The sequence below is a fragment of the Marinomonas algarum genome (genome assembly GCF_020532605.1).
Lineage (GTDB): Bacteria > Pseudomonadota > Gammaproteobacteria > Pseudomonadales > Marinomonadaceae > Marinomonas > Marinomonas algarum.
Window position 1 is genome coordinate 1 of the sequence record NZ_JAJATW010000004.1, and the last position, 114115, is coordinate 114115.

Below are 114115 nucleotides of genomic sequence, written 5' to 3' on the forward strand. Positions count from 1 at the left end.
TATCGGCGAAGGAAAGCTGATTCATGTCATTCGGTCTTGAGGTAATGGTCAGATCGGCATTGTCTCATATTGGGGACTTAATCGCAGTTTCCTTAACGTGGCGGCCAAAAACATTTCTGACTTCATTCTCTCCACCACTATTTTCTGGTTATTTGGCTTTGGCGTTATGTTTGGGGATTCCGTTGCGGGTGTTTTTGGTCGCAGTGATTTCTTTTTTGATGACCATCACTCTCCTGGCGAAATCAGTTTTTTTCTTTTCCAAATGATGTTCTGTGGAACGGCGGCGACATTAACCTCAGGAGCGGTTGCTGAACGCATGACATTTGCTGGTTACTTAGTGATCACGCTGATATTGAGCGCTCTCATTTACCCGATCGTAGGGCACTGGGCTTGGTCTGGGGCCTACGGCGCGAATGACTCCCAAGGTTGGTTAGAGGCTCGAGGGTTTATTGATTTTGCCGGTTCCACTGTGGTGCATTCTGTTGGTGGTTGGGTAGCATTGGCCGCGATCATGATTATTGGGCCTAGATTAGGACGATTCGAGAAAGGCATCCGCTTACCGCCAGGGAACAATTTACCCTTATCCGCCCTAGGGACCTTATTGATTTGGTTTGGCTGGTTTGGTTTTAACGGTGGCAGTACGCTGATGTTGACGGACGCGGTTCCTCTGATTTTGCTGAATACGTTTATTGCTGCCGCTTGGGGTGGAATCATTGCAACGGCGATTAATTATCTCCGCGACGGCTTTGTTGATGTGGGGTTTGTATTAAATGGCACCATTGCAGGTTTGGTGGGGATTACGGCTTCCTGTCACATTGTTTCGCCTGGGTCGGCGATTATGATTGGTGCCGTATCGGGTGCGATTGTTTATTACGGCAGTAAGTTAATGGAGCGTTGGCGTTTAGATGATGCCCTCGATGTGATTCCCGCGCATCTTTTTGCGGGTATTTGGGGAACATTGAGCGTGGCTTTGTTTGGTCAAGCCGACAAGTTAAACAATGGTTTGAGTACTCTGGAACAATTCGGCATTCAGGCGCTGGGTGTGGTGAGTATCGGTGTGTACTGTTTTGTCGTGGGCTATGCTGCCATGTGGCTATTAAATCGAGTCATGCCATTACGAGCGAGCCGTGAGCAGGAAGAACAGGGGCTAAACGTTGCGGAGCATAAGGCCACAACGGAGCTGTTTGACTTGCTCACGTCTATGCAGTATCAACAAAATCACGCTGATTTTTCTACCCCTGTCCCAGAAGAGCCTTTTACTGAAGTCGGTCAAATTGCGCGTAAATACAATCAAGTGATTGAGCGTGTGAGCAGCGAGATTACACAGCGAGACGATGCGCTTATGCGTTTTAAAGAAAGTGAAATCCGCAAGTCTGCGATTTTAAACTCATCGATGGATTGCATTGTCACCATTGATCGTTATGGTTCGGTTATTGAGTTTAACCTAGCGGCTGAGCGCACTTTTGGTTGTTTGAAAAAACAAGTGCAAGGCGAGGATTTCATTACGCTGTTTATTGTAAAGAAAGATCGTCAGAAAATATCTGAAAGCCTTATGTCCGGCTTTTCCTCCTCTAACGGCTTGATATTAAACAGACGCAACCCCTTCCGTCTACAACGTGAGTCCAATCGTTCTTTTCCAGCTGAAATCGCGATTACTCGGGCAGACAAAGAAAACTCAGCAGACAGTGAGTACACACTTCATATCCGAGATATGACACGAGAAGTGAAGATGCAACAAAGGCTCAAGTCTCTAGCTTACAGTGATCCATTAACCGGATTATACAATCGAACCTATTTAATGGATGCATTGGAAAGTGCCCTGTTGTTTGCAACTAAGCAGAAGACTTCAGTGGGCTTGTTGTTCCTAGATCTGGATAACTTCAAAATCATCAACGACACCATGGGACACAAAGCGGGGGATGAATTGTTGTGCGAAGTGGCGCGACGATTAAACGTTGTGTCTGATGATTGCGATGTGACTGCACGCTGGGGAGGGGATGAGTTTGTCTTGATGATGACAGAACGCATTACCAAGTCACGTCTTGAACAGCGCGCACAAAAAATTCTTGAGGCTATGCGTGCGCCTGTTTATCTGAATGAGCAGTATTTTACGATTCCCACCAGTATTGGCGTGGCTTATACCGAGGGGCAAAGCCTTGATTCGGAGCGTCTGATACAGCAAGCGGATATTGCCATGTATTGGGCAAAGGAAAAGGGGCGTGACAATGCGCAATTTTTCACCTCCGACATGACGAATATAGCGACTCAAAAATTTGGTTTTGAGAAAGAAATCAAAGAGTCGTTGGCACTAGAGCAGTTTTTCTTGGTGTACCAGCCGAAAGTGCTTAAAGAGAAACATCGGATTATTGGCTTAGAAGCACTGATACGTTGGCAGCATCCTACTAAGGGAATGATATCACCTGCGGAATTTATCCCTATTGCAGAAGAATCAAATTTGATCATCCACATTGATGAGTGGGTATTGAATCAGACCTTTATTCAATTACAAGCATGGCAAGACGAAGGGCGTACCTTAGTTCCCATTGCCGTTAATATTTCGGGTCGACATCTGGTGTCTGATGGTCTCGTGACCTATATCGCTAAGAAAATGGATTTTTATGGTATTGAAGGTCGATGGCTGGAATTGGAAATTACGGAAGGTGTCTTTTTACATGATATAGAACGTTGTATCGAAGTCATGGCACAGTTGAAAGCCTTGGGTATCAAGATTTCCATTGATGACTTTGGAACGGGGTATTCATCCTTGAGTTATCTAAAGCGTTTACCACTGGATACATTGAAGATTGATCAATCTTTTGTGGGGGAATGTGCGGAACACACGGAGGATACAAAAATCTGCGAAACCATCATTCACTTGGCACAAAGTTTAAAGCTAAGAATCGTTGCGGAGGGCGTTGAAACCGCTCCGCAAGCAGACATGTTGATGTCATTGGGCTGTTATATCTTTCAAGGCTATCACTTTTATAAGCCCATGCTGGCAAAAGACACCGCTCTTTTACTTACGAAGGATCATGTGGTGAGCGAGGAGGTTCACGATCACGAATAACATCAATAAGCTCTTGATTTTGTGTTCGCTCTAACGGCTTGGCGCGATGATGCAATGCCGTTTTAGCAATCATGTTTGCTGCAACCGGCGCGGTGATCAGCAAAAACAAAGTGATTAAGAGCTCTTGGATAGATAAAAATCCTTTTAAATGACTTTGAAAAATCATAGAAGCAACAAGGATTCCTGTAATACCCAGTGTGGATGCCTTGGTCGGGCTGTGTAAGCGCATATAAATATCAGGCAAACGCACCAGTCCATAGGAGCCGATTAATAAAAAAGCACTGCCAATAAGCAATGAGATAGAAACAATAATTTCGAGATAAAAAGGCATTGGGTGTCCTTATTCTATGATGTCGCCACGAAGTAAATACTTACATAAAGCCGCTGTACTGACAAAGCCTAGCATTGCAATCAGCACGGCTGCTTCAAAGTACAAGGCGCTTTTGGCGTAAATCCCATACAGTAAGATCAAGGCGATGGCATTAATGTACATCGTATCTAGGGCTAAAATACGTTCAGAAAGTGTTGGGCCTTTCAGTAACCGCCATAGATTTAAGATAAGTGCGACGCAAATACAGACTGCGACAACGATGATAGTCCAGCTTAACATCCAAATATCTCCTTTATAGGCGCTTCATAACGCTGTTTTATCGAGTCAATCAACGCGGCTTCATCGTCTAGATGTAGAGCATGAACATACAGCCACGCTTTGTCTTTAGATACTTCTGCGCTCACTGTGCCCGGTGTTAACGATACCGTACTGGCTAATACCGTGATGCCAAGATCCGACTGAATATTAATAGGAATCGCGACAAAACCAGGCTTGAGCTTTTTAATGGGCCCAATAATAAGCAATGCTACCTCAAGGTTGGCCGTGACAATGTCCATCATGACCATAAGGGTATAACGTACAGCAAGCCAAGGCCTACGGATTTTAGGGTGCTCATCACGCATATCAGCAACTAACCAAGGAATGGTAATCGCAAAAAAGAGTGCTAAAACAATATGGCCTGGGCTCGCTGAGTTATTTAGTAATAGCCAAACCACAAAAAGTAGCAGGCTATGGGATGGCATTGGAAGTAGTCTCATTGTGACGCTCCAGGTAACAGACCATACGCAGACGCTTGGATGTCATGTAGGTAATGAGCAGCCTGCTGGGTGAACTCAGTGATGTCTCCGCCGAACAGTACCATTATAGGAGACACACACAGCAATAATGCAATACTGGCGATTTCAATTTTTTTCGCAGGTTCTGCTTCGGTTAATACCGAACCATTGTGGCGCCAAAACAAAGTGGTGCCACCACGAGAAAAAGCAATAAGGGCCGCCAAGCTACCGATCAATATTAACGGCCATAACCACATAGTTTGAGCCCCCGATTCAGTCGCTTGCAATATCATTACTTTGCCGACAAAGCCGGAAAGAGGCGGCATACCAACCAAGGCTAGGGCTAATATGGCAAAGGCAAAGCCTAATAACCTAGGTTGTACAAAAGGACGAGAGCGTACAAAGCGATCTTCGGCTTTACCGCGTTGGCGCGACATAATGTCAGCGAGTAAGAATAAGCCTGCCGAGGCCAACGTACTGTGGACAGCGTAATACAACGCTGCAGAGGTGGCCGCTTCAGTATTGATGGCCGCACAGGCAAGTAAACTACCACTGGAAATAATCACTAAGTTTGCACTGAGGGTTTTCAACCCTGGACTTGCAAAGGCGCCTATTGTACCCACTGCAATGGTTAAAATGGCTAATGGCCACAACCAAGGCGTTGCTATGTTGGCGAGTTCACCGGCATTTTCACCAAAGATGACGGTAAAAACACGGAAAATGCTGTATACCCCCACTTTGGTCATGATTGCAAACAATGCCGCTACCGGTGCGCTGGCACTGGCATAGGTCTTAGGCAGCCAAAAGTGCATCGGCAACATGGCGGCTTTTAGACCAAAGACAACCAACAATAACAAGGCACCCGTTTTGGCGAGCGTTGCGGTTTCCCCTTCTAGTTGCCCTACCTTGATGGCCATGTCCGCCATGTTGAGCGTTCCCAAGGTGCCATAAAGTATGCCAAGACCAAACAGGAAGAGGCTTGAGCCTACAAGGTTCAAAATCACATAGTGCAAGGCGGATTGAGTCTTTTGTTTACCGCCCGCGTGAATTAACAACGCGTAAGACGCAATCAATAAAACTTCAAAGAATACAAAGAGGTTAAAAATATCGCCCGTTAAAAACGCCCCGTTGATGCCCATAATTTGAAACATAAACAGGGGATGGAAATAAGCACCACCTTTATCTTGGCCTGCAATCGCGTAGAGCATAATGGCGAAGGCAAGAAAGCCGCTGAGCAGCACCATTAAGCTGGACACCTTGTCCGCTATTAGCGCAATACCAAAAGGCGCCTGCCAGCCGCCTAAGGCATAGAGTTGCACCCCTTCTGCGTTGACCTTGTAGAACAACACAGCCGAAGAGATGAGTAAAAAGAACGTTCCTATAATGGCGCTGACACGCTGTGAATTGATGTCCCGTGATAAGGGCGGCAACAACATAATGGCGCCAAACAGCAAAGGAATGAGAACGGGGAAAATGCTTAAATGTTGCATTTATTGGTTTCCCCCTGATTTTTGCTGAAGATCATTGGGTACCGTGGGTAAGGTGCCGTCAACATGATCATTCCCTAAATCGGCTCGAGCACGCATGGCCAAGATCACAGCAAAGGCCGTCATCGCAAAACCGATAACAATCGCGGTCAATACCAATGCCTGAGGCAATGGATCGCTGTATTGTTCAGACTCGCCTAAGACGGCGGCAGCGTTCAGTTTCAGTCGCCCACTGGCAAATAAGAACAAGTTGACGGCGTAAGATAACAGTGTCAAACCGATCACGACGGAGAAACTGCGCCCGCGCAGCGCGAGAAAGATACCGCATGCCGTTAATAAACCCACACAAAATGCGTATAAACCTTCCATTAATCATGCTCCTTTTGAATCGGACGCTCGCTGGTGGTCAATTGACCGAGATTTGCAAGAATTAACATGGTTGCCCCTACTACAGTGAGGAAAACACCAAGATCAAAAATCATGGCACTGGCGAGTTCAAACTTGCCAATAACGGGCAAGTAAAAATAGTCAAACCAAGAGGATAAGAACGTATGTCCGAACACCCAGCTGCCTAAACCGCTGAGTGTGGCAATACCAATCCCCGAACCAATCATGATTTGATAATCCAATTTAATGCGCGTTTTTATCCACTCAACGCCATGGGCAACATACTGCTGAATAATAGCGACCGAAGTAATCAGTCCCGCAATGAATCCGCCCCCTGGCATATTGTGACCGCGTAAGAAAATATACGCAGAGACCAATAAGGCCAGAGGTAAAAGACTCTGTGAAATAACACTTAATAAGAGAGGGTATTTGTCTTCAGACCAAGGCAAACCATTGCTGTTAGTCGATGGCATATAGAGACGCATTTTTGCGATCAACTTATAAATCCCTAATGCTGCAATCCCCAATACTGTGATTTCACCTAAGGTATCGAAGCCACGGAAATCCACTAGGATGACGTTGACGATGTTGGTACCGCCGCCGCCTGTCTTACTGTTGGCCGTAAAAAACGTCGAGATGGTATCAAGAGGGCGAGTCATCAGAGCATAACAGATAGTACCGATCACTCCGCCGATTAAAGAGGCAAGCCCAAGGTCGCGTACAACACGACGAGGTGAGGATTCTTTTGGGGTCTTTTGTGGCAAAAAGAACAAAGCCAAAATCAATAAGATCACCGTGACCACCTCAACAGAAAGCTGTGTGAGGGCTAAGTCTGGCGCAGAAAATTGTGCAAAGGCCAGTGACACAATCAAACCCACTACGGACAGAGTCAACAGAGCCACAACGCGCTTTCTATGCCATACCACGGTCGCTAATGCTGAAATACACAGCAATACGGCACAGGTAATAGACAAAGCATCGAGTGGAATAACAGTACGTTGCCCTGCTGTTGTGTTCAGCTTCATTAGAGTTGATGCCGTCATAATGGCAGCCAAGGTTAAGACAAAGAAAATATAACGTTGTAATGAGCCGTTTTCCGTGACAGCAATAATCCGAGCCGCTTTTGTGGAGAGATACTGCATCACGCCTTCAAATACTAACTTTGGATCGCTGGTAGGGAATTGCGCTTGAAACTTAAACAAATGAGAACGTGCATAATAGACGAATAAACCGCCAATTAGGGCAATCACACTCATCAGTAGAGGGTAGTTAAAACCATGCCAAATTGACAAGCTGTACTCTGGTGCAGGGCCGTTTAGTGTCGCGGTTGCAGCGGACAGCAGCAGGTCGCCAACAATAAGGCTAGGCACAATCCCTACGACTAGACATAAGGCAACCAGGATTTCTACTGGCACACGCATATAGCGTGGTGGTTCATGCGGTGTTTTGGGTAGGTTAACAGGCTCACCATTAAAAAAGACATCGTGAATAAAACGCATTGAGTAAGCCACAGCAAAGACCCCTCCCAATGTTGCGAGCACAGGAATGATCCAAGATAAAGAGCCAAGCGACGCTTGATGTAACGTCTCAGTGAAGAACATTTCTTTTGACAAGAAACCATTCAGCAAAGGGACACCTGCCATAGAAGCCGAAGCCACCATGGCTAACGTCGCGGTGTAAGGCATGTACTTCCATAACCCGTTAAGGTGTCGCATGTCTCTTGAGCCAGATTCATGGTCGATGATCCCAGCAGCCATAAACAGCGACGCTTTAAACGTAGCGTGGTTAATAATGTGGAAAATGGCGGCGACGGCGGCGAGGTCTGTTCCCATCCCTAACAACAGTGTGATCAACCCTAAATGACTGATGGTTGAATTTGCCAACAATCCCTTTAAGTCATGCTGGAACAAAGCAACATAGGCGCCCACTAAAAAGGTGGCTAAGCCTGTTAAGCTAACAATTAAGAACCATAAATTTGTATCTGCAAGGGCAGGGTAAAAGCGCGCCATTAAGAAAATACCCGCTTTTACCATGGTCGCAGAATGCAGGTAAGCACTGACGGGAGTGGGTGCCGCCATGGCGTTTGGTAACCAGAAATGGAACGGGAATTGCGCAGATTTAGTGAACGCCCCTAATAACACCAGCACAACGATAATCGGGTAGTTGGCGCTGGCTTTAATGAGGTCACCATTATCCAAAACGTCTTGTAGACTAAAACTGCCGACGGTATTTCCCAGTACAAGCAGTCCCGCTAACAGCGCTAAGCCACCGGCGCCTGTGACCGTCAGTGCCATTCTGGCGCCTTTGCGCGCCTCAGTTTTATGTCCCCAAAAGCTAATCAGCAGGAAAGAGCTGATACTGGTTAATTCCCAGAAAAACCAAAGCTGTATAAGGTTGTCGGATAAAACCACACCCAACATGGCAAACATAAATAAAATCAAGTAGGCGTAAAATTTACCAATCGAGTCTTCGTTGGAAAGATAATAACGCGCGTACAAAATGACCAGTAGACCAATGCCAAGGATCAAAATAGAGAAGAGTAACGCCAGTCCATCCAGTCGAAATGCTAATTCTAAACCAATGGCAGGAATCCAAGGTAAGGCTTCTTGAAAGCGTTCGCCCTGAAAAATACCGCCTGCATAGGACAGCACGAGATAAAGCGTTAAGGCGGGTAAGGCCGCGGTTGCAAAAGCGCAGGCAGTACGATTAAAACGGGCAAAAAGAAGGGGAATTAACGTACCTAACAAAGGCAGAAAAGGCAGCCAAATAAGTGAGCTCAAGCGCAAAACTCCTTCTCAATGATCGGTGATATTATATGAATGTGCTGTGCAAACATGGTGTGTATCCTAACAATCAGTCTTTGTTCGAGTGCTATGAGCACCCTATAAACAGTCAAAGAAATAATGCCGTAAGCATAGCCTTTTACCTGTTTAATCAATAGCCTAAAACCATCTATATCATGAAAAATAGTATCGGTTAATGGCGTTAAAACCAAGTTTTGAGATTCTTTACTAAGAAAAAAGTTCCGAGTGTATTGAGTTTACCCATCGAGGAGAGTCAAAGGTCGATCCAATGTAATCGAGTGTATTAAGCGTAAGAAGAGAAAAGAAGGTAGGATTTCAGAAAGAGAAAACGAGCATCCTTGCTCTGTCTTATAAAGTTAAAAAAGTAGAATTGCGGTCTGACTGGCGCAATGGAGAGCGACTATTTCTCCTTGATTTCCGCCATTAAGTCATCGATATGCACGATAATCTGCAAACTGGCCGTTTCCATTTTATCTAAATGTAAAAGCATTTCTTGTGTGTTGCCAAACTGAGCGGCCTTTAGCGCACTTCGACCAGATTCATGAACCATTTTATGAGGTGTTTCAATAGACTTAAAACTGGACGATTTTTGGAAATGGCGACCACCGTAGCCATCGTAGTACCATTTACCGAGTCGACACTCAGTGTGCATGTTGACTTCTTCATCAAATTTTTTCTTGTTGATGCGATCGTAGATAACGTTTTTCCACACCGCATGGTCTAATTTCACGGTATTCAAAAACGAATGTGTCGCCGCAACGCTGATAACACTCTGCATGTGATCGGAACGCGAAATCACATTGTCGACCACTTTATCAATCTGTACAGACGAGGCTGAAATATCCATAGCACTGTCTTTGTTTTGGTTAACCATGCCTTTGATCTGCTCGGTCTGAGCAATGACTTGTTTGACTAAGGTTTCAACCTGTTCGCTGGCGCTGTGCGTTTTGCCAGCAAGATTTCTGACTTCATCTGCGACGACGGCAAAGCCACGACCTGCCGTACCTGCACGCGCGGCTTCTATGGCAGCATTTAACGCAAGCAGATTGGTCTGAGAAGAGATCTCTTGAATGCTCGACACCAGCTGACTGATGTCATTTGCGGTTTTATCCAATACATTGGCTGCGCCCATACTGTCACTCGCCTGTGTATTAATGAGCCCAGCACGTTCACTGAGACGACTCAAGGCGGTTCGTGTTTGCTGAAAAACATCGTCCAGCTTGGCCATACTCTTGCGTTCTTCAATTAAGTTTTCAGCGCTGTCTGCAAGACCAAAGCGGATAGAGTTCAGCATTTCACCACCGCGTAATTGATAGCGAATTAACTCATCATTCCCTCCTGATTGACCCTTGATAACATCAAGTTCGGCAGTAGAGGTATCTAGTTGTGCTTGCAGAGACTGTAAAGCAAGCTGATGGGCTGCTCTTTCTTCTTCAAGCTGTAGTGTGAGTGCTGCGTTTTTTTTCTTCAATTCAGAGTTGAAAAACATATTTAAGGAACCCAATCCAGACAAAAAATAAACTCAATATCTAATTCACTCATTATAGCAAATAAGCAAGACACGACGGGCAAGCCAGATCAAATAAAGAGACGGCTTTTTAGGTATTCTTGTTACAATGTGTAAATATAAAGACCCTGTCAAGAGGGATGCGTCGAATCAATGACAAGAAGTGTCCTCCGGTAGAGTGACTTGATAGTGACGATCAACGGGATCACTTAAGTTGATGTTTTTTACAGACTCTTCCGCCAGAAACGCAAACATGAACCACTTTGAGCATTCTGCACTGGATAAACGATGCGTCGACTCTAAAAGTAATGCTCCTTGTTTATCTCTCAATATCAAGTCCAAAGTATAAACCGTCACATCCACTTCAATGGTTTGGTAGCCACTGACAATAGGGGCTTGGAAATGTTGGAAGCGCGTTATACAGCGTTGTTTGCCAGTATCTGGGTGTCGGTAGCAGGTTGTGTACGGGATATTCCTAGCATTATTAAAGACAGGGACCTTTTTGGTGCGGGTTTGTACTTCAGAATGGAAATCAGCGATCAGTTGGTACTCTGCCTCTGCTTCGTTTGATACCGTATTAAAACCTTGCTTCTCAAGCGCATTGGCTAAGTCTGGTAAATACCGCTTATTGGTTAAGGCATCACCTTGTTGGCCCGTTACCACTATGATGGGGGTGTCTGGATCAATGTCAGCATTGATGTCTAGGTTACTGACCTGATGTCCTACAAGCTGAGTATGTGAAGCGCAGCCCGATATGATAAGAGAGATAAGCAACAGCAAGGTTCCCGCTTTTATCGTCATGTTTTGCATCCTTTTGGTTCATAATGATGTTTGCTTACGTACAAATAAAAGCATGACAAAGAATCGAAAAGAAAGCCTTCTGTTTGTCTTCCATGAAGGATTCACAAAGCTGACTAAGCCGAGTTTGATCAGCGGACTGAATACGTCGTGATAAGAGAAGGGCATTTTTTATTGGTAACCATGTGATGAATTGATACTCTGTTAAAACAATACACAGATATCAGACCACGGCGTGACATTGACACTGGCTATGTTGAGCCATTTTATAAAGGAGTACATATTATGGAGCAGCAAACTTCGCGTCCACTGGGTTGTAAAGCATGTGCGTCAGGAGAGGCTTTGGGTTTCGATTTTACGATGGCATTTCAGCCTATTGTTAATATACGAACGAAGACGGTTTTTGCGCAAGAAGCCTTAGCCAGAGGATTAAACAATGAAAGCGCTTTTCATGTTTTTCAGCATGTTAATGACAACAACCGCTATCGCTTTGATCAAACGTGCCGTGTTAAGGCCATTAAACTAGCGGCTCAACTCAATATACAACAAGACAGTTTTCTGAGTATTAACTTTCTCCCCAATGCCGTCTACAAACCGGAACTGTGTATCCGTACTACATTAAACGCAGCGGAAGAGTTTGCTTTCCCAAAAGAAAAAATCATCTTTGAATTTACAGAGAACGAGCAGATTACCGACAGTCAGCACCTAGAATCCATTATCCGACATTATCAACAACAGGGTTTTTTAACCGCGACGGATGATTTCGGTTCCGGTTTTAATGGACTTAACCAGTTAGCAGACTTAACCACGGATATCACCAAGATTGATATGGTATTGGTTCGTGATATTGATAAAGATGAGAAGCGACAAATTATTGTGCGAAACCTAGTAAACCTGTTTCGAGACCTTCGAATGATTGTGGTAGCAGAGGGCGTAGAAACCCAAGCTGAATACCATACTTTAAGAGATATGGGCATCGAGCTGTTTCAAGGTTTTTACTTCGCTAAGCCAAGTTTTGAGTCTTTAGCGAGTGTTTGCTGGGAATAGAGTGTAAAGCATATTAACAAAGCGGTACTCTTTACTGTGATGGGTTTTCTACGTAGTAATACGTATTGGTCTACGTACTTTTTCATGTGGGTTCAGTGTTCCTACGAATTGCTTGCACTTTTTATTCGCGCCATCATCCGTCATGTTCGACCTTTAATAATAAAAAACATGACAACAGGATGATAAATATAATGAAATCCTTAAAATTCACTACCCTGATCGCTGCAACAACCCTAACCGTTACTGCTATGTCTATGCCTGCTTTTGCAGCAGACAGAGTTTACAAACTTAAAATGGCAGAAACATGGGCTTCTAACTTCCCCATTTTCGGTGAAGCGCCACGTAACATGGCTCGCATCGCTGAAGAAATGTCCAACGGACGTTTAAAAATCACCATCGACTCTTCCAATAAACACAAGGCGCCATTAGGCATCTTTGATATGGTGCGCTCTGGCCAGTACGATATGGGCCACTCTGCGTCTTATTACTGGAAAGGTAAGGTGCCAAACACGCTCTACTTCAGTACGATGCCATTTGGTATGATCACACCAGAACAATATGGTTGGTTCTACCACGGTGGTGGTATGGAGCTAATGGAGAAAGTCTACGAACCGTTCGGTTTACTTTCTTTCCCAGGTGGTAATACCACTAACCAAATGGGCGGCTGGTTCCAAAAAGAAATCAACTCCCTTGACGACCTAAAAGGTCTGAAAATGCGTATTCCAGGGTTTGCTGGTGAAGTTCTAGCAAAACTGGGCGCTAAACCAACGAATATCGCGTCTGGTGAGCTTTACACGGCTCTTGAGCGTCGTACGATCGATGCACTAGAGTGGGTAGGTCCGTCACTTGATTTGCGTATGGGCTTCCATAAAATTGCCCCTTACTACTACACAGGTTGGCATGAGCCTGCCACTGAGCTTCAGTTCCTTGTGAACCAGCGTACGTGGAAAAAGCTCCCTGATGACTTGCGTGAAATTTTGCGCGTGTCTATGAAGTTGGCATCCTACGACATGTACATTCAGTCTTACCATGAAAGCGCAGAAAACTGGGCAACCATGAAGACAGAATACCCTAACGTACAGGTAAAAACGTTCCCACAAGACGTTCTGGTTGCTATGAAGCAAGCTAACCAAGAATTGCTTGATGAAAAAGCGGCTGAAGATCCATTAGCGAAAGAAATTTTGGAATCTCAAGCGAACTACCTGAAAAAAGCACGTGTTTGGACAAATATCTCCGACCGTGCTTACTTGGATAGTGTCGATAGTCTAGCGGAATAAAACCTCTAAGCATGGCGAGCACATCGGCTCGCCATGCTTTTTTCTAGGAGTTTGTTATGTTGTTAATCCACCTAGAACGAGGGATTACTCGTTTTTCTAATGCATTGGGCGTTGTTTCGACGATCTTGTTCATCGCTCTGTTGTGTAATGTGTTTTATGACGTGTTGATGCGTTATGCTTTTAATGACGTCTCCATCGGTATGCAAGAGTTGGAGTGGCACCTTTACGCTGCCATCTTTTTGCTCGGTATTCCTTATGGTATTCAGCATGGCGGTCACGTTCGTGTCGATTTGATTTATGAAAACCTATCGATTCGTGGTAAAGCTTGGATTGATTTATTGGGTTGTGTCTTTTTTCTGATTCCTTTCACTTTGGTGGTGGGGTATTACGGTATTGGGTTTGCGCATGAAGCATTTGTACTGGGTGAAACCAGTGGCGACCCGGGTGGTTTACCCTACCGTTGGATCATCAAAGCTGTTATTCCTTTGGCCTTTTTCTCTATGACAATCAGTGGTTTAGGCATGTTAATTCGTTGCATTAATGTGTTGCGAGGCGTAAGCCAAGAAGGGTTCTCACACCCTCCCATTCAGCATTGATTCTTGTCTCTATTTTAAGTTTATAGGTTTTTTATGATTGGAATAATCATGTTCTTCGTTGCCCTAGTGATGCTTTTGCTAGGGTTCCCTGTTGCTTTTACGTTTGGTGGTATTGCGCTGATCTTTGGTGTGTTTGCCGAAGGCTTCGACATGTTTGCTTTCATGCCATTCCGTATTCAAAGTTACATGGAAAATACCGTTATGATGGCGGTACCACTTTTTGTCTTTATGGGGATCGTGCTACAGAAAACCCGATTGGCTGAGCAGCTATTAGAAGCCATGGGTAAACTCTTTGGTGGTGTGCGTGGTGGTTTGGCCATTTCAACGATTCTGGTTGGGGCTTTGTTAGCCGCGTCTACCGGTGTTGTGGGCGCCAGTGTTGTGGCCATGGGTCTTATTTCCCTGCCGGTTATGCTGAAGTATAACTACGACAAATCGCTTGCCTGCGGTACCATTTGTGCTTCGGGTACATTGGGTCAAATCATTCCACCGTCGATTATTTTGATCATTTTGGGTGATGTTCTGGGTATTCCTGTGGGGGATTTATTCCAAGCCGCTATGTTCCCAGGCGCTATATTGATCGGCTGTTACATTGTTTACATCTTGATCCTCACTTTCTTGAAGCCTGAAATGGCGCCAGCCATGCCGCAAGATTTGGATGATGAAACACGCGCTCAGCAAATCATCAGTGCGTTAAAAGCTATCATTCCACCTTTGGCGTTGGTGCTGATCGTATTAGGTTCTATTTTTACTGGTATTGCGACCCCAACAGAGTCTTCTGCATTGGGCGGTGTCGGCGCGGTTGTGTTGGCGCTTATCTACGGTCAATTTAGCTGGAAGATGTTGTACGATAGTGGTCTGGAGACGGTCAAAGTCACCGCGATGGTCTTTGCGATCTTGATGGGGGCAACGGCCTTTTCGATGGCATTCAGCTACACTGGCGGTGACTACATCGTTGAAGAAGTATTGTTGAATCTACCCGGTGAGAAATGGGGCTTCATCATCCTAGCCATGATAGCGATCTTGATTTTAGGCTTTTTCATCGACTTCGTTGAAATTGCTTTCATTATCGTACCGATTCTGGCGCCTGTTGCTGAGGCGTTGGGAATCAATATGGTATGGTTTGCCATCTTGATTGCGATGAACCTTCAGACCTCTTTCTTAACACCGCCCTTTGGCTTTAGTCTCTTTTATCTCAAAGGGGTGGCGCCAAGTTCGGTGCGTACTACAGATATCTATAAAGGTGTGATTCCCTTTATCGCTATCCAAGTGTTGGTGTTGGTGAGTATTATGGTCTTCCCTGATTGGTATGGTATGGGCTAATCTCACCTTACCTAGGCAGTTAACAACATAAAGCGGGGTGTATCCCCGCTTTTTTTGTTTCTGATACAACAGAAAAAAGGTCGTCGCATGGGTCTAAAAATCAACATCATTCTATTGGCGGTGGCACCGTTAATTGTTGCTACCAGCATTATTACCTACCTCGGTTTACAGTCCGCTAGAGAGTTAGCTGAGGAAGAGCTGTCGATTTATGAGTTCAATTTGGTTGATGCTAAGAAGAAAGCGTTAAAAAACCACGTGAGTATTGCCATGTCAGCCATTCAACCGATTATGGATGACGCTTCTTTAGAGGATGCGGAAGCGCAACGACGCGTAAAAGCGTTACTCGCAAGATTACGTTATGAAGAAGATGGTTACTTTTTTGCCTATGAAATGTTGGGCGTCAACTTGGTACACCCGACACAGCCGGATTTTGTCGGGCAGAACCTATGGGACTTCCAAGACCGAAGTGGTAACTATTTAATTCAAGGGCTGATTAATGAGGCGCAAGCGGGAGGCGGCTACTATCGATATATCTGGGAAAAACCGCCATTGATGCGACAAGAAGATAAAATTGGTTATGTGGTCGCCATCGATCGTTGGAATTGGATTGTGGGAACAGGACTATATTTAGATGGTGTATACGCAGAATTAGCAAAGACCAAAATCACTATGCACCAAAACATACAAGACAGCTTTACGGCGGTAATAAAAGTGGTCGTGGTGACGGTGCTATTGGTTATTCTGCTTGGCTTAGCCATCAACTTACGTGAGCAGAAACTGGCCGATTCGCGATTAAAAGCGCTGGTGCAACGTTTTATGCGCTGGCAGGTGAGTGAACAAAGGGGCTTTTCTCGGGAGCTGCATGATGGTATTAATCAACTCTTAGTGAGTTGTAAATTTCGCGTTGAGTTAGCAGAGAACAAGCTAAAACGAGATCTTGAGAAAGAGGTGATAGAGCTAGAGCTGCATAAGGCCAGTGATTTGATTAATCAAACCATTGGTGAGGTGCGTCAGATATCACACAATTTACGCCCCACTATTTTGGATGACCTAGGATTAGATACCGCATTAAAAGCGCTCACTGATCAGTTTGTGGAGCGTACTGACATTCAATTAACGTATCATTTCGATGTGCCAATTGCTTTGCCTGATGAGATAGAAATCACCCTGTATCGTCTTGCTCAGGAATGCCTCACCAACATTGAAAAGCACGCTAATGCGACCCAAATAACGCTAAAAGTGCTAAGTTCAGATGAGTTTGTGATGTTTGATTGCACAGATAATGGGGAAGGGTTTTCGCAAAAGCCAGCGCTGCGCTCCGGTATCGGTTTGGTCAATATGCGTGAACGATTGGAGCTGGTGGGAGGCGAATTTAAGCTAGATTCTCAACCCGGTCAAGGAACCAAGGTACATGCCCTGTTGCCGTTAGAGCAACGACTTTAATACATTGAAAAAGAGCAACCACCATGACGAAAAAAATTCGAGTTCTCTTGGTCGATGACCATATGTTGGTGCTTGACGGCCTGCAAGCACGCTTAGAACTTGAGGAAAACATCGATATTATTGCCACCGCCTCCAACGGCGCGGACGCTTTGCAAAAAGCGGCACAAACCCAACCCGACCTAGTGTTGATGGATGTATCGATGCCAGTGCTTAACGGCCTAGAGGCGACCAAACGCTTTAAAGTAGAGCAGCCTCAGGTAAAAGTCTTGATGCTAAGCATGCACAATGACAAGGAATACATACTCTCTTTAATTCAATCTGGCGCGAATGGGTATGTGTTAAAAGACGTTTCTTCCGAGGAGCTGGTTCAGGCCATTAGCACCGTTTATCAGGGAGGCACCTATTTCAGCTCGGGGGCGTCGCAGGCGTTATTTTCCCCAGCCCGTTCACCAAAACAGTGTGATGAGCTCACCAAAAGGGAAGTGGCTGTGCTCAAAGAGTTGGCCGTCGGTTTATCAAATAAAGAGATTGCCAGCGCGCTGACTATCAGCGTACGCACTGTTGAAACACATCGGCAGAATATAAAAAACAAACTGGATATTCACAGTTCTGCGGGGCTCGTAAAATATGCCATTGATCACGATTTAATCAAATAAACCGGACCCAAAAGACGAATAAGTAATCTACGGAGTAGGCGCTACTCAGATTGTAACGTATTATTTGTTTTACAAATGGCGCTACAATACGGTCATAAGACATCAGCATTTTACCGACAAGGATAAACAGACATGGCACGTTGGGGATTACGAGGCAAGTCGTTAATTGCATTAGCCGGTACCTGCTTATTTGCTGTATTAATTATTGCCGTGATCGGCTGGTCGTTTGTGCAAAAGGGTCAAGAATATTCCGCGACGAACTACGCCAACAGCTTTACACAACTTAACTATCAACGCATTTTGACTCCCGTTGCGAGGGAAGTCGCCTTGGCAGAACGCTTTGCCGATTCTGTTATAACCAAACAATGGCTGGCAAACCCTGGTAATAAGACGATTGAACAGCAGTGGCTTGATAACACACAGGGTTATTTAAATACGTTTCAAAATCATGCCATGTTTATTGTCAATGACGCGTCGCGCCAGTACTTTTTTGCGGATGTTGACACGCCGCTATCTACACAGCCCATCTATAGACTAGAAAAGAACAACTCGGCGGATGCTTGGTACTTTGCCGCTCGCTCAGCGGATGACGCCTTTGCCGTTAATGTGAATTATGACGAAGTACTTCAGGCCATGAAGGTGTGGGTCAATGTTCCCGTATTCGATAAGGGAGCTTTTGTTGGATTAGCGGGTACAGGCTTTTCACTGGATCGCTTTACTGAAGAATTTCTTGAGAGTCAGACTCAAGGGGTGACGCCTTTTATCATTAATGCCCAAGGTTTGATTGAAGTTCATCAAGACAAGGGTGTGATTCTCTACAACACCAAAGATAAGGATTCGGCTAATAGTTCTGTCTTCAGTCTGCTCGATGATGACGACTCCAAGCAAGACGTGAAGCGGGCATTAGAACAGGCTCGACAAAGCGAAGGTCATGCCGTCACTGTGGTAGTCAATCAACAGGGTCGTAAACAGTTGATGGCGTTTGTTTATTTTCCTTTATTGGACTGGTTTGTGGTGACCAATGTCGACCTAGCCAATGTGAATATCTTTGACACCAGTTTGGTGCTACCCGCGGTCAGTGTGTTCGTGTTGTTGCTTATTTTGCTGTTGATCGTGTTTGGCTTTGTGGTGGAGCGCTTGTTAATTGCGCCGATTCGACAATTACAATTGTCTGCTCGCGCCATTTCTAGTGGTTCCTATGATGTAACCCTGACAGCAGAAAGTAATGATGAGATTGGAGACCTGAGCAAAACCTTTAACAAAATGGCAGAGCAGGTTCGGGTGCACACACAAGAGCTCGAAGACAAAGTACAGGCTCGTACTGCTGAGTTAAAACACGCCCATGAAAAAGTAGTGGAAGCCCATGGAAAAATGGGTGCCTCCATCGACTACGCCAGTTTGATTCAAAAATCCATTTTACCCGATCGACAAATGCGGCAATTACTGGGCGAGGAGCACAGTGTGATTTGGCGTCCTCGTGATGTTGTCGGTGGTGATTTTTATGTCTTTCATACTGCGGATGAGGGGTGTTTGTTAGGTGTTGTAGACTGTGCAGGTCATGGTGTTCCGGGTGCCTTAATGACCATGTTAATGCGTGCTGCTATTGATTACTCCATTTCTCGTATTGGTATTACAGACCCTGCTGCTTTACTGTCCATGATTGATGACACATTGCGTTCCATGTTGAATGAAGAAATCAGTGCCAACAAGGTAGCAACCAATGCGGATGTAGGCTTGGTGTATGTGCCAAACGACGGCGACAATATGCGTTTTTCTGGGGCGAAAATTGCCCTGTATGCAAGCAATGGAGAAGCGTGTATTAAGCATAATTCAGGACGTCGTGCGATTGGCGATCGCCGGCGTGGGGAATACACCAACACAGAGTTACCTATTTCAGGTTGGACATATTATTTGACCACAGACGGCTTTTTAGACCAGGCTGGTGGTGAGAAAAACTTTGGCTTTGGTAATCAGCGTTTTGAAACGTTGTTAAAAGACAATGCCGCGTTACCGCTGGGTGAGCAGGCAAACTCTTTTGAAAAAGCGCTTGATGATTACATGGGCGATCAACCACAACGGGACGACATCACTCTGTTATCGTTCCGCTTTGATTTAAAAAACACATCAGCATAAAAAGGGAGGCAGAATGAGTTCACCAGATTTATACGGCTTGAGAGAGCGTTTTGAGACAGACAATATTTTGTTGTGCTTTAATGGTCCTATTTCCCGAAGTTTGATCGAAGAAATTGGTAATGCATTAAAAAACTATTTGAAGTCGGAACAGTTATCACCCGCTTCTGCTCTGGATGTATTTGCGGCCTATATTGAGCTCACACAAAACATTCGGCATTATGCAACAACATCCTCATTGCCCGGTGCTGAAACAGCGACCGTTATTGTGAGTCATGCCCAAGGCTGTTATCGAGTAGCGGCAGGTAACATCGTTGAGATAGAAGATGGTCAGAAGTTAGTGGCGCGTATCGACTCCTTCGCTAATATGAACAAAGCGGAATTAAAAGCCGCCTATAAAACGCAATTACGTCAACCGCGTGACGAACATGCGGTGACAGGTGCGGGTTTGGGGTTAATTGATATGGCGCGTAAATCCTCACAACCTATGCAAGCAAGGTTACAAGACATTGGCAATGGCACAGCGTATTTTAGTTTAAGCATACAAATTTGAGTAATTGACGATGAATGATTTAGTAATAGAAGGAACGGTTTCTTCCCCGACAGTGAAGGGGGAGTGGCAAAGTGGCACCTTATACATGGAAGGGGATTCGTACCCAGAAAATTCTTATGAACTCTTCGGTAGCATGACCGAGTGGATCACACGCTATTTGCAAGAGTCCGATCAGCCACTCACGGTAGAATTGAAGTTACTGTACCTGAATACCAGTAGCATCAAAGTGATGATGGACATGTTTGATGATATGGAAGCCGCGTTTCAAGACGGTCGCAAGGTCGCAGTAAATTGGTACTTTGATGCCGAGAACGAGCGTGTGGCGGAACTGGCGGAAGAGTTCAAAGAAGATTGCACGTTTCCTTTTAGCATTGTAGGCAAATAGATGAAAACCAAGCTTACTGAACTTGAAAAACAGGTGGAAGATATTCTTGCTGTTCCTGAAGATCAGAGTCACCCAGCAGGGAAGGTGCTCAGTCAGCTTTGGTCTGTCAGTCAAGAGCAGTGGGAACGTATGGAGCGCCTAACGCGCTTATCTGACTCTTATCAAGAGATGATGATTCAGCGAGAGAAAACCTTGAGTGAGCGCTTTGACAAGCACCTTCGTCAGCTTGAAAAGATGACGCGTATTTCCGACCGTTATCAGCACAGCTTAAGGCATCTCAATCTCGAATTGGAAAAAACCTCTCTCATTGATCCGCTTACCGAACTGCCCAATCGTCGTATGGTCATGAAGCGCTTATCGCAAGCGTTTGAGTGTCAGCAAGAGGATTGCAGTCAACATAAAAAGACCCTTGCGCATCTGAGTGTGGCCATGATTGATATCGATTATTTCAAAAGAGTCAATGATGAGTTTGGCCATCAAGTGGGCGACGATGTCCTCGTTGCTTTGGGCAAACTGATGCAAGGTGTGGTCGAAGATCATGGCATGTTGGGACGCTGGGGCGGCGAAGAGTTTTTGGTCGCGTTAAATTGCTCTGAACTGGATTGCTCCATCAAATTGATGGAAACCTTGCGTCAAAAAGTGAAGGACTTCACGTTATCGATTGAGGGTAAAACGCTAGAAACCAGCGTCAGTGTTGGTGTGGCAGAATACCATGACACCGACAGCATGGATTCTTTATTATCTCGAGCGGACAGTGCTTTATATGAGGCAAAATCTCAAGGTCGAAACCGAGTTGTATCGGGTTAAATAGGCTCTATCAGAGAAAGGGCCCGTTTTTCTTGAAATCAAAGATTGTATTAAGTTCACACACTGTACTAAATTAAAAAGAGTCATACCAAAAAGGTGTGGCTCTTTTTTTGTCCTGTATGCCAACGAATAAAGAGAATAATACTATGGCCGCAATAGACATTCCCGAAGTACAGCATTTTATGGCGATGACGCCTCCCTTCTCCAGCCTCAGTTCTGTTGAGCAAAAGCAGGTATTAAAAGGGGTATCCATGGAATACATTCGTCAAGGAGAGGCGTTATCTTTAATAGACGATCGAGCGACGCTGTATTTAATCCGTCGTGGTGCCTGTGAAATTCGCAATCCACAGGGTGGCTTGGTGGATCAAATTGCTGACGGTGAGTGCTTTGGCGTGTCCAGTGTGCTGGCCCATAACCCTGACGGCCTGCAAGTTGTTGCAATGGAAGACAGCCTAGTTTACCGTTTTAACAAAACGCATTTTACCGAGATGTTAGAACAGAATGAGGCGTTTGGGCTGTTTTTTGAATACACCCGGCACCATCGACAACGTAAATTATCGCTTAGCCAAAAAGCGTCTCCTTTGAAAGAGCCAGACCCGAAAGAGCCTAGCCAAGATAACCCAACGCAACTTGATCCTACGTCATACTCTTCTTTATCTACTCCTATTACCCATCTAATGAGTCGTTCCTTGGTTACAGCAGCGCAGGGTGACACGGTCCAAAAAGTCGCAGCGCAAATGACGCAAGCGAGAGTAAGCTCTGTTCTTCTGCTCGACGAGCAAGGTTTGTCCGGCATCGTGACCGATCGTGATCTGCGTTCCCGTGTTTTAGCTTTGGGTGGCACTGCAAACATGACAATCGGCGAGATCATGACAGCACATCCAGTGTGCTTATCTGCAGACACTCTGATGATCCAAGCACAGCTCGTTATGAGTGAACACAACATCCATCACTTACCGGTCGTAGACGACAATAATACCCCCATTGGTATTGTCACCGTGACAGACTTGTTGCGACAACAAGAGTTGAGTCCCTTGTTATTGATCAACCAAATTCAGCGACAAAAGTCGTTGGAAGACCTCGTCGAGGTTTGTCAGCAATGGCCAGCCTTCACCATGAAGTTGGTCACGACAGAGATGAAGCCTACTGATGTGGGTAAGGTGTTGGCGACGGTAAGTGACCAGATTACTCGTAAGCTGATTGCGTTAGCTCTTGAGCAGTATGGCTGTGCACCGATGGCGTTTCAGTTTTTAGTGTTTGGTTCGCAAGCACGAAAAGATCAGTCTCTTGGCAGTGACCAAGATAACGGCCTAATGTTAGAACGGGAACCTAATGAGGTTGAAAGCGCGTATTTTGCCACACTGTGTGATTACATCTGCCAAGGGTTAGCAGCCTGTGGTATTCGTCTATGTCCGGGTAATATTATGGCCAGCAACCCGCAATGGCGACTCACCAAAACACGTTGGCAGCAGACGTTTAACCAATGGGTAAAAAGCAGCACTCCTAATGCCTTATTGCATGCCAGTATTTTCTTTGATATTCGCTGTGTGTATGGCGATCCATCGCCTGTCAACGATGTCATTACGTCATTACAAGACGATATTGCTAAGAACAGCTTGTTTCTGGCGACCTTGACGCGCAATGCATTGAGCAGTAAGCCTCCATTAGGCTTTTTCCGGCACTTTTTATTGGAATCGTCGGGCGAACATAAACATCAACTGGACCTCAAACATCAAGGCTTAGCTTTGGTTAATGACTTAGCGCGTCTGTATGGGTTGAGCTGTCAGCACTATCAAGTAGGGACACTGGCGCGTTTGGAGCAAGCAGTGAGAGAAAAGCACCTCAGTGAAGACATCGCACGCAATCTTATGGACGCGTGGAGTGCGCTGAACAGCTTGCGTTTTGACGCGCAAAGTCGGTGTTGGCAAGCGAAAGGGGAAGCCAGCGCTTACCTTGACCCTTCTTCTCTGAGCCCATTAGAGCGTAAACATCTGAAGGTGACCTTTAGCATGATCCGTGAAGCACAAGAGGTGGCGCAACAGCACTTTTTACGAGGTTACAGCTAATGGCACCCGGACTCATTCATTCATTTCATCAGTGGCGCAGAACACGAAGTGCGGCTCAGCGGCACTGGACAGAGCACGATTATTTGGTGCTTGATATTGAAACGTCTGGGTTGAATGCCAAGCAGGATCAGATTGTGAGTATTGGCTGGGTGGTGATACATCAAGGACGTGTCGAGTTAGACAGTGCGCGGCATATGGTGTTGAGTAATACGCGAGTGGGTGACAGTGTTGGCATTCATATGATCACAGAGGCGGACGTGTCGGCACAGGGAAAGAGTCTATCGAGTGTATTACGGTATTTACGGCAGTGTTTGCGTCGCCGGATACTCGTGGTACACCATGCGCCGATGGAATTGGATTTTTTAAAATCCGCTTGGCAACAAGCCGCATTACCGGATTTTAAGGTGTCTTGGCTGGATACCCTCGCCATTGAGCGCACCAGAGCGCATCGTTCACAGCAACCGATTCAGCAAGGCGGTTTTCGTCTAGCAGCCAGTCGAGCGCGATACAGTTTGCCCGATTATCAAGGTCATGATGCGTTAACCGATGCTTTGGCAACCGCAGAGCTTTTATTGGCGCAAGTCGCGCATTTGGGTAAGGATAGTCGCCTGGTCGATTTACAACAATTGGGAGGGGGTCAGACGCGTTGGTGATAAGCACAAAAGACTGTTAAATATAAAAAGAAGGGAGCAGAAAAAAATAGAACTAAATTAGAAAGGAAACCCCGTTTCCGGATCGATTTCTTATTGTGTATTGTCGATCAGCGGGAACATTGGGTATTGCACCAGTCTTAGTGGTGAAACGCTTTTAGTGGTCGTGTGATTGAGAAATGAGCAAAAAAGTGCTTAACATGAACAACGGCTTTTTTGATGGCTTGAGCATAGAATTCACGACGTAACTCATACGCTTGCTCTACATAATATTCAGCGTCTAAGTTGCCAAAGTTGTCTTGTTTTAAATGAGTTTTCATTGTCTGTCTCCGAATAAAGTGATGTCGTATTTAACGAAGACAAGTATATAAATTGACCGATCATTCAACAAACGATCAATTCTCAGCTAATCGATGAGTTAAATTCACGGCTATGTACAGAAAACACCTAACTTATTGAATTTGTTATTTTATTTTATTATGAAATGTGCAGAAACATCACAGTGCGGTTAGGCGCCTTTTGTGAGCCAGTCGAACATGTCTTCAATCGCTTGAGTAGACCAGTTATCCGTGGCCATTTTCGCCGCACTTTCTTGGCTTTTACCAATCCCTCTGGCGCGAATTGTCCAAGACGCTAAATGCGTATTATCCGGCCCGAGTAACGTGAGCGTGCCTTCTTCAAATACATAAAAGCGATCAGCCTGGGTATCACTGCGTTGAGACGTATTACTTTTAAGATGAAAGGTGCCTTGTTGGTTTGGGGTTAAACCAAATTGAGACAGAGCACTGGCTAGGCTTTCGGCTTGTGTCGTGTTGCTGGTATCAAAGCCATAGAATGACAGGGCTTGATTAAGTTGTTGCTCAATGGCTTGTATCTCTGCGTCGGCTTTGCCGGCAAGAGTGCGCTCGGTAGAGTAGAGGTTTAGATCGTTTTGATATGACTGGCGCTGGGCAAAATAAGGAATCAGCTGCATGTATGTGCGCCAATCTTGCTCAACAGGCATCTGATGTTGCTGAGTGGCTAAGCGGTCAGCTGTGTTACGAATGCGCGCGTCGGTTTCTTCAATAGCTTGGGTAAGTTTTGTGACGATACGACTGCGATCTATGGATTGCAGCGCATAAACATAGTGTTCCGCCGCAAAACGCGCTTCGTTAGTGGCTTGTTCGAGTTCTATGGGGGAAGTGGAGACTCGAGTATAAGCCGTAGCGGATTTTGAGACTTGTTCACCGCCTTGTCCGGATTGTACTTGTGTATTTTGAGTGTTGACTTGACTGACTTGGGTGCGCAACTGTTGTGCTATTTGCGCATTGCCGTTTTGTTCTGCTTGCGTAAAAGCCAGTGCAACATTGTCGATACGTGAAGCGCTGCCCACACCATACAAATGAGTGTTGCTCGTTGGCGGTGATAAGACCCAGTTTGGGAGCGTCTCAGGCGTCTGTTTAGAAGGCGCCCCCAAGCTTAAGCAGCCACTTAATGTCAGAGCAAGAGCAGCGGTGGCCGCCCAGTAGAGCGTTTTGGTGTGGGCAGAGTGAATCATGTTAGAAGAGGCCCTTATCGGCAAGTTTTTTAATTTTCTTCTGGCCGTTCCATACTTCACGATTGGTGGTCATATCAATCAATTTCAAGTCAACCTGGTAAAAGCTGACACGCTGGTCGCCGTTAGAGTCCACGATAGAATTGATCGTACCGGATAAAGCAAACCCCGCTCCTTGCTCTAAACCGAACTGTGCAACGGTATCAGGGTTTGCATTAAGCTCTTGCTCTGCACGTTCGGCACGAATGTCCTCACGTTCTGCACCTGATACCACAAAGTCGACCTTGCCAGCACGCAATAAACTGCGCTTGATGTCATTAACAAAGGTTTCAACGGGAATGTGTTCTGAGGTTTTATTGCGGATAGTTTGAACAATGACCGTCGGATTGCCTTTTTGGTTGAAGTTATAATCGCGAAACCAAGGAAACGTCAGCATATCGCCCATCATTTCTTCTGCCACGAGGCGAGAATCTGTGTCGTTCCAGCGATCGGACAACATCACGTCTTCGTTGGTGTCTAGGCGTTTTACACTGCCAGAGCACGCCGTCAGCAAGAGTGCCATGAACAGGGTAAACAGTCCTTTATAAGAGAGCGGCGACCACAGAGGTCGTGCTGAGGTATTAATCGTTGAAGACATAATCATTTCCTTGCGTCTGTTTATGTTATGCCTATTTGAACAGCAAATAGGCGAAGGTGAGTTGATTGTATTACCGATCAGTGTGCTTAGTTTACTCAGGGTTGCGTAGATTCCAAAGTGTAATTTTATTCGGTTGAAGCTGTACTTCGCCCATCGAAAACGTGCCTGTATTCGTCTGATATTGAGGAGAATACTGCCCCGCTGGAAGAGGCGTACGGGTTAGTCTTACTTGTGCTGGCAAGGTTAACCAGTTGCGTGTGTCTGCGGCAGAGGAAGCAAAGACCGCCACTTGGCCAATCAGGCTTAAGATCAGTTTTGCTCCTTCATCTTCTACGTTGGCGGCGATTTGATACGCCAGCCAGCTGCGTAACAGCTCTCTAATCATGCCTTCATAAATGTCTCTTTGTGCCTGGGCAAGTTGTTCTTGCAAGGCGATATCGGCCAGAGACGTCATACGAACACTGTCTGACGGTTTACTGGACAGGTTGGCGTTAAGCTGTAAAGTGGTACGGCCTTGATCCAAGGTGAAGGGCGGGTAATAAGGCACTGTGACGCGAATAACCTGCTCTGTTAATAAGCTATCAAGCTGTACCGAGTTAAGTTGTCGCCATACGGATCGACCCAAAATAACGCGTTTCGTGAACACACCGGAAACCGTTCCCCAAGCCCCGCCAGTTTTGTAGTTGGCGATAAGATTGAGTGGATTGATGTCCGCGTACACCATGGTAAACCAGCGAAATGAATCATTCGCGGTGCGTTGTCCGCCGGTGTGCAGCGGTTCTAATACTAAAGAATAGGCGTTTGGATCGGCATACAATAACAACGTCATTTCATTTTTATCGGGCACGAATCCCTGATGTTCTAATACGACTAATTCGGAGTCGTGTTCTTGGTATTGTGTTAGGCGTGTCTGATAAGGCTCTGACAACTTTTGTTTGATGAGTACGTCAATCTCATCTTGGCTGAAGCCACCTTTTTGCATCATGCGTATGGTGTCGAGCCAGGCTCGTTCAGCGGTAATCATGGGGAGGTCGTATTGTTTTGCGTACCCGTCTTGGTACAGGTTAGCGGCTTTTTGATAACTGATGCGTGCATCGTCAATATCGCCGCTGATTTCATATTGCAAACCTTCCATATAGCGCGCCCAAGCGTCATCTCGATAGAGGTATTGATCCGTATCGCGTCCTCCAGTATAAAAATTGCCTAGCCAGCTGAGGGCTTTAAGGTAAAACGCTTGGTTCTCTTTGGCGTTTAAGTCTTGATAACTGGGGGTTTGTGCACGAATTTCATTGAGCTTGATGTCAATACGGCGCACTTCAACTAAGGCCGCGTCACGATATTGACGTTGTGTTGCGGGATCCTCGGCTTGTGCCGCTAACGCAAGGTAATTCAGTGACTTTAGGTAGCTAATGTACACCCTTTCCATACCGCTACCACGGTAGTCACTTTGTCTTGGGTTACTTAATAACGCCCAAGAGCGATTAGAGAAGTTGGTTGGGAAAAAAGTGTCGCTAAGGCGTTCGGCTTGCTCTAATAGGTCATTACTGCGTTGGTGATCACCTTGGTTTTGCGCTAATGCACCGGTTTCCATGTAATACAATAATTGATCCTGAGAGCCAGTAAGCACCTTCTGCAACTTGGCTTCAGCGCCTTTCCACTCTCCTTGTTTGGCAAGGTCTAGTCCGTCGTTGATACTTTGTTTATAGGTTGCACACCCTGACAGCAGACTAAAACACAAACAAAGTAAGATCCTTCTCACATTAGAGTCCTTTTTCTAAAAATTGATGGGCAATGAGTAAACCAAATAAAGCAAAACACGCTAAATAGAGTAATAGCCAACGAGCCCTCAAACAATTTGGGCAAGGTTTGCGCTTTTTTCTCATAGAAACCTCTTGTGCTATCGACTTCCTTCATCATAAGCAAACACAGCAAGAAAAACGAGGAATACGGTATAAAGTGCTTATCAATAAAAAAGGAAGCACAGGGCTTCCTTTTCAATACCATCGAATGGATCTGGACGATATCACTGCTGAGTTGTTTGTGCCTGTTGCTTTTGCAAGCTATCAAGGTACAGGGCATCGAAGTTGATCGGCGCCAACATCAAGGCTGGGAAGCTGCCTTTGACAACAATGGCATCGATGTTTTCACGCGCATAAGGGAAGATAGTGGCAGGACAGAAAGCGCCAAGAGCGTGGTGCAATTGCTGATCTTCCAAACCAGAAATCACAAACAAACCACCTTGTTGTACTTGAACCAAGTAACCGGTTTCTTCGCCATTTTTCACAGTAACGGTGATTTCTAGCACGATCTCATAAACACTTTCACCGACTTGACGGCTCTTGGTGTTCAGTTCTAAGCCGACTTCTGGTTTCCATTCTTCTTGGAAAATCATCGGTGAGCGTGGTGATTCAAATGAGATGTCTTTTAAAAATACACGTTGTAAAGACAGTTGTGGTGCTTTCGCTTCTTCTGTTTGTGCTTCTGGCGTTGCGGCTGTATCAGACATGGTATTTCCTTTTATGATAAGACTAAGTCGTCGTGTTTTTAAATGGCGTGTAGGTTAAAAGCGCGTGTGACGTTTGGTTAATAATGTCACTGCGCTTTATTGAGCGTCAGATTATTGCGCTACCAGTGTTTCGAGTGTGTTGTTGCGTGCTACGGCAAACAGGTCGTCGCAACCGCCAATGTGTTGTTCACCGATCCAAATCTGCGGCACAGTGTGACGACCACTTTTGGCCATCATTTCTTGACGTCGCTCAGGGGCACCGTCAACACGAATTTCGTTAAATGCAATATTCTTGGATGCAAGCAACTGCTTTGCTCTTACGCAAAAAGGGCAATAATCACTTGAATAAATTGTTACCGTGGCCATCATTTACCTCTTACTTTTTCACCAGTGGTAGATTGGACGCTTGCCATTCAGCAATACCGCCTTGTAATTTGTAGATCTTGCTGAATCCGGCTTTTTTCAAATCTTTCGCGCTGGCGCCGGCCGTCATACCTGTTTTGCAAACAACGATAATGGGGGCATCTTTGTGTTTCTCAAGACGGTTTAGGCTGTCTTTTATTTTCGTTGCAGGAACATTGATCGAATCCGTAATATGGCCTGTTTTAAACTCTTTTTCTGGACGTATATCCAACAAAACCGCATTTTCGTTGTTGATCAAGGTGGTGGCAGCGGAAGAGGTTAAGCTTGCTGCACCATTATTGCGTTCCATAAACAATAGCGTGATAAGAATCGCCACAAAAACAGCGACCATTTCCCAGTGGTTGGTACAAAATTCAATAAATTGGTTCATCATAATCATAAGGCTCAAATTTAAACTGCGAGCATTATACACGCACAGCGGCCTTGGTACAGGCTCAAAACCCTCCTTGTGAACGGCGTTTTTACTCTCGAACAAAATAGATAAGTAAGGTTGTCGATGAATGAGCTAACCATCAGAGTAGAGCGTTTTTGTCATCCTAAAGGCGGCGGTTTTACCTTATAATAACGGCACTTACTCTGGAGCCAAGACATATGATGAAACCCATAGCGACAACGGCCGTGATTGCCGTAGGGTATTTCTTACTGGGCCTTTTAGGATTGTCTTTGGCGATTGCACCGGGGTACGCAACGATTATTTGGCCTGCTTCAGGGTTGGCGCTTGTTGCCGCTATTTTTTACCCTAAACCGGCGGTGTTTGGTGTTTTTCTCGGGGCGTTTTTCGTCAATATAACGAATGATTGGCTTAACACGCAGACCGCATCTTGGGCGGTAGCGGTCTGTATTGGTTTAACCGTTGTGTTGCAATCGAGTGTGGCCGCTTACCTAGTGAAGCGCTACGTGGGCATTCCTTTTCTCTTTCACCGTACACGTTTGGTGTGGCGTTTTGTTGTTTTGGCTGGTTTTCTTTCCTGTCTTATCGGCGCGACGTTAGGCACGGCTGTTCTGCTGTTGTTTGGTTTAATGGCACCAGAAGAGGCGTTACTCAGTGGGCTAGTCTGGTGGGGCGGCGATGTCATCGGTGTGTTGGTGGTGGTGCCTTGGCTTGCGGTGATTTTTCCGGCGCTGTTTGGTCAACGCTTTGAGCACCCTTGGCGTCTAATAGGGGGTTTTTCTCTCGTATTGGTGGTCACTGTGCTTTTGTCGTGGGGCAGTGCGTATTCTGAGTGGAACAAACAGACCAAGGAGTTTCGTTCAAACGCACAGCTGTTAGAAGTGTTGCTGAATAATCGTATAAAAAACAGTGTGGATATGTTGTACAGCTTAGTCGGGCTGATAAAAAGCAGTGATCATATGCGAGTGAAGGAGTTTGAAACGTTTGCTCAGCGTGTTGTACAGCGTGATAGCTCAATTCTATCGGTTTCTTTAAATTTTGCGGTGGCGGGTGACGACCTTAACGCTTTTGAGCGAAGTGCTCAGCTGAGTTATCCCGAGATCCCTTTTCGTATCACAGAAAGCGCTCGTGACGGTGAAATCGTACCGGTGACGCCTCGCCCAAAACACATCGTGGTCACCTATATTCACCCTTTAGAAACCAACAAGGTGGCACTGGGTTATGACTTGTATTCACAACCTGATCGCCGTTTTGCTGTTGATCAAGCGATTGCTTTTCAACAAGCTTACCCAACGTCGCCGCTGTCTTTATTAGAAGACACTAAGGCGGTGATCTTATTTCTGCCCTTCTTTGATGATGTGCAAAAAGAGACGTTTTTGGGGGTCGCCATTGCGGTGATTGAAGTCGAAACCCTAACAGAGACCATAGTGGAATATGGGCGCTTGCCCAATACCGAGCTTTACCTGGTGGATGAAGACAACGCCAGCCCTGATCCGATTATTGTCGCCAAAAGCAAATCAGCGAGCTTATCCGCCGTTGATCTGGTGCAACGCTATCAGCAAGATGACTTTCAGCATGCGGTGAGTTTTGATATCAACGTGGGCGCCAAGGCATGGCGTTTATATCAGGTCAGTGATAGTCGCTTCTTTAAGCAACCTTGGGTGGTAAAGTTTGTCTTGGCCTGTGGCTTCCTGTTCACAGGTGCCTTTGGTTGGTTCCTATTGATTGTCAGTGGTCATACGGCTGAAATTGAAAGTCGTGTGACACTCAGAACACGGGATCTTCTGCTGGCGAACGATGAGTTAAAAGCCTCTGAACTTGAGCAAAGTAAAGCGAAAGAGGAGGCGGTACGCGCCAGTCATGCGAAAAGTGCCTTTTTAGCCACCATGAGCCATGAAATCCGCACGCCTCTGAATGGTGTGATCGGATGTTTAGCGCTCCTAATGAGCACACGTTTGCAACCGAAACAGCAAGAATTAGCCAAGCTTTCTCAGCAAAGTGCTGAGTCCTTATTGGACATCATCAATGACATTTTAGATTTATCGAAGATTGAAGTGGGCAACTTTGTATTAGAAAAGCAGGCGTTTTCTTTACCTGAATTAGTGGAAGAAGTGACCCATATCTTTGTCTTAAAAGCCGAGGAAAAGGGCATTGTATTAAACTCAACATTAGATGCGGTTCCAAACGTGACCCTATTGGGGGATCGTCTGCGGATTAAGCAAATTCTGGTGAACTTGTTGGGCAATGCGGTGAAGTTTACCCAACAGGGGGAAGTTTCTTTGCACCTTTCTTTGACTCAGCAAAAAGGCCAGCATGTTATGTTAGACGTGTCTGTGAAAGACACGGGGATTGGTATATCCAAAGAGAATCAAGCGCACCTTTTTCAGCGCTTTAATCAAGCTGACAGCTCGACCACGCGACGTTTTGGTGGAACCGGGCTTGGGTTGGCGATTAGCAAGGAGTTTATTGACGCGATGAACGGTCATATTTCTTTAACGTCGGAGCATGGCGTCGGTTCAAATTTTACCTGTCGTATTCCTTTGGCCCTAGTATCGAACTCAGAGGCAGACCGCAGCAAGACCTCGGCAACGAAACCACAGGATAAACGCCATAATGAGCGTCCTGTATTCAATGCTAAGGTGCTGTTAGTCGAAGACAATCTTACCAATCAGATCGTCGCTCGTGGGCTGCTGAAGCTTTTTGGCATTGAGGTTGTTGTGGCTGAAAATGGTCAACAAGCCGTCGAAAAAGCCGATGCTCAGTGCTTTGACTTAATCTTTATGGATTGCCAAATGCCTGTCATGGATGGTTATGAAGCCACCCGCACTTTGCGTCAAAGTGGCAGTGGGGCGACCCCCGCCGATGTCGCGATTGTGGCCTTGAGTGCGAATGCGATGAAAGGAGACAAAGAGACCTGCATCGCAGCGGGTATGGATGATCACATCGCCAAACCAATCTCACAAGACAAACTGGAAGCGGTACTGACCAAGTGGTTGCCTTAAGTGACCGAGTTTCTCTTCTGCTCATAGACCGCCTGCTTGTCGGTCAGTAAGGGTTTCATTTGAATAATGTTTGTTTTTCAAATGAAACCTAACTATCATCAAATTGAAACATTTTCTTTCTATAGTCGTTCTTTCTTTTCTAACAAAAACTCATTGTGAGGAACACGGAAATGCATCATTTGAAATTAGCGTCGGTTGTTGTTGGCTTATCAGTTGCCAGTTCAGGGTTTGCTGCCACAGAAGTGGCGTGGTGGCACGCGATGGGCGGAGCGAACGGAGAAAAAGTCAACGAGATCGCCAAAGCGTTTAACGATTCTCAAGACGCTTACAGCGTCAAGCCTGTCTACAAAGGCAACTACACAGAAACCATGACCTCAGCGATCGCGGCCTTCCGTGCCAAACAACAGCCCGCCATTGTGCAAGTCTTTGAAGTCGGCACTGCCAGTATGATGGCGGCAAAAGGCGCGATTTACCCGGTTCATCAACTGATGCGCGAATCGGGTCAATCTTTCGATGAAAGCACTTATTTAAGTGCTGTGACGGGGTATTACACAGACGGTGATGGCAAGATGTTGTCGATGCCTTTCAACAGTTCAACGCCCGTTTTGTACTACAACAAAGATTTGTTCGCCAAAGCGGGCATTAAACACGCACCAAAAACTTGGCAAGATGTGGAAGCGGTTTCCAAACAGTTACAAGCATCGGGCGTCAGTTGTGGCTTCACTACCGCGTGGCAATCTTGGGTGCAACTGGAAAACCTGAGTGCGCGTCATAATGTTCCTTTCGCCACATTGGATAACGGTTTTGGTGGTTTGAAAACCGAATTGGCCTTTAATGGCCCGCTGCAAGTGGCGCACGTAACCAAGATGGGCGAGTGGCAACAGAACGGCATTTTTAGTTATTCTGGTCGTACCAACGACGGCGCCGCAAAATTCTACAGTCAAGAGTGTGGCATGTTTACCGAGTCATCGGCTGGTTACGCAGGTATCAAGCGCAATGCGACCTTTGACTTTGGTGTCGCCGAATTACCTTATTGGCAAGGTCAGGTTAAACAGCCGTCTAATACCATCATTGGAGGCGCGTCTTTATGGGTGTTGCAAGGCCATTCTGAAGAAGAATACAAGGGCGTGGCGTCTTTCTTAAGCTATCTGTCGCGTGCCTCCGTGCAAGCGGATTGGCACCAATTCTCTGGTTATTTGCCCATCACCAAAGCGGCCTATGATCTAAGCAAGGGTCAAGGTTTTTATGCGGCGAATCCAGGCACAGAAACCGGTGTGGTACAAATGACCACAGGCACGCCAACGGGTAACACCAAAGGGTTGCGTTTGGGTAACTTTGTGCAAATCCGTGGTGTGATCGACGAAGCGCTAGAGTCTGTCTGGAGTGGTAAAGTCGATGCGCAAACCGCATTAAACACCGCGGTAGAGCGTGGTAATGCACAATTGCGTCGTTTCGAAAAAGCCAACGACTGATTGATCCTTTCAACGCCCTTATAACCCTTTATAAGGGCGCTTTTACTTAACCTTCTTTGTTTTTGGATTGTCTGATGACAGTGACCTTCCCGCAAAAAGGCCTGCCTTGGTTATTGCTGTTACCACAATTGGTGGTGACCGCCATTTTCTTTCTGTGGCCTGCAGAGCAAGCATTAGAGCAAGCGTTTTATCAAGAAGATGCCTTTGGTTTAAGCCGTGAATTTGTTGGCTTAGAGAACTTTATCGATTTGTTTACCGACCCTTTGTATTACGAGTCCATGTTGACCACTCTGGTGTTCAGTTTCTCGGTGGCGATTGGGGGAATGTCGGTTGCCTTATTGTTAGCCGTGATGGCCGATCGCATTATTCGCGGTAAGCTGACTTATCAAACGTTATTGATTTGGCCTTACGCCGTGGCACCCGCTTTAGCGGGGGTGTTGTGGTGGATTTTATTTGACCCCAGCATGGGGCCGATTGCTCTCTGGTTGGACAACATAGGCATTGATTGGAACCATTATTTGAATGGTAACCAAGCGATGATCTTGGTGGTGATTGCCGCCACATGGAAACAAATCAGCTACAACTTCTTATTTTTCTTAGCAGGATTACAGGCCGTACCACGCTCCCTGATTGAAGCGGCTTCTATTGATGGCGCCAGTCCTTTTAAACGCTTTTGGACCATTGTGTTTCCTTTGTTATCACCGACAACGTTTTTTCTTTTGGTGGTCAACCTTGTCTACGCCTTCTTCGAAACCTTTGGCGTGATCGACGCGACAACAAAGGGCGGCCCAGGGCAAAGTACCACTACCTTGGTGTACAAGGTGTTTGACGATGGTTTTGTTGGCTTGGATTTGGGCGGCTCTGCGGCGCAGTCTGTCATATTAATGGCCATTGTGGGCTTGATGACGGTGATTCAGTTTCGTTTTATTGAGCGTAAGGTGCAGTACTCATGATCGAAAATCGACCTTGGTTAACCTTTGCCAGCCATGCAACCTTATTGGTGGGAATCGGTTTAGTCGCCTTACCTGTATGGATGGCGCTGGTCGCCTCAACGCATCCTGCGTCGGCTTTTGGTGCCGGCCATATTCCTCTTTGGTTTGGCGATGCCGGCGGACAAACATGGGGGAATGTCTTGTTCGAAAAAGCCGGCAACGGTGTGGATACGCCGGTCTTTTGGATGATGTTGAACTCCTTAATCATGGCACTGGGTATTACGTTCGGTAAAATCGCGATTTCCTTGTTATCCGCTTATGCGATTGTGTTTTTCCGCTTTCCTTTTCGTAATCTGTGTTTCTGGATCATCTTTATGACCTTGATGTTGCCGGTGGAAGTGCGCATTGTGCCGACCTATGAAGTGATTGCGAACTTAGGATTGTTAAACAGTTACACAGGGCTGACATTGCCTTTAATTGCCAGTGCAACGGCGACTTTTTTGTTTCGTCAGTGTTTTTTAAGCATGCCGGGCGAGCTGGTGGAAGCGGCACGAATTGATGGTGCGGGGCCTTGGCGGTTCTTTTTTGATATTTTACTGCCCTTGTCGCGCACCAATATTGCCGCCTTGTTTGTGATTTTATTTATTTATGGCTGGAACCAGTATCTATGGCCTTTGCTGATTACCACAGATGATGCGTATTACACCTTGGTAATGAGCATTAAGCGTATGTTGTCAGTGACCGATGGTGATATTGCTTGGAACCAAATCATGGCCACCACCTTATTAGCCATGCTGCCCCCTGTTGCTGTGGTGATTGGTATGCAAAAGCTGTTTGTAAAAGGCTTAGTGGATTCGGAGAAATAAACATGACAGACGTGATTTTAGAAAAAGTAGGGAAAACCTACCTCAACGGCTTTCAGGCGATTCCGAGTGTGGATCTGTCGATTGAAGAGGGTGAATTTATTGTGCTGGTGGGCCCGTCTGGTTGCGGTAAGTCTACGCTTTTACGCATGGTGGCCGGCTTAGAAAGTATCTCCAGCGGAACGCTCCGGATTCGTGGCGAACACATGAACAACAAAGAACCCGCCGAGCGCGACATCGCCATGGTGTTTCAAAACTACGCCTTGTACCCACATATGACGGTGTACAACAATATGGCGTACGGTCTGAAAAATCGTGGTGTTCCTAAGGATCAAATCGAAGAAAAAGTCACCGATGTGGCTCAAATGTTAGGGCTGACCGAGTTATTACAGCGCAAGCCCGGACAGCTTTCGGGTGGGCAACGCCAACGCGTCGCCATGGGGCGGGCCATGGTTCGCGACCCGACGGTATTTTTATTTGATGAACCCCTGTCTAATCTTGATGCCAAATTACGCGTGCAAATGCGGGTAGAGATTCGCCAATTGCAACGTAAGTTAGGTACGACAACCCTGTACGTTACCCACGACCAAGTAGAGGCCATGACGTTGGCTGATCGTTTGGTGGTATTAAACAAGGGCAAGGCGGAACAAATCGGCACGCCGATGGAACTGTACAACACCCCTGCGACGCCCTTTGTGGCGGCCTTTATTGGCTCGCCGTCGATGAACTTGATCGACGCCACTTTGACGGACAAAGGTATCGAATTGCCTGACGGTTTGGTGTTGCCTACGGATACAGCGGATGCGCACCGAGGCGCGGTCGTCTGGGGAATTCGTCCTGAGCATTTGGACGTGGTTAATGAGTCTGAAGCGGATTTCGCTTTGCGCATTCAAGCCGTAGAATCTCTAGGGGCAGAAACCCTGATTCATGGTGTAGTGGGGACAGAATCTGTGGTTGTCCGCTTGTCGGGACCGCATTTGCCTGAGATAAACAGCCTGATGTGGCTCCATGCCCCAAAACAGCATTGGCACCTTTTTGATGCCAATACCCAGCAACGATTGTCAGTGTAACTGTCACTGTGAATTGAATAGCGGCCAACTGAGTGAGAAAAAAGATGGAATTAAAGACCAAAGTCATAGGGCACCGTGGTGCAGCGTTATTAGCGCCCGAAAATACCCTAGCGTCGATTCGTGCGGCGGCCAATGCCGGTGCCAGCTGGGTGGAAATTGATGTGTACGCCATTGCAGAAGGTGGCTTGATTATCTTTCACGATGATCAGCTTGACCGTTGTACTGATGGTCAAGGTATCACCAAAGAGGCGCGACCTACGGACATTGCTCAATTAGACGCCGGCTCGCATTTCTCGGCCGATTTTGCGGGAGAAAGGATTCCTACCTTGCTGGAAGCGTTAGAATGCATTCAGTCGTTAGGATTGAGTTTGAACCTAGAGATCAAACACGACACCGCCGATGTTGAGGTGATTGTACCGGCGGTGATGGCGATGTTACGCGATCATTGGCATGACAATGATAAGTTGATGATTTCCAGTTTTAATTTAGCGGCCTTACAGTTGTGCTACGACATTGGCGACCAGCGTCACCTTGCGCCGCTGTACGAAATCATCCCAGAGGATTGGGCGGAACAGTTGGCCAGCGTCAAAGCGTACAGCTTGAATTGCGATTACCTCAATCTGACTCAGGCGCACGCCAAGGCGATCAAGGCCGCTGGCTATCGGTTGTTGTGTTATACCGCCAACGACGCAGAGGCGGTAGCAGATCACTGGCAGTGGGGGATGGACGCGGTAATCACCGATGATCCAACGCGCTTCGCGTTTTTATCAAACCAAGATTAAGGACGAGATGTGGGACTCAATGAACGCCAAAATCAGATTTTAAATTGGGTGCAACAAGAAGACACCTTGCTGGTGGAAGACATGGTGACGCGCTTCGGCGTGTCCTCTCAGACGATTCGCAAAGACATTAATCAGCTGGCTGAGCGGCATTTGATTCGACGTACTCACGGCGGTATAGCACCGGTGTCCAGTACCGAGAATTTGCCTTTCGATCATCGACAGTTTTTAAACAGCGACGCCAAAGCCAACATTGCCGAGCAGGTTGCCAAGCTGATTCCCGATGGCGCCTCGGTGTTTTTGGGCATAGGCACCACGGTGGAATATGTCGCCAAAGCGCTGGTATCTCACCATGGTTTGCAAGTGTTCACCAATAACCTCACCGTGGCGAGTATTTTGGGCCAACACCCTGGAGTACGTGTGCGTGTATTGGCGGGTAAGTTGCGTCATCAGCATTATGATTTAGTCGGTGAAGACACGCTATCTGGCTTGCGCCAGTATTATTTTGATTACGGCGTACTAGGTTGCGGGGGCATGGATGAAGCGCAAGGCATCTTAGATTTTGACCCCGATGAAGCCGCCGTCAGTCGTGTCTTAGTTGAGCAAAGTCGTTACAGCTTGCTGGTGGCCGATCGTCACAAATGGGGCCGCAAAGCCATGGCGCGAGTGACGCCATTTTCGTCAATTGACTGGCTATTCAGCGATGTGTTGACTCACTCCCAAACAGATTTGCTCACCGCCCATGGTGTGCAAATTCAACTTTGTTCGTAGGAAGACCATGACGATACCGGATTGCTCTGCTATTGCTTTGACAGAATTACCTCGTCAAGCCTGCCAAACGCTAGATTTTATTTTAACGGACTTTGATGACACCTTAACCTGGCAAGGGCAGTTGCCTGTTGCGACCTTGCAAGCGTTGTCTGCTTTGCGAGCCGATGGTATCAAAGTGATTCCCGTCACGGGCGGCTGCGCAGGTTGGTCGGACATGATTGCACGCACCTTGCCTGTGGACGGTGTGATTACCGAAGGCGGTGCTTGTTTTATTACCAATGCCTTGGTTGCAGGCCGTTCAGAGCCACAATTGACGTATCGCTTTTGGCGTGACGAGTCGTTGATGCGGGCGGAGCAGGCGCAGTTATTAGCCCAGGTCAAAAAAGTGCTCATGGATTTTCCCCGTTTGCGTTTGGCGCGGGATCAGTCTTACCGTTTGACCGACGTGGCGATTGATTACGCCCAAGACGTAAAACCCGCCGCCAGCGAAGAAAAAGAGGCGTGTCTGACGGCTCTTAAAGCATTGGGATTAAATGCCAAAGCCAGCTCGATCCATATTAATGTTTGCGCCCCCGGATATGATAAATACACCATGGCTCAGCGTGTATTGCATGAATGGTATGGTTTAAATAATGACGAGCAGGCCGAACGTGTGTTGTATGTGGGTGATGCACCAAACGACGAAAGCATGTTTGCTCGCTTTCCATTAAGCGTCGGTGTGGCGAACATTGCTCAGTATTTACCGATTATGCAACACAAGCCACGCTATCAAACGACGCAACCGGGTGGCTTGGGTTTTGCAGAACTGGCACAACAGGTATTATCACATCGAGCGGTATCATTTAAGGAGCAAAGATAAGGATGGACCCCCAACAGGATAAACGAGGTCAGTTATGACTACTCCTTTTCGTATTTGGCGTCGAATGACAATGCCGGATTTAGTGCGTGTTCATCGCTATCAAAGTCTGCCGGAGCAGGGACCAAAGGTGCTGTTTTTCAGCGGTGGTTCGGCGCTCAACAAAATTAGCCGTGTTTTTAAGCAGTATTCCCATCATTCGGTGCATCTGGTGACGCCCTTTGATTCGGGCGGCAGTTCAGCGCGTTTACGAGCCGAGTTTGATATTCCTGCGGTGGGAGACCTGCGCAGTCGTTTAATGGCCTTGGCGGATGAAACCGTGATGGGGCAGCCGGAAGTGTATGATTTGTTTACCCATCGCTTAGCGCAAGAGGCTAAGCCACAGGCACTAAAAGATCAGCTCAACGCCCTAGTAATGGGAGAACACCCGTTAATTGTGCCGATCCCGAACCCGATGAAGGCGCTGATTCAAACACAGCTGGCGGTGACACAATCTCGTATTCAAGAAGACTTTGATTTGCGTGGTGCCAGTATTGGGAACTTGATTATGGCGGGTGGGTATCTCAACAATCAGCAACAGCTTGATCCCATTGTGTTTCTTTTTTCTCGTTTGATTAAATCCTTAGGGGAGGTGAAAACCACCTTAGATGCCAGTTTGCATCTCGGCGTCGAGCTCGAAAACGACGACATTGTTCTGGGGCAGCACCGCATCACGGGCAAGGAAACCTGTGTGTTGTCTAGCCCCATCAAGCGCATGTGGCTTAACCAAGGATTGCGTCATGTAAGGCCAACAAATCGTTTTATTGCCACGGATCGACAAGACGCCATTGAAAACGCGGATTTGATTTGTTATCCACCGGGCAGTTTCTACAGTAGCGTGTTGGCAAACTTACTTCCAGAAGGGGTGGGTCGCGCTATTTGCGCTAATCCAAACCCTAAGGTGTATTTACCTAACCTCGGTGTTGATCCAGAGCAGCGCGGATTATCACTGATGTCGTGTATCATGCGACTTGTCGCCGTTGTGAGTGATGATGTGAACAAGTCGGAAGCGGTCGATACGGGCGGCACAAAAGCAGTACCATTATTGGGTTCGGCATTAGATTATGTTCTACTCGACGATCATTATGACTACGGTGATCTTGATGAAACTCAACTGGATGCCATGAATATTACGGTTATTCGAACGCCATTAATTACCGATAAACCTGATAAATACGACGAGAAACGAGTGGCGCAAGCTTTATTATCCTTCGTATAAATCCTTTATATAAAATACATGGTTTGTTTTCATACGCACGTTATCTGTACCTGATGAGATTAGGGGCTATTTTGGGCGGTATAACGACGATAAAAGGCGAAGCAACCCGACGTCTTACAAAATAAAACATAGGTAATATTAGAAACGACTCTTTAAGTGTCATAGTATGCACTTACCGCACCGATCAAAAAGAGATGGATAATGAGTACAAGAGTACTGATTTGTGACGATTCAAAAATTGCACGTAAACAGTTAGCAAGAGTATTACCAACAGACTGGTCGATAGAAGTCGAGTTTGCTGAACACGGTCAGCAGGCACTCGATATGATATCGGCGACGCCCTTCGATATTTTATTCCTTGACCTCAACATGCCGGTAAAGGATGGCTATGAAACATTAGACGCTTTGCGGTCTTTTGATCAGGTCCCTGCAGTGATTGTGGTATCGGGCGACATTCAGCCTCAAGCCATCGCACGGGTGAAGGAAATGGGGGCGATGGCGTTCCATAAGAAGCCCGCATCCGGTGAAGACCTACGTGCGTTATTACTGTCGTTGGGGCTATTTTCCGAGACAGAGCAGGTGTCTCATCCGTCGTCGCAACGTAATGATATCAATGCGGCTGAGCAATTCACACTGAACGAATGCCTACAGGAAGTCTCCAACGTTGCCATGGGGCACGCTGCCAAAGTGCTGGCCAATATGTTGAATGTTTTTATCAAATTGCCTGTGCCTAAAGTCAATATTATCGAAGTCAGTGAATTGCAGATGGCACTCGATTACAGTGCGGGCGAAGAGAATGTCTCAGCCGTGTCTCAAGGCTTTGTCGGTTCGGGTGTGGCCTTTGAAAGCCTACTGATCTTTAACGACTCCAGTTTTCCTGATATGGCGACCTTGCTGCACGTGTCTGAAAAAATCGACAGCGTAGTAGAAGTTGAGCTGCTGATGGACGTATCGTCCGTGTTAGTTGGCCCCTTTATCGATGCCTTTGGTAAACAGCTTAATATTGATTTTAGCCATAGCCATCCTGAGTTAATTGCTCAGCACGCCAAGGTATCGGATTTAATCAATGCAAAAAAAGCCGCATGGCAACGTACTTTGGCCGTTGAAATTGTGTATGAAGTGGAGAATTATCAAATCAGTTGCGATTTGATGCTGTTGTTCACGGAAGAATCCGTGCCAGTACTGGAAAACTTATTATCTTATTTGGTTGAGGAAGAATAGCATCATGATCAGCAACGCAGAAGACATGATGGAACTGCATTGGCTGTTCGATATGCTGCAGCATATTGACGTAGGCCTAGTCGTTCTGGATGAGAATTATGAAATCAAACTGTGGAACAGCTTCATGGAAAACCACAGCGGCGTCAGTTCTTCGATAGCCAAAGAGCGTTCCTTGTTTGATGTTTTTCCTACTATTAATAAGCCGTGGCTTGAGCGTAAATTGGATAATGTTATTGCTTTGCGCACACCGATCTTTGTTTCTTGGGAGCAGCGTCCTCACCTTTTTCCTTTTAAAAGCTATCGGCCTATCACTAGCATGGCGGATAACATGTACCAAAACGTAGCATTACGTCCGATTAGCCATGTAGACGGAACAGTAAAGCACGTTTGTCTGGTGGTGTATGACGTGACGGACGTCGCGATTAATAAAGCGTCCTTATCCAGTGCCAACGACAAATTGGATCAGCTGAGTAAAATTGACCCGCTGACTCAATTACACAACCGCGGCAGTCTTGACAAGATCCTTAAAAACACCTTTAACACGTTTCAAGTATCGCAAAAGCCATGTAGCTTGGTGATGTGTGATATCGATTTCTTTAAGAAAATCAACGATCAATATGGGCACCCAGTAGGGGACTCCGTTTTGAGGAAAGTGTCTCGTTTGATCGCATCGAACGTGCGCAGTTCCGATTTTGTCAGTCGCTACGGTGGGGAAGAGTTTGTTATTTTATTGCCGAATATCGATGTAGATGGCGCCTCTTTTTTCTGTGAAGCGGTACGCAAAAAGATTGCTGCGACCAAGATTATTTTACCAAACCAAGCCGGTGAGGTGTCGGTGACCATGAGCTTTGGCGTGTCCCAATTAAGCCCTTCTGACAAAAGCGTATCAGAGTGGCTCAATCGCTCAGATGCTGCCTTATATCAGGCTAAGGACAATGGCCGAAACCAATACGTTGCCGTGCGCTAGGGTGTCTGTGACCCCTTGTCGGTGAGGCGAGATCAAACAGGATAAAGTGCGCTGAGTGTCCCTTTGTCGCGCTCACCGAGTAAACAGACACCTTCTGGATCAATCAAAACACGTCCCATCATGGCTTCTCGACCGAGCAGCATCCGATAGCCCATGCTGTCTCGGTTTGTCAGGGTAACCTCTGCGTCCCATGTGGTGTTGCCCAACGTCAAAGGGATGCGAATGACAGGACGACTTTCTTTATCACCACTGGAACTTTTGATGACGCGATGATCCACCAAGGGGGCTTCGCAGTGGATGGTGACTTTTTTATTTTTCTGCAGCGGGTGAACATCAAAACGCACCCAGTGTTCATCCTCACGTAAAAAGCGCACAATATTAATCGCATGTATCGACGAAGTTTTAGCGCCTGAATCAACGCGAGCTTTAATGGCTGGAATCCCAAGGGATAAAAAAGCACACCATTCGTCATTGCCGATGAGCATTTTTTCTGCGTTTTGTGGATTCATAAAATATAACACCTTCTCAAATGAGCACAGAGATCTGAATTAAGACACCGTAGCGAAAAACCGTCATCATGGTTGAAACGGTCAATAAATTTCCGTGTTTATAGCCCAAAAGAGGGGGTAGGTTAAGCGTTATTTTCTTTAAATATAAGCAATCTTCTCAGTAAAATGGCTTGTATCAGCATAAGCTATTGTAATCGTGTTATCTAAAGTTAATATGGGCGTACAAAAATACTTATTGGAGTGGTTAATGAACGGCCGACTGATGCAAGAGTTGGAAGTCTTGGGGGGAGAAATCCGCCCTGCAAGCTTAAAAAAGTGTGATGAAATCCTCATTGAACAACCCGGCTATCGCGCCGCAATCGCACTTTGGGGTGGGCATCTGGAGAGCTTTGTTCCGACAGGTCAGGAAGATCTTTTGTTTCAATCTGAAAATTTAGGTGGTGAAGGGCGCTTTAGTCGTCGCCATTTTGGTGTGCCTGTTTGTTGGCCTTGGTTTGGTGCTCATGAAACACAAAGTGATCTACCTAATCACGGTTTGGCGCGTTATTTTCGTTGGGAATTGATCGAGGCGGGTCGCTTCAAAAATGGCGACGTCAAAATTGTGATTCGCTTGGCATCAGAAGATCACCCATTGATCGAAGAAATGTGGCCACAAGCCTTTGAGTTGCGTCAGGTGTTTCGTTTTTCCAGTAAGGGTTTCCGCATTAATTTCTCTGCCGCAAACTTATCAGACCAGCCGATGGTCATCAGTGAGGCGCTCCATACCTATTTCCACGTATCAGACAACACAACGACGGAAGTTCATGGTCTTGAAGGGGTGATGTATGTGGATAAATTTGACGATAACCGACAAACGGAACAAATGGGGGCCATATCCCCTTGTGATACGTTAGACCGTGTCTATGAGTCCGCGCCGGATGGCTGTCAAATTGTTGACCCTGGATTACAGCGTAAACTGGTTGTGAGCACAGAAGGGAGTCAAAATACCGTTTTGTGGAATCCGGGTAAGAAGCTGGCGAAAAAGCGCACAGACATGGAGGACGAGGACTATCGTCACTTTGTGTGTGTCGAAGCGGCTAATGCGCTTGATGACGTGTATAAGATTCCAGCTGGTGGCATTCACCAACTGAAACTGAAAGTCAGGCACAAGCCTCTAGACCTCGAAGACTAATCGCAGCAGATGCTTCACTCGACTAGACTCACTTTATCAACCCCAGTGAGTCTAGTCGATGATTAATCGATCGTGTATTCCATGATCAAAGGTGCATGATCGGAAAAACGCTGACCTTTATAGATAGTGCCACCTTGGATAAGATTTTTGATGCCAGGTGTGGCGATCTGATAATCCAATCGCCCCCCTTCATCTAACTTCCAAGCACGCTCGTAATCTGGCCACCAAGTGTATTGTTTATCCTGCTTGTTGACTTGACGAAACGCGTCAATATATTCCAGTTCATTGAAAATCTCGTTGATCCACTTTCGCTCTTCTGGCAAAAAGCCGGAGTTGCGCTGATTAACGAACCAACTGCTGACATCGATCGGTGAGCGAGCCACGTTTGCTGTACCACAAAAAATAAACTCACGACGCTTACGGCGGGTTTTGATTAAGTGGTTTTTGAACCCTTCCATAAAGCGATATTTATGCTCTTGCAGGGCTTCTTCGTGGTTTGAACCATGAGGCGTCAAAAAAGCACCAATGCTGACCTTCTCAAAATCCGCTTGAATAAAGCGTCCTTCAAAGTCGCATTCAGGAAAGCCCATACCCGTCATAATCGCTTTGGGCATAGTTTTACTGTAAATAGCAACGCCTGCTTGCTCTGGGTTTTCCATAGAGTCAAAAAAATACGTATTGTATCCTGGTGGGAAGAATACGCTGTCGGTGAGTGTTCGCTCGTCGGCTTGTATGTCTTGTAGACACACAACATCTGCGTCCTGACGAACCATCCATTCAAAAAAGCCGCGATCTGCTGCTTGTTGTATACCGTTTACATTAAGGCTGATGACCTTCATTTCTGGTCCCTATCGTTCCTAGCCGTGTGTTATATTAGCGCCTATCCAATGTTGGCATGGCTTTGCTCGTTCTTGGCGGCGCTGTGTTTTGTATTATTTTTATCTTTCTGGAGTTGGCATGAAACCTTACCAAAGAGACTTTATCGAATTCGCTATCGAACAAAATGTGTTGCGATTCGGCGAATTTACGCTTAAATCTGGTCGCGTAAGCCCGTATTTCTTCAACGCTGGCCTGTTTAGCTCTGGCCAAGCATTAGCAAAACTAGGTCGCTTTTACGCTACCTCATTAATGGAAGCCAAGGTACCATTTGATGTTCTATTTGGACCCGCTTACAAAGGCATTCCGTTAGCCACCACGACCTCAGTCGCCCTGTATGATCATCATAATGTAGATACACCATACGTTTTCAACCGTAAAGAAGCAAAAACTCACGGAGAAGGGGGGTCTCTCGTTGGTGCTCCTCTGGCTGGCCAAGTGATGATCATCGACGATGTGATCACCGCAGGCACCGCTATACGCGAAGTCATGACCATCATCCAAGACGCCAATGCCGTGCCAGCCGGTGTGCTGATTGCTCTGGACCGTCAAGAGCGCGGCCAAGGTGAATTGTCCGCTATTCAAGAAGTCGAACGCGACTTTGGCATGTCTGTCATTAGCATCGTTTCTTTGCACGACATCATGACCTATCTAGAAGAACAAGATTCTCCTGAGTTCACTCAACACCTAGAAGCCGTAAAAGCGTATCGTCAGCAATACGGCATCTAATAGTGTATCACCCGTTAAAAGTATCCGTAATTCTATACATTAACGGTTTAGCATCAAGCTTTGGGCCAGTACGGCCCACTGCTGTTGCCACATGTCCATGGGCTTCACACTGAATCCACTGCGCACATAATGGCGAATCTTTCCTTCCACTACGGCAATCAAGACGTTGGCACAGGGTGCAACCCCCATTGCTGGACGCAATCCTTGTTTTAAATCCGCTTCACGAATGACCTGTTTTAGCTGAGTTTCGATACGATCAAATACTTGCGTGATTCGTGTACGCAATCGTTCTGTCTCTCCAACGAGTGCATCGGCCGTCAGCAAACGACACAGCCCTGGGTTTTGTTCCGCAAAGCCGAGTATGAGGGTGATGATCATTTCTACGCGCATCAGCACATGGCTTTCTTCTTGAACAATGCGATGAATACGAGAGAATAGGCTTTCCTCGATAAACTCGATTAAGCCTTCGAACATCTTTGCCTTACTCGGAAAATGACGGTACAAAGCGGCTTCCGACACACCGACTTGTTTTGCTAAAGCGGCGGTAGTGATGCGTGCCCCAGAGCTGTTTTCTAGCATGTGGGCGAGGGCTTGCAGTATTTCGGTGCGACGGTCGTTTTTTTTGCTGCTCATTCTTGAATCCAGTTTTTTACCTATACGGTACGAAGTGTTGTGTTTTGATTAACAACACTTATTCTGCCGCTTGAACATTTGATATCAGTGTTCCCACACCGGTATCAGTAAAGATTTCCAACAGTGTTGCGTGAGGCACTCGACCATCAATGATGTGCGCACTGGTGACGCCAGAATTTACGGCAGACAAGGCACAGCTGATCTTAGGTAGCATGCCGCCGTAGATTGTCCCGTCTGCAATCAAGGCATCTACTTGAGCCGTGCTTAAACCGGTTAGTACTTTACCTTGCTTGTCTTGTACACCCGAAATATTGGTCAGCAACATGAGCTTTTCTGCGCCCACGGCTTCCGCCACTTTGCCCGCCACAAGATCGGCATTGATATTGTAAGAATGCCCTTGATCGTCTACGCCAATCGGTGCGATAACAGGGATCATGTCGCTGTTCTCAAAGAACTTTAAAAAATCGGTATCCACACTGGCCACTTCGCCAACGTGACCAATGTCAACTTGTTCTGGGGTGCTAGCGCCTTCTGCTTGGTGCTTCACAAACAGTTTTTTCGCTTTAATAAAGCGACTGTCTTTGCCTGTGATACCGATCGCTTTACCGCCTGCTTCACAGATCAAGTTAACGATCTCTTTGTTTACTTGGCCGCCCAATACCATTTCAACCACGTTCATTGTGGCGGCATCTGTGACGCGCATACCATTGAGAAATTTAGACTCGATGTTTAACTTGTTCAACATGTCGCCAATTTGTGGGCCACCACCGTGCACGACAATAGGGTTAATACCAATGGCTTTCATTAAAACGATGTCTCGTGCAAAGCCTGCTTGCAGGGCTTCATCTGTCATGGCATTGCCGCCGTACTTAATAACTAGGGTTTTGCCAGCAAAGCGTTGAATGTAAGGAAGCGATTCACTTAATACTTTCGCCACGTCTAGAGCAGATTCACGAGAAAAAGCCACGACTTAGGTACTCCTTTTAAACCAAAATGGGGTGTGCATCAAAAATAACCAACACGCAATCATGTTGCATTGTTTTTTTGCTGTGTCGGATGTAGGGCCGTTACTGCAGAACCTTGCGTAAGAAGGCGAAGCGTGTGTGTAAGCAACCACTTAGGGTAGAAATAATAGCCTGATATTGTCGGATTAACTATAAAAAACTGTGTGAAAACAACCAAGCTTGCAGCTAAAAAGCGTTCGTTCGCCAACGAATTCGGGAATTGATGAAAGAATGCTACGTATAGACAGAAAAAGATGAGGAAAACTCATCTTTTAACAGGCTGTCTTGCACGATTCGGGCGAACGTGGTGTTCGTCAAAAACGGTTTATTGCGTTCCTGTGTGACCAAATCCGCCTTCGCCACGCTCAGTGCCTTCAAATTCACTGACAATATTAAATTCCGCTTGTACAACGGGCAACAAGACCAACTGAGCAACGCGTTCGCCTGGTTCAATGGTGAAATGACTGTGACCACGATTCCAACAAGAGATCATCAGTTCACCTTGATAATCAGAGTCGATTAGACCAACTAGATTGCCCAGTACGATACCGTGTTTATGCCCTAATCCGGAACGCGGCAAAATCGTTGCGGCAAGATTCGGGTCTTGAATGTAGATTGATAACCCCGTTGGCAGCAGTGTGGTTTCGCCTGGCGCGAGATCAATGGGCTGGTCAAGGCAAGCGCGTAGATCCAAGCCCGCTGATCCCTCTGTTGCATACGTTGGAAAAGGAATGTCTTTGCCGATTTTGTCGCTAAGAATTTTTAATTGAATAGGGTGTCTCATGGTGTTTGTCTCTTCTTTTATTGTGAGGAATGCAGGTTGCTTAAATGGTGCTGAATAAAATCGACCAGCTGTACGGCAAGGTCACTTTTTGCGGCTTTATCGGGTGTCCACGTATCGTTTGCACTGATAACGGTGACTTGGTTGCTGTCTTGATTGAAACCAATGTCGGTGCGGGAAACATCGTTGGCAATAATAATATCGAGCCCTTTGCGTTCACGCTTGCTTTTGGCGTATTCAAGAACATTGTGGGTTTCAGCGGCAAAGCCGACCATGGTTTTAGCACGGTTTTGTTGCGCGAGTGTGGCAATGATGTCGGGGTTTTTGACAAGTGTTAAGGTGAGTTCGTCGCTATCGGCTTGTTTTTTCATTTTCTGATCGCAAACCGTTTTCATTTTAAAGTCGGCAACAGCGGCGGCACCAATAAACACATCCGCTTGAGACGTCATGGCGTTCACACAAGCGGCCAACATAGCATCCGCACTTTTGACTGGGACGACTTGCACGCCCTGTGGCGAGGGAAGTTGTACCGGTCCACTGATCAAGGTAACGCTTGCGCCACGGGCGTTTGCGGCGGCGGCTAAGGCATAGCCCATTTTCCCTGAACTGTGGTTGCTGATGTAGCGCACCGGATCGATGGCTTCCATCGTAGGGCCAGCGGTAATGACCCAATGTTGTCCCAGTAGGTCCTGTTCTTGGCGAGACGCAGAGAAATGGGCATCCATCGCGTTATAAAGGTCACTGGGTTCACTCATACGTCCAGGGCCAATATCACCGCAGGCCTGCGCACCGTCGGCAGGTCCTACACTCATGACACCGCGTTCGTGAAGCAATTGACTGTTGGCTTGGGTTGCAGGGTGTTTCCACATGGCTTGATTCATGGCGGGGGCGATCAACACCGGCGACTCCGTGGCTAAGCACAGAGTTGTCAACAAATCATTGGCCATACCTTGGGCATAACGTGCGATGAAATCGGCCGACGCTGGAGCAATCACGACTAAGTCGGCCCACTTCGCTAGCTCGATGTGCCCCATCCCCGCCTCAGCATTAGGGTCCAATAAGGCGCTGCGCACGGGGTGTCCCGATACGGCCTGCAAAGTCATTTCGGTCACGAAGGCTTTCGCGCCATCGGTGAGTACGACTTGTACTTGTGCGCCAGCCTTGCTGAGAAGACGAATGAGCTCAATGCTTTTATAGGCCGCAATGCCACCAGTAATGCCGAGTAAAATGCGTTTTTGCGCGAGGTTGGACATAAAAAACTTCTCAATTCGGTCAGTGATCGATAAAGTAAATAAAAGGCAGGACGCCTTCTTTTTGTTAGACGCAAGATTATCATGTATCAAGGAGTAGATCATGGGGATTAACCACTGGCCAGAACAAGATAGGCCACGCGAAAAGCTCATTAATCAAGGCGCTGAGTCGCTAAGCGATTCGGAGCTACTGGCGATTTTTCTTCGAACTGGGACACGTGGCGTGAGCGCGGTAGAGCTGGCCCGACAAATATTGTTGGAGTTTGGCGGCTTGCGCGCGCTGATGTCTGCCAGCCGAACCGATTTTTGTAAAGGCTTCGGGTTAGGGGACGCCAAGTACACTCAGTTGCAAGCTGTCCTCGAAATGTCCAAACGTCATCTCAAAGAGCAATTAATGCGCGACACTGTGTTTAATGGCGCAGAGCATGTGCGCAGTTATTTATCGTCGCAACTTCGCCATGCCCAACGGGAAGTGTTTGCCGTACTGTTTCTCGACTCTCAGCATCGGCTTATTTGTTACGAAGAGCTTTTTTTTGGCACCATCGATGCTGCAGCCGTTTATCCAAGAGAGGTGGTGAAAGCGGCATTACAACACAATGCCGCTGCGTTGATTCTGGCTCACAATCACCCCAGTGGCGTCGCCGAACCCAGTCAAGCCGATGTGCATATTACGGATAAAATTCGCCATGCGTTAGATCTGATTGACGTACGTTTGTTGGATCATTTTGTCGTCGGTGACGGCCAACCTGTGTCGCTTGCCGAACGAGGGTTGCTGTGAACTGTTCATTTTTTTCACAAAAGAATTGCTCAATACCTGAGCTTATGGGAAAATGCGCGCCGCTATATCCTCGGTACGGGATTTTTTTGATTCATAAGGAATCATGCTCCGCCTGAGGAAGTGAAACACTTCCAATAATCTTCTGGATAGCAAAAGGTATTTAATTATGTCTCGCGTATGTCAAGTTACTGGGAAGCGTCCTGTTACAGGTAACAACGTTTCTCACTCAAAACGCCGTACTAAGCGTCGTTTTCTTCCTAACCTTCATTGGCACCGTTTTTGGGTCGAAGGTGAAAACCGCTACATCCGTTTACGTGTTTCCTCTAAAGGTATGCGTATTATCGATAAAAAAGGTATTGAATCAGTTCTTGCTGAAATTCGTGCCAACGGCGAAAAAGTATAAGGATCTGAATCATGGCTTCTAAAGGCGCTCGCGATCTAATTCGCATGGTATCTTCTGCTGGTACTGGTCACTTCTACACAACTGACAAGAACAAGCGAAATACTCCTGACAAACTTGAAATGAAAAAGTTTGATCCAGTTGTACGTAAGCACGTTATGTACAAAGAAGCGAAAATCAAATAATTTTTGCTTCTTGTTAAAGGAACCGACTCATTGAGTCGGTTTTTTTATATCTACGATTCCATTTTTGCCCTTACACTGAGTGTTTTTGTATCTGTCTTATGTTTGTTGAGGTGACGCATGCCAGAATTACCCGAAGTTGAAACCACCCTGCGTGGCATAGAGCTAAAATTAGTCGGTCGTGTGTTAGCCAGTGTTGCCATTCGACAGCCTAAATTGCGCTGGCCGATTACGCCTGAGCTTAGCCATGACATGGTGGGTGAGGTCATCACGCATTTGTCTCGACGAGGAAAGTACATTGGTATTCATACTCAAAAAGGCACCTTGATTGTCCACCTTGGTATGTCGGGCAGCTTGTATTTTGTTGCCGCTGACACACCTCCCATGTTCCATGATCATGTGGATTTTTGCTTTGCCGATGACGATGTGTGGCTGAGATACACAGACCCAAGGCGTTTTGGGGCCATATTGTGGACAACAAATGATTGGCTTGAGCATGAGTTAATTAAGCACCTTGGTCCCGAGCCTTTGTCAGAAGCGTTTAATGTCGATCAACTTTACGAGCGTGCCAAGGGGCGAAAAGTCCCTATTAAGACGTTTATTATGGACAGTAAAGTAGTGGTGGGAGTGGGAAATATTTATGCCAACGAAGCGTTATTTCAAGCGGGCATTCGTCCCGATCGTCTAGCGGGTAGCATCAGCAAAGCGCGTTTGGGACGGTTAGTCGAGTGCATTAAAGTGGTGCTTGCTGCTGCGATTAAACAGGGCGGAACGACGCTTAAAGATTTTGTCGGAGGCGATGGTAAACCTGGCTACTTCAAACAGGAACTGGCCGTCTATGGTCGAGCAGGACAGCCTTGTGTTGTGTGCGAAGCACCTTTGATTGAAATTCGTCAAGCGCAGCGCAGTACGGTATTCTGTCGACATTGCCAATCTTGACCATTTGTTTATAGTTAGACGTTAGAATGGCTGTTTACTCTGACTTTGTCGCTTATTATGTTGCAAAGTCATTTTTTTATTCAAAACGTTGCTATGGTATCTGGCCTAATATGTGCAGATTTCGTTGCGATATTACTCGAATGGGTTTATTTTTGACCAATTAGGCAGAGTTTGTCCTTGCTTAGATCAGATTAAAACCACGACTATTTATTATACATGACGACCTATTACAAAAGAGGAATTGGAATGAAAGCTGTTTTTCTTGCATCTGTGACGGCATTGGCCGTTTCATCAAGTTTGGCCATGGCCGCAGATCCTGCCGTTGTCTACGATCAAGCCGGTAAGTTTGATAAGTCTTTTAACGAAGGCGTTTACAACGGTGTAAAACAATACACCGCAGAAACAGGGATTCAAGTTCGTGAATTTGAGCCAAAGAATGAGGCTCAGGTAGAGCAAGGTTTACGTCGTTTAGCAAAGCGTGGCTATTCTCCTATCGTGACGGTGGGCTTTAACATGACGTCAGCGGTTGAGAAAGTGGCGAAAGACTTTCCAGAAGTGAGCTTCACCTTGATCGATGGTGAGATTGATTTACCGAATGTTCAATCTGTTATTTTTAAAGAGCACGAAGGCTCTTTTATCGTTGGGGCTTTGGCCGCAATGGCGTCTAAAACCGACACAGTGGGCTTTATTGGTGGTATGGACATTCCTTTGGTGCGCAAATTCGGTTGCGGCTATGAACAAGGGGTAAAATTCGCCACACCAAACGCGACAGTACTGCAAAACATGACAGGCTCTACGGGCGCCGCCTTTAATGACCCGACTAAGGGCTCAGAATTGGCAAAAAGCCAGTTTTCTAAAGGGGCTGATGTCGTCTTTGCAGCGGCCGGTGGCACCGGTATTGGTGTCTATCAAGCGGCAAAAGACGAAGGTAAATTTGCCATTGGTGTGGATTCCAACCAAAACCACATTCAGCCAGGCACGATGCTGACCTCTATGGTAAAACGTGTTGATCAAGCGGCTTACAACACATACAAGAACGCTCCAGCCGGTACATGGCAGCCCGGTCTTGTGGTACTAGGCTTGGCGGAAGACGGTGTGGATTGGGCGCGCGATGAGTACAACGCCAGCTTGATTACGGAAGAGATGAAAGCCAGTGTGGCTGACATTCGTGCGAAAATCATCAGCGGTGAGATTCAGGTACACGACTACATGTCAGACAATACCTGCAACTACTAACGTATTAAAAAGCAGTGGTCAGCGTTTGCTGGCCGCTGCTTTTTTTGCTTTAGAGTGTTCCATATAAGCAAATGAAATGACGTGAGATATGACGAAAAAAACCATGCCATACGCAATCGAATTGCGAGACATCAGTAAACGTTTTGGTGCCGTGCAGGCAAACAAAGACATTTGCTTACACGTTGCCAAAGGCACCATTCACGGCATCATCGGTGAAAACGGAGCGGGCAAATCCACTTTGATGAGTATCATTTATGGCTTCTATGAAGCCGATACCGGTCACATTGAAGTCGATGGCCAACGAGTGGATATCCGCAATTCTGAAGGTGCGATTCAAGCGGGCATCGGAATGGTGCATCAGCATTTCATGCTGGTGGAAACCTTTAGCGTGCTTGAAAACGTGATGCTGGGAGCCGAAGGCGGTGCACTGCTGAAAAATGGCATAGGCGCTGCACGTATTGAGTTGCAGCGGCTGGCACAGGAATACAGCTTAGACATTGATGTTGATGCCATTGTGGAAGATTTACCGGTGGGTTTGCAGCAACGTGTCGAGATTCTAAAAGCTCTATACCGTGGTGCACGCATTCTGATATTGGATGAGCCAACGGGGGTATTAACACCGCAAGAAGCCGATCATCTATTCCGTATTTTACACGCCTTAAAAGAGCAGGGCGTGACGGTTCTACTGATTACTCATAAACTGCGTGAAATCATGGCGTCAACGGACAATGTGTCTGTGATGCGTCAAGGCGAAATGGTGGCCCACCGAGAAACGGCCCACACGACAAAGGAAGAGTTAGCCGAGTTGATGGTGGGTAAAAAAGTCCGTTTGACCGTCAACAAAGACGAGGCCAACCCAAGTCAGGTATTGCTTTCTGCCAAGCATTTATCGCAATTTGACAGCCAAGGGGTAAAGCGCCTGAAAGATGTAAGCTTGGAATTGCGCGCTGGTGAAATCCTGGGGATTGCGGGTGTATCCGGTAACGGTCAAAGCGAACTGCTGAATGTTCTGTCTGGTATTACCTTAATGGATGAAGGGGAAATCGATTTCGCGGGTCAAGTAATCAACGCTAAGGCGCCAAAAGATGCGGCTCAAATGCGTGATTTAAAAATGGCTCACGTGCCAGAGGATCGCCATAAAATGGGCTTGGTCACCGGCTTTGAAGCCTACGAAGCGGCGATATTGGGTTACCACAACTCAGATGCTTACAATGGCAAAGTGTTGATGAACCGCAAAGCCATGTTAGACGAATGCAACACACGCATGGCCGATTGGGATGTGCGTCCCCCTAATCCTCATTTGAAAACCGCCAATTTTTCTGGTGGTAATCAGCAAAAAATCGTTATTGCCCGAGAAGTAGAACAAAACCCTGATGTGCTCTTAATTGGTCAGCCAACTCGAGGGGTGGACATCGGTGCGATTGAAAATATACACGAGCAAATTGTAAAACTGCGAGACGCCGGTAAAGCCATTTTGCTGGTATCGGTAGAATTGGATGAAATTATGGCGTTAAGTGACCGTATTTTGGTGATGTTTGATGGCGCAGTCGTCGGTGAACTTGATGCAAAAGACGCGGATGAACGTACTCTAGGTTTGATGATGGCCAATGCATTTAATGAAGAACAAAGCGGTGGTCAGACTGCCTCTGCCGAAGCAACAGGAGCCCATGTATGAGTCAGGCAAAAGTACCAGCTTGGGTCAATATGGCCTTGATTCCTATGTTAAATATTCTTTTGGCTTTTTTGGTGTCAGGGTTATTGATTTTGGCCATTGGAGAAAATCCGGTCGAAGCCGCTGGGTATTTGATTTACGGTGCCTTTGGTTATGACGAAGGCGTGGGTTATACCCTCTACTATGCAACTAACTTGATTTTCACTGGACTGGCGGTGTCAGTCGCGTTTAAAGGGGGTCTGTTCAATATTGGTGGTGAGGGGCAGGCTTATATTGGTGGTTTAGGGGTGGGCTTGATTTGTCTGTCGCTTGATCACACCATGCCGTTTTATGTGATTGCGCCCTTGGCGATCATAGGGGCTGCGGTGTTTGGTGCGGCATGGGCTTATATACCGGCCTATTTGCAGGCGCGCCGAGGCAGCCACATTGTAATTACCACCATCATGTTCAACTTTATTGCCTCGTCGTTGATGGTGTACCTGATCGTTAACTGGCTAAAAGAAGACGGTCGTATGGCGCCCAACAGTCGAACCTTTGAGGAAAATGCTTGGCTGCCGTACTTGCATGAAATCCTGTCCCCTTTAGGCATTGAAATTGGCGATTCGCCGCTGAATTTGGCGTTTATTTGGGCCTTGTTATGTTGTGTATTTGTTTGGGGCTTAGTGTGGCACACCCGTTGGGGCTATCAATTACGTACGTTAGGCACCAATCCAACAGCCGCGCGCTATGCCGGCATCGATACGGCGAAAGTGACCATTTGGGCGATGTTGATCTCTGGCGGTTTGGCGGGTTTTGTCGGGTTGAATGAAATCATGGGAGTGAATCACAGTTTATTACTTAACTTCACTGCGGGTTATGGCTTTGCTGGTATTGCGGTGGCTTTGATGGGGCGTAACCATCCGATTGGTATTATTTTGGCGGCTATGTTGTTTGGGGCCTTGTATCAAGGTGGCGCTGAGTTGGCGTTTGAAATTCCCACTATTACACCTGAAATTGTGGTTGTGATTCAGGGTTTGGTGATTCTTTTTTCAGGTGCCCTAGAGCACATGTTTAAAGATCGTATCGAAGGCTTTTTTATTCGCAGAGCGGTCGCCTAGGGGAATACTATGTTTGAAACATTGATACTCATGTTAGACGCGACCATGCGTGTGTCTACGCCGTTACTTTTTGCGGCTTTAGCGGGCTTGTACTCAGAACGTGCAGGCATTGTTGATATTGGTTTAGAAGGAAAAATCCTAGGCAGTGCCTTTGCTGCTGCTGCGGCTGCGGCGGTGTTTGGTTCGGCTTGGGTTGGCTTGATTTTTGGTATTTTGACGTCTGTCTCCTTGGCGATGATCCATGGCTTTGCCTGTATTACTCACCGTGGTGATCACATTGTGTCTGGTGTGGCGATCAATACCATAGTGGCAGGTCTGACTGTTACTTTGTCGATGCATTGGTTTGGTATGGGCGGTCAGACACCTGCGCTGTCGGGTGATGCGCGCTTTATGGAAATTACTTTCCCTTTTGCAGAAGCATTACGCGATGTGCCTGTACTGGGGTTAATTTATTCAGATATGCTGAGCGGCCACAATATTCTGGTGTACTTAGCATTTTTGATGGTGCCCGTGACGTATTGGGTCGTGTACAAAACACGCTTTGGTTTGCGTCTTCGTGCTGTGGGTGAAAACCCTCATGCGGTAGACACCGCCGGTATTTCGGTGGCGTTTATTCGTTACCGCGCCTTGATTGTATGTGGCATTTTATGTGGCCTTGCCGGGGCGTATTTATCGACTGCGCACAATGCGGGTTTCTTAAAAGACATGAGCGCAGGTAAAGGCTATATGGCGTTGGCCGCGTTGATCTTTGGTAAATGGCGTCCGGTGCCTGTGTTGTTTGCTTGTTTGTTATTTGGCTTTCTTGATGCGGTGGCGATTCGTATGCAAGGTGTGGTCATTCCTGGTATTGGTGAAGTGCCCGTGCAAGCAATCGAAGTCTTACCTTATGTGTTAACCGTCTTGTTACTGGCTGGGTTTATCGGCAAAGCGGTCGGGCCAAAAGCCATCGGTCGACCTTATGTCAAAGAGCGAGCTTAATATGGCGGATAACCCTGATGCATTAAACAGTAAGCTGTTTGAGCTGGCGACTGCTGCGATGAATAGGGCCTATGTGCCTTATTCTCGCTTTCCTGTCGGGGCGGCAATTGAAGCACACTCCGGTGAAATCTACGCCGGTTGCAACGTGGAAAACGCCGCTTACCCAGAAGGCACTTGTGCAGAAGCGGGCGCAATCGCTGCTATGGTGATGGGCGGCGACACGCAAATCAAACACATTTATGTCATGGGCAAAGGGGATCTGTTGGTGACGCCTTGTGGCGGTTGTCGGCAGAAAATCCGTGAATTTTCCCGTGCCGATACGGAGATTCATATCTGTGACGAAAAGGGCGTGCGCAAAACCCTCACCATGGAAGCGTTACTGCCATTTTCTTTTGGGCCTGATAACCTAGTCTAGGGTGTGCCGTTCTGACCGACTCCTACAGGGTCGTGACCTAACTAGGCGTCTCGGCATTTCTCAAGCAGACTAGGCGTTAATTTAATCGTGGCAATGACCTGCCCAAAGTCATCTTCATCACGCTTAATACTGAAGCCTAAATAACGGCAAAAATCGATCATGTGTTTGTTTTCTGCCAACACCACGCCTTTCATCCATTTGATGCCTTTGTCTGCGGCGACCAAAAACAGTTGTCGCATCATATAAGAGGCTAAACCTAATCCTTGATATTCATCTCCTAATACAACGGCAAACTCACAGCTTTGATCATCGAAGTTATCCACATAGCGTGCGGTGCCAATGAGGATATTTTTGTCTTCTTTGTTGATAATGGCCAGCAGTGCCATTTCACGATCATAGTCGATGTGCGACATGCTCGACAGCATACGGGGCGTAAGTTCTTCGATGTTTGAAATAAAGCGGAAGTAACGGGTTTCATGGGACATGCCACGAACAAAATCGGCCAAAATATCCGAATCCCTAGGTAAAACAGGGCGTACCGTCGCTACTTCGCCATTTTTAAGCGTACGTTCGGAGACCCATTGACGAGGGTAAGGGTGAATCGATAGGTGTTCATAGCGACGCCAGTTTTTGCATTGACGCAGGCGAGCGGTGACGTCCGCATAGACGCTGCCGCTTTCGTGGACACGTACATCAGCCAGTTCTAAGTGTTCGATTTCAGGCAGTTCACACACCATAGTGGATAAGTTTCGCAACAGACTTTCGAGCTCAAATGAGGTTTCTCCAGGGAAGGCGCGTTGAATTAAATCCTTCGCCAGTATGGTGTTAAGAGGCGGTAAAGCCACGGCTTCAAAGGCGGTGTGTTGTTGGGCACCCTCTAATGACAAGCCAATGGCAGGGCCGAATACGGCATCCTGAAAAACGCGCAAATGAATCGGTGCAAACAGCTGGTGGCTGGCTTGTCGACGGGTGATGATACGAATTTGGAATAATTCGAACACCTCTTTTAAAGCGTCAATTTGCGGGGTTATTTGGCCTTCTTTATAGAGCGTGGCCAAGGTTTGTGTTGCTTGGGCAACATCGATTTTAAAACGAAAGGCATGGCTGTCAGCGTACTGCTTTGCCAGCAGTTGGTTGCGTTGAAAGCGTACTAAAAATTGAAAGCCTTCAATGGCGGTTTCTGGTGTCCGTGAGGTAGGAATGCCGGCTTCATTGATGCGAGTGCGCATATTGGTCATGTTGTCGCCACCGAGTAAACACACCATCACCAGTTTTTTCTGGGTGCGATGCAGTTTGGTGATCAGGTTGTACAGTGAGCCAATGTCGATCAATGCTGTAGGGCTTAGGGTCAACAACACCGCGCCGCACTCTGGACTGCTCAGCGCATCAGCGGCCAAATCAATGTACAGATCCGTCGTACAGGTTGCCCATACGGTCGTAACAGGTCCAACACCACCACGCCCTGCCATGGTGGTTTCGAGTTTATTGCGCAGTTCGCCTTCTGGGTTGAGCAAATCAATATTAAGTTGTGTGGCTCGTTGGGCGGCCAGCTCTCCTGGTCCCGCCCCGTTCCCTATAATCAGCAGGGAGCCGTCTTTGATACGACGGGCGTTAGTCATCACGGAAGCGGCGGCAATGAGGTCGTTTAAGCGTCGGCCACGTACCGCGCCGGTTCGACTCAGGGCGGCATCCAGTACGCGTTCATCGGCGCCCATGGCGTGTTCGGTGACCACCGCAACGGGTTTATTGCGCCCTGTGGCGCGTAAACTGCTGAGAAAGCGTGTTGGGCGACCAATTTTCTGCAGATACATCAAAATGGCTTGGCTATCAAAATCATTGGACAGGTAATCCAATACCTGTGAGGGCATTACATCCACTGGGCTGCCCATTGCCACAACCTGAGAAAACCCAATACCTTGCCACGTCGCCCAGTCCACCAAGGCACTGGCGACCGTCCCTGATTGTGACATGAGCGCCAGACGTCCTGGTAACGGCTGAGCCAGTCCAAGCCATGCAAACACACCGTGTTTAGGGCGGCAAATACCAAAGCTGTTTGGCCCGAGTAGACGTACATTGTGCTGGCGCAGCAGTTCAACCAAGTGTTCTGGTGGTTCGCTGGTCCACGACAACATCAACAGGGATTCTATCTCTGCGGCACCGCAGTCGCGAATAATGTCTGCCATGGATTGCGACTCATGATCACCAACTAATACGGCTAAATCTGGACGTTTGTCTAATTGGCTTAAGTGTTTAACTTGCGCGAACCCCTTTGCAGATGGGGTCGCTAACTCTGCTGGTATTACACCGCACAAGGTAACGGGACAAGGCTTTTGGGCGTTTGATAACGCTTTTACCAGTGCCAACATAAGCGGGTCATGAGCATCGTCACCGGTCAGCACCACGAGGGATTGGGGAGCAAGTAGGGATTGCAAGGCATGTTGACTCACGGTCGTTCTCCTGATGCACAATAAGGATGCATGACAATAGCATAGATTAAAAAGAACACATGGTAGACCATCGTAGGGTAGATTGTCCTAATGAACTGTGGCCTGATACAAAACAATGAAGGATCCATAATAAGAACCCCATTGGAACAAAAAATGACCACCGCCTACATCACACACACCTCTTGTGACCTCCACAATATGGGGGATGACCACCCAGAATCGCCACAGCGTCTTGGGGCGATTCAAAATCGCCTGATTATGGGGCACCTTATGGATTTTCTACGTCGTATCGACGCGGAGCCCGCAACACGGGAGCAACTTCTACAAACACACGATGCGCACTATGTTGATTCTATGTACGCACGTGCTCCTGACGCGGGTCACATTGAGCTAGAGCCAGAAACGCTGATGATGCCGCAAACATTAGATGCGGCCTTACACGCGGCGGGTGCGGTGGTACGGGCGGTGGATGTGGTGATGTCCGGTGAGATGGACAATGCTTTTTGTGGTGTGCGTCCACCAGGGCATCATGCCGAACAAGATAAGGCCATGGGGTTTTGTTTGTTTAATAATATTGCCGTGGGCACGCGTCATGCGTTGCATCAATACGGTTTGCAGCGCGTCGCTATCGTGGATTTTGACGCACACCATGGCAATGGCACGGAAGATATTTTTAAAATGGATGAAAAGGTCATGTACGCATCCAGTTATCAGCATCCGTTTTACCCTTACAGTGACCCTGGGGCATCCCACGACAATATTTTGCACATGCCGTTAGAAGCCGGTTCGGGAAGTGACGCGTTTCAGGCGATTATGACAGAGCAGTTATTTCCCGCATTAGAGGCGTTCCAGCCTGAGCTGATTATGATTTCTGCGGGGTTTGATGCGCACAAAGAAGATCCGATGGCGCAATTGCGTTTGAGTGAGTCGGATTTTACTTGGATTACCGATCAGCTGATGGCGATAGCCGATCGTCATTGTGGTGGCAAAATCGTCTCGGTGTTAGAAGGTGGGTACAACACCGATGCCCTAGGGCGTGCGGCGTTTTGCCACATTAAAAGTCTGATGCGTCTATAGTGCTTTCGTTGTCGATAGATTGTCCGAACCTTTACCAATGTAAAGGCTCGGCTTGCTTGGCATCCTGAGCGAAAAAGTACCCTGCTTTGGGCGTGACAAACACCGTTTGCCCTTTTTCAACTGGTTTTTTATCAAAGACTTTATGGGGTAAATCCATTTCCCAGATGTCCTTACTGTGCCATCCGACCGGTGACAATTCTAACCGCACTTCGGCACCAATTGGGTTGATGGCGACGACTTTTAACGGAAGGTTAGCCTGGTCTGTGGCTGTTTCTGAGACAGTAAACTCATGGGAACGGACATACAACTGACCGTTCTGTTGGGCTGCGCCTTTTGGCAAGACAATGTGTGCTTGCTCGTTGCGCCATTGACCGTTTTCTATTTTGCCTTCAAAGACGTTGGCATTGCCCAAAAAATCAAACACAAAGCGACTGTTAGGCGAAGCGTACAGCGCTCCAGGTTGATCGACCTGTTCGATATGGCCATTACTCATCACCACGACACGATCTGAGAGCTCTAGGGCTTCTTCTTGATCATGGGTCACGAACACACTGGTGAAGCCCAGTTCGTCGTGTAATCCCCGTAACCAGCGGCGTAATTCTTTGCGCACCTTGGCATCAAGGGCGCCGAAGGGCTCGTCGAGCAGTAAGACTTCCGGTTGTGTCGCCAAGGCTCGTGCCAAGGCGATACGTTGTTTTTGACCGCCAGACAATTGCGACGGGAAGCGATTTGCCAAATGCGCCAGCTGCACCATGTCGAGTAAATGCATCACACGTTTTTTGATTTCGCTTGGGCTAGGGCGTTCTTTACGGGGCAACACATCTAAACCAAAGGCCACGTTGTCGGCTACGGTCATATGACGAAACAAGGCGTAGTTTTGGAACACAAAACCCACTCGACGATCGCGCACGTGCAAGTTGGTCACGTCGCGGTCGCCAAACTGGATTCGCCCAGTGTCGGCGCCTTCCAAGCCAGCAATAATGCGTAACAGGGTGGTTTTGCCAGAGCCAGAAGGACCGAGCAAGCCGATCATTTCGCCTTCTTGAATGTCCAAAGAGAGTGGCGATAAGGCCTGAAACTGGCCAAAAGTTTTGGAAATATGTTCGATCAAAATGCTCATAGGGTCGTTTCCTGTCGTTCTTGGCGCCATTCGATAAAGGCTTTAAATAGCAGCGTCAGTAGGGCGATCAGTGCCAGCAAGGAGGCGCTAGCAAAGGCCGCTGCCGCTTGGTAATCCTCGTATTGCAATTGCACATGCAAAGGTAAGGTGTTGGTTTCACCACGAATGTTGCCGGAGACCACAGACACGGCACCAAACTCGCCGACGGCGCGGGCGTTGGTCAAAATCACCCCATAAATCAGCGCCCACTTGATGTTGGGCAGAGTGACGCGGCGGAACAATTGCCAGCCCGATGCGCCTAAAATCACCGCGGCTTCTTCGTCTTCGCGGCCCTGTTGTTGCATCAAGGGAATTAATTCTCGTGCCACAAAAGGGCAGGTAACAAACACGGTGACCATAACAATGCCTGGCCAAGCGAACATCAGTTGGATGTCTTGCTCATACAACCAAGAGCCGATCCAGCCATTGTTGCCATAGAGCAGCAAATACAATAAACCAGCGACTACCGGCGATACGGCAAAGGGAATGTCCATCAAGGTCATTAACAGCTTGCGACCGGGGAATTCAAAACGGGTCACTGACCACGCCAGCATGACACCAAACACCAAATTCACCGGCACAGTCAGTGCGGCAACGAGAAGGGTTAAACCAATGGCATGCAATGTGTCCGCTTCTAATAAGCTAGTAAAGTAATGCCCCGCCCCTTTGACAAAGGCTTGCTGAAAAATAGCAATCAGTGGCACGACCAAAAGAATCGTCGTTAAAAACAGGGTCAGACCGATTAACGACCGTTTCACCCAAGGGCGGTCGCCGACTCTAAGTTGACTGGCTGTGTGCTTTTTTGATGACATAAGAGCTCCTAATCGACCTAGTTGCGTCCATGTAGACGACGTAAATAGCGTGCTTGCCAAATATTAATGGCGAACAACAGAATCAGCGACGCCATCAACACCACAGAGGCAATGGCACTGGCGGCAGGAAAGTCGAATTCCTGTAAACTGACGAAAATCATTAAGGAAGTGATTTCACTCACGTAAGGCATGTTGCCAGCGATAAAAATCACCGCACCAAACTCGCCTAAGCTACGCGTAAAGGATAGAGCAATACCGGTCATTAAGGCTGGCCACAATGCAGGGAAAATCACCCGACGAAACACCGACCAATCCGACGCACCCAAGGTCATGCCCGCTTCTTCTTCCTCAGGGGACAATTCTTCTAATACCGGCTGTACGGTGCGCACCACAAAGGGAATACTGGTAAACGCCATGGCGAGCACAATGCCCCAAGGGGTGTAGGCGATCTTGATGCCGATGCTGGCCAGCAAGTCGCCGTACCAGCCGTTTTGTGCGTACAGAGTCGCCAAGGTAATGCCCGCCACCGCGGTGGGCAGAGCAAAGGGTAAATCCACCAAGGCATCGAGAACACGGCGACCAAAGAAGTCATAACGTACCAACACCCACGCCAGTAACAAACCAAACACGCCGTTAAACAAAGAGGCGATCAAGGCTGCCCATAAGGTCACCTTGTAACTGGCCACCACGCGCTCGTCGCTGATGACTTGCCAATAGCGTTCCCATCCCATGTCCACTGACTGCATGATCAAGCCCGTCATGGGCAACAAAAGAATCAAGCTGATAAACAGCAGGGATGTCCCCAGACTCAAACTTAGTCCAGGAAGGACGCGTTTGTGGCGAGGACGAATGTCGGCGGCGCTTAATTGTGTTGCCATCTGATTGCCTATGCGTATGTGGTGTTCTGTATTAGGAAAAAAATTGGGTAAGAGTAAAAACGGCAAAGCCGAACACAAGGGTGCTCGGCTTAGTCATCTAAGTTAAAGCCTAGCGACGCTGTAACTGATCTAACTTGCCACCGTTTTTAAAGATCTCTTGGGTAGCTTTTGGCCAGCCGCCAGCGATTTCTTCTACGGTAAGCAGAGTCACTTCTGGGAATTGCTCGGCGAATTCTGCTTTCACCACGTCGTTGTGTACACGGTAATTAAAGCCGGCCAATAAACGCTGAGACGCTTCGCTGTACAGGTAATTTAGGTACTCGTGAGACACGGCTTCTGAGTTGTTACGCTTGGCGTTTTTCTCTACCACGGCCACTGGGAACTCCGCCAAGATAGACGTTTTTGGTACGACCACTTGATACTCGTCTGCGCTGTACTGGTTACGAATGTTGTTCACTTCGGACTCAAAGGTGATCAGCACGTCGCCAATGCCACGCTCAACAAACGTCGTCGTTGCGCCACGGCCACCGGTGTCAAACACAGCGACGTTTTTCAAAAACGTTTTTAAGAAGTCATCCACCGCCGTTGCTTGGTCTTTGCCGAAGGTTTTTTGTGCGTAACCTTGCGCCGCTAGGTAGGTGTAACGACCGTTACCAGAGGTTTTTGGATTTGGGAACACCAAGGCCACATCGTCACGGACCAGATCGCCCCAGCTTTGAATGTTTTTTGGGTTGCCCTTACGCACCAAAAACGCGGTGGTGGAGTAATAAGGTGAGCTGTCATTTGGGAAGGCTTTTTTCCAATCCGCCGGAATCATTTTGGCTTTGTCGTGCAATACCTGCACGTCGGTGACTTGGTTAAAAGTCACTACATCGGCAGACAAACCATTCATGATGGCATTGGCTTGCTTAGACGAGCCCGCGTGAGATTGTCTGATTTCAATGGTTTGGCCTGTTTTTTCTTGCCAATGTTTTTCAAACGTTGGGTTGTACGTAGCGAACAACTCACGGGCAATGTCGTAAGAGGTGTTTAAGATAGTTTGATCTGCAGCGGAGGCATGAACTGCACCGCTCAATAATACGGTGCCCAAAATAGATTTAATGGAACGAGATGTAAGTGTCATAGCGGCCTCAATAAAAGCAGTAAAAATAAATACGATAAAAGAAGGTTAAACCAAACTTTTTGTTCTTACAAAGGTTTTAAATAGAACTTTTTGGAATATTTATAGGACAAGAAGACGTTGCTTTTTGGCGTATTAAGGCGGTATTTGTCTCGTTTTTTGCTGGATTGTTCTTTATTACTTCTGGTCGGCTTTGAGTGACTTAGGTCATAATACACATACATATTGTATTGATAATGATTACTGCGTTCATTGCTGGAGACGTTATGGTGTTATCAGAGTTACAAAAAAACCAGATCGCAGTCATTCGTGAGGTCACACATCCGCAAGAAGAGATGCAACGACAGTTGTTGGCATTGGGGTTTGATCCTGGCGAAAACGTACAACTTATGACCAAGGCACCCTTTGGTCACACATTACAAATCAAAGTGGGCACGACCTTAGTGGCCATGCACTCTGATGACGCAAAGTATGTGTATCTTTGCGACTTGCTTTAGAAGAGACAGCGGCACTCATGACATTTCATATCAGTTTAGTTGGTAATCCGAACACAGGAAAAACTACGCTATTCAATAAGTTAGCCGGTACTCGTCAAAAAGTGGGTAACTGGGCAGGCGTCACCGTAGATTGTAAAACCGGCGTTTTTATTCGGGGTAGTGAACGGGTAGATATGACGGATTTGCCTGGTATTTACAGTCTTAATAATCAAACGGGTGGCATGGATGAAACGATTGCGCGACGGTTTCTGACCCAAGAAGATTACGACGTGATTGTAAACGTGGTGGATGCAACCAACCTTAAGCGTAACCTAAAGCTCACACAAGAGCTGGTGGCACTAGGTCGTCCTATGGTTATCGTTTTGACCATGACGGATTTAGCACGCAAGTTAAATATAATGCCTGACGTTGCGCGTTTATCAAAAAATATCGGTGTGCCTGTCGTGGATGGCTATCAACAGTCTATGTCAGAGTTACAAGCGACGCTTTTGTCCTTATTTCATCGTTTACCAACGGCGTTGGACACACTGCTACAAAGGGAAGCGTCACAACCGACACCGGTACGGGATATTTCCGTGTGGCTGCATCAAGTGGTCACAGGCCGCAGTCAGGCTAAGAATATTACGGATAAAATCGATCAGATAGTGCTCCACCCTTGGTTGGGCATCCCTATTTTTTTATTGGCTATGTACGCCATGTTTGCCATCGCTATTGGTGTGGGCTCTTTATTTATTGATCCAATCGATACTTTTGCCGGTTATTGGTTTGTTACCTTCCCTAGTTATTGGATGACGCAATTGGGTGTGCCGGATGGCTTGATTGTCGTATTAGCAAATGGCTTAGGGGGCGGTGTGCAGTTGGTGGCAAGCTTTATACCGGTCATCGGCTTTTTATATATTTGCCTCAGTATTTTAGAAGACAGTGGTTATATGGCACGGGCGGCGTTTATTGTTGATCGCATTATGTCGTCTATCGGTTTGCCAGGTCAGGCATTTATTCCTTTGTTGCTCGGTTTTGGCTGTAATGTGCCTTCTATCATGGCAACGCGCAGTTTAACCAATGTAAAGCAGCGTATGCTCACTATGGCGATGGCGCCTTTTATGTCCTGTGGAGCACGTTTGGCGGTGTACGTGATGTTTGTGTCGGTGTTCTTTCGGGACAAGGGTGGTTTGTTGGTATTCGGCTTGTACCTCTTTGGCATTCTAGTCGCGGTTGGAACGGCATGGATTTTTAGGAAGCAGTTATTTCGTGATGTACGGGTCAGTGTGTTAATGGAAATGCCTCATTACCACCGTCCACGCTGGAGTAATGTGGGGTTATCGAGTTGGCATAAAGTGCGTAGCTTTGTGTTACGTGCAGGGAAAACCATTGTGCTCGTGTCCGCCATATTAACTATTTTGAACGCCATCCCTTCTTGGAAAGCGTCTGAAGAGGGTGCGAAACCGTCTGCGTTGGCTCAGATAGGGCAAATGATGACACCGATATTCTCACCAATCGGCATGGGTGAGGACAACTGGCCTGCGGCTGTCGGAGTGTTTACCGGAGTGCTGGCCAAAGAAGCGGTAGTGGGTACGATGGACACGCTGTACACTGACATGGCCCGAGCAGATGTCAGCAGTAGCTCGGAAAATACGTTAATAGAGTATGAGTCGCCCTTGAGTAATCTGCTGGGTGTGGTGGCCTTGTTAGGTGAAAATCTTTCAGGCGCTGTGTCTACTTTCACCGACCCTCTTGGTTTGACCAGTGTCACGGAGGCCAAGAATCAGGCGTTGACGGCAGGGAGCTATCAGATGTTGGTGTTGTTTGATGGCTGGAAAGGCGCGTTTTCTTATTTAGTATTTGTACTCTTGTATACCCCTTGTGCTGCGACAATTGGCGCGCTGATGAAAGAAGGCGGCCTGCTGTGGACGATCGTCATCGTCGCATGGAGCACATCGGTTGCCTATGTGGCAGCGGTGTTCAGTTTTCAGTTACTGACCTTTGCCAGTCACCCTGTCAGTGCCAGTCTGACTCTTGGTTTGGCCACCGCTTGGTTGATTGCGTTTATTGTGGCTCTCAAGGTGTGGGTAAAGCCCAAAGTCGATAAAAACATTATTGCTGTGGGCTAGGGTGTGGTGCGTTTTCTGCTCATAAGGTGAGTAAGGCGCTAGCTATTTTTTACCAGCCCCAAGTAGTTTTCGATGCCAGCAATTTGGTCTTCCGCATGATGGTTAACATAGAGCACCGTGGTCTGCTTGCCTTGACAGATTTTTTCAATTAAAGCGAGCACCAGTTGACGGTTGATGTCGTCCAAACCAAGGCAAGGCTCATCGAGAATCAATAAGGGTGGATGTTTTACCATAGCGCGAGCGATCAGTAGCAATCGTTGGTCGCCATAAGACAACTTATTGAAAGGTTGGTCGGCACGCTGCGTCATGCCTAACAAGGCTAACCACTCGTTAGCGATTTTCTTCTGGTTGTCGTTGGCTTTGCTGTACATACCAATGCTGTCGTAGAAACCCGAGAGGATGACGTTGCGGCAACTGGTACTGACACGATATTCCCATTGCAATGAAGTGGAGACATAACCAATGAATTGTTTGATTTGCCAGATGCTCTCTCCATTGCCACGTTGAAAACCAAAGACAAAAATATCATTGGTATAACATTGTGGGTGGTCACCGGTGATCAGTGATAAAACACCGGTTTTGCCGCTGCCATTGGGACCACTGAGTTGCCAATGTTGACCTTGCTCTATGGTCCAATCGAGTTTATCAACGATGATGGTATCACCGTATTTAATTGTTGCTTGGTGAAGTTTAACAAGAGGATGCTTAGGATCAAGCGTTGGCAAAGCGTTGCTGTTGTCGGCGGGTGGAATGTTTAAGTGAGTGGTTTTCAAGTGCAAGAGTTGATACAGCTCTTGGTAAGCGTGTGGGTCTTGCTTATCAATAGCATGAGCCAGTCTGCCTTCACTCATATAAGCCACATGGGTGATAAAATCGGGCATTTCATCAAAGCGGTTTAATACCAATACCATGGGCGTTGTTGTCACTAAACCAGCAAGATGGTTTTGCAGCATGGTCAATGTGGCCGCGTCTAAACCATCAAAGGGTTCGTCTAAAATCAGCAAGTCTGGTTCGTTCGCCAGTGCACGAATCAACATGACTTTTCGCGTTTCCCCGGTGGAGAGCTTGCGAAAGGCTCGATCTAATAACCCGGTTAGGCCAAATTTCTCGACCAGGTCACGCGCCAGTTCTGTGTCCACGCAGTATTCAAAAATCATTTCATGCACAGGCGTGCCGACGGAGATAACATCCATGATGTCAGCGTCGTCTTTTTTTAACTCTTGAGCAATCAATTCTGCTTGTGCTTCAAACGATACCAAGCCAACTTTTTTAGGTAACCCCAAAACGTCGCCTGCCTCAATCTTACCGACACCTGCTAAGACGGCAGCGAGAGCCGATTTCCCCGAGCCGTTTGTCCCCGTAATGACCCAGTGTTGATTGGGTTCAAGCGTCCAATGTATATCATTAAGTGTGAAACGATCATCAAAATTAACGGTTAGGTTGTGTAAACGAACAGCAGCGTCCATGGGAGGTTCCTAGTAAATAGAGACAGAAAAGCCGAGGTTTCTATAACGGAAAGCTCGGCTTTTGTAAGGTTTAAAGATTCAATAATCGTATTAAACGATTTTCTTCATGTCAGCCATGTGACCGCGAAGTACAGAACCAATCGCTTCTACTGGGTGAGCGCGCAAAGCTGCGTTCACTTCGATCAAACGTGCGTTGTCTACGCCATTGTCGTCTTCAGTAAGACCTTTACCGATCACGTCAGTTTTGATGTCTTTCATGAAGTCAGCCAATAGAGGAACACAGGCATGGTTGTATAGGTAACAACCGTATTCTGCTGTATCAGAGATAGTCGCGTTCATTTCGTAAAGTTTCTTACGAGCAATGGTGTTTGCGATTAGCGGTGTTTCGTGTAGAGACTCGTAGTAAGCAGACTCTGCGATGATGCCAGCCGCTGTCATGGTTTCAAACGCAAGTTCAACACCGGCTTTTACCATAGCGACCATCAAGATGCCGTTATCGAAGAACTCTTGTTCAGAGATCTCAACGTCGCCCGCTGGGGTTTTTTCGAAGTTGGTTTCTGCGGTGTCTGCACGCCATTGCAGCAAGTTTTTGTCATCGTTCGCCCAGTCTTCCATCATTACGCGAGAGAAGGTGCCGTCGATGATGTCATCTTGGTGCTTGTTGTACAAAGGACGCATAATGACTTTCAATTCTTCTGCTAGATCAAACGCTTTGATTTTTGCAGGGTTAGAAAGACGATCTAGCATGTTGGTCACGCCGCCGTATTTCAAGGCTTCCGTGATAGTTTCCCAACCGAACTGGATCAAGCGAGAGGCGTAGCCAGCATCAACACCTTCTTCAACCATTTTGTCGAAACAAAGGATAGAACCGGTTTGCAACATACCACATAGGATCGTTTGCTCACCCATTAGGTCGGATTTTACTTCGGCGATGAAAGAAGACATTAGAACACCGGCTTTGTGACCGCCTGTGCCTACCGCGTAAGCTTTTGCTAGGGCAAGACCTTCGCCTTGAGGGTCGTTGTCTTCGTGAACCGCGATCAATGTTGGCACACCAAAACCACGTACGTATTCTGCACGTACTTCAGAACCTGGGCACTTAGGCGCAACCATGATGACAGTAAGGTCTTCGCGGATCTGCATGCCTTCTTCTACGATGTTGAAGCCGTGAGAGTAAGATAGGCAAGCGCCTTCTTTCATCAGAGGCATAACCGCAGTCACAACAGGAGTGTGTTGCTTATCGGGTGTTAGGTTAAGTACCACGTCAGCGGTTGGAATCAATTCTTCGTAAGTACCCACAACGAAACCGTTTTCTGTGGCGTTTTTCCAAGATTGACGTTTTTGTGCGATGGCTTCAGGACGCAAAGCGTAAGATACATCCAAACCACTGTCGCGTAGGTTCAAGCCTTGGTTAAGACCTTGAGCACCACAGCCGATCACGACCATTTTTTTGCCTTTAAGGGCTTCTACGCCGTCAGCAAATTCTGAGATGTCCATGAAACGACATTTTGCTAGTTGAGCCAATTGCTCGCGTAGCGGCAGGGTATTGAAGTAGTTAGCCATGATAAACACATCCTAATTATTATGATTACAGTATTAACCCGCTGGGCTGGTTAACATTAAAAATGAGTAACGCAGTGTACTAAAGTGATGAGTACATTGCATAAGTGTCATCACTGTATAGAAAGTTTGGTCTTTCGTGAATTGATATATTTGCAATATTACGTCCCATTTTATGCAAGACTATTTTATGATGAGCATTGTCTTTATAAGAGTCAGAGACATCAAAAGCGAAAAGCATGGACAGCAGCCAGTAGAGGGGCATTTTTATGAACACTCGATCGTTAAAACAGTTTTTAGCGTTAGCGGATACCTTGCATTTTGGTCGTGCCAGTGACGATTGCAATATCAGTATTTCCGCTTTGTCGCGCAATATTCGTCATTTAGAAGAAGAGCTCGGCGTGGCATTGTTTAGCCGCGACAACCGTACGGTGATGCTGACTCAAGAAGGGCAGAAGTTTGTTAAATACGCTCGTGATACTTGTCATCAGTGGCAGTCTATTCGTCATGAACTAACGGATAACTCCGATGAATTAAGCGGTGAAATCAGTTTGTACAGTTCGGTGACGGCCAGTTACAGTTTCTTATATGACCTGTTGCGACGGTTTCGGGTTGCCTATCCAGCCATTGAAATCAAATTACGTACAGGGGACCCAGAACACGCCATTGCACACATATTGGACGGTAAGGAAGACATTACGATTGCGGCTCATCCCGCCAAGTTTCCTCGCGGTGTGGCGTTTAAGCCAATCGCAGTGTCCCCCTTATTATTTATTGCGCCCTTGGATCAACAAGTTCCGCACGTGCCGAATGGGGTGCCTGCTATGGCGGCTGATTGGGCAAACATTCCAATGATTTTGTCTGAGAGTGGCGTGTCGAGAACGCGTGTGGACGAGTGGTTCCAACAACACAGCATGACGCCGCGTATTTATGCCCAAGTCACAGGCAATGAAGCCATTGTGAGTATGGTCAGTTTGGGTTTTGGGATTGGTGTGGTGCCGAAGATCGTCTTGGACAACAGTCCATTAAAAGACCGAGTGCAAATTTTGGCCGTTAAGCCTGAGTTAGCGCCTTACGATATTGGTCTGATTACGTTAAAGAAAAACCTTAAAAACCCCTTGGTCAATGCATTTTGGGATCTGATCAAAGAGCCGTAACACACCAGTGACAACAGAGACATGTTGTGTTGGCATGTTACGACGCATTGCTGGTACTTACCTTTTAATAAGCGAGCGGTCGCTTATTTCCAGCCAGCCTTATCCATCAACTCAACCGCTTTACGGTTGTTTTCACCCAATACACTCAAAGACACCGTGTCGGCTTTAAATTCACCAAATTTTGCTAAGCTTTTTGGTGGGGCAATGCCGTCAACCACAGCGTATTCGTTGTTCACGTTGGCGTACCAAGTTTGGCTTTGATCATTGGTCAAGAAATCGATCAGTTTTTTCGCGTTGTCGATGTTTTGCGAGGACGCTGTGATACCAATACCACTGACGTTTACGTGAGCACCACGTTGGTTGCTTGCTTGGTTTGGCCAGTGCATCGCCAATTTATCGAAGATGGCGCGGTCAGAGGATTGTTTGCTTAGACCCAAACGACCAAAGTAGTAAGTATTGGCAACAGCAACATCACAAACCCCTGCTGCAACCGCTTTGATTTGATCCGTATCACCCCCTGCTGGTGGACGTGCAAAGTTAGCCACAAGGCCTTTCGCCCAATCCAGTGTTTTGGCTTCACCGTGTGCATCAATCATAGAGGCGACAAGAGACTGGTTGTAGATATTACTCGATGAACGGATACAGATTTTTCCTTTCCACTTAGGATCAGCTAGGTCTTCGTATGTGGACAATTGTGCAGCGTTAACGTTTTCTGGGTTGTAGAAAATGACGCGAGAACGTTGTGACAAACCGTACCAGTAACCTTCACGATCTTTTAGGTGCTCAGGTACGACCTTATTTAACTGTTTTGTTTCAAAAGGTTGTAAAACACCTGCTTCTTTAGCACGGTAAAGACGACCGGCGTCAACAGTAATAAACACATCGGCAGGGCTGGCATCGCCTTCTGACTGTAGACGGCTTAGTAATGCATCTGCTTTACCCGTAATAAGGTTTACTTTGACATCGTTTTCTTTAGAGAAAGTGTCTAGCAATGGTGCAATAAGGGCTTCGTTACGAGCGGAATATACATTCACTTCACCACTGGCAATGGCGGAAGCGCTGGTCAGTGCCAATAGAGAAGAAGAGCCGATAAGGGCAACAAGAGCGGAAGTTCGTTTCATAATAAGCTACCTATTTTTTATTGAGTAAAAGATATTGGTCACTCGTTTTTACGAATGCTGTCATAGGCAGACAAACACTAATAAAAATCGTTCCCGTTACTGTTTATTTTTTTGGGTTTTTTTGAAAAATGTTAAAAAACGAGAAAAATGAAGAAAGCGCTACTCAAACACACAACGGACACAGTTGCGGCCATCGGCTTTGGCTTCGTAGAGGGCTTTATCGACCATTTCAAGCGTGCTATCGAGGTCAACAGTTGGATTTATTTCTGTTACGCCAATGGATAGGGTGATGTGAATGTCTTGCTCTTTGATGGTAAACAGGCGCACTGAGGTGTCTTTGCAAATCCGTTCAGCTAATGTGCGAGCCATAGAGATATTGGTGTTGTGCATAAGAATGTAAAACTCTTCTCCGCCAACACGATATAAATTATCTGTTGCGCGTATTTGCTCTGTCATCCATTGAGCAACAAGCTGCAGTGCCTGATCGCCGCCACTGTGACCAAAACGATCATTAATGGATTTAAAGAAATCGATGTCCAATGTCATTAAGCTGAGCGTTTGTTGTTTCTGTTTAAGTTGCTCAAAGCTATGGTGAATGTCGGTGTTAAAAGCACGTCTATTTTTTAAGTGGGTTAGTGGGTCGGTACGAGTGGATGTATCAAGTTGGCGCATCAGTTGGTTGCGTTCGGTAATGTCGAGCATGACGCCCACCTGTCCTATTGCTTGACCATCGGCGTTTGTGAACACGGCTTTATTAAATTCAATTTCATGGAGCGAACCGTTTGAAAATTGGACATTGGCCTCATAACGCTGAGTCCCCCCTTGAGAAAGCAACTTTGAGTCGGCTTCGTAGTATTTGTCTGCCAACGCTTTAGGGGAAATGTCATAAACGGAATGCCCTATTATTTTCTCTCTTGCAAAGCCAATCGCGTTACAAAAAGCAAGATTACAACCTCGATAGATATGCAGGTGGTCTTTGAAAAAAATAGGGGTAGGGATGGCATCAATAATGACTTGTAAGACATCGTCTTCGCTCTGTTGCGCTTTACCCAAATTAAAGCGAGATAATTCTGCGGCGAGCCAAGTGACCAAGTGCTGGTCCTGTTGTGAAAAGCAGTTTGTGGCACCTCGTTGAATCCAGTTTAGGCTGGACTCAAGAGTCCAATCATCAACAATGACCAGAGCTTTTCTCGCGCCCAGCTGTGGCCACTCTTCTTCTTTGAGTTCTTCGGCGGCCATTAAAACAATGGCGGACACAGGTACCTGTTGCAGTGTCTCCACGGGCTGCCATTGAACCTTTGTTCCCGCATCGATCAATAAATGATGCAAAGAATCGGTGCAATGGATTAAGCAAGGAGAAAAATACAAAGTTGAAGGGGTCATTAGATACTCTTTTATTCCCTGTTTATGTTTATTGTTTGCTTATGTCCATCAAAGCAGCGCTTTTACATTATCACCTGGTAACATCAATAACATGGTAAAAGCGAAATAAAATAGTACTTGAAATTGATAGCGTCTGAGATTTAATCGGATTTTGCGTGATGAATATCAAGTAAACAAGGTTACAGGGTAAAGCGTCATTATGAAAGAAGAGAGGCGGGCGTGTTGTCAGTCGTGTTTTATAGGAAATTTGTATCCTATTAGTGAGCGATAAACCAATAGGATACGTCAATGATTCTTTTATAGTACGGTTAATACACGTTCTACTGAGAGGCGAGATTTTGGCAGTGCCGCGTTGTAATCCTCAGCCGCATCGTGATAGCCCATCGCCAAAGCCACGTCACATTGGTAGCCCTCTAACTCTGGGAAGGCGTCACTAATCAATTCATGATCTATACCTTCCATAGGGGTAGAGTCAATATTCAAGCGTGCCAAGGCGTTCATGGTATTGCCTAACGCAATATAAACCTGTGATTTTGTCCAAGCGGCGTTGTTGCCGGCGTCGTTTGTGTTCATGTCAACAAAGGCGAACGCGCCAAATGCTTGTTCTTTGTTTTCTGCGGGTGTGCGACCCAATGCAATGTCCGTATCGATGACATGTTCGTAATCGGTACGACTATAGTGTGTTTTGTGCGCAAATAAAATCGTATGGGACGCTGTTTTTGCGTGCTTCTGATTGAACTGAAACTTGTTTTTAAAGGTATCGTGAAAACGCTGTTTGGCTTCATCACTTTCGATGACTAAAATCTTCCAAGGCTGTGAGTTGATGGAAGAAGGTGATAAGCGAATCGCTTCGTAAATGATATCTAAGTCTGTTTGAGGGATACGTTTGCTGGCATCGTAATGTTTTGCCGTATAACGGTGGTTGAGTTCAGTTAGGATGGGGTGTGACATAATTTGCTCCATAAAATACGTGATTAAAAAAGAACGCGGTTTAGCAATAAGAATGTCGCCATAGTAAAGGCTTGTTCGTCACGGATGAATGGGTTTTGTGTTGAATTATTATCAAATTTTTTTTGATAAACTGATCATTACTTTCATGTAAATAGGGATAAAAAGTGCAAATAGAGGATTTACGATTAGTCTTAAAAGTCGCTGAATTTCGCAGTATTACGGCCGCTGCAACGCATTTAGACATGCAGGTAGCGACAGCAAGTGCTGCTGTGAAGCGAGTAGAAGCTTCCCTAGGCGTGGAGTTATTCGTGCGTACGACACGACACCTCCGTTTGTCCACGGCAGGGGAACGTTATTTGCCGCAATGTACCGCCGCAGTTTCCATGCTGGATCAGGCTAGACAAACCATTCACAGCGATTTAGATGTTATCCATGGTGAGATTCGTTTAGCAGTATCATCCGATTTGGGACGCAATTTAGCGATCCCTTGGGTGGACGAGTTTATGACAGAGTATCCTAATGTCACCTTAAGGACACACATCAGCGACAGTAACGTGGATTTTTATCGAGATGCCTTAGACATGGCACTGCGTTATGGTGCGCCGTCCGATTCTAATATGTATGGCTTTAAAATTTGTAATGTCCCTAGGTTATTGGTGGCCAGTCCGGAGTACCTTATAAAGTATGGCACACCGCAGCAGCCAAAAGACCTGTTACATCATCAATGCTTATTTTATCAGCTGCAAAATATCCTTAATGATACTTGGCATTTTTCTGTAAACGACCCAGAAACGCAGAGGGAGCGACACGATAAAGTTAAGCCAAAAGCCTATTGCGCAGCGAATGATGGGGATCTAGTCCGACGCTGGTGCGTGGCAGGGAAGGGGGTTGCGATTAAGTCAGCAATCGATATTGCACAAGACCTTTTAGCAGGCCGAGTGGTGCCACTCATGGCCGATTATCGTATTGCACAGGGAGAGTTATGGTTAATTAGCCCAAGCCGACAGTCGATCACGCCTACCATGCGCTTACTGCGTGATAGGTTTCGTGATCGAACACGAGACTTACTGGAGCAATTGGTTAACCGGAACTTCATCTCGGCTGATACCTTACATACCTAGTGCTTAGGGCTATTTTGCAAACAGTTGGCCCATGTCTTTGAAGGCTTTAAATTCGAGGGCGTTGCCACAAGGGTCGAGGAAAAACATGGTGGCTTGCTCGCCCACTTGGCCTTTGAAACGAATATAAGGTTCGATGATAAAATCCGTACCTTCGGCGGTTAGGCGTTCAGCAAGGGTTTCCCATTGTTCCCAAGTCAAGACAACACCAAAGTGTGGTACGGGAACATCGTGACCATCAACAGGGTTCGTCGACGCTTGTTCTTGAGTCGGTGTTTTAGGGTGATAATGAATAACGAGCTGATGACCAAAAAAGTTAAAATCGACCCACGTCTCCGATGAACGACCTTCTTCTAAACCAAAAACATCACGGTAAAAGGCGCGCGCTAACGGAACATCATAGACAGGAATAGCAAGGTGAAAGGGTTGTAAACTCATTGTCGTTCTCCTAATAAAAAGCAGAGGTCGATTTTCATCGGCCTCTGCTTTTCTACTCTTAAGAAGCCTTGCTGCGAAAGTGGGCAGCAAAGGATACGGATTAACGGTTTTTCAGGTAGTTCAACATGGTGTCAGCATCAGACACTTCAAACGGATCGCTTGGTGCGTTGTCTTGGTAACCCGCTTCGGAGAACATCTGTTTGATTTCACCGTTTTCGACGTACATAGCATAACGCCAGCTGCGCATACCAAACCCTAGGTTATCCTTCTTAACCAACATACCCATTTGACGAGTAAAGTCAGCGTTGCCGTCTGGCAATAAGAAGACGTTTTTCGCATTCTGGCTTTTGCCCCATTGGAACATAACAAACGCATCGTTGACGGAAAGACAGATAACTGCATCAACGCCTTGTGCTTTGAATTCTTCGTACAGCTCTTCATAGCGTGGAAGATGAGAAGTAGAGCACGTTGGTGTAAATGCACCTGGTAAAGAAAAAACCACGACTTTTTTATCACTGAACAAATCGGCAGTGGTCACGTCTTTCCATTCGAATGGGTTCGGACCGCCTAGCTCTTCATTACGAATACGAGTTTTAAAGGTAACATTAGGGACTTGATTGATCATGTTTTTTCCTTACGTGATGAGTCTTACCATTGAGGCATGAAAGTAAAATCAATAGAGTAATATGGTATGCCTTTTTAGCGCTTTAAAAAACCTTGTTGTTGCAAAAAACTCAACATGTGTTCGCGTTTTTTCTTCTGCACGGCGCCAGCGGTTTGCTCGGACCAGTTACTGATCTTTTTCGTGCCAGAGCGGCTTTGGTAATAGGCCTGCATCTGTTCGTCGTAGGCTTTTATATCACTGGCGCAACGGCTGTCGTCATAACGGTCTTTGTGCAGAATCACATCGACAGGCAAACGGGGTTTTAGATCGGGTTCAGCATCTGGGTAACCTAGGCACAGACCAAAGACAGGGTAAACATGTTTTGGCAATTGGAGAAGCTCTGCCACTTGTGTTGGATCGTTACGGATACCGCCAATAAAGACAGCACCCAGACCGACGGATTCGGCGCCTAGCATCAAGTTTTGTGCGAAAAAAGTCGCGTCGGTTGTTGCGGCGATAAAGTGTTCAGCATTGCCTTCTAATTCGCCTAATCCTTGTTCAACACTGCAGTATTCCACGCGGGTAAGATCGGCACAAATAACAAAAAACTCCGCCGCGGACTCCACCCACTTTTGACCGCCTGCCAAGGCGGCAATACGACTGCGGTTTTCTGGTAATGTCACCTGAACCAAGGAATAAGCTTGGATGAAACTGGATGATGCGGCCCCTTGAGCGGCTTGAATCAGTTGCGTGATTAGAGTGTCGTCAATGGCTTGATCGGTGTATTTACGAATGGATTTGTGTGCACTTTGTGCTTGAAGAATAGGGTTCATAATCATGTCTTTCGGTTGGTTAAGATAACTAAATAGTAGAGAGTTAGGTCATGAGCGTCAAAGATCTATCGTTGACCGGTCTTTTTTCTCTACACGAATCAGTGATATTGCTTACTGGCCACCTCTCCCCAAAGCGCTTCGATACGATCGTCTCGACCACAACTTAGGCGATAAAAGCCATAACGAATGCTGTTTTTGGTGTAATAACTTTGGTGGTATTCCTCGGCAGGGTAGAAGGTTTTCGCCGGTAAGATTTCCGTTACTATGTCTGCTGAAAAAGGTTTGGTGTTATTTACTTTTGCCAAGGAAGCTTCAAAAACCGCTTTTTGCGTCTCGTCCTTGTAGAACATGGCCGTCTTATAAGGTGCGCCTTTGTCGCAGAATTGACCGTTTGGATCGGTTGGGTCAATGGTCTTCCAGTAGTAATCACTCAGTGTTTGTAGTGAGACCTTTTCGTCATCAAATTGAATTTCTACCACTTCAAAGTGCCCTGTTTTTCCTGACGAAACTTGTTTGTAGGTTGGGTTATCGGTGTGGCCACCGGAGTAGCCAGACACGACATCAGTGACACCCTCAATGCCTTCAAAGTCGGACTCGACGCACCAGAAACAGCCGCCTGCGACCATCATGGTTTGTGGTGCCGCACTGGCCACCTGGCTAAAAGTAGCGGTGCCGGTCAGCAGCACGGCCCCGAGAGTGAGGTTGAATCTGTGTTGAATGGTCATGCCATACATCCTTTTTTATAATGATGTGAATAATGGGTTGATTGCCATAAAGTGAAGTGATTAGACGATCAAGCTTGCGCTATTATTAAGGCGAAAGGTCAATTTTTCATGCCTGTTTGGGATCTTCCTAGTTAAAAACGTATTTTTTGATCATTTGGATGACCCACTCTGCATCTAATATGTGTAAAGTAAAAAGCTATCTATTACGACAAAATTATACTTATCCACGGTGTGTGTCTATTTGGGGAGAATGTGATGAGTTCTGATGAAAAGTTGAATCAAGAAAAAGCGTTAAGTGATGTGTATGTGCCTCCTAAAGTGTGGCAGTGGGAAGCAAAAAATGGGGGAGAGTTTGCAAATACAAATCGTCCTATTGCGGGTGCGACCCATGAAAAAGTATTGCCAGTGGGTGAGCATGCTCTTCAGCTTCACTCTTTAGGCACACCCAACGGGCAAAAAGTCACCATCATGCTCGAAGAGCTGTTGGATTTAGGGATCTCTGAAGCAGAGTATGATGCGTATTTAATCAAGATTGGTGAAGGTGATCAGTTTGGCTCGGGTTTCGTTGAGATCAATCCAAACTCAAAAATTCCAGCCTTAATGGATCACAGCACAACGCCTCCGACTCGTGTGTTTGAATCCGGCTCTATCCTGCAATATCTAGCGGAAAAATTTGACGCCTTAGTGCCAACTGAGCGCGTTGCCAAAACAGAATGTCGTAACTGGTTGTTCTGGCAAATGGGGTCCGCGCCTTACTTAGGGGGTGGTTTTGGTCATTTTTATGCGTATGCACCGACCAAGCAACAATACCCTATTGACCGCTTTGCGATGGAAGTGAAACGCGAATTGGATGTGCTAGATAAGCATCTGGCGGACAATACCTATTTTGCCGGTGACGAATACTCCATCGCTGATATCGCTATTTGGCCTTGGTATGGCAACTTGGTGTTGGGCAATTTGTACGATGCGGCGGAGTTTCTTGACGTGGCCAGTTACAAAAATGTTGTGCGTTGGGCAAAAGCGCTCGAACAGCGTCCAGCGGTGAAGCGTGGTCGTATTGTCAATCGTAGTTGGGGCGACGTTTTCCTTGCAGAACGTCATTCCGCGTCTGACTTCGATGGACTCGTTGATTAACACAGGGCGTTTAGTGGAGAGACTAAGAGATGGCTACTAACTGCTACTGACTAAGTCACTGCGACTATGCGACTAACTAAATAGCGCTGTGTTTAGACGCTTTTTCGTAAGAAACAGGATTCAGCACGCAGTATGTGCAAAAAAAGACAAAGCGCACGAAATTTGTGCGCTTTATTTTTTTTCTTGCGTTATTTCATTCATTTATTCTGGAAAATGATGCTTAATCCAGTGGTCAGCAATGTCACCACGACGAGCGATCCATACTTGGTCGTGTGACTGTACGTAATCGAGAAAGCGTTTTAGCGCCATAAATCGGCTCGGTTTGCCCAGCGTTCGACAATGCATTCCAATTGACATCATTTTGGGTGCGGTGGCCCCTTCTTCATATAAACAATCAAAGTTGTCTTTTAGATACTGAAAAAATTCCTCCGCATGGTTAAAGCCGTAGGGCGAAGAAAACTTCATGTCGTTGCAATCCAGCGTGTAAGGCACGATCAAGTGCGGTTTGCTGCCACCCTCGGGTGTATCAACTTTTACCCAAAAAGGTAAATCGTCACCATAGTTGTCTGAATCGTATTTGAGCTGGGCTTGTTCCGCGACTAGGGCACGGGTGTTTGGCGAGTCGCGACCTGTGTACCAACCGCTTGGCGTCACGCCAGTCACTTCTTCGATCAGCGCCAGCGCTTGTTGCATATGCTTGCGCTCTTGCTCGATCGGCATGTCTTGGTAATGAATCCACTTCAAGCCATGGCAAACGATTTCATGATTGCCTTCCACAAGGGCCTTAGCCACTTCTGGATTGCGCTGCAAAGCGGTGGCAATGGCGAATACCGTCAGCGGCAAACCACGACGTTCAAACTCATTTAAAATACGCCACACCCCAGTACGCGAACCGTATTCATACAAGGACTCCATACTCATGTGACGATCTTTAAACGGCTGAGCCCCGAAAATTTCCGACAAAAACGTCTCCGCGTGCTCATCACCATGTAACACACAGTTCTCACCGCCTTCTTCAAAATTCAATACAAACTGCACCGCCACTCGGGCTTGATTCGGCCACTGCACATTGGGCATACCTTGTCTGCCGTAACCGGCGTAATTGCGCTCTAAATAATGTTTCATCATCTTGTTCCGTTTTGAAATAAGGCTGGGTGTTTTATCGGATCGTTATTTGTCGTCTCGCCATTATGGCTATTGGTTATCGTGTCCAGTGAGCATAACGACCAACGAATGGTTTGCTAACAGGTTGACCGTACTGGCCTATTTTTGATGTTTGTAAGTGCAGTTGATGCAAAGCCTCGGCCAGTTTGACGGCGGCGGTTACCCCGTCAATGATGGGAACGGGCAGCTCAGACGCGAGTTTGTTCACCAGCGCCGACATGCCAGCGCAGCCCAAAACGATGGCTTCAGCGCCATCGTTTTGAATCGCAGCGAGGCATTCAGACTTGAGGCATTCATAGGCATCAGCTTCGATGTTCTCTAAAGCCAATACGGGAATATCTGTGGCTCTAACGCCACTACAGCGGTGTTGATAGCCGTATTTTTGCAGCAAATGTTCGCTGGCGGGTAGGGTTCTGGCTAAGGTGGTCACCACGCCAAACTTGTGTGCTATTAATCCAGCCAGTTGGAAAGCGGCTTCCGCAATACCGATAACGGGGGCGTTGGCAAGCTCTCTTGCGGCATCTAAGGCGGGGTCGCCAAAGCAAGCAATGATGTGAGCGTCCACACCCATGCGATTACCTTCTTCTATTAAGTCTAATAAGGCGGCGCTGGCAATCACTTCATCAAAAGCGCACTCGATACTTTTCGGTCCATGAGATGGTGTGTAAGGCAAAATGTCAGTGTCAGGCAAGGCGACAGATTGCGCGCTGAGGGCCATTGCCTGAGTCATATCGGCACTGGAGTTTGGGTTAATAAGTTGAATTCTCATGGTCATCCTAGCGAGAAAAGAGACGTTGAAAGTCTATGTTTGTGTCTTCTTTGCTTTCTAAAATTAATGAAGACCTTATGTGTTTTAAATGATGGCTCATCCAATGCTGTGCGTCTTCCGCACTCCCTGAATCAAGAATGTCGAGCAATTGAGCATGATCGCCGCATTCGCATCCAACGCTACCGCGTGTGCCGTAGGCGGCCAAAATTAGCGAAGAGCGATAACACAGCTGTTCAACAAAACTGGCCAGCACTTTATTACCTGATAAGTGCGCCAGCTCATAATGAAAGCGTGCGGTTAGCTGAATCGCTTCGGCGAGTTGACCATTTGCTTCCGCTTGTTTTTCTTCTTTTGTCATCAAACGAAAACGTGAGGATTGTTCTGGGTTCCAGTGGGTTATCAAAGCCGGTATTAGTTGCGGCTCTATCAGTATTCGACTGTCGAGAACCTCCAATGCTTCACTTTCACTTGGTCTGTTGACGTGAGCGCCTTTATTTTTTTCGATCACGACAAAGTGCTCAAGCGAAAGGCGCTGTAATACTTTACGAATACCTGTGCGGCTGACACCAAAAGCTTCGGACAAGCGATCCTCTGGAAGTCGAGCACCGGGTGGTAACTGGTGCTCAACGATCGCGTTGAGAATCTGTTGATGTATGTGTTCGTCGGTAGCCATGCAATCTTCTCTGTAAATTGTATACGATATTATGTAGATACTGTTTCAAAAAATAATATAACACGTGAAGTGGATTCGTACATCTCTCACGATGAAGTTATTTAAAATGCTCGTTTTTGGTGTGATCTTGCTCTTTCTGTCATGTTTTGGTGCACTAAAAAGTGCCTTATATTGGGTTTTTATGTCTTATTTTATTAAAAATAAGCCAATTTAAAATTGGCACATAAATTGTATCCATTATTGTATACAATAAAAAAGGAATAAAGCCATGAATCAAGATTTTGAGCAAAGTACACGCTTAGCGAACAGTGATCTGTTACCAGAAAAAGATCAAAAATGGGGATGGTATAGCATCTTTGCGTTTTGGATGTCTGATGTACACAGTGTTGGCGGCTACGTATTTGCTGCCAGCTTGTTTGCCTTGGGACTAAACGGCATTCAGGTGTTTATCAGCTTGTTAGCAGGAATCTCTATTGTATTGGTGTTTGCTAATTTGATGGGCAAACCTGGGCAAAAAGCCGGTGTGCCATTTCCTGTTGTCGCACGAATGTCATTTGGCGTGTTTGGCGCTAACATCCCAGCGATTATTCGAGGTCTAATTGCGGTCGTCTGGTACGGCATCCAGACATTCTTAGCGTCGAGCTCCTTTATCATTCTTATTTTGTATTTCTTTCCTGAAATGGCGTCGCTAGCAGAAGGTTCTTTTATTGGGCTATCTTATCTTGGTTGGGTTGGGTTCTCTGCTATGTGGATTTTACAGGGTATTGTGTTCATGTTTGGTATGGACATGATTCGTAAGGTCATTGATTGGTCAGGTCCTGCCATTTATGTGGCCATGTTCGCTTTGTGTGTTTACATGGTGGATTTAGCTGGCTGGGAAAACATCAGTTTCAGCTTGAGCGCCAATAACTTAATGGGGCTGGACGCCATTACACAAATGCTGATTGCGATAGCCTTAGTCGCTGGCTACTTTGCTGGGCCGACGCTCAATTTTAGCGATTTTTCACGTTACTGTGGTAGCTATGAAAAACTAAAGCTGGGTAACCTGTTGGGTTTGCCGTTTAACTTTGTACTGTTCTCCTTATTCAGTGTCGTGATTGTATCAGCGTCGATTCCGGTGTTTGGCGAGATGATTACCGATCCAGTGGAAACCGTTAAACGCTTAGACTCTGGCTTTATCACTGTATTGGGCGCTCTGACTTTTATTTTTGCTACGGTGGGCATCAACATAGTGGCGAACTTTGTGGCGCCGGCGTTTGACTTTTCCAATGTGTCACCACAGAAAATCAGCTTTAAAGCGGGTGGTTTTATCGCTGCGTTCGGCTCTGTGTTGCTTACGCCATGGAATTTATTCAACAATCCAGAAGTGATTCATTACACAGTCGATGTGCTGGGTGCCATGATTGGGCCTTTGTACGGCATTATCATTGTGGATTATTTCTTTATTAAAAAGGGTCACATAGATGTGGCAGCCTTATATACCGAGTCGCCAAAAGGGCGTTACTGGTACGACAACGGCGTTAATAATAAGAGTGTTTATGCCTTGTTAATTGCTGGTTTCGTTGCCATCTTAGCGACCTTTGTATTCAGTGCGTTAGCCAATTACGCCATCTTTATTGGTGGTATTGTTGCCGCTGTGTCTTATCGATACATGATGGAACCAGAGCGAGTGGCACTGCAAAACTTGAATCTTGCGAAATCCTAACCGACATATATCGTTACGAATACCCAATAAGAAAGAGCCTCCTTATTTGATTTTAGGGAGGTTTTTTTATGGGTCATGTAAAGACACCATCTTCTTGACCACACCTGTTAACAGGTGCTATTAATAGTGCGTTATTATTTTTCGGAGAATACCTCATGCAAGTAAAATTTTCAGAAGACGTCGTGCCTCTTTCAGATTTAAAGGTTAATCCGGGAAAGGTTGTCAACCGAGCGCAAGATACACACCGTCCGATCTTGCTTACGAGCCGAGGCCGTGGTGTCGCTGTTGTGCAGGGGCTTGAGGAGTACGAAAAAACGGCTGAGAAACTTCAGTTTGTGAAAGCGGTGGCTCAAGGTCTTATGGATGTCCGAGAGGGCAAGACTGTTTCTCTAGCGGATGCAAAGAAAACACTGAGTATCGACTAAATGGAACTTCGCATTGCACAGTCCGCTCTTGAGGATTTGCAATCCATTCAAGGACATTACAGAAAAGAGGGTGTGCCACTTATTGGTGATGAGTATGTAACGGCCATTTTAGAGCATGTTGACATGCTTGTGCGTCACCCTGATGCTGGCCGAGTAGTTCCAGAGTTTGGTTTGAATTATATCCGAGAGTTAATTCATTCACCTTTTCGCGTTGTTTACCTAAGACAAGAAGCCGACGTCGTGCTTATCCGAGTGTGGAGGAGTGAGAGACAGCTCGAGTTACCTGAGGGCGAATAGCTCACCCCACCAAAAAGTTGTTGGTGCTGGTCGAGGTGTCGATGGCATCGTCGTTGGATCTGTCTTTGAGATTGACGCCAGACAGTTTGAGAGTACGGGCTTCGTTGAGTAGGTAGGTGGCTTTACGCGCGGCATCTGGGTAGTTCATACCGGCAGGGCGAACGTTGGAAATGCAGTTGCGATAGGCATCGGTCAGACCAACTTTACCGCCCCATGTGAGATACAAGCCCAAGCTGTCGGGGGAACTTAGTCCTGGACGTTCACCAATAAGCACCAAGACGCACTGGGCGTTAAGGCGCTCGCATACATCGTCACCAATAGCCACGCGACCCTGCTCGACAAGGCAAAGAGGCGCCAATTGCCAGCCTTGTTTTGAGTCATCTAACGAGGCGAAGAGTTCTGTTAAGAAAGGCAAGGTATTCTGCTCAATGGCTAAGGAAGACAAACCATCCACTACCACGATAGCCAGATCGTATGCTTGTGTGCTATTTGCTCTGTGTGCGTCGAGCTGGTGGGCTGACTCATTGTTCAACCGACGGCCGTAATCAGGACGTTGTAAATAAGTGGCTCGATCAACGGCTAAGCTGTGCAGTTGAAATGGCTTACCCGCAGGAGCCCATGGCTGCTCTGATAAAGTGTGCGCCAATTCATTTATGTTGAGTTGAGCATGAACCGCATCAATGGCTTGGGCATGGGCGAGTTGAAAAGGAAGCAGATGTTTCGTGGGGACACTCACACCGGATCGACCTAACCCCACGCGGGCATCGGTAAAAGCATTCAAAGTATGCCAAGCGTTTTCCGTCACAGGCTCGTCGGTATTTCCGACAGAAGTGTGTTTCTGCTCATTCATGAATGACCTCCTGTTAGGCGATTAAGGGAGTGGTGAAATGCGTCTGGTAAAGCGTCGTTTAGGCTAAAGGTATTGCGACTACTGGCGATGGCCATTTTTTCAAGCCACAGTTCGAACTCTGGTGCTGGTTTTAACCCCAGTGCTCGTCGAGCATACAGGGCATCGTGAAAGGAGGTGGTTTGATAGTTCAGCATGATGTCGTCAGAGCCGGGAATGCCCATAATAAAGGTGCAGCCTGCGACACCTAAAAGTGTCAATAAATTGTCCATGTCATTTTGGTCCGCCTCAGCATGATTGGTGTAGCAGACATCACACCCCATAGGGAGCCCGAGTAACTTACCGCAGAAATGATCTTCTAACCCTGCACGGGTGATTTCTTTGCCGTTGTATAAGTATTCAGGGCCGATAAAGCCGACGACCGTGTTGACCAGCAGGGGATTAAATTTACGTGCCACCGCGTAGGCACGTGCTTCGCAGGTTTGTTGATCCAAGCCGTGATGGGCATTGGCTGATAAGGCGCTCCCTTGCCCTGTTTCGAAATACATGACGTTATTGCCTACCGTGCCGCGATTGAGTGACAGCGCGGCTGCTTGGGCTTCAGCGAGCGTGGCGAGATTAAAGCCAAAGCTGTCGTTGGTGGCTTGCGTGCCGCCAATGGATTGGAATACTAAATCCACCTGAGCGCCTTGTTCAATGCATTCAATGGTGTTGGTCACATGGGTTAATACACAGGATTGGGTGGGAATCTCATAATGCTGGATCACTTCGTCCATCATTTTAATCAAGCGCGTCGCTTGTTGCACGTTGTCTGTTGCCGGGTTGATGCCAATGACCGCATCGCCATTGGCATAGAGCAAACCGTCTAACATGCTGGCTGCGATACCGGTTAAATCATCGGTAGGGTGATTAGGTTGTAAACGTGTCGACAAGTGCCCAGGTAAGCCGATGGTATTACGAAAAGCGGTCTTAATGTGGCATTTTTTCGCGACCAAAATCAAATCTTGATTGCGCATGATTTTGCTGACAGCGGCAGCCATTTCTGGTGTGACACCTGCTCGAATGCTCGTTAACACATCGCTGGTGGCTAGATCGCTTAACAGCCAATCTCGAAAGCCGCCCACGGTAAGGTGTGCAATAGGGGCGAAAGCGGTTAGATCATGGTCATCTAGAATCAAGCGAGTAATTTCATCGTCTTCATAGGGCACAAGGGCCTGTTGAAGAAACAGGCTTAAAGGCACATCAGCGAGGGTCATTTGCGCAATGGCACGCTCTTCGGCACTCTCAGCTGCAAACCCCGCTAGACGATCACCCGAACGTGCGGGCGTGGCCTTGGCCATTAAATCAGCCAGGTCAACGAAACCAAACGTGCGTCCAGCAAGGGTGTGGCGAAACTGAAATTGCGATCTTTTTTGGGGCATAACCGTCTCTCGCTGGGTGGCAAATGGATTGATCTTAAATAATGGCACAAAAATTTAAGAACGTATCCTTTGCAAGCAATGGTCATGCCGGTATTTTTCGTTCACTTTAGATTTTTATTACAACGTCGCCTATGAGTGTCCTTAATTAAGGCTGTTCATCAGCGGTTTTCTTAAGCACTTCTTCAATGGCGCTTTTGAATACCTCTGCTGGCTGGCCACCGGAAATGGCGTAGGCGTTGTTGATGATAACGGTCGGTACTGAGGTGATGTCATTTTGCTGCCAGAAGGATTCTTGCTGGCGTACCTCGTCGGCAAAATGATTGTTCTCTAAAATGCCTTTGGCTGCGGCTAGATCAAGGTTAACGCTGGCGGCGAGGTTTGCTAAGACGGTAAAGTCGCTCACATCTTGATTATGAGTAAAATGCGCTTTGAACATGGCCATTTTTAACTCAGCTTGTTTGCCTTCTTGTTGTGCCCAATGCAGTAGACGATGGGCATCAAAGGAATTACGCATACGGCTATCGTCAGAAAAGTTAAAGTCGAACCCAACGTCTTTTCCTCGAGCTTGGATCATGGCGCGATTCTGCTCAGACTGTTCTTGGCTGATGCCGTATTTTTCAGTGATGTGCTCGCTGAAGTTTTGTCCTTCCGCGGGCATGTTTGGGTTCAGTTCAAACGGCTGAAAGATAAGCGTCGCGTCGACCGTATCCTCTAGCTCGGCCAGCGCTTGATTGAGATTGCCAAGGCCTACCACGCACCAGGGGCACATGATGTCGGAGACGAATTGTATGTTTAATGGTGTTTTCATAAGAACGACTCAGTTAATAAATGATGATGTCATTCTTGAGGTCATTGTTGGGAAAAGAAAGTCGTTGTTGCTAAAAACACGGTATTTACTGATGTTTTGCATACTCTTTGTGGTAGTAAATCATTAAGTGTCGACTTATAGCGTTGGCAACATCACATTAACCGTCAAGCCTTGCTGAGGGGAATCTCTGTATTCAAGTGTGCCATGGTATTTATCAACAATGTTTTTTACGATGGATAGGCCGAGGCCTACGCCTTCTATTTTGCTTGAGCGATAGAAGCGTTCGCTGAGGCGTTGGCGTTGCTCTTCTGTGACACCGTGACCGTTATCAACCACACTTAATTGGATGATATTGGCGTGCTGGCTGAGGCGAACTTGTATCACGCTGTGATCAGGGGAAAATTTCAAGCTATTACTGAGTAGGTTTTGCAATAGTATTTCAATATGGCTGCTGTCCATTAGACTGTTCCATGCGCTCTCTTCGTCCGCATCGAGGGTGATTTCTATGTTTTTCTTCCAAGCCAAAGGTAATATGTCTGCAATAATGGCGCGAGTCAGTACTAAAAAATCAGCAGAGTGCGCCTTGATAGGGTGTTTTTGATGCTCCAAACGAGCAAGTACTAACAGCTGTGAAACAATGCGTGTTGATCGATCTACCCCTTTTACCAGTTGCTCCAGAGAGTGGCGTTGCTCAAGATCATTGTCAGCCGTAAGAGCGTTTTGCGCGTGTATTTTTAAAATACTCAAAGGCGTTCGTAGCTCATGAGTGGCATCGGCAATAAAGCGCTTTTCTCTCTCCATCAACACATCCACTTCGGTTAAGAGGTGATTTAAAGCGTTTTGTACGGGCGTGAGTTCTTTCGTGGTGATGGGCAAATAAATGGGTTCGAGTTTTTCAGGTGTGAGCTGAGTGATTTTAGAGGCGAGTTGCCGTAAGGGGGCCAGCCCCAGACCGACGGCCAGTGAGACAAAAATCGCCACGATAGGCCAACCTAACAGTTCCGGCATAAGTGTCTGAATGACGATTTGTTGTGCGATTTCACCTCGTATATCGGCGCGTTCAGCCACCACGACTTTTTTATCACCATGGATTTGGTGCAAGGTGAACACACGCCACTCGTATCCATCGGCATTGGCAACACTGTAACCGGCTTCATCGCTTTTTTGTGGCGTTAGAGTAAGCGGTGAAGAGGAGGCACTTAACTGATCTGCGTTCCACAGCTGATAAAAGATTTTACTTTCGTACTTATGGCCGACACTTTGATCGGTATTGGTGATGTCTTTTAATAAGGTCCGAGTTGTGTGGTGATCTTCGTGGCTAATGTTGTCGGATAATACCAATAATAGTCTGGCTTGCTGTGCCAATCGGGCATCGAATAACTCTTCTACTTCATGGTTAGCAAACACCAAACCTATGACCATCACCAGTAGGCTGACCAAGGTAAAAACAGACATAACGATGAACAGTGTGCGGCGCTTTATCGAATTTAACGCGACTTTTTCACCCCATTTTTTGGTCAGCCACATAACCAATGCCTCTTATGGTACGAATTAAATCGGGAAATATTTTTTTACGTAAATGGTGTATGTGGACTTCTAGAGCGTTGCTGTCTACGCTCTCTTCCCAGCCATAAATGAGCTGCATCAGTACATCTCGGGTATACACATGCCCAGGCTGGCTAACCAATTCATGCAATAGCGTAAACTCCCGGCGTGTTAAGTTAACCTCCTTTTCCTGATAAAGAACTTTATGGCTGTCTGGGAACAAGGTGAGACCTCGATAATGGATTTCACTCACAAAACGCCCGTTACTTCGCCTTAATAAAGCACGTATGCGGGCTTTTAATTCGATGACATCAAAGGGCTTAACCAGGTAGTCATCGGCACCTAGGTCTAGTCCTTCGACCTTGTCTTCCGTGGCATCTCTTGCGGTTAAAATCAGAACCGGCGTACTGTTGCTGTTGGATCGTAACTGTTTTAAAACAGAAAAGCCGTCTAACCTAGGTAAGCCAAGGTCTAAAATAACCAAGTCAAAGCGTTCATTGGTCAGGGCTTCTAAAGCGTGGATACCGTCTTGTAGAAGGTCAACGGTATGACCGTCGCGCTTTAACGCAGTGACTAAGCCATCGGCCAAAGAGACATCGTCTTCTACCACCAATATTCTCAATTGTATTTCCTTCATCATAAAGCCATTAAGGCAGAATCAATGAGCTGTTGGAATTCGGCAAATCCCAACTCTCCTTGGCGTACAGTCAAAACGTCACGGTGCTTGGATAAAAACAACACAGTAGGCGGACCAAAGATACCATAGTCACTCAAAAAGTCCTGTTGTGCCTGTGTGTTGTTGGTCATATCAAGTTGTAGAAACGCAGTAGAGTGACGATATGATTGCAGCTCTTTGCGAGCAAAGACGTTTTTTTCCATTTCTAGGCAGGAAGTGCACCAATCGGCATAAATATCGACCACGACAATTTTGCCTTCGAGTTCTGCTTGAGCAATGGCGTTTTCAATTAAGGTAACGTCGCTTATTCTTTCAAATAAAGGGGTTGGTGTTTCTTTTGATTCGTTAGACACTGAGTCACTGAGGTAGGCTAGGGGGGTCATGATACTCGGTTGGCCTGCCAAGCTGGATGAAAGCAAAGAGAAGCCATAAAAAAGTACTATCAGTGCGATGCCTTGACGGAGTTTACTCCAGCCAGATTCTGTTGATTGAAAAGGGGAAAGGTAAAGTGCATAGAGCAGACAAAGTATGGCCCACAATGTAACGCTGACGGTATCAGAGACGATTCTGGAAACCAGTGCAATGGCAACGCCGAGCAAGACAACACCAAAAGCCGCTTTGACTTGCATCATCCACATACCGGCTTTCGGTAAGTATTTTCCTCCCCCAAGGCCGACCAATAATAAAGGCACTCCCATGCCTAAACTCATCGCAAATAAGGTGCTGCCACCCAGTACGGCGTCGCCTGTTGTGCTGATGTAGATCAGAGCGCCCGCTAAGGGTGCAGACACACAAGGCGACACGATAAGCGCAGAAATAGCCCCCATCACAGCCACGCCCAGATAAGGGCCTCCCACACTCTTTTGACTCAAACGATCTAACCGGTCTCTTAAAAAAGCGGGCAGTTGCAGCTCGTAAAATCCAAACATGGACAAAGACAATAAGATGAACAGCAGGCTAAACGCCATGATGACAATCGGTGTTTGGAAGAGCGCTTGTAAATTCAGTTGAGCGCCAAATAAGCCCACCAATACGCCGGCGATGCTGTAAGACGTCGACATACCAAGCACATAAGAAAGCGATAGGAAAAAGCCTTTTTTTGTTGTGATGTTGCCAGCTTGGCCAGCAATAATCCCCGCTAAGATGGGGATCATAGGTAAAACACAAGGGGTAAACGTCAATCCAAGACCGAGCGCAAAAAAGGTCAACAACACCCAAAGATGATTGCCGTTTAGTAATAAATCGACCAACTTTTCTTCTTCGCCTGACGATGACACTTGAGTGTCAGTTGGGCGGTTTGTATCAGGAGAAGAAGCGACATTAGATATTGTTAGTGTCTGGGGTGGGTAGCATAAACCGGCGGCGGCACAGCCCTGATAAGTGACCTTAATGTCTCCAGCGTCACGGTTGATCGGGCCGATACTAATGCCCATTGTGTGATGAAAGACGTTTACTCGACCAAAATTTGGGTCTTCTTTTTCTTCGGGCGTGGATAAAAACGTGAAGGATACAGGTGATTGCCCAGAGGGAAGCGAGGGAGTGGATTGGGAAACCGCTACTTTTGATGCATACAAATAGTAGCCCTCTGCAATGTGCCACTGAACACTTCTTTTGCTGTCATCGACATCCACCACAAAGGCTTCAGAGGGGGTTAAGAAAGTCGTATCGGCTTGCGCTGTTCCAATTGAAAGTAACGCCAATATCGACACGATAAACAGGTGGTAAGAACGAAAAGAAGAGAAGGTAACCACAGCATGATCCTTAGTATAGCGAGCTTTTCACTACTATAAAGAAAGAACCTTAACGTAATCTTATGCCCTTTATGGGTAGGCTTAATTTTCTCTTAAGAATTGTTCCTTATGATCAAGGTATAACCTTAAGAAGGAAACATACGATGGTAGCAAAACCCTATTTTCTGATCGCTGCGACGCTTTGTTGCGGTTTGTTGTTGAGCGTTACGGCCTCTGCCTCCGCCCTAATTTCTGCTGATGAGGCTAAAAAAGCCCCTCATGCCAGCCAACAACTCCCTCAATATCAAGGGAAGCCACAGTCATTGCAAGATGTTCGTGGTGATGTCTTGCTTGTTGATTTTTGGGCCTCTTGGTGTGGGCCTTGTCGCGAATCCTTTCCTTGGATGACCGAGATGCAGGCTAAGTATAAAGCGCAAGGGTTTAAGGTCATTGCCATCAATTTAGATCAAGACAAGCAACAAGCACTTGATTTCCTAAAAGAGTATTCACCAGGGTTTACGGTTCTGTTTGATAACAACGCCACGATGCCAGATCGCTTTGGTGTCATTGGTATGCCAACCAGTTTTCTAGTTGATCGAAAAGGCAGAATCAGAGCGGTTCATACCGGTTTTCATCAAGATCAACTGGCTAATTACGAGAGTGTTATTACGCAGTTGCTGGCAGAGAGTGAGGGTAAATAATGAGTAAGCATTTTATGTTAATGGGCGTAATCGGTATCACTTTTTTGATCACAGGTTGCAGTGAAATGGGTGTCAAAGCTTGGGAGCGTGATGTTTTGGCTCAGCAGGAAATGAGTCTAATTAACGAGCCGGTTGAGAGTAGTTTGAATGACCATGTTTACTTCAGTAAAGAAGCAAGCAGTGGTGGTCAAGGGTTTGGAGGTGGCGGTTGTGGCTGTAACTAAGACGATGAAAAAAAACCATGAATTAGCAAAAGTATTGGCCGCTGCGAGCTGCGCTCTAATAGGAAGCTTGTCTACTGCTCACGCTGAAGAAAGTTGGGACGTGGATTCTGCCTTTTTGCTGTACTCTGAAAGCGATGGGCGAGTTTCGGCTGCAGAGCCGGTGATCAGTGCCACGAAAAATTATGATTCAGAAACCCGCCTTAACGTCAAACTGGTCGCTGACACACTCACGGGGGCATCCGCCAACGGTGCGACACCAAGCGATGAAGCACAAACCTTTACCAGCCCATCAGGTAATGGGACTTACACAGCGGCGGTGGGTGATCAACCTTTAGACGATACTTTTAGAGACACTCGCGTTGCTCTTTCAAGTAACTGGAACGCACCCATTAACCGTGACTGGGCCTATGGTGTGGGAGGTTACGTTTCGAAAGAACACGATTACCAATCACTTGGTGTTAGCAGCAGTGTGTCCCGTTATTTGAATCAAAAAAATACCACGTTGACGCTGGGCCTTGGGGCTGCTAATGATACGATTAATCCTGAAGGGGGCGTACCAACAGGTTTATTTCAAGTCCCTGAAAGTGCATCGTCCAGTGAGTTCGCCCAGCGTGACGACTCTGAAAGCAAAAGTATTATGGATGCGGTGTTTGGTCTCACACAGGTAGTGAACCGCAATACCATCATGCAATTTAACTATTCAATTAACACCAGCTCGGGTTACCTGACCGATCCTTATAAAATCCTATCGGTGATCGACGACGACTCAACTGGCAATAATTACGGTGGTAACTACACGGTTAATAATCGCAACCTGTACTTGTATGAAAAACGCCCTGATTCTCGTTTAAAACAAAGTCTGTATTGGCAAACAAAACATCAATTCGATAACAATGACATACTCGATGTAAGTTATCGTTATATGTTCGATGATTGGGGAATCACGTCACATACTATTGATGCGAAGTATCGGTTCCGCTTTGATCATCAATATTTAGAACCTCAGCTGCGTTGGTATAGCCAAAGTAAAGCGGATTTCTATCATCGTTACCTAGATTCAAGCGCTTATACTGAGGTAGATTTTGCCAGCGCAGATTATCGATTAGGGGATTTAGACACCTATACCATAGGGCTGCGATACGGCTATCAATTTGCTGACGAGACCGAATTTTACACGCGCTTCTCATTGTATCACCAAGAAAGTTCAGGGGATGACGGCTACGGTAAGCTGACATCACAAGAACTGTACCCTGGTCTTGATGCAGCAATGTTGATGATAGGTTATAAATTTTAAAGGTAAAAAGGCGCTTTTTTGTGATGAAAAAGCGCCTTTCTGATAAAGAGACGCCATGAAATTTATCCAAAAGTTACCGATAGAAGCACGCCTTAATCCCAGTAAACACCCAGTGCCCACTGTGTGGTCAGAGGGAGGGTATTCGTATCGCGTGCAATTTGAGTGCATGGCCAGTGATTATTCTATTTTAATAGAGTGCGATCGTGTTGATCTGGTTATTGAGGCGGCTAAAAAAGCCATCATAGAAGCTTGGCGTATTGAGCATAAGTTCAGTCGCTATCAGGTGGACAATACTTTTTCGATGATTCACTCATGGCCAGATGTTAAACAAACACTGGATCAGGAAACCGCGCAGTTGATGCTGTTTTCGTATCATGCCCATCAAGTGTCTGGTGGTTTGTTTGATATAACGTCTGGCATTTTAAGGCAAGCTTGGCGCTTTGATGGCAGTGATAACCTACCCAGTCCAGAACAAATACAAACGTCGCTGGTGCATGTCGGCTGGGAAAAACTGGGTTGGAGCCCACAGTCCCCTGATCAGTTGTGTCTTCCTAAAGGGATGGAATTGGATTTTGGTGGCATCGGTAAAGAATACGCAGTGGATAAAATGCTCAAACTGTCTTTGTCGATTTTCGGCGATGTGCCAGTGGCGGTGCTCATCAATGGCGGAGGTGATATTGCATGCAGTGGGCCACGACTAGACGGGCAGGGGTGGCGAGTTGGAATAGAGTCGCTGAAGGCCGATCATACCTCAGATCAGATTATTAGCTTATCTTCGGGGGCCTTAGCGACTTCAGGAGACCGTCACCGATTTCTTCTTAAATCAGGCGTTCGCTACTCTCACGTTTTAAATCCACTTACTGGTTGGCCAGTCGAAAAAGCCCCAAGAAGTGTAACTGTTGCGGCACCGAATTGCGTCAATGCGGGTATCTTGGCTACCCTGTCATTACTGCAAGGCAACAACGCTGACGCATTTCTTAAATCACTTGCTGTGCCATATTGGATTTATTCAGAGCGCGGCTAATCTACTTTTGTTGCAACTGTATTCGTACCAGTAAGCGCCTCTAGTTTGGTTAAGCCGCGCTGTGATCTTGCTTACCTGTTGCGCCTGGCAGTGGCTCAGGCAGTCGATGCTTGTGTTCTTTCAAATGTTCCATGGAGCAGGTTTTGGCTTTAACAGGGTCTTTTTCCATGATCGCTTCATAGATGCATCTGTGTTCTTTCAGGCAAGTATCGCCTTGACTCGAAGAGTGGATGATAAAGCTTTTAAACATGGAGTTTAATAGATTGCCAAAGGCAATATAAAAAGGATTACCTGTCGCAGCAAAAATGGTTTGGTGGAACTGCTGATCGACATTTGACCACTCATGCTGATCGAATGGCTCTCGGTTTGCCGCGTCGCACATGGCTTGAAATGTCGTGGTTAGATGCGCTCTTTGTTGCTCCGATGCGTTCTGTGCTGCGATAAAACAGGCTTCAGGTTCAATGGCTCGACGCAGAGCCAAAAACTGCAAAGAAATAGCCGTGTGGTCGCTGACTTCTGACATCCACTCAAGCATTTGCGGGTCTAAAAAATTCCAGCTGTCTCTTTCTACTACCCGTGTGCCTATCTTGGGACGAGAGCAAACCAATCCTTTTGACGTCAATAACTTAACCGCTTCTCTAAGTACGGTACGACTGACACCAAACTGTTCGCATAACACCATTTCCGTTGGCAATATTTCACCTTCTTCGTGCTCGCCAGATAATATTTTACGTGCAATATCACTGGCTATTTGCACATGCAAACCGCGCTTGATCCCATAGTTCATACTGAGTTTTTCATTCATGAGTGTAACAAATACCCTGTGGCTGCTTATTAATATTTTAGATAACACTAGACAGATTTATAGCATTTTTTTCTATTGTTCACTATTGCATAATTATCTAATTGTATTATTGTGATATTGTATAACAAATAAAAAATACAAAAGATGTTGTGAGGAAAAATATGTTTACTGACCTAAGAGGCAAAAAAGTTCTCATCACAGGTTCTACCGCAGGCATTGGTTTGGCTGCGGCAAAAGCGCTGGCCGCCCAAGGGGCGCAGGTCGGCATCAATGGACGACAACCTTATGAGTCCGTTGCCTCGGTGTTATCCGAGTTTGATGGACTAGAAGGGGATGTGATGTATTTTTCAGCCGACCTCAGTCAGTCATCACAATGTCAAAAACTGGTCGATGAATTTGTTCAGCATTTTGGTGGGATCGATGTCCTTATCAACAACGCGGGTGGTTTAGGCGGTCGCGAAGGACTGGAAAACATTGACGATGCGTTTTACGATCGCGTCATGGATTTGAACGCTCGGTCAGTTTTAATGGTCACAAAGTATGCGATCCCTTATTTACGCGCCTCTGCGGCGCAGTCCGGGCAAACCAGTTGTGTGATCAGTACCGGATCAATCGCTGGGCGTGAAGGGGGCGGTGTGGGTGCTGGACTTTATGCCGCATCAAAAGCGTGGTTGCACGATATTCACCGTAACTGGGTGAAAGAGTTCACCCAAGACAACATACGCTTCAACATTGTGTCTCCCGGTACGATCGATACCGCTTTCCATGAAGACAAGCCCAGTCACGTCAAAGACACCATCGCCAACAGCATTGCCATGAAACGTTTTGGTCGTGTTGAGGAATTGGCACCCAGCTATTTATTTTTCGCTTCCCACGCCTGCAGTGGCTACATTACAGGTCAAATACTGGATGTAAATGGTGGGCAAATGTGCCCCTAGTGAAAATATAGTCTTGTAATAAAGATCAAGGGCAAACGCCCTGTACTACTGCCTATTGTGGCAACACATTAAAAAGTAAAAACAATAAAAGAAGAAGGTAATAAAGTATGAAAAAAATTATAAAAACCACACTGGCTGCCGCGGCACTCACCCTTGTTGCGAGCGCTTCAGCGGCCGATTATCCCTCTAAAAACATTCGCATGGTGGTTCCATTCAGTCCAGGTGGTGGTACCGATTCAGTAGGTCGTGCCCTCGCTAACTCTGCGAAAGAAGTACTGGATCAAAATATCATCGTAATGAACCGTACCGGTGGCGCGGGTGCTGTTGGTATGAGTTTTGGTGCGCAACAACGTCCTGATGGTTACACGTTGACGGTGGTAACCCGTGAAATTGCGTCTTTGCCACAAATGGGGTTGATGCAACACACGGCAGACGACTTTAAAATGATTCGCATGGTGAACCTAGACCCAGCGGTCGTATTGGTTAGCCAAGATAGCCCTTATCAAAGCATTGACGACCTTGTTAAAGCCGCAAAAAAGAAAGACGGTGCGTTGAAATTTGCGTCTACGGCTAAGCCAAACTTCTATTTGATGGCGTTGGAAAAAAGCCAAAACATCAAGCTAAACGCGATTCCTTACAATGGTGCGTCGGAAGCCATTCCTGCGGTATTGGGTAACCATACGGATGTCACCATGGTGACACCGGGCGAAGCCATTTCGCAAATCAAATCAGGTCAGTTAAAAGCATTGGGTGTGATGTCTTAAGAGCGTATTGCTTACCTACCGGATACCCCAACACTGAAAGAGCAGGGTTTTGACGTAGTAACCGGGACATGGCGTGGTATTGGTGTGCCAAAAAACACACCGGATGAGGTAGTAGAGACCTTGGGTGCGGCGTTTGACAAAGCGATGGCGTCACCTGAGTTTAAACAGTTCATGGAAAATGGTGCCATGACCATTCACAATTTGGATGCAAAGGCGTTCACTGAATTTGTTCAAAATGATGTGAAAAACCTTGGAGCGTTAATTAACTGATGGTCGTGAAGAGCGCCTGTCAAAGGGCGCTCTTTTTTAAAAGGTTACCCAAATGAATGTGAAAAAAATTCTTTTACCAAGCGTCATCATTGTGATCAGTGTTGTCGCTTTGTACTTTATTAGCCAGTTTTCTGTGCCGAACTTTCAAGACGCCAGTGTAGGATCAAAGTTTTTCCCTACGGCTATTGCGGTGCTGCAAATCATTATCTGTTTCTTCATCATTTTGGGTGAATTATTAGATACAGAGAGCGAGTCTGACTCTGCACCTTTTCTTAATAAGTACTCCCTCTTTGGCGCTGTGTTCATTATAGGGTACGCCACTACGATTTACTTCTTAGGGTACTTCTTGGCGACGTTGTTGGCATTTGGTGTGTATCTGCTGTTCTTCAGAACGAAGAATCTTTATTACTACCTGGTCGCCATTGTGTTTACTGTGGTGATTTATTACGTCTTTGCCAATGTGTTTTATGTTGCTCTCCCAGAAGGGCTATTAACAGAGCTGCTTTATGATTGATCATCTATTTAACGGGCTACTAACGGCCCTCAGTTTCGATATTTTACCGATTTTGATTTTTGGTGTGGTGGGCGGTATTACGCTAGGGGCGATGCCAGGTTTAACCGCCACCATGGGGGTCGCGATCTTACTTCCTTTCACCTTTGGGATGGATTCAACCGCGGCCTTGGTGATGCTGATTGGTGTTTACATCGGTGGCATATACGGTGGTTCGATTGCGGCTATTTTGCTGAATACACCGGGAACACCGGCGTCAGCGGCCAGTGTGTTGGATGGTTATACTCTGACTAAAAAAGGCCAAGCGGCACGTGCCTTGAGTATTTCCGCGATTTCCTCTTTCAGCGGTGGCTTTATCAGTACCGTGCTGTTAATCCTATTCGCCCCTATTTTAGCGAACTTCGCCTTGCGCTTTAATGCACCAGAATACTTTGCGTTGGCGCTGTTTGGCTTGACGATTATTTGTAGTATCTCAGGCAGTAATTTATTAAAAGGCTTGTTGGCGGGTTCTATCGGCTTACTGGTATCGACTGTTGGGCTTGACCCCATTACCAGTGTGCCACGTTTTACGTTTGGCATGATGGATTTGTACAGCGGCATTAGTATTATTCCCGTGCTTATTGGCTTGTTTGCTTTATCGGAAGCACTGACTCAATTAGAGAGTGTGGTGACCGAGAAGAAACAAACGCTACGCAACTTCAGTCTCAAAATGCTCAGTCGAAAAGATCTAAAAGAAATCACCCCAACCGCTGTAAAAAGCGGTGTGTTGGGAACCGTGATCGGCAGCGTGCCGGGTGCGGGTGCGGATATTTCTTCTTTTGTTTGTTACAACGAAGCCAAACGTGCTTCGAAAACCCCAGAAGAATTTGGGAATGGTTCGATTAAAGGCTTGAGTGCCGCCGAAGCGGGCAACAATGGGGTCACAGGTGGGGCGCTTGTGCCCTTGTTGACACTGGGCGTGCCTGGCGATGCCGTAACCGCCGTACTATTGGGTGCTTTGGTGATTCAGGGCTTAACTCCCGGCCCATTGCTGTTCACGCACAACCCAGAAGTGGTTTACAACATTTTCAGCTCGATGCTGGTGGCCAATATTGTCATGTTAATTGTAGGCTTAATCGGTATTCGCTTCTTCTGTAAAATCATCGAAATTCCTAGAATCCTGATGATTCCTATCATTATGTTCCTGTCAGTTATTGGCGCTTACTCAATCAATAACTCGATGTTTGACATCGGTGTGGCTGTGTTCTTTGGTCTGTTGGGCTTTACCTTGCTCAAATGCCGAGTGCCTTTGTCCCCCATTTTGATTGCGATGATTCTTGGGCCGATGGCCGAGACCAACCTAAGAAAATCCCTGTTGATGTATGAGAACTCATGGTCGTTCTTATATGACAGACCCATTGCCTTGTTTTTCTTGGTATTAACGGCCTTGTCTATTTATTCTGCGGTGAAGTTTTCTCAGAAGAAAAAGAAAGCAGCCGCTTAGTATTGCGTCACTGAATTTGCCGCGATGGTTGGCGGGCGAATTTAGCCTACAAAAATGCCTGACTTTTACTATAAGAGTCAGGCATTTAAACCGTTCGAAAGGCGTTGTAAGCAAAAAAGAGGCGTTATAAGTAATAAGGGGGTTAAATAACCCCAAGCTCCACTAAACGTTCGTGCAAATAGCTTTTTGCGGTATGACGTTCAGACAACACAACGGCCGGTTTAGGATGTAAGAACAAGGGTAACGAAATACGTGATTTCGTCTTATCTGCTCCTGCAGGGTTAACCACTCGGTGAGAGGTCGACGGGAAATAGCCGCCGGAAGCTTCCTGTAACATGTCACCAATATTCACAATGAGCGTGCCAAAATCACAAGGTACATCCATCCAAGCGCCGTCTTTGGTTCTCACTTGCAAACCTGGTTCATTTGCCGACGGCAAAATCGTTAATAGATTAATGTCTTCGTGAGCACCCGCACGAATCGCACCTAACTCTTCATCGCCTTTTAATGGCGGATAATGCAATACGCGCAATAATGTCTGGTCACTGCCGTCTACCATGCTAGACAGCGGCTGAGAGTAATGCTGCGCCACCTCAATAGGGGAATGCTTCTCGACCCAAGTTAACAGTTCTAAAGCCAAGTTATTGGCTTCTGCATAATACTGTGACAACAAGGCTTTTTTATCCGCAGGGCATTGCCCCCAAGGGTAGTAATGAAAGTATTCTTTGATGTCTTTTTTGGTATGACCTTTTGCTGTTTCAGACACGTCAGGCGGGAAAAAACCGTCTTGTGTTCCGACATTGTAGCGGTAGTCGTATTTGGTATCGCTGTTAAAAAACGTTTGCCATTCTTGATAAATCGCTGAGACCAACTGTTTTTGAATCGGGTGGTTTTTTAGTACCCCAAAGCCGGTTTCTCGTAGAGAGGCAACGAAGTCTTCTTGGGCGGTTGGGCTGGTGTAATCGATTGCTTGTAACGTCATCTTGGTATCCTATATCGCCAACAAAAGGGCGAAAGTATTTTTTGTCTAGTGCTAAAAAGAGAAGTCGTGACGCTTTAAAAGCGCCAACGAAGAGCAGGAGCAAAACAAAAAACTAAGAAGACCAACCGCTGTGGAAGAAGTAGCGTAAATCAACGGTTTCGGCTTGATACGCTTGTTGCCACCGGGTCAAACGCCCAGCATCAAGACGATCGAATAACACGGTCTGAACCGATTCAATCAAAGCTTGTGGCAAGGGTAAGTAAGGCATAACACATCCTTAACAGGGCAATGAAAACCTTGGTGTGACGGTTTGTTAAAACCAAGGAACGATTAGGTAAGTCTACGGGTTCGAACGTGGATTTTGAAGGGATTTGCGAAGAAATTCTGCTTTAGGGCTAGGTAAATTTTTATTTTTCCTTATACTAAAAACATCGGTCATCGTCATCGACCGTTTTCTATCTGTTCTTTTCTACCTGTACATATCGTTCACAATGGGCGAGATTTTCTCAAGTTCAAGTGCTTTTTCTATCTTAACATCGGCGTGATTCATCAAGGCGCTGTCATCAATTAAAGAGGGCTCATGACTATGAATACATTTTTCGATTCGTTTAAAAATCACTTTCTTATTTCTATGCCACATTTAAACGATCCACACTTTGAGCACACCGTTATTTATCTTTGTGAACACTCCAAAGAAGGGGCGATGGGTATCATCATTAACCGCCCTGCCAACGTCGAATTTTCTGAATTGGCTGCACATCTCAAAATGCCGATTCAACAAGCGAGCTTGGCCTCAGAGCCCATTTACAACGGTGGCCCTGTTGAGTCTGAGCGTGGCTTTATTCTACACACCGCGGATAAAGTCTGGGACAACACGTTACCAGTGACAGAAGACATCTCGTTGTCGGCATCGCTTGAAGCGTTAGAAGACATTGCAAAGGGCGCTGGCCCAGACGCCTTCCGTATTACCCTAGGCTGTGCTGGTTGGGATGCGGGTCAATTAGAAACAGAGATTGCCAACAATGATTGGCTGGTATGTGAAGCGGATTTAGACGTATTATTCCACACACCCAGTGACATGCAATTTACCGCTGCGACTCAGGTGTTGGGAATTGACATGGCCAGACTTTCTCCGGACATAGGACATGGTTAAATGACAGCGTTACCCTCAACAGAAACGTCTGCAACAGACACCCAAGAACCCAATACTGTTCGTTCAGTATTGGGTTTTGATTTTGGTACAACACGCATAGGCGTGGCGATTGGACAGACAATTACCGGCACGGCTCAGCCACTTGATCCGTTAAAGGCAAAAGAAGGCATTCCTAACTGGGACGAGATCGCTCGTATTGTGTCGGAGTGGCAACCGGATGCGTTTGTGGTCGGTTTACCATTGAACATGGACGGTTCAGAAAATGAGATGTGTCAACGGGCGCGAAAATTTGCCAAACGCCTACATGGACGTTTTAATCGTCCTTACTTTATGATGGACGAGCGCTTATCTTCCTATGAAGCAAAAGGCCAAGTCATGGCGCGTGGTGGCAATCGTAATTTCAAAGAAAATTCGGTAGACGGTTTGGCGGCGCAGATGATTATTGAAACCTGGTTCACGACCCGCTATTAAGTCATACCCTGTGAATTCTATTATTAAGAGCAAGGCTTAAAGACAATGACGTTAGATTTAAACAAAGCGCTGGCCTCAATGGCCTCTCAGCTTAGTACTTACTGTGAGACGCATCAGATTGAAGAGCCCATTGTGGTGGGCATTCATTCAGGTGGTGTTTGGGTGGCAGAGCAACTGATGTCAGCGGTACCAACCAGCGAGCCTCTATCGACCCTAGACATCACGTTTTACCGCGATGACTTTACCAAAGCAGGCTTAAACCCCAAGGTAAATCAGACATTATTGCCGGCAATAGAAGATCGTCATGTTATTTTGGTGGACGATGTATTGATGTCAGGTCGCACCATTCGCGCAGCCATGAATGAAGTGTTTGATTTTGGTCGACCTGCAAGTATCACGTTAGCGATTTTGTACGATTTGGGTCAGCACGAATTGCCCATTGCTGCGGACATTATTGGTGAACGCCTGACATTGAATACTCACCAACGGGTTAAATTAACCGGGCCGAATCCTTTGCAAGTTTCTGTCATAGAAACGCGCTAATATACACAACAAAGCTTTATTTTTTTGCGAACACAGACGACAATTAGCGTATGAGTAGAAGAGACGACACAGTAATAAGTACCAGTCTATTTCGCCAAAGAATAGGGCGAGATAGCGATTTAATATTAATGGTTTAGTGGTTTTAGTGCCCGGTTGCAGCCAGTCTGCACCGGGCATTTTCCTATCTAAACATCCTAATTATGTAGAAAAAAGACACTCTTGTCTTTGCAGTTTGAGGAAAGCAAACCATGATGCGATCCGAGCCCCGGGCATTACAGCTAAATGAACACGGACAGCTTAAGCACTTTTTGACCTTGGATGGATTAAGCCATGCCATCTTGACTGAAATTCTTGACCGAGCGGATTCTTTTCTATCGATGGGCGAGCAATCGGTTAAAAAAGTCCCTTTATTGCGCGGTAAAACCGTGGTGAATTTGTTTTTTGAAAACTCCACCCGCACTCGCACCACATTTGAGTTGGCGGCTAAGCGTCTTTCTGCCGATGTGATTAACTTAAACATTGAGACTTCAGCCACATCAAAAGGGGAGTCGTTACTCGATACTCTGAAAAATCTTGAAGCGATGCAAAGTGATATGTTTATTGTGCGCCACTCTGACAGTGGTGCCGCGCATTTTATCGCCGAACATTGCACGCCGAATGTGGCTATTATCAACGCAGGGGACGGTCGCCATGCTCACCCGACACAAGCCATGCTGGATATGCTGACGATTCGTCGTCATAAAGGACGTTTTGAAGGGTTAAAAGTAGCCATTGTTGGGGATATTTTGCATTCCCGAGTGGCGCGCTCTCAGTTGCAAGCATTGACGACGTTAGGCGTCAGTGATGTGCGTTTAGTTGGACCAAAAACCCTGGTGCCAAGCTTTTTTGCCGAAATGGGCGCGACGATTTGCCATGACTTAGAAGCGGGACTCAAGGATGTGGATGTTGTCGTAATGTTGCGTTTACAAAAAGAACGTATGAAAGGGGCTTTATTGCCAAGCGAAAGTGAATTTTATCGCTTGTATGGATTGACGGAAGACACCCTGGCTTGGGCAAAACCGGACGCTATTGTGATGCACCCTGGGCCGATCAACCGTGGTGTGGAAATCTCGTCTGAAGTGGCTGACGGTCGTCAGTCTGTCATCTTAGATCAAGTGACCAACGGCATTGCGGTACGAATGGCGGTGCTGTCTATGGCCATGAGTGGCCAGCTACAAAGTGAAGACGGTGCAGCAACAGGGGATGAGAAATAAGATGAAATTACGTATTCAAAATGGTCGATTGATCGACCCAAGCCAAGACATAAATGCGGTGGTTGATCTCTTCATCGAAAACCAAAAAGTGGTAGCGATCGGAGAAGCGCCTGATGGCTTTGAAAACGCCGACATTCTCGATGCTGCAGGGCAGTGGATATTGCCAGGTTTAGTGGATGTGGCGGTGTCTCTGCGTGAGCCTGGATTTACCCAAAAAGGCACCATTGCCAGTGAAGGTCGCGCCGCTGTGTCAGGGGGCGTCACGACCTTGGTGTGTCCTCCAAACACACGCCCTATTGTTGATACCTCCTCGGTTGCTGCTCTGATTCAAGACAAAGCCGATGAGGCTGGGATGGCAAATGTTTTTCCACTGGGTGCGTTAACACAAGGGTTAGCCGGTGAACAATTGAGTAACATGGTGGGCTTAACGGAAGCCGGTTGTATTGCTTTGTCGAATCATAGAAATCCGATGGCCAGTACTAAGGTGTTGTCCCGTGCTTTGGAATACGCTGCCACACACGATTTGTTGGTGGTGTTTCACCCTGATGAGACCAGTTTGTCCGAAGGGGGCTGTGCCCATGAAGGTTTAATGTCCACTATGCACGGTTTGGCGGGGATTCCAGAAGAAGCGGAAACCATCGCCTTGATGCGGGATTTATTGTTGGTAGAGAAAACCGGTGTGCGGGCACATTTTGCACGCTTGTCTTGTGCAAAATCGATTGAAATGATTGCAGATGCTAAAGCGTCTGGCCTGGATGTCACGGCGGATGTTGCCTTGCACAATTTGTTACTGACCGATCAGGTTCTGGATAATTTTGACGGACACTATCACGTTTTACCTCCCCTGCGCAGCGACGAAGACCGTTTAACCTTAATCGAAGGCATTAAAGCCGGTGTGATTTCAGCCATCTGTTCGGATCACCAGCCCCATGAAAAAATGGCGAAAATTGCGCCTTTTGCGGCAACGGAACCCGGTATGGCAAACGTAGAAATTATCTTGCCCTTGGCAATGCAACTTATGGATGAAGGCGATCTGGATTTCGCAACCGTGTTGCAATGTCTAACCTCTGGGCCTGCGGCCTGTTTTGGGTTGGAGGCCGGTTCTCTTGCCGTCGGTAGCTTTGCGGACTTTATCTTATTCGACAGTACGGCTCGCTGGACCTGGTCTTATGAAGGGCGCAAAACCAAGGGACATAACTCTCCTTACTTTGGTGATGAATTGGTAGGGCGTGTTATGTCGACGTACATTTCAGGACAAAGAGTGTACCAAGTCGTGTAAGAAACCAGTAAGATCGGGTGAACTTTTAACCACCTGATCTTACTAGTCCTTTACTTTTCCCATCGGGTCGTTAATCTAACTTGAATCACATATTAACAAGGTGTTCATTCTCCCATGTCCATTGACGCATCAAATGCCTCACTCACTGAGCAGCAAGTTTTGCAATCACGTATTGCTTATCTTGAAAAAGAACGGGACTTCATAAAAAGCTTGTACAGAGACATGCCTAAGATGATTCATGCGATCTCAAAAGGCGCTTTGTTTAGTACCTTGTTAGGCGAGTTTAAACAAAAATTGCAAACGCAATTAGTCGATGCGTATTGTTTATTTCTGGTCTGCGAAAAAGACTGCCAGCAATGGCAAGTGCAATACCATGATGATACCAACCAAGCGTTGCAAAATGGTCAAGGTCAACTGTCACACGTGCCGCCTGCATTGTTGACATTTGCGGCCAGTCCATCGCGTCCTATGCGTTTTGATGATCACATTCAGACATCAATGGAATGGAAAAATTGGTCTGCCTTTTTAGAAACAAATGGCTTTGAGACTGTGTCCATGGCGAGTGTGTCGGATGGACAAGACGCTATTTACCTTGTGTTGGCTTTTCAGAAAAAGGGCAAATCGTTAGAGAATGAACTGATGACCTTGGCGCTTGATTGTTATGTGTCTTGGTTGCGTGCCATTTTCGAACGTGAAAAAGCCGATCAACTTCTATTAGAGGACAGTCATCGAGACCCTAAAACAGGCTTGTTACGTCGTTTTAGCTTTGAAAACAGTTTTAATATTGTTTTGAAAGACTCTCGTCGACACTTCTTGCGTGCAGCCTTGTTTTCTTTGCGTCTTTTGTCTAAAGGTGAAACTGACGAGACGGAGTTGAAAGAGTTAGCGGATGCCATGAAAGAAACGGTACGCGATAATGACTTAGTTGCTTGTTTTGATGAACAAGAGCTCGTGATGGGCATTCGTATTCAACAACTTGATGATGCTGAAGTGGTGGCCACAAAACTGCTAACGTCGTTAAGCAGTACAGCGTTTGAGAATAACCGTTTGGTTCAAGGCGGTATTGCCATAGGGATAGCCTTTTACCCTGAGCACTCGTCATTAGACGCCCTTTATCACGCGGCGCATTCAGCGGCAGAAACCCTGAACACGATGTCTGGTTATCGACTGGAATTTCACGGAAAATATTATCAATCCAGTGCGGATTTTTATTCAATATAAATCATAAAAAGCGAGTGCTTTTTATGATGCCTTTCGTTGAAAAAAGTGGCTTATTGTCGTGTTTTAGAAAAGGAGCACAAACGTTTTATGTCTATCGAACATATGTCCATTGAACAAAAGACAACCGCACATGAAATGGAAGAGATCGCTGGTAATATCGCGAGTGTAGAGAAACAGATTTGCCAATTAACAGAGGAATACCAGCGTCCTAAAAACAGTGTTCGTCTGCTGGCAGTCAGTAAAACCAAGCCTGTTTCTGCGTTAGAGGCGGCTTATCACGCAGGTCAACGGGCCTTTGGTGAAAACTACGTACAAGAAGCCGTTGAAAAGCGTCAGACGTTGTCACACTTAGCGGACATCGAGTGGCATTTTATTGGCCCGATTCAGTCCAATAAATCTCGTATGATTGCTGAGAATATGGACTGGGTACACTCAATTGATCGAGAAAAAATTGCCCGTCGCTTGAGTGAACAGCGCCCTGAGAGTTTACCTCCTTTAAAGGTCTGCATTCAGGTAAACATCAGTGGCGAAGCCAGTAAGGCGGGCGTTTCCTTGTCTGAATTAGATAATATGGTGGCGTTGGTAAACAGCTTACCTAACTTATGCTTAAAAGGGCTTATGGCCATCCCTGCGCCACAAGACTCTCACGATGCTCAATGTGCTGTGTATCGCCCCTTAGCGGATGCTTTTAACGCGTTATCAGCGAAGCAGACGGAGGTGGATACATTATCCATTGGTATGTCTGGCGATTTGCCCGCCGCCATTGCGTCAGGCAGTACCATGGTTCGAGTTGGCACCGCTATTTTTGGTGCAAGAGATTATTCTGTATAATCTTCTCGTTATGTACCAATACGCTTTCTAAAGAACTCAATCATAGGAAAAAAAATGACACCAAGTATTGCCTTTATTGGCGTGGGAAACATGGCAAGAGCCATTTTTAGCGGCATGTTAGCGAACGGCTACCCAGCAGACAGCATCATAGGTACCTCTAGAACGGCAGAAAAACGCACCTTTTACCATGAGCAATACAATATGCGCATGTTGGCTGATAATGCCTCTGCTGTGCGCGATGCCGACGTTGTGGTGTTGTGTGTTAAACCTGCACAAATGCAAGCCGTGCTGGAAGGATTTGCAGATCAAGTACGCGACGATCAGCTGTTTATTTCGGTGGCAGCCGGAGTGGAGTTAGCGTCTTTGGCCCATTGGTTGAAGAAGCCGGTTGCCATTGTGCGTTCTATGCCCAATACGCCGTCACAAGTCGGAGCGGGTATTACTGGCTTGATTGCGAATGCGCACACAACAGAGGCGCAAAAGACTTGGGTCACCGACCTGTTTGCTGGCATAGGGGAATCGGTTTGGGTTGAGAATGAAGCGCACATGCATACTGTGACGAGTTTGTCTGGCAGCGCCCCGGCGTACTTCTTTCGTTTCCTTGAGGCTATGGTAAAAAATGGTCAAGCACAGGGTTTAGAAGAAGCAACGTGTCGTAAACTTGCCAGTCACGCCATGTTAGGAGCAGCGCGTATGGTGACAGAGTTAGACGATCCTATTGAGCAGTTGCGTCATAACATTACCTCACCCAATGGCACAACACAGCAAGCCTTGATGTCCTTTGAGGCCGCTGATATCGACAAAGTGGTGGCGGATGCCATGACCGCTTGTGTTACACGTTCACAAGAAATGTCAAAAGACTTTTCAGCCCAGAAAGATTAACGGAAGGCGTTTGGTTATGAATTCAGATCCATTTATTATGCTTATAAAGGTTATTGCTAACCTGTATTTGTTTATTGTGTTGTTGCGTCTTGTTCTGCAACTGACGCGCGCAGACTTTTACAATCCCATCAGTCAAGGTATTGTCAAAGCAACCAGTCCGCTCGTTTTGCCTCTGCGCAAAATTATTCCTGCCATTGGACGTCTTGATACGGCTTCTTTGGTGCTGGCTTTTGCGGTGCAGTTTTTAACCGTCTTTTTAGTATTGAGTGTTAAAGGCATTAGTGTATCACCGGTTTCTTACGCTATCTTCACCTTGGCGGGCACGCTGTACCACCTGTTAGACCTGTATTTTTGGGCGATGCTGATATCGGTTATTTTAAGCTGGGTGGCACCGGGGGCAAACCATCCAGGTGCCATGTTGGTCGGGCAAATTACAGCGCCTTTATATCGAACGTGTCAGCGTGTGATTCCAACATTAGGGGGCTTAGACCTATCGCCGATCTTTATTTTTCTGGCGATTTCCTTTTTGAAACAGGTGTTAATGCCCTATAGTTTTTAGTCTTGTCAGCGCCTCTTTGCTAGTGAGCAGAGAGGCGCAGGGCTACTTTGTTTTTTGTTATGTTTCGTTTCTAATACCAGAAACCTATATGATTCTGCGTTGAGATTGCTATCATCGCATTTCAGTGAATTGAGAACAGGGGCGTATTCCTATATGATGCGACCTTTAAACGGGCATGAGCGCGAACAAGAAAAAGGTTCGTTACCCGACGTTCTCCCTTATTAATTGTTTGGATGAAAGCTATGAAAACGATTGCGGTTTATCCGGGGACCTTTGACCCGATTACGAACGGCCACACGGATTTGGTTGAGCGCGCATCAAAGCTGTTTAATAAAGTGATTGTTGCCGTGGCAGCGAGCCCAAAAAAACGCCCTGCTTTGTCCCATGAAGTACGTATTTCATTGGCTGAAACAGTGTTAGGACATCTTCCTAACGTTGAGGTGGTGGGGTTCAATAACCTATTAACAGAGTTTACTCGCTCAGTAAATGGGCACGTTATTATCCGCGGTTTGCGTGCGGTGTCTGATTTTGAGTATGAATTTCAACTTGCCAATATGAATCGTGCGATAGCGCCCGATGTTGAAAGCATCTTTCTGACACCGTCTGAGAAGCATTCTTATATTTCATCGACGTTGGTTCGAGAGATTGCGTCATTAAATGGTGAGTTTGGTAAGTTTGTCGATCCGGCCGTAAAACGTGTTCTACAAGAGCACTTCCAAATTACGTAACTTTTTTGTCAAAGCGTTAGACACAACGACCTAGCTCAAAATCAAATCACCCGAATCCAAGCGGTAAGTAAAAAGATTAGCTGGTTTTGGGTGAGCGTGTGGCTGGCTTTTAGGAGAGCAGAATGTCTCTTATTATTACTGATGAATGCATCAATTGCGATGTGTGTGAGCCTGAGTGTCCAAATGAAGCGATTTCTCAAGGTGATGAAATCTACGTCATTGAGCCCTCAAAATGTACTGAGTGCGTTGGACATTTTGATGAACCGCAATGTCAGCAGGTTTGTCCTGTGGATTGTATTCCTCTCGATCCAAATCGTCAGGAAAGCGAAGAACAACTCATGGAAAAGTACTTAACGTTAACAGGTCAACTCTAAAAAACAGGTTGTGACGCCATCGATACGAATGGATTTATCTTTCTAGCAGGGATCTTATTGCTCGTTAGCATTTTAGCGAGCTCTTTTACTGTACGTGTCGGTTTGCCTCTTCTTTTAGTATTCCTAGGTATGGGGATGCTGGCCGGTGAAGAGGGTATTGGCGGTCTTAATTTTGATAATACCGATATGTCCTTCTTTGTGGGCAATCTGGCGCTTGCCGTTATCCTCTTAGACGGTGGCATGCAAACTCAAACCAGTACCTTTCGTGTTGCTCTTTGGCCCTCTCTGTCTCTTGCCACCCTTGGGGTTGTGTTCACAACGGCGTCCGTCGGTACTTTTGCGGCCTGGTTGTTAGACGTTAAACTCATTTACGGCTTGCTGCTTGGTGCCATTGTTGGCTCAACCGATGCCGCTGCCGTTTTTAGCTTGTTACGAAACAGTGGTGTTAAGCTGAATGAGCGAGTAGGGGGGACGCTGGAGATTGAGTCTGGGGCCAATGATCCCATGGCGATCTTGCTAGTGGTCATGCTGACAGGCCTTATGCAAAGCGCGGAACCGTTGAGTGTGATGGCGTTTTTAGGGCAAATGGTTCAGCAATTTGCTCTTGGCATTGCTTTTGGTTTGCTTGGCGGTCGGCTGCTACTTATGGTGCTACGACGTGTTCCTTTGATTGAAGGGTTGTACGCCTTACTTATTATTTCGTTTGGCTTGGCGGTGTTCGCTGGCGTCAATATGCTTGGCGGGAGTGGCTTTCTTGCGGTGTATCTCGTTGGTTTAACCGTTGGTAATGGCCGTATCAAGCAACTTGATGCAATTTCTCAAGTGATGGACGGTTTGGCTTGGTTAGCGCAAGCGGGTATGTTCTTGTTGCTTGGACTTTTGGTGACGCCATCTAGCTTGTTGACGCATGGTCTTCAGGCAGTTGCAATTGCGGCATTTTTGATTTTTGTTGCTCGCCCTTTGGCGGTGTTTGTGTGTTTGCTGCCATTTGATTTTCGTTGGCCGGAGCGTCTTTATATTAGTTGGGTTGGGTTACGGGGGGCTGTACCCATTGTTCTGGCTCTCTATCCTGTTATCGCGGGATTGACCAACGCAGAACTCTTGTTTGAAATTACCTTTACTGTCGTATTGATTTCCTTGTTATTACAAGGGTCGACTGTGCCGCATATGGCGCGCTGGTTGAAGATTGTTGTGCCGCCTGCTCCGGCGCCGACAACGCGTTATGCGCTCATTAATGATGAAACACGACCTGCCCTAGAATTGTATGAGTTTGTTGTACAAGCAGAAGGCATACGAATCCCTGGCTCTATCCTACAAAATGTACCCAGTGAGACCGTCTCCACACCACAGCTCGTGTCTTTAGTGCGAGATCATCAGCCCAAGGTGGTGAATGCGAGTACTTTATTGCAACCCGAAGACCGTATCTGGATGCTGCTGCACCCAAGCGATGTAAACGATGTGGCGCAGATCTTTTCACAGCAAGCTTCAGGCTCGTTTCTACTGCAGAATTTCTTTGGTGAATTTGCGGTGCGTGGCGATGCACCATTGATTGATTTGGCAAAAGTATATGGTGTGCCTTTAGACGACCTTGACCCAGCGGAAACCGCGGCAGAGCTGTTGCAGCGTAAGCTTGGTAAAAGTGTGGTGGTGGGCGACCGAGTACGATTTGGAAATTTACGCTTAACCGTTAGACAGATGAATGGCAACCAAATTGAAAGTATCGGGCTCAAGTTACAAAGCAAATCCCCATGAGCCCAGTCAGATTTCGCTAACGATCAGTCTCGTTAGCGCTCCGTGTGATTACGTAAAGTAATCGCTGATTTCTTCCAAAGGCGGGATGACTTGATCGTCATTGATCAAGATGATCAAACCTTCTGCATCTATCGTGGAATACGTTTCTGGGTGGGTGATAATGCTGCCATCCTGACATACATAGCCTAATGCCGTACCGATGTTTTTTTGGATTAATGTTGTCACGACTTTCGCCCAAGTAACGTGGCTGAGGTGTACATCCAATCGAATGGTATGATCACCTTGGTGGCGGAATAGATCTTCTAATACCTGCTCTGTGCCCGGAGCGATTAATGATCGGACCAACATCTCAGGATAAGCTCGCACGGGTCTGATTACGGCTTTTGCGCCGGCTGCTTTGAAGCGAGGTCGATTTGAATCATTGATGGCTTCGGCCATAATAAAAGCGCTTGGGTTAAGTGCTTGAATGCGATGCAGTGTGTCAAAGGTCAAGCTGTCTGAGTGACTGTCTTGAACATCTTGGCAAAGCACAATGATGTATTTTGCGTTTTGCGCATTAGCGGCTTCTAGCATTCCGTCTTCCAGTGCGTCGCCAGTATGGTGTACGACGCCTTTTGAACGGATCTCTATAGGGAGCCCTTCGGGAAACGCGGTGGTTAAAATTTGGATGGGCGTTTCGGCTAATTCAGGGGTATTAATAATTTGATTAATCAACAGCTTTAAGTAGCGTTCCGAATCGTACTTCGGTGTATTCACTATCAGTATATGGTTTTGCATATCGTCCCACTCCATACGGCCTTTGATGCGCATTTCTTTGCGTATCAGCCTAATTTCGACATAGTCACTGGCAATTTGTGCGAGCAATGTGATGCCCATTCCGTAAATTAAAACAATGGTGCAAAATTGCCCCCAAAAGGAGGCAGCAGAGATATCTCCATAACCAGTGGTGCTGGCTGAAGTCATGGTGAGCCAGAATGCTTGCCACCAATTCAGGTCTTCAAAAAACACCATTGCCAAACTGTGCGACGCGATAACGCCTGCAAACAACATGAGGCGTTTTCTTAAATCATCGGTTTCGTGTAAATGTACTTTTTTACGGAATTGGCGCCGTTTATTGTTGCGTTTTAATAGCAAGCTTATCGCGTTCATTGTGCCTCTTTTGTATGCTTTTTGAGCCCAGTGCTGACATCCTTATTGTGCGCCTGTTATTGTTTATCGATATCTGTCATGGCGTAATCCAATTGTCGCCAAGATTCATACACCATTACCGCCACGGTATTAGAGAGGTTTAAACTGCGAGAATTGGCTTGCATAGGTAAGCGTAACCTTTGTGGTTTGGGTAGCGCTTCAATAAATTCAGCAGGTAGGCCTCGAGTTTCCGGACCAAATACGAGAACATCGTTTTCAGCAAAACGTGCTTCACTGTGTGTGCGGCTACCTTTTGTGGTCAGCGCGTAAATCGTGCCGATGTCGTTTTGATCAACAAAGGCTTGGAAGTCTGGATAGCGTTTCAGTCGGGTGAACTCATGATAGTCCAACCCTGCACGACGCAACTTCTTGTCTTCTAACTCAAAGCCCAAAGGCTCGATGAGATGTAAATGGAAGCCTGTGTTAGCACACAAACGAATCACATTGCCGGTATTCGGTGGAATTTCTGGTTGGTAAAGCACGATATGTAACATGGTTTTATCTCCTTGATATAAAGGGATAATACCAGAGCCGACCGAAAATCTAAGTTTTTAATTTTTTTTAAAGAAAAGTGTTGACCTTAAAAAAGGTTTCCCTATAATACGCACCACTTGCCCAGATAGCTCAGTCGGTAGAGCAGAGGATTGAAAATCCTCGTGTCGGCGGTTCGATTCCGTCTCTGGGCACCATAATTAAAGAAAACCTGCTTTTATAGCAGGTTTTTTTTTGCCTGAAATTTATGTTTTCTTTTATTCACGAACTCTGTCATCCCTCTGACGACACCGGACAAGTGGTGTTGTTTGCTGTAACCTACG

112 protein-coding genes, 1 tRNA gene and 1 pseudogene are annotated in these 114115 nt (G+C 46.6%); 65 read left to right on the forward strand and 49 right to left on the reverse strand.

Annotation, left to right across the window (positions count from 1 at the left end; genetic code table 11):
• Positions 1-58: 58 nt before the first annotated feature.
• Positions 59-3067 (forward strand): ammonium transporter, encoded by a 3009-nt coding sequence (gene amt, locus LG368_RS04125; RefSeq protein WP_338086302.1) that lies wholly within the window; start codon positions 59-61, stop codon positions 3065-3067.
• Here the strand turns inward: amt and LG368_RS04130 are convergent.
• The 8 genes from LG368_RS04130 to LG368_RS04165 form a co-directional block, all read right to left on the reverse strand.
• Positions 3021-3398, reverse strand: a complete 378-nt coding sequence (locus tag LG368_RS04130; RefSeq protein WP_226753469.1) for a Na+/H+ antiporter subunit G — start codon at positions 3396-3398, stop codon at positions 3021-3023. The genes amt and LG368_RS04130 overlap by 47 nt on opposite strands.
• Before the next feature lie 9 nt (positions 3399-3407).
• The gene (locus tag LG368_RS04135; protein WP_226753470.1) at positions 3408-3677 is read right to left on the reverse strand and encodes a K+/H+ antiporter subunit F; all 270 of its coding nucleotides are present in this window, start codon (positions 3675-3677) and stop codon (positions 3408-3410) included.
• A complete protein-coding gene (locus LG368_RS04140) occupies positions 3671-4156 on the reverse strand; it encodes a Na+/H+ antiporter subunit E (protein ID WP_226753471.1) in 486 nt (161 codons plus the stop codon). Before LG368_RS04140 ends, LG368_RS04135 begins: the two co-directional genes overlap by 7 nt.
• The gene (locus LG368_RS04145) at positions 4153-5664 is read right to left on the reverse strand and encodes a monovalent cation/H+ antiporter subunit D (RefSeq protein ID WP_226753472.1); all 1512 of its coding nucleotides are present in this window, start codon (positions 5662-5664) and stop codon (positions 4153-4155) included. Before LG368_RS04145 ends, LG368_RS04140 begins: the two co-directional genes overlap by 4 nt.
• On the reverse strand, positions 5665-6030 hold the full coding sequence (locus tag LG368_RS04150) for a Na+/H+ antiporter subunit C (RefSeq protein ID WP_226753473.1): 366 nt from the start codon (positions 6028-6030) through the stop codon (positions 5665-5667). It lies immediately after the preceding gene.
• Entirely contained in the window at positions 6030-8828 is a 2799-nt protein-coding gene (locus LG368_RS04155; RefSeq protein ID WP_226753474.1) for a monovalent cation/H+ antiporter subunit A, read from the reverse strand. Before LG368_RS04155 ends, LG368_RS04150 begins: the two co-directional genes overlap by 1 nt.
• 424 nt (positions 8829-9252) lie before the next feature.
• On the reverse strand, positions 9253-10341 hold the full coding sequence (locus LG368_RS04160; protein WP_226753475.1) for a methyl-accepting chemotaxis protein: 1089 nt from the start codon (positions 10339-10341) through the stop codon (positions 9253-9255).
• A 168-nt stretch (positions 10342-10509) separates the two neighbouring features.
• Positions 10510-11160: a hypothetical protein gene (locus tag LG368_RS04165; protein WP_226753476.1), complete on the reverse strand. Its 651-nt coding sequence runs from the start codon at positions 11158-11160 to the stop codon at positions 10510-10512.
• Between the two features lie 282 nt (positions 11161-11442).
• Here LG368_RS04165 and LG368_RS04170 point away from each other — a divergent pair, with 282 nt between their 5' ends.
• From LG368_RS04170 to LG368_RS04225, 12 genes are all read left to right on the forward strand, one after another.
• Positions 11443-12204 (forward strand): EAL domain-containing protein, encoded by a 762-nt coding sequence (locus tag LG368_RS04170; protein ID WP_226753477.1) that lies wholly within the window; start codon positions 11443-11445, stop codon positions 12202-12204.
• Positions 12205-12395: 191 nt separating this feature from the next.
• Complete coding sequence (locus LG368_RS04175) at positions 12396-13481, forward strand: TRAP transporter substrate-binding protein (RefSeq protein ID WP_226753478.1); 1086 nt, start codon at positions 12396-12398, stop codon at positions 13479-13481.
• A gap of 56 nt (positions 13482-13537) precedes the next feature.
• Positions 13538-14077, forward strand: a complete 540-nt coding sequence (locus LG368_RS04180) for a TRAP transporter small permease subunit (protein WP_226753479.1) — start codon at positions 13538-13540, stop codon at positions 14075-14077.
• Positions 14078-14110: 33 nt separating this feature from the next.
• Positions 14111-15400 carry a TRAP transporter large permease gene (locus LG368_RS04185; protein WP_226753480.1) on the forward strand — a complete coding sequence of 430 codons (1290 nt, stop codon included), beginning with the start codon at positions 14111-14113 and terminating at the stop codon, positions 15398-15400.
• Positions 15401-15487: 87 nt separating this feature from the next.
• Positions 15488-16843: a cache domain-containing protein gene (locus LG368_RS04190; protein WP_226753481.1), complete on the forward strand. Its 1356-nt coding sequence runs from the start codon at positions 15488-15490 to the stop codon at positions 16841-16843.
• Between the two features lie 23 nt (positions 16844-16866).
• Positions 16867-17499, forward strand: coding sequence for a response regulator transcription factor (locus LG368_RS04195; RefSeq protein ID WP_226753482.1), 633 nt, complete (start codon positions 16867-16869; stop codon positions 17497-17499).
• Between the two features lie 132 nt (positions 17500-17631).
• Positions 17632-19632 carry a biofilm regulation protein phosphatase SiaA gene (gene siaA, locus LG368_RS04200; protein ID WP_226753483.1) on the forward strand — a complete coding sequence of 667 codons (2001 nt, stop codon included), beginning with the start codon at positions 17632-17634 and terminating at the stop codon, positions 19630-19632.
• Positions 19633-19645: 13 nt separating this feature from the next.
• Positions 19646-20182, forward strand: coding sequence for a biofilm regulation protein kinase SiaB (gene siaB, locus LG368_RS04205; RefSeq protein WP_226753484.1), 537 nt, complete (start codon positions 19646-19648; stop codon positions 20180-20182).
• A 10-nt stretch (positions 20183-20192) separates the two neighbouring features.
• Positions 20193-20567, forward strand: coding sequence for a biofilm regulation phosphoprotein SiaC (siaC, locus tag LG368_RS04210; RefSeq protein WP_226753485.1), 375 nt, complete (start codon positions 20193-20195; stop codon positions 20565-20567).
• The gene (locus LG368_RS04215) at positions 20568-21374 is read left to right on the forward strand and encodes a diguanylate cyclase domain-containing protein (protein ID WP_226753486.1); all 807 of its coding nucleotides are present in this window, start codon (positions 20568-20570) and stop codon (positions 21372-21374) included.
• A 146-nt stretch (positions 21375-21520) separates the two neighbouring features.
• Positions 21521-23440, forward strand: a complete 1920-nt coding sequence (locus LG368_RS04220) for a DUF294 nucleotidyltransferase-like domain-containing protein (protein ID WP_226753487.1) — start codon at positions 21521-21523, stop codon at positions 23438-23440.
• Positions 23440-24093 carry a 3'-5' exonuclease gene (locus LG368_RS04225; RefSeq protein WP_226753488.1) on the forward strand — a complete coding sequence of 218 codons (654 nt, stop codon included), beginning with the start codon at positions 23440-23442 and terminating at the stop codon, positions 24091-24093. The genes LG368_RS04220 and LG368_RS04225 overlap by 1 nt, the downstream gene beginning before the upstream one ends.
• Positions 24094-24230: 137 nt before the next feature.
• Here the strand turns inward: LG368_RS04225 and LG368_RS04230 are convergent, their stop codons facing one another.
• The 7 genes from LG368_RS04230 to LG368_RS04260 all read right to left on the reverse strand — a co-directional run bounded on the left by LG368_RS04230 (position 24231) and on the right by LG368_RS04260 (position 29563).
• The gene (locus tag LG368_RS04230) at positions 24231-24410 is read right to left on the reverse strand and encodes a hypothetical protein (RefSeq protein WP_226753489.1); all 180 of its coding nucleotides are present in this window, start codon (positions 24408-24410) and stop codon (positions 24231-24233) included.
• Positions 24411-24598: 188 nt separating this feature from the next.
• Positions 24599-25627 carry an LPP20 family lipoprotein gene (locus tag LG368_RS04235; RefSeq protein WP_226753490.1) on the reverse strand — a complete coding sequence of 343 codons (1029 nt, stop codon included), beginning with the start codon at positions 25625-25627 and terminating at the stop codon, positions 24599-24601.
• Between the two features lies 1 nt (position 25628).
• Positions 25629-26261 (reverse strand): penicillin-binding protein activator LpoB, encoded by a 633-nt coding sequence (locus LG368_RS04240; protein ID WP_226753491.1) that lies wholly within the window; start codon positions 26259-26261, stop codon positions 25629-25631.
• A 91-nt stretch (positions 26262-26352) separates the two neighbouring features.
• The gene (locus LG368_RS04245) at positions 26353-28020 is read right to left on the reverse strand and encodes a COG3014 family protein (protein WP_226753492.1); all 1668 of its coding nucleotides are present in this window, start codon (positions 28018-28020) and stop codon (positions 26353-26355) included.
• 264 nt (positions 28021-28284) lie between these two features.
• Positions 28285-28767, reverse strand: coding sequence for a protein-export chaperone SecB (gene secB, locus LG368_RS04250; RefSeq protein WP_226753493.1), 483 nt, complete (start codon positions 28765-28767; stop codon positions 28285-28287).
• Positions 28768-28878: 111 nt separating this feature from the next.
• Positions 28879-29133: a glutaredoxin 3 gene (gene grxC, locus LG368_RS04255; RefSeq protein WP_226753638.1), complete on the reverse strand. Its 255-nt coding sequence runs from the start codon at positions 29131-29133 to the stop codon at positions 28879-28881.
• 10 nt (positions 29134-29143) lie between these two features.
• A complete protein-coding gene (locus LG368_RS04260) occupies positions 29144-29563 on the reverse strand; it encodes a rhodanese-like domain-containing protein (RefSeq protein ID WP_226753494.1) in 420 nt (139 codons plus the stop codon).
• A 218-nt stretch (positions 29564-29781) separates the two neighbouring features.
• On the opposite strand from LG368_RS04260, the gene LG368_RS04265 reads away from it, so the two are divergent.
• The 11 genes from LG368_RS04265 (at position 29782) to LG368_RS04315 (ending at position 42772) form a co-directional block, all read left to right on the forward strand.
• The gene (locus tag LG368_RS04265; RefSeq protein ID WP_226753495.1) at positions 29782-32583 is read left to right on the forward strand and encodes an ATP-binding protein; all 2802 of its coding nucleotides are present in this window, start codon (positions 29782-29784) and stop codon (positions 32581-32583) included.
• A 170-nt stretch (positions 32584-32753) separates the two neighbouring features.
• Entirely contained in the window at positions 32754-34055 is a 1302-nt protein-coding gene (gene ugpB / locus LG368_RS04270; RefSeq protein ID WP_226753496.1) for a sn-glycerol-3-phosphate ABC transporter substrate-binding protein UgpB, read from the forward strand.
• A gap of 74 nt (positions 34056-34129) precedes the next feature.
• Complete coding sequence (gene ugpA / locus LG368_RS04275) at positions 34130-35008, forward strand: sn-glycerol-3-phosphate ABC transporter permease UgpA (RefSeq protein WP_226753497.1); 879 nt, start codon at positions 34130-34132, stop codon at positions 35006-35008.
• A complete protein-coding gene (gene ugpE, locus LG368_RS04280) occupies positions 35005-35853 on the forward strand; it encodes a sn-glycerol-3-phosphate ABC transporter permease UgpE (RefSeq protein ID WP_226753498.1) in 849 nt (282 codons plus the stop codon). Before ugpA ends, ugpE begins: the two co-directional genes overlap by 4 nt.
• 2 nt (positions 35854-35855) lie before the next feature.
• Positions 35856-36920 carry a sn-glycerol-3-phosphate import ATP-binding protein UgpC gene (locus tag LG368_RS04285; protein ID WP_226753499.1) on the forward strand — a complete coding sequence of 355 codons (1065 nt, stop codon included), beginning with the start codon at positions 35856-35858 and terminating at the stop codon, positions 36918-36920.
• A gap of 44 nt (positions 36921-36964) precedes the next feature.
• Positions 36965-37702 (forward strand): glycerophosphoryl diester phosphodiesterase, encoded by a 738-nt coding sequence (locus LG368_RS04290; RefSeq protein ID WP_226753500.1) that lies wholly within the window; start codon positions 36965-36967, stop codon positions 37700-37702.
• A 9-nt stretch (positions 37703-37711) separates the two neighbouring features.
• Positions 37712-38470: a DeoR/GlpR family DNA-binding transcription regulator gene (locus LG368_RS04295; RefSeq protein WP_226753501.1), complete on the forward strand. Its 759-nt coding sequence runs from the start codon at positions 37712-37714 to the stop codon at positions 38468-38470.
• 7 nt (positions 38471-38477) lie between these two features.
• On the forward strand, positions 38478-39329 hold the full coding sequence (locus tag LG368_RS04300; protein ID WP_226753502.1) for an HAD-IIB family hydrolase: 852 nt from the start codon (positions 38478-38480) through the stop codon (positions 39327-39329).
• A 34-nt stretch (positions 39330-39363) separates the two neighbouring features.
• Positions 39364-40584, forward strand: a complete 1221-nt coding sequence (locus LG368_RS04305; protein ID WP_226753503.1) for a GAK system CofD-like protein — start codon at positions 39364-39366, stop codon at positions 40582-40584.
• 201 nt (positions 40585-40785) lie between these two features.
• Positions 40786-41805 (forward strand): response regulator, encoded by a 1020-nt coding sequence (locus LG368_RS04310; protein WP_226753504.1) that lies wholly within the window; start codon positions 40786-40788, stop codon positions 41803-41805.
• A gap of 4 nt (positions 41806-41809) precedes the next feature.
• Complete coding sequence (locus tag LG368_RS04315) at positions 41810-42772, forward strand: GGDEF domain-containing protein (protein WP_226753505.1); 963 nt, start codon at positions 41810-41812, stop codon at positions 42770-42772.
• 32 nt (positions 42773-42804) lie between these two features.
• Here the strand turns inward: LG368_RS04315 and LG368_RS04320 are convergent, their stop codons facing one another.
• The gene (locus tag LG368_RS04320) at positions 42805-43281 is read right to left on the reverse strand and encodes an ATP-dependent zinc protease family protein (protein ID WP_226753506.1); all 477 of its coding nucleotides are present in this window, start codon (positions 43279-43281) and stop codon (positions 42805-42807) included.
• 247 nt (positions 43282-43528) lie between these two features.
• Here LG368_RS04320 and LG368_RS04325 point away from each other — a divergent pair, with 247 nt between their 5' ends.
• Positions 43529-44452 carry a D-hexose-6-phosphate mutarotase gene (locus LG368_RS04325; RefSeq protein ID WP_226753507.1) on the forward strand — a complete coding sequence of 308 codons (924 nt, stop codon included), beginning with the start codon at positions 43529-43531 and terminating at the stop codon, positions 44450-44452.
• A gap of 62 nt (positions 44453-44514) precedes the next feature.
• On the opposite strand, the gene LG368_RS04330 is transcribed toward LG368_RS04325, so the two are convergent.
• Positions 44515-45291 (reverse strand): exodeoxyribonuclease III, encoded by a 777-nt coding sequence (locus LG368_RS04330; RefSeq protein WP_226753508.1) that lies wholly within the window; start codon positions 45289-45291, stop codon positions 44515-44517.
• 118 nt (positions 45292-45409) lie between these two features.
• Here LG368_RS04330 and pyrE point away from each other — a divergent pair, with 118 nt between their 5' ends.
• A complete protein-coding gene (pyrE, locus tag LG368_RS04335) occupies positions 45410-46057 on the forward strand; it encodes an orotate phosphoribosyltransferase (RefSeq protein WP_226753509.1) in 648 nt (215 codons plus the stop codon).
• 39 nt (positions 46058-46096) lie between these two features.
• Here pyrE and slmA read toward each other — a convergent pair whose 3' ends face one another.
• The 4 genes from slmA to coaBC all read right to left on the reverse strand — a co-directional run bounded on the left by slmA (position 46097) and on the right by coaBC (position 49728).
• On the reverse strand, positions 46097-46690 hold the full coding sequence (slmA, locus tag LG368_RS04340; protein ID WP_226753510.1) for a nucleoid occlusion factor SlmA: 594 nt from the start codon (positions 46688-46690) through the stop codon (positions 46097-46099).
• A 58-nt stretch (positions 46691-46748) separates the two neighbouring features.
• On the reverse strand, positions 46749-47657 hold the full coding sequence (gene argB, locus LG368_RS04345; protein ID WP_226753511.1) for an acetylglutamate kinase: 909 nt from the start codon (positions 47655-47657) through the stop codon (positions 46749-46751).
• A gap of 362 nt (positions 47658-48019) precedes the next feature.
• Positions 48020-48478 carry a dUTP diphosphatase gene (gene dut / locus LG368_RS04350; RefSeq protein ID WP_226753512.1) on the reverse strand — a complete coding sequence of 153 codons (459 nt, stop codon included), beginning with the start codon at positions 48476-48478 and terminating at the stop codon, positions 48020-48022.
• A 17-nt stretch (positions 48479-48495) separates the two neighbouring features.
• Positions 48496-49728, reverse strand: a complete 1233-nt coding sequence (gene coaBC / locus LG368_RS04355; protein ID WP_226753513.1) for a bifunctional phosphopantothenoylcysteine decarboxylase/phosphopantothenate--cysteine ligase CoaBC — start codon at positions 49726-49728, stop codon at positions 48496-48498.
• A gap of 100 nt (positions 49729-49828) precedes the next feature.
• Here coaBC and radC point away from each other — a divergent pair, with 100 nt between their 5' ends.
• The 9 genes from radC to cdd all read left to right on the forward strand — a co-directional run bounded on the left by radC (position 49829) and on the right by cdd (position 57422).
• Complete coding sequence (gene radC / locus LG368_RS04360; RefSeq protein WP_226753514.1) at positions 49829-50503, forward strand: RadC family protein; 675 nt, start codon at positions 49829-49831, stop codon at positions 50501-50503.
• 166 nt (positions 50504-50669) lie between these two features.
• On the forward strand, positions 50670-50906 hold the full coding sequence (gene rpmB / locus LG368_RS04365; RefSeq protein ID WP_063332439.1) for a 50S ribosomal protein L28: 237 nt from the start codon (positions 50670-50672) through the stop codon (positions 50904-50906).
• An 11-nt stretch (positions 50907-50917) separates the two neighbouring features.
• Positions 50918-51088: a 50S ribosomal protein L33 gene (gene rpmG, locus LG368_RS04370; RefSeq protein ID WP_011978459.1), complete on the forward strand. Its 171-nt coding sequence runs from the start codon at positions 50918-50920 to the stop codon at positions 51086-51088.
• Between the two features lie 117 nt (positions 51089-51205).
• Positions 51206-52024 (forward strand): bifunctional DNA-formamidopyrimidine glycosylase/DNA-(apurinic or apyrimidinic site) lyase, encoded by an 819-nt coding sequence (gene mutM, locus LG368_RS04375; protein ID WP_226753515.1) that lies wholly within the window; start codon positions 51206-51208, stop codon positions 52022-52024.
• 246 nt (positions 52025-52270) lie between these two features.
• Positions 52271-53260: a BMP family lipoprotein gene (locus LG368_RS04380; RefSeq protein ID WP_226753516.1), complete on the forward strand. Its 990-nt coding sequence runs from the start codon at positions 52271-52273 to the stop codon at positions 53258-53260.
• A gap of 88 nt (positions 53261-53348) precedes the next feature.
• Positions 53349-54935, forward strand: a complete 1587-nt coding sequence (locus LG368_RS04385; RefSeq protein ID WP_226753517.1) for an ABC transporter ATP-binding protein — start codon at positions 53349-53351, stop codon at positions 54933-54935.
• A complete protein-coding gene (locus LG368_RS04390) occupies positions 54932-56029 on the forward strand; it encodes an ABC transporter permease (protein ID WP_226753518.1) in 1098 nt (365 codons plus the stop codon). The genes LG368_RS04385 and LG368_RS04390 overlap by 4 nt, the downstream gene beginning before the upstream one ends.
• A gap of 9 nt (positions 56030-56038) precedes the next feature.
• Complete coding sequence (locus LG368_RS04395; protein ID WP_226753519.1) at positions 56039-57007, forward strand: ABC transporter permease; 969 nt, start codon at positions 56039-56041, stop codon at positions 57005-57007.
• Positions 56988-57422, forward strand: a complete 435-nt coding sequence (gene cdd, locus LG368_RS04400) for a cytidine deaminase (RefSeq protein WP_226753520.1) — start codon at positions 56988-56990, stop codon at positions 57420-57422. Before LG368_RS04395 ends, cdd begins: the two co-directional genes overlap by 20 nt.
• Before the next feature lie 41 nt (positions 57423-57463).
• Here the strand turns inward: cdd and LG368_RS04405 are convergent, their stop codons facing one another.
• Positions 57464-59869 (reverse strand): bifunctional acetate--CoA ligase family protein/GNAT family N-acetyltransferase, encoded by a 2406-nt coding sequence (locus LG368_RS04405; RefSeq protein ID WP_226753521.1) that lies wholly within the window; start codon positions 59867-59869, stop codon positions 57464-57466.
• Positions 59870-60022: 153 nt separating this feature from the next.
• Here LG368_RS04405 and LG368_RS04410 point away from each other — a divergent pair, with 153 nt between their 5' ends.
• Positions 60023-60946 carry a histone deacetylase family protein gene (locus LG368_RS04410; protein ID WP_226753522.1) on the forward strand — a complete coding sequence of 308 codons (924 nt, stop codon included), beginning with the start codon at positions 60023-60025 and terminating at the stop codon, positions 60944-60946.
• Between the two features lie 31 nt (positions 60947-60977).
• On the opposite strand, the gene LG368_RS04415 is transcribed toward LG368_RS04410, so the two are convergent.
• The 4 genes from LG368_RS04415 to cysP form a co-directional block, all read right to left on the reverse strand.
• Positions 60978-62066, reverse strand: a complete 1089-nt coding sequence (locus tag LG368_RS04415) for a sulfate/molybdate ABC transporter ATP-binding protein (protein ID WP_226753523.1) — start codon at positions 62064-62066, stop codon at positions 60978-60980.
• Complete coding sequence (gene cysW, locus LG368_RS04420; RefSeq protein WP_226753524.1) at positions 62063-62917, reverse strand: sulfate ABC transporter permease subunit CysW; 855 nt, start codon at positions 62915-62917, stop codon at positions 62063-62065. Before cysW ends, LG368_RS04415 begins: the two co-directional genes overlap by 4 nt.
• Before the next feature lie 17 nt (positions 62918-62934).
• The gene (cysT, locus tag LG368_RS04425) at positions 62935-63795 is read right to left on the reverse strand and encodes a sulfate/thiosulfate ABC transporter permease CysT (RefSeq protein ID WP_226753525.1); all 861 of its coding nucleotides are present in this window, start codon (positions 63793-63795) and stop codon (positions 62935-62937) included.
• 109 nt (positions 63796-63904) lie between these two features.
• Positions 63905-64918, reverse strand: coding sequence for a thiosulfate ABC transporter substrate-binding protein CysP (gene cysP, locus LG368_RS04430; RefSeq protein ID WP_226753526.1), 1014 nt, complete (start codon positions 64916-64918; stop codon positions 63905-63907).
• A gap of 233 nt (positions 64919-65151) precedes the next feature.
• Here cysP and LG368_RS04435 point away from each other — a divergent pair, with 233 nt between their 5' ends.
• Both LG368_RS04435 and feoB read left to right on the forward strand, forming a co-directional pair.
• Positions 65152-65412, forward strand: a complete 261-nt coding sequence (locus LG368_RS04435; RefSeq protein WP_226753527.1) for a FeoA family protein — start codon at positions 65152-65154, stop codon at positions 65410-65412.
• Between the two features lie 17 nt (positions 65413-65429).
• Positions 65430-67520 (forward strand): ferrous iron transport protein B, encoded by a 2091-nt coding sequence (feoB, locus tag LG368_RS04440; protein WP_226753528.1) that lies wholly within the window; start codon positions 65430-65432, stop codon positions 67518-67520.
• 38 nt (positions 67521-67558) lie between these two features.
• Here feoB and modF read toward each other — a convergent pair whose 3' ends face one another.
• Both modF and ilvC read right to left on the reverse strand, forming a co-directional pair.
• Positions 67559-68986: a molybdate ABC transporter ATP-binding protein ModF gene (gene modF, locus LG368_RS04445; protein WP_226753529.1), complete on the reverse strand. Its 1428-nt coding sequence runs from the start codon at positions 68984-68986 to the stop codon at positions 67559-67561.
• Positions 68987-69076: 90 nt separating this feature from the next.
• Positions 69077-70549, reverse strand: a complete 1473-nt coding sequence (gene ilvC, locus LG368_RS04450; protein ID WP_226753530.1) for a ketol-acid reductoisomerase — start codon at positions 70547-70549, stop codon at positions 69077-69079.
• 266 nt (positions 70550-70815) lie between these two features.
• Here ilvC and ilvY point away from each other — a divergent pair, with 266 nt between their 5' ends.
• Entirely contained in the window at positions 70816-71703 is an 888-nt protein-coding gene (gene ilvY / locus LG368_RS04455; protein ID WP_226753531.1) for an HTH-type transcriptional activator IlvY, read from the forward strand.
• A gap of 83 nt (positions 71704-71786) precedes the next feature.
• Here ilvY and LG368_RS04460 read toward each other — a convergent pair whose 3' ends face one another.
• The 3 genes from LG368_RS04460 to LG368_RS04470 all read right to left on the reverse strand — a co-directional run bounded on the left by LG368_RS04460 (position 71787) and on the right by LG368_RS04470 (position 75158).
• Positions 71787-72824 carry a Fe(3+) ABC transporter substrate-binding protein gene (locus tag LG368_RS04460; RefSeq protein WP_226753532.1) on the reverse strand — a complete coding sequence of 346 codons (1038 nt, stop codon included), beginning with the start codon at positions 72822-72824 and terminating at the stop codon, positions 71787-71789.
• A gap of 159 nt (positions 72825-72983) precedes the next feature.
• Positions 72984-74207, reverse strand: a complete 1224-nt coding sequence (locus tag LG368_RS04465) for a GGDEF domain-containing protein (protein WP_226753533.1) — start codon at positions 74205-74207, stop codon at positions 72984-72986.
• A gap of 297 nt (positions 74208-74504) precedes the next feature.
• Positions 74505-75158, reverse strand: coding sequence for a nitroreductase family protein (locus LG368_RS04470; protein WP_226753534.1), 654 nt, complete (start codon positions 75156-75158; stop codon positions 74505-74507).
• A gap of 164 nt (positions 75159-75322) precedes the next feature.
• Between LG368_RS04470 and LG368_RS04475 the strand changes: the two genes are divergently transcribed.
• A complete protein-coding gene (locus LG368_RS04475) occupies positions 75323-76279 on the forward strand; it encodes a LysR family transcriptional regulator (protein ID WP_226753535.1) in 957 nt (318 codons plus the stop codon).
• Positions 76280-76288: 9 nt separating this feature from the next.
• Here LG368_RS04475 and LG368_RS04480 read toward each other — a convergent pair whose 3' ends face one another.
• The 4 genes from LG368_RS04480 to msrA form a co-directional block, all read right to left on the reverse strand.
• On the reverse strand, positions 76289-76714 hold the full coding sequence (locus LG368_RS04480) for a VOC family protein (protein WP_226753536.1): 426 nt from the start codon (positions 76712-76714) through the stop codon (positions 76289-76291).
• A 100-nt stretch (positions 76715-76814) separates the two neighbouring features.
• Complete coding sequence (locus tag LG368_RS04485; RefSeq protein ID WP_226753537.1) at positions 76815-77339, reverse strand: peroxiredoxin; 525 nt, start codon at positions 77337-77339, stop codon at positions 76815-76817.
• A 74-nt stretch (positions 77340-77413) separates the two neighbouring features.
• On the reverse strand, positions 77414-78151 hold the full coding sequence (gene nfsA / locus LG368_RS04490) for an oxygen-insensitive NADPH nitroreductase (RefSeq protein WP_226753538.1): 738 nt from the start codon (positions 78149-78151) through the stop codon (positions 77414-77416).
• Positions 78152-78249: 98 nt separating this feature from the next.
• Positions 78250-78876 (reverse strand): peptide-methionine (S)-S-oxide reductase MsrA, encoded by a 627-nt coding sequence (gene msrA, locus LG368_RS04495; RefSeq protein WP_226753539.1) that lies wholly within the window; start codon positions 78874-78876, stop codon positions 78250-78252.
• Positions 78877-79131: 255 nt separating this feature from the next.
• Between msrA and yghU the strand changes: the two genes are divergently transcribed.
• On the forward strand, positions 79132-80010 hold the full coding sequence (gene yghU / locus LG368_RS04500; protein WP_226753540.1) for a glutathione-dependent disulfide-bond oxidoreductase: 879 nt from the start codon (positions 79132-79134) through the stop codon (positions 80008-80010).
• A 201-nt stretch (positions 80011-80211) separates the two neighbouring features.
• Here yghU and puuE read toward each other — a convergent pair whose 3' ends face one another.
• The 3 genes from puuE to LG368_RS04515 all read right to left on the reverse strand — a co-directional run bounded on the left by puuE (position 80212) and on the right by LG368_RS04515 (position 82616).
• Complete coding sequence (puuE, locus tag LG368_RS04505) at positions 80212-81135, reverse strand: allantoinase PuuE (protein WP_226753639.1); 924 nt, start codon at positions 81133-81135, stop codon at positions 80212-80214.
• Positions 81136-81211: 76 nt separating this feature from the next.
• Complete coding sequence (locus LG368_RS04510; protein ID WP_226753541.1) at positions 81212-81943, reverse strand: aspartate/glutamate racemase family protein; 732 nt, start codon at positions 81941-81943, stop codon at positions 81212-81214.
• Between the two features lie 7 nt (positions 81944-81950).
• On the reverse strand, positions 81951-82616 hold the full coding sequence (locus LG368_RS04515; protein WP_226753542.1) for a GntR family transcriptional regulator: 666 nt from the start codon (positions 82614-82616) through the stop codon (positions 81951-81953).
• Positions 82617-82884: 268 nt separating this feature from the next.
• Between LG368_RS04515 and LG368_RS04520 the strand changes: the two genes are divergently transcribed.
• The 3 genes from LG368_RS04520 to LG368_RS04530 all read left to right on the forward strand — a co-directional run bounded on the left by LG368_RS04520 (position 82885) and on the right by LG368_RS04530 (position 85043).
• Positions 82885-84321: an NCS1 family nucleobase:cation symporter-1 gene (locus LG368_RS04520; RefSeq protein ID WP_226753543.1), complete on the forward strand. Its 1437-nt coding sequence runs from the start codon at positions 82885-82887 to the stop codon at positions 84319-84321.
• A 155-nt stretch (positions 84322-84476) separates the two neighbouring features.
• A complete protein-coding gene (locus tag LG368_RS04525) occupies positions 84477-84746 on the forward strand; it encodes a type II toxin-antitoxin system Phd/YefM family antitoxin (RefSeq protein WP_226753544.1) in 270 nt (89 codons plus the stop codon).
• A complete protein-coding gene (locus tag LG368_RS04530; protein WP_226753545.1) occupies positions 84747-85043 on the forward strand; it encodes a type II toxin-antitoxin system RelE/ParE family toxin in 297 nt (98 codons plus the stop codon). It abuts the gene before it with no gap.
• Between the two features lies 1 nt (position 85044).
• On the opposite strand, the gene eutC is transcribed toward LG368_RS04530, so the two are convergent.
• The 6 genes from eutC to dsbD all read right to left on the reverse strand — a co-directional run bounded on the left by eutC (position 85045) and on the right by dsbD (position 92091).
• Complete coding sequence (gene eutC, locus LG368_RS04535) at positions 85045-85893, reverse strand: ethanolamine ammonia-lyase subunit EutC (RefSeq protein ID WP_226753546.1); 849 nt, start codon at positions 85891-85893, stop codon at positions 85045-85047.
• Positions 85890-87311, reverse strand: coding sequence for an ethanolamine ammonia-lyase subunit EutB (locus LG368_RS04540; protein ID WP_226753547.1), 1422 nt, complete (start codon positions 87309-87311; stop codon positions 85890-85892). Before LG368_RS04540 ends, eutC begins: the two co-directional genes overlap by 4 nt.
• Positions 87312-87456: 145 nt before the next feature.
• Positions 87457-88119, reverse strand: coding sequence for a DsbA family oxidoreductase (locus LG368_RS04545; RefSeq protein ID WP_226753548.1), 663 nt, complete (start codon positions 88117-88119; stop codon positions 87457-87459).
• Positions 88120-88254: 135 nt separating this feature from the next.
• Positions 88255-89646 (reverse strand): ATP-binding protein, encoded by a 1392-nt coding sequence (locus tag LG368_RS04550; protein WP_226753549.1) that lies wholly within the window; start codon positions 89644-89646, stop codon positions 88255-88257.
• On the reverse strand, positions 89621-90286 hold the full coding sequence (locus LG368_RS04555) for a response regulator transcription factor (RefSeq protein ID WP_226753550.1): 666 nt from the start codon (positions 90284-90286) through the stop codon (positions 89621-89623). Before LG368_RS04555 ends, LG368_RS04550 begins: the two co-directional genes overlap by 26 nt.
• Positions 90287-90300: 14 nt before the next feature.
• Complete coding sequence (gene dsbD, locus LG368_RS04560) at positions 90301-92091, reverse strand: protein-disulfide reductase DsbD (protein WP_226753551.1); 1791 nt, start codon at positions 92089-92091, stop codon at positions 90301-90303.
• Positions 92092-92234: 143 nt separating this feature from the next.
• Between dsbD and LG368_RS04565 the strand changes: the two genes are divergently transcribed.
• Genes LG368_RS04565 through LG368_RS04580 form a run of 4 tightly spaced genes read left to right on the forward strand, consistent with a single transcriptional unit; the run spans position 92235 to position 95313 of the window.
• Entirely contained in the window at positions 92235-92771 is a 537-nt protein-coding gene (locus LG368_RS04565) for a TlpA disulfide reductase family protein (RefSeq protein ID WP_226753552.1), read from the forward strand.
• Entirely contained in the window at positions 92771-92995 is a 225-nt protein-coding gene (locus LG368_RS04570) for a DUF4266 domain-containing protein (protein WP_226753553.1), read from the forward strand. Before LG368_RS04565 ends, LG368_RS04570 begins: the two co-directional genes overlap by 1 nt.
• On the forward strand, positions 92982-94289 hold the full coding sequence (locus tag LG368_RS04575; protein ID WP_226753554.1) for a DUF3570 domain-containing protein: 1308 nt from the start codon (positions 92982-92984) through the stop codon (positions 94287-94289). The genes LG368_RS04570 and LG368_RS04575 overlap by 14 nt, the downstream gene beginning before the upstream one ends.
• A gap of 55 nt (positions 94290-94344) precedes the next feature.
• Positions 94345-95313: an FAD:protein FMN transferase gene (locus tag LG368_RS04580; protein ID WP_226753555.1), complete on the forward strand. Its 969-nt coding sequence runs from the start codon at positions 94345-94347 to the stop codon at positions 95311-95313.
• Positions 95314-95362: 49 nt separating this feature from the next.
• Here LG368_RS04580 and LG368_RS04585 read toward each other — a convergent pair whose 3' ends face one another.
• Positions 95363-96100 carry a FadR/GntR family transcriptional regulator gene (locus tag LG368_RS04585; protein WP_226753556.1) on the reverse strand — a complete coding sequence of 246 codons (738 nt, stop codon included), beginning with the start codon at positions 96098-96100 and terminating at the stop codon, positions 95363-95365.
• Between the two features lie 179 nt (positions 96101-96279).
• Here LG368_RS04585 and LG368_RS04590 point away from each other — a divergent pair, with 179 nt between their 5' ends.
• The 4 genes and pseudogenes from LG368_RS04590 (at position 96280) to LG368_RS04605 (ending at position 100084) form a co-directional block, all read left to right on the forward strand.
• The gene (locus LG368_RS04590; protein WP_226753557.1) at positions 96280-97056 is read left to right on the forward strand and encodes an SDR family NAD(P)-dependent oxidoreductase; all 777 of its coding nucleotides are present in this window, start codon (positions 96280-96282) and stop codon (positions 97054-97056) included.
• Positions 97057-97256: 200 nt separating this feature from the next.
• Positions 97257-98090 (forward strand): annotated as a pseudogene (locus tag LG368_RS04595) (tripartite tricarboxylate transporter substrate binding protein).
• A 52-nt stretch (positions 98091-98142) separates the two neighbouring features.
• Complete coding sequence (locus LG368_RS04600) at positions 98143-98604, forward strand: tripartite tricarboxylate transporter TctB family protein (RefSeq protein WP_226753558.1); 462 nt, start codon at positions 98143-98145, stop codon at positions 98602-98604.
• Positions 98597-100084 carry a tripartite tricarboxylate transporter permease gene (locus tag LG368_RS04605; RefSeq protein ID WP_226753559.1) on the forward strand — a complete coding sequence of 496 codons (1488 nt, stop codon included), beginning with the start codon at positions 98597-98599 and terminating at the stop codon, positions 100082-100084. The genes LG368_RS04600 and LG368_RS04605 overlap by 8 nt, the downstream gene beginning before the upstream one ends.
• A gap of 142 nt (positions 100085-100226) precedes the next feature.
• Here LG368_RS04605 and LG368_RS04610 read toward each other — a convergent pair whose 3' ends face one another.
• Both LG368_RS04610 and LG368_RS04615 read right to left on the reverse strand, forming a co-directional pair.
• Complete coding sequence (locus LG368_RS04610; protein ID WP_226753560.1) at positions 100227-101066, reverse strand: 2OG-Fe(II) oxygenase family protein; 840 nt, start codon at positions 101064-101066, stop codon at positions 100227-100229.
• 112 nt (positions 101067-101178) lie between these two features.
• Positions 101179-101334 carry a hypothetical protein gene (locus tag LG368_RS04615; protein ID WP_226753561.1) on the reverse strand — a complete coding sequence of 52 codons (156 nt, stop codon included), beginning with the start codon at positions 101332-101334 and terminating at the stop codon, positions 101179-101181.
• Between the two features lie 318 nt (positions 101335-101652).
• On the opposite strand from LG368_RS04615, the gene LG368_RS04620 reads away from it, so the two are divergent.
• From LG368_RS04620 to LG368_RS04675, 12 genes are all read left to right on the forward strand, one after another.
• A complete protein-coding gene (locus LG368_RS04620; protein ID WP_226753562.1) occupies positions 101653-102219 on the forward strand; it encodes a YqgE/AlgH family protein in 567 nt (188 codons plus the stop codon).
• Complete coding sequence (gene ruvX / locus LG368_RS04625; protein WP_226753563.1) at positions 102220-102690, forward strand: Holliday junction resolvase RuvX; 471 nt, start codon at positions 102220-102222, stop codon at positions 102688-102690.
• A 45-nt stretch (positions 102691-102735) separates the two neighbouring features.
• Positions 102736-103233 carry a bifunctional pyr operon transcriptional regulator/uracil phosphoribosyltransferase PyrR gene (pyrR, locus tag LG368_RS04630; protein ID WP_226753564.1) on the forward strand — a complete coding sequence of 166 codons (498 nt, stop codon included), beginning with the start codon at positions 102736-102738 and terminating at the stop codon, positions 103231-103233.
• A 248-nt stretch (positions 103234-103481) separates the two neighbouring features.
• Positions 103482-104486 (forward strand): aspartate carbamoyltransferase catalytic subunit, encoded by a 1005-nt coding sequence (locus tag LG368_RS04635; RefSeq protein WP_226753565.1) that lies wholly within the window; start codon positions 103482-103484, stop codon positions 104484-104486.
• A 1-nt stretch (position 104487) separates the two neighbouring features.
• Entirely contained in the window at positions 104488-105765 is a 1278-nt protein-coding gene (locus LG368_RS04640) for a dihydroorotase (protein WP_226753566.1), read from the forward strand.
• A 114-nt stretch (positions 105766-105879) separates the two neighbouring features.
• Positions 105880-106986: a GGDEF domain-containing protein gene (locus LG368_RS04645; RefSeq protein WP_226753567.1), complete on the forward strand. Its 1107-nt coding sequence runs from the start codon at positions 105880-105882 to the stop codon at positions 106984-106986.
• An 87-nt stretch (positions 106987-107073) separates the two neighbouring features.
• A complete protein-coding gene (locus LG368_RS04650; RefSeq protein WP_276572992.1) occupies positions 107074-107817 on the forward strand; it encodes a YggS family pyridoxal phosphate-dependent enzyme in 744 nt (247 codons plus the stop codon).
• A gap of 54 nt (positions 107818-107871) precedes the next feature.
• Positions 107872-108699, forward strand: a complete 828-nt coding sequence (proC, locus tag LG368_RS04655; RefSeq protein WP_226753568.1) for a pyrroline-5-carboxylate reductase — start codon at positions 107872-107874, stop codon at positions 108697-108699.
• Between the two features lie 16 nt (positions 108700-108715).
• The gene (locus LG368_RS04660; RefSeq protein WP_226753569.1) at positions 108716-109258 is read left to right on the forward strand and encodes a YggT family protein; all 543 of its coding nucleotides are present in this window, start codon (positions 108716-108718) and stop codon (positions 109256-109258) included.
• Between the two features lie 242 nt (positions 109259-109500).
• Positions 109501-109986, forward strand: coding sequence for a pantetheine-phosphate adenylyltransferase (coaD, locus tag LG368_RS04665; RefSeq protein ID WP_226753570.1), 486 nt, complete (start codon positions 109501-109503; stop codon positions 109984-109986).
• A gap of 122 nt (positions 109987-110108) precedes the next feature.
• Positions 110109-110360 carry a YfhL family 4Fe-4S dicluster ferredoxin gene (locus tag LG368_RS04670; protein ID WP_226753571.1) on the forward strand — a complete coding sequence of 84 codons (252 nt, stop codon included), beginning with the start codon at positions 110109-110111 and terminating at the stop codon, positions 110358-110360.
• A gap of 18 nt (positions 110361-110378) precedes the next feature.
• A complete protein-coding gene (locus LG368_RS04675) occupies positions 110379-112112 on the forward strand; it encodes a potassium/proton antiporter (RefSeq protein WP_226753641.1) in 1734 nt (577 codons plus the stop codon).
• Positions 112113-112160: 48 nt separating this feature from the next.
• Here LG368_RS04675 and LG368_RS04680 read toward each other — a convergent pair whose 3' ends face one another.
• A complete protein-coding gene (locus LG368_RS04680) occupies positions 112161-113261 on the reverse strand; it encodes a potassium channel family protein (protein ID WP_226753572.1) in 1101 nt (366 codons plus the stop codon).
• A 56-nt stretch (positions 113262-113317) separates the two neighbouring features.
• On the reverse strand, positions 113318-113794 hold the full coding sequence (gene trmL, locus LG368_RS04685; RefSeq protein WP_226753573.1) for a tRNA (uridine(34)/cytosine(34)/5-carboxymethylaminomethyluridine(34)-2'-O)-methyltransferase TrmL: 477 nt from the start codon (positions 113792-113794) through the stop codon (positions 113318-113320).
• A 119-nt stretch (positions 113795-113913) separates the two neighbouring features.
• On the opposite strand from trmL, the gene LG368_RS04690 reads away from it, so the two are divergent.
• Positions 113914-113989 (forward strand) — tRNA-Phe (locus LG368_RS04690).
• Positions 113990-114115 lie beyond the last annotated feature (126 nt).

What these genes read in the sequence shown, in the direction of transcription:
- LG368_RS04145 (WP_226753472.1), bottom strand. Translation starts at nt 5,664, where the DNA reads ATGCAACATTTAAGCATTTTCCCCGTTCTCATTCCTTTGCTGTTTGGC.
- LG368_RS04480 (WP_226753536.1), bottom strand. Translation starts at nt 76,714, where the DNA reads ATGAGTTTACAACCCTTTCACCTTGCTATTCCTGTCTATGATGTTCCG.
- LG368_RS04680 (WP_226753572.1), bottom strand. Translation starts at nt 113,261, where the DNA reads ATGAACGCGATAAGCTTGCTATTAAAACGCAACAATAAACGGCGCCAA.
- proC (WP_226753568.1), top strand. Translation starts at nt 107,872, where the DNA reads ATGACACCAAGTATTGCCTTTATTGGCGTGGGAAACATGGCAAGAGCC.
- LG368_RS04570 (WP_226753553.1), top strand. Translation starts at nt 92,771, where the DNA reads ATGAGTAAGCATTTTATGTTAATGGGCGTAATCGGTATCACTTTTTTG.
- LG368_RS04225 (WP_226753488.1), top strand. Translation starts at nt 23,440, where the DNA reads ATGGCACCCGGACTCATTCATTCATTTCATCAGTGGCGCAGAACACGA.
- LG368_RS04305 (WP_226753503.1), top strand. Translation starts at nt 39,364, where the DNA reads ATGACTACTCCTTTTCGTATTTGGCGTCGAATGACAATGCCGGATTTA.
- pyrR (WP_226753564.1), top strand. Translation starts at nt 102,736, where the DNA reads ATGACGTTAGATTTAAACAAAGCGCTGGCCTCAATGGCCTCTCAGCTT.
- LG368_RS04580 (WP_226753555.1), top strand. Translation starts at nt 94,345, where the DNA reads ATGAAATTTATCCAAAAGTTACCGATAGAAGCACGCCTTAATCCCAGT.
- LG368_RS04530 (WP_226753545.1), top strand. Translation starts at nt 84,747, where the DNA reads ATGGAACTTCGCATTGCACAGTCCGCTCTTGAGGATTTGCAATCCATT.
- LG368_RS04635 (WP_226753565.1), top strand. Translation starts at nt 103,482, where the DNA reads ATGATGCGATCCGAGCCCCGGGCATTACAGCTAAATGAACACGGACAG.
- LG368_RS04520 (WP_226753543.1), top strand. Translation starts at nt 82,885, where the DNA reads ATGAATCAAGATTTTGAGCAAAGTACACGCTTAGCGAACAGTGATCTG.
- LG368_RS04230 (WP_226753489.1), bottom strand. Translation starts at nt 24,410, where the DNA reads ATGAAAACTCATTTAAAACAAGACAACTTTGGCAACTTAGACGCTGAA.
- LG368_RS04140 (WP_226753471.1), bottom strand. Translation starts at nt 4,156, where the DNA reads ATGAGACTACTTCCAATGCCATCCCATAGCCTGCTACTTTTTGTGGTT.
- LG368_RS04385 (WP_226753517.1), top strand. Translation starts at nt 53,349, where the DNA reads ATGACGAAAAAAACCATGCCATACGCAATCGAATTGCGAGACATCAGT.
- rpmG (WP_011978459.1), top strand. Translation starts at nt 50,918, where the DNA reads ATGGCTTCTAAAGGCGCTCGCGATCTAATTCGCATGGTATCTTCTGCT.
- LG368_RS04525 (WP_226753544.1), top strand. Translation starts at nt 84,477, where the DNA reads ATGCAAGTAAAATTTTCAGAAGACGTCGTGCCTCTTTCAGATTTAAAG.
- LG368_RS04470 (WP_226753534.1), bottom strand. Translation starts at nt 75,158, where the DNA reads ATGTCACACCCCATCCTAACTGAACTCAACCACCGTTATACGGCAAAA.
- LG368_RS04410 (WP_226753522.1), top strand. Translation starts at nt 60,023, where the DNA reads ATGACCACCGCCTACATCACACACACCTCTTGTGACCTCCACAATATG.
- LG368_RS04660 (WP_226753569.1), top strand. Translation starts at nt 108,716, where the DNA reads ATGAATTCAGATCCATTTATTATGCTTATAAAGGTTATTGCTAACCTG.
- secB (WP_226753493.1), bottom strand. Translation starts at nt 28,767, where the DNA reads ATGTCTGATACAGCCGCAACGCCAGAAGCACAAACAGAAGAAGCGAAA.
- LG368_RS04175 (WP_226753478.1), top strand. Translation starts at nt 12,396, where the DNA reads ATGAAATCCTTAAAATTCACTACCCTGATCGCTGCAACAACCCTAACC.
- ilvY (WP_226753531.1), top strand. Translation starts at nt 70,816, where the DNA reads ATGAACACTCGATCGTTAAAACAGTTTTTAGCGTTAGCGGATACCTTG.
- LG368_RS04670 (WP_226753571.1), top strand. Translation starts at nt 110,109, where the DNA reads ATGTCTCTTATTATTACTGATGAATGCATCAATTGCGATGTGTGTGAG.
- puuE (WP_226753639.1), bottom strand. Translation starts at nt 81,135, where the DNA reads ATGAAACATTATTTAGAGCGCAATTACGCCGGTTACGGCAGACAAGGT.
- LG368_RS04590 (WP_226753557.1), top strand. Translation starts at nt 96,280, where the DNA reads ATGTTTACTGACCTAAGAGGCAAAAAAGTTCTCATCACAGGTTCTACC.
- cysW (WP_226753524.1), bottom strand. Translation starts at nt 62,917, where the DNA reads ATGTCATCAAAAAAGCACACAGCCAGTCAACTTAGAGTCGGCGACCGC.
- ugpE (WP_226753498.1), top strand. Translation starts at nt 35,005, where the DNA reads ATGATCGAAAATCGACCTTGGTTAACCTTTGCCAGCCATGCAACCTTA.
- yghU (WP_226753540.1), top strand. Translation starts at nt 79,132, where the DNA reads ATGAGTTCTGATGAAAAGTTGAATCAAGAAAAAGCGTTAAGTGATGTG.
- siaC (WP_226753485.1), top strand. Translation starts at nt 20,193, where the DNA reads ATGAATGATTTAGTAATAGAAGGAACGGTTTCTTCCCCGACAGTGAAG.
- LG368_RS04300 (WP_226753502.1), top strand. Translation starts at nt 38,478, where the DNA reads ATGACGATACCGGATTGCTCTGCTATTGCTTTGACAGAATTACCTCGT.
- LG368_RS04465 (WP_226753533.1), bottom strand. Translation starts at nt 74,207, where the DNA reads ATGACCCCTTCAACTTTGTATTTTTCTCCTTGCTTAATCCATTGCACC.
- LG368_RS04615 (WP_226753561.1), bottom strand. Translation starts at nt 101,334, where the DNA reads ATGCCTTACTTACCCTTGCCACAAGCTTTGATTGAATCGGTTCAGACC.
- pyrE (WP_226753509.1), top strand. Translation starts at nt 45,410, where the DNA reads ATGAAACCTTACCAAAGAGACTTTATCGAATTCGCTATCGAACAAAAT.
- LG368_RS04170 (WP_226753477.1), top strand. Translation starts at nt 11,443, where the DNA reads ATGGAGCAGCAAACTTCGCGTCCACTGGGTTGTAAAGCATGTGCGTCA.
- feoB (WP_226753528.1), top strand. Translation starts at nt 65,430, where the DNA reads ATGACATTTCATATCAGTTTAGTTGGTAATCCGAACACAGGAAAAACT.
- LG368_RS04315 (WP_226753505.1), top strand. Translation starts at nt 41,810, where the DNA reads ATGATCAGCAACGCAGAAGACATGATGGAACTGCATTGGCTGTTCGAT.
- LG368_RS04545 (WP_226753548.1), bottom strand. Translation starts at nt 88,119, where the DNA reads ATGAAAACACCATTAAACATACAATTCGTCTCCGACATCATGTGCCCC.
- LG368_RS04605 (WP_226753559.1), top strand. Translation starts at nt 98,597, where the DNA reads ATGATTGATCATCTATTTAACGGGCTACTAACGGCCCTCAGTTTCGAT.
- LG368_RS04180 (WP_226753479.1), top strand. Translation starts at nt 13,538, where the DNA reads ATGTTGTTAATCCACCTAGAACGAGGGATTACTCGTTTTTCTAATGCA.
- LG368_RS04640 (WP_226753566.1), top strand. Translation starts at nt 104,488, where the DNA reads ATGAAATTACGTATTCAAAATGGTCGATTGATCGACCCAAGCCAAGAC.
- LG368_RS04235 (WP_226753490.1), bottom strand. Translation starts at nt 25,627, where the DNA reads ATGATTCACTCTGCCCACACCAAAACGCTCTACTGGGCGGCCACCGCT.
- slmA (WP_226753510.1), bottom strand. Translation starts at nt 46,690, where the DNA reads ATGAGCAGCAAAAAAAACGACCGTCGCACCGAAATACTGCAAGCCCTC.
- LG368_RS04565 (WP_226753552.1), top strand. Translation starts at nt 92,235, where the DNA reads ATGGTAGCAAAACCCTATTTTCTGATCGCTGCGACGCTTTGTTGCGGT.
- LG368_RS04610 (WP_226753560.1), bottom strand. Translation starts at nt 101,066, where the DNA reads ATGACGTTACAAGCAATCGATTACACCAGCCCAACCGCCCAAGAAGAC.
- LG368_RS04620 (WP_226753562.1), top strand. Translation starts at nt 101,653, where the DNA reads ATGAATACATTTTTCGATTCGTTTAAAAATCACTTTCTTATTTCTATG.
- LG368_RS04265 (WP_226753495.1), top strand. Translation starts at nt 29,782, where the DNA reads ATGATGAAACCCATAGCGACAACGGCCGTGATTGCCGTAGGGTATTTC.
- siaA (WP_226753483.1), top strand. Translation starts at nt 17,632, where the DNA reads ATGGCACGTTGGGGATTACGAGGCAAGTCGTTAATTGCATTAGCCGGT.
- LG368_RS04135 (WP_226753470.1), bottom strand. Translation starts at nt 3,677, where the DNA reads ATGTTAAGCTGGACTATCATCGTTGTCGCAGTCTGTATTTGCGTCGCA.
- LG368_RS04390 (WP_226753518.1), top strand. Translation starts at nt 54,932, where the DNA reads ATGAGTCAGGCAAAAGTACCAGCTTGGGTCAATATGGCCTTGATTCCT.
- LG368_RS04325 (WP_226753507.1), top strand. Translation starts at nt 43,529, where the DNA reads ATGAACGGCCGACTGATGCAAGAGTTGGAAGTCTTGGGGGGAGAAATC.
- LG368_RS04460 (WP_226753532.1), bottom strand. Translation starts at nt 72,824, where the DNA reads ATGAAACGAACTTCCGCTCTTGTTGCCCTTATCGGCTCTTCTTCTCTA.
- LG368_RS04185 (WP_226753480.1), top strand. Translation starts at nt 14,111, where the DNA reads ATGATTGGAATAATCATGTTCTTCGTTGCCCTAGTGATGCTTTTGCTA.
- LG368_RS04550 (WP_226753549.1), bottom strand. Translation starts at nt 89,646, where the DNA reads ATGTGGCTGACCAAAAAATGGGGTGAAAAAGTCGCGTTAAATTCGATA.
- LG368_RS04260 (WP_226753494.1), bottom strand. Translation starts at nt 29,563, where the DNA reads ATGATGAACCAATTTATTGAATTTTGTACCAACCACTGGGAAATGGTC.
- LG368_RS04165 (WP_226753476.1), bottom strand. Translation starts at nt 11,160, where the DNA reads ATGACGATAAAAGCGGGAACCTTGCTGTTGCTTATCTCTCTTATCATA.
- LG368_RS04330 (WP_226753508.1), bottom strand. Translation starts at nt 45,291, where the DNA reads ATGAAGGTCATCAGCCTTAATGTAAACGGTATACAACAAGCAGCAGAT.
- eutC (WP_226753546.1), bottom strand. Translation starts at nt 85,893, where the DNA reads ATGAATGAGCAGAAACACACTTCTGTCGGAAATACCGACGAGCCTGTG.
- LG368_RS04395 (WP_226753519.1), top strand. Translation starts at nt 56,039, where the DNA reads ATGTTTGAAACATTGATACTCATGTTAGACGCGACCATGCGTGTGTCT.
- LG368_RS04320 (WP_226753506.1), bottom strand. Translation starts at nt 43,281, where the DNA reads ATGAATCCACAAAACGCAGAAAAAATGCTCATCGGCAATGACGAATGG.
- LG368_RS04310 (WP_226753504.1), top strand. Translation starts at nt 40,786, where the DNA reads ATGAGTACAAGAGTACTGATTTGTGACGATTCAAAAATTGCACGTAAA.
- LG368_RS04380 (WP_226753516.1), top strand. Translation starts at nt 52,271, where the DNA reads ATGAAAGCTGTTTTTCTTGCATCTGTGACGGCATTGGCCGTTTCATCA.
- mutM (WP_226753515.1), top strand. Translation starts at nt 51,206, where the DNA reads ATGCCAGAATTACCCGAAGTTGAAACCACCCTGCGTGGCATAGAGCTA.
- coaBC (WP_226753513.1), bottom strand. Translation starts at nt 49,728, where the DNA reads ATGTCCAACCTCGCGCAAAAACGCATTTTACTCGGCATTACTGGTGGC.
- LG368_RS04435 (WP_226753527.1), top strand. Translation starts at nt 65,152, where the DNA reads ATGATTACTGCGTTCATTGCTGGAGACGTTATGGTGTTATCAGAGTTA.
- cysP (WP_226753526.1), bottom strand. Translation starts at nt 64,918, where the DNA reads ATGACACTTACATCTCGTTCCATTAAATCTATTTTGGGCACCGTATTA.
- LG368_RS04220 (WP_226753487.1), top strand. Translation starts at nt 21,521, where the DNA reads ATGGCCGCAATAGACATTCCCGAAGTACAGCATTTTATGGCGATGACG.
- coaD (WP_226753570.1), top strand. Translation starts at nt 109,501, where the DNA reads ATGAAAACGATTGCGGTTTATCCGGGGACCTTTGACCCGATTACGAAC.
- LG368_RS04290 (WP_226753500.1), top strand. Translation starts at nt 36,965, where the DNA reads ATGGAATTAAAGACCAAAGTCATAGGGCACCGTGGTGCAGCGTTATTA.
- LG368_RS04600 (WP_226753558.1), top strand. Translation starts at nt 98,143, where the DNA reads ATGAATGTGAAAAAAATTCTTTTACCAAGCGTCATCATTGTGATCAGT.
- LG368_RS04540 (WP_226753547.1), bottom strand. Translation starts at nt 87,311, where the DNA reads ATGCCCCAAAAAAGATCGCAATTTCAGTTTCGCCACACCCTTGCTGGA.
- cysT (WP_226753525.1), bottom strand. Translation starts at nt 63,795, where the DNA reads ATGGCAACACAATTAAGCGCCGCCGACATTCGTCCTCGCCACAAACGC.
- radC (WP_226753514.1), top strand. Translation starts at nt 49,829, where the DNA reads ATGGGGATTAACCACTGGCCAGAACAAGATAGGCCACGCGAAAAGCTC.
- LG368_RS04485 (WP_226753537.1), bottom strand. Translation starts at nt 77,339, where the DNA reads ATGATCAATCAAGTCCCTAATGTTACCTTTAAAACTCGTATTCGTAAT.
- rpmB (WP_063332439.1), top strand. Translation starts at nt 50,670, where the DNA reads ATGTCTCGCGTATGTCAAGTTACTGGGAAGCGTCCTGTTACAGGTAAC.
- LG368_RS04285 (WP_226753499.1), top strand. Translation starts at nt 35,856, where the DNA reads ATGACAGACGTGATTTTAGAAAAAGTAGGGAAAACCTACCTCAACGGC.
- cdd (WP_226753520.1), top strand. Translation starts at nt 56,988, where the DNA reads ATGTCAAAGAGCGAGCTTAATATGGCGGATAACCCTGATGCATTAAAC.
- LG368_RS04215 (WP_226753486.1), top strand. Translation starts at nt 20,568, where the DNA reads ATGAAAACCAAGCTTACTGAACTTGAAAAACAGGTGGAAGATATTCTT.
- ruvX (WP_226753563.1), top strand. Translation starts at nt 102,220, where the DNA reads ATGACAGCGTTACCCTCAACAGAAACGTCTGCAACAGACACCCAAGAA.
- ugpA (WP_226753497.1), top strand. Translation starts at nt 34,130, where the DNA reads ATGACAGTGACCTTCCCGCAAAAAGGCCTGCCTTGGTTATTGCTGTTA.
- LG368_RS04650 (WP_276572992.1), top strand. Translation starts at nt 107,074, where the DNA reads ATGTCTATCGAACATATGTCCATTGAACAAAAGACAACCGCACATGAA.
- nfsA (WP_226753538.1), bottom strand. Translation starts at nt 78,151, where the DNA reads ATGAACCCTATTCTTCAAGCACAAAGTGCACACAAATCCATTCGTAAA.
- LG368_RS04510 (WP_226753541.1), bottom strand. Translation starts at nt 81,943, where the DNA reads ATGAGAATTCAACTTATTAACCCAAACTCCAGTGCCGATATGACTCAG.
- LG368_RS04195 (WP_226753482.1), top strand. Translation starts at nt 16,867, where the DNA reads ATGACGAAAAAAATTCGAGTTCTCTTGGTCGATGACCATATGTTGGTG.
- modF (WP_226753529.1), bottom strand. Translation starts at nt 68,986, where the DNA reads ATGGACGCTGCTGTTCGTTTACACAACCTAACCGTTAATTTTGATGAT.
- LG368_RS04240 (WP_226753491.1), bottom strand. Translation starts at nt 26,261, where the DNA reads ATGTCTTCAACGATTAATACCTCAGCACGACCTCTGTGGTCGCCGCTC.
- LG368_RS04160 (WP_226753475.1), bottom strand. Translation starts at nt 10,341, where the DNA reads ATGTTTTTCAACTCTGAATTGAAGAAAAAAAACGCAGCACTCACACTA.
- LG368_RS04415 (WP_226753523.1), bottom strand. Translation starts at nt 62,066, where the DNA reads ATGAGCATTTTGATCGAACATATTTCCAAAACTTTTGGCCAGTTTCAG.
- LG368_RS04130 (WP_226753469.1), bottom strand. Translation starts at nt 3,398, where the DNA reads ATGCCTTTTTATCTCGAAATTATTGTTTCTATCTCATTGCTTATTGGC.
- ugpB (WP_226753496.1), top strand. Translation starts at nt 32,754, where the DNA reads ATGCATCATTTGAAATTAGCGTCGGTTGTTGTTGGCTTATCAGTTGCC.
- LG368_RS04585 (WP_226753556.1), bottom strand. Translation starts at nt 96,100, where the DNA reads ATGAACTATGGGATCAAGCGCGGTTTGCATGTGCAAATAGCCAGTGAT.
- msrA (WP_226753539.1), bottom strand. Translation starts at nt 78,876, where the DNA reads ATGACCATTCAACACAGATTCAACCTCACTCTCGGGGCCGTGCTGCTG.
- grxC (WP_226753638.1), bottom strand. Translation starts at nt 29,133, where the DNA reads ATGGCCACGGTAACAATTTATTCAAGTGATTATTGCCCTTTTTGCGTA.
- LG368_RS04190 (WP_226753481.1), top strand. Translation starts at nt 15,488, where the DNA reads ATGGGTCTAAAAATCAACATCATTCTATTGGCGGTGGCACCGTTAATT.
- LG368_RS04150 (WP_226753473.1), bottom strand. Translation starts at nt 6,030, where the DNA reads ATGGAAGGTTTATACGCATTTTGTGTGGGTTTATTAACGGCATGCGGT.
- trmL (WP_226753573.1), bottom strand. Translation starts at nt 113,794, where the DNA reads ATGTTACATATCGTGCTTTACCAACCAGAAATTCCACCGAATACCGGC.
- LG368_RS04515 (WP_226753542.1), bottom strand. Translation starts at nt 82,616, where the DNA reads ATGGCTACCGACGAACACATACATCAACAGATTCTCAACGCGATCGTT.
- dut (WP_226753512.1), bottom strand. Translation starts at nt 48,478, where the DNA reads ATGAGACACCCTATTCAATTAAAAATTCTTAGCGACAAAATCGGCAAA.
- siaB (WP_226753484.1), top strand. Translation starts at nt 19,646, where the DNA reads ATGAGTTCACCAGATTTATACGGCTTGAGAGAGCGTTTTGAGACAGAC.
- ilvC (WP_226753530.1), bottom strand. Translation starts at nt 70,549, where the DNA reads ATGGCTAACTACTTCAATACCCTGCCGCTACGCGAGCAATTGGCTCAA.
- LG368_RS04645 (WP_226753567.1), top strand. Translation starts at nt 105,880, where the DNA reads ATGTCCATTGACGCATCAAATGCCTCACTCACTGAGCAGCAAGTTTTG.